This window comes from Nonomuraea sp. GTA35, assembly GCF_041950525.1.
In the GTDB taxonomy this organism is placed as follows: domain Bacteria; phylum Actinomycetota; class Actinomycetes; order Streptosporangiales; family Streptosporangiaceae; genus Nonomuraea.
Window position 1 is genome coordinate 566063 of sequence record NZ_JBGNUV010000005.1, and the last position, 111684, is coordinate 677746.

Annotated in this window: 107 protein-coding genes (2 of these 107 only partly in view); 51 read left to right on the forward strand and 56 right to left on the reverse strand. The window is 72.4% G+C overall.

The genetic code is table 11. From position 1 onward, the window contains the following. On the reverse strand, positions 1 to 231 hold the start of the coding sequence (locus ACBJ32_RS25835; protein ID WP_357871622.1) for a LysR family transcriptional regulator. 609 nt of this gene lie to the left of the window's left edge; 231 of the gene's 840 nt are visible here — the first part of the coding sequence; its start codon is at positions 229 to 231; its stop codon lies beyond the left edge, outside the window. Between the two features lie 85 nt (positions 232 to 316). Here ACBJ32_RS25835 and metE point away from each other — a divergent pair, with 85 nt between their 5' ends. Beyond that, positions 317 to 2515 carry a 5-methyltetrahydropteroyltriglutamate--homocysteine S-methyltransferase gene (gene metE, locus ACBJ32_RS25840; protein WP_375128873.1) on the forward strand — a complete coding sequence of 733 codons (2199 nt, stop codon included), beginning with the start codon at positions 317 to 319 and terminating at the stop codon, positions 2513 to 2515. Here the strand turns inward: metE and ACBJ32_RS25845 are convergent. Next, positions 2509 to 2964: a MarR family winged helix-turn-helix transcriptional regulator gene (locus ACBJ32_RS25845; RefSeq protein ID WP_375128874.1), complete on the reverse strand. Its 456-nt coding sequence runs from the start codon at positions 2962 to 2964 to the stop codon at positions 2509 to 2511. The genes metE and ACBJ32_RS25845 overlap by 7 nt on opposite strands. 98 nt (positions 2965 to 3062) lie before the next feature. Between ACBJ32_RS25845 and ACBJ32_RS25850 the strand changes: the two genes are divergently transcribed. Next, a complete protein-coding gene (locus tag ACBJ32_RS25850) occupies positions 3063 to 3509 on the forward strand; it encodes a nuclear transport factor 2 family protein (RefSeq protein WP_375128875.1) in 447 nt (148 codons plus the stop codon). On the opposite strand, the gene ACBJ32_RS25855 is transcribed toward ACBJ32_RS25850, so the two are convergent. The 3 genes from ACBJ32_RS25855 to ACBJ32_RS25865 all read right to left on the reverse strand — a co-directional run bounded on the left by ACBJ32_RS25855 (position 3500) and on the right by ACBJ32_RS25865 (position 5902). After that, positions 3500 to 4018 (reverse strand): GNAT family N-acetyltransferase, encoded by a 519-nt coding sequence (locus ACBJ32_RS25855; RefSeq protein ID WP_375128877.1) that lies wholly within the window; start codon positions 4016 to 4018, stop codon positions 3500 to 3502. The two genes, ACBJ32_RS25850 and ACBJ32_RS25855, sit on opposite strands and share 10 nt — an antisense overlap. A 157-nt stretch (positions 4019 to 4175) precedes the next feature. Beyond that, on the reverse strand, positions 4176 to 4934 hold the full coding sequence (locus ACBJ32_RS25860) for an ABC transporter permease (RefSeq protein ID WP_375128878.1): 759 nt from the start codon (positions 4932 to 4934) through the stop codon (positions 4176 to 4178). After that, complete coding sequence (locus ACBJ32_RS25865) at positions 4931 to 5902, reverse strand: ATP-binding cassette domain-containing protein (RefSeq protein ID WP_375128879.1); 972 nt, start codon at positions 5900 to 5902, stop codon at positions 4931 to 4933. The genes ACBJ32_RS25860 and ACBJ32_RS25865 overlap by 4 nt, the downstream gene beginning before the upstream one ends. A 206-nt stretch (positions 5903 to 6108) precedes the next feature. Here ACBJ32_RS25865 and ACBJ32_RS25870 point away from each other — a divergent pair, with 206 nt between their 5' ends. Both ACBJ32_RS25870 and ACBJ32_RS25875 read left to right on the forward strand, forming a co-directional pair. Continuing rightward, positions 6109 to 6786: a helix-turn-helix domain-containing protein gene (locus ACBJ32_RS25870; protein WP_375128880.1), complete on the forward strand. Its 678-nt coding sequence runs from the start codon at positions 6109 to 6111 to the stop codon at positions 6784 to 6786. A 173-nt stretch (positions 6787 to 6959) separates the two neighbouring features. Further along, the gene (locus ACBJ32_RS25875; RefSeq protein ID WP_375128881.1) at positions 6960 to 7718 is read left to right on the forward strand and encodes a hemerythrin domain-containing protein; all 759 of its coding nucleotides are present in this window, start codon (positions 6960 to 6962) and stop codon (positions 7716 to 7718) included. A gap of 30 nt (positions 7719 to 7748) precedes the next feature. Here ACBJ32_RS25875 and ACBJ32_RS25880 read toward each other — a convergent pair whose 3' ends face one another. The 3 genes from ACBJ32_RS25880 to ACBJ32_RS25890 form a co-directional block, all read right to left on the reverse strand. Beyond that, a complete protein-coding gene (locus tag ACBJ32_RS25880; RefSeq protein WP_375128882.1) occupies positions 7749 to 7985 on the reverse strand; it encodes a hypothetical protein in 237 nt (78 codons plus the stop codon). A gap of 138 nt (positions 7986 to 8123) precedes the next feature. After that, a complete protein-coding gene (locus ACBJ32_RS25885) occupies positions 8124 to 8663 on the reverse strand; it encodes a flavoprotein (RefSeq protein WP_375128883.1) in 540 nt (179 codons plus the stop codon). Then, complete coding sequence (locus ACBJ32_RS25890) at positions 8660 to 9631, reverse strand: helix-turn-helix domain-containing protein (RefSeq protein WP_375128994.1); 972 nt, start codon at positions 9629 to 9631, stop codon at positions 8660 to 8662. Before ACBJ32_RS25890 ends, ACBJ32_RS25885 begins: the two co-directional genes overlap by 4 nt. Positions 9632 to 9852: 221 nt before the next feature. Between ACBJ32_RS25890 and ACBJ32_RS25895 the strand changes: the two genes are divergently transcribed. Next, a complete protein-coding gene (locus ACBJ32_RS25895; protein ID WP_375128884.1) occupies positions 9853 to 10785 on the forward strand; it encodes a radical SAM protein in 933 nt (310 codons plus the stop codon). Positions 10786 to 10817: 32 nt separating this feature from the next. Next, on the forward strand, positions 10818 to 11957 hold the full coding sequence (locus tag ACBJ32_RS25900; protein ID WP_375128885.1) for a methyltransferase domain-containing protein: 1140 nt from the start codon (positions 10818 to 10820) through the stop codon (positions 11955 to 11957). 376 nt (positions 11958 to 12333) lie between these two features. On the opposite strand, the gene ACBJ32_RS25905 is transcribed toward ACBJ32_RS25900, so the two are convergent. From ACBJ32_RS25905 to ACBJ32_RS25930, 6 genes are read right to left on the reverse strand one after another with little or no spacing between them, the layout of a single operon-like run. Further along, on the reverse strand, positions 12334 to 13188 hold the full coding sequence (locus ACBJ32_RS25905; RefSeq protein ID WP_375128886.1) for a phosphotransferase family protein: 855 nt from the start codon (positions 13186 to 13188) through the stop codon (positions 12334 to 12336). Between the two features lie 37 nt (positions 13189 to 13225). After that, positions 13226 to 14140, reverse strand: coding sequence for a carbohydrate ABC transporter permease (locus ACBJ32_RS25910; protein WP_375128887.1), 915 nt, complete (start codon positions 14138 to 14140; stop codon positions 13226 to 13228). A 12-nt stretch (positions 14141 to 14152) separates the two neighbouring features. Beyond that, entirely contained in the window at positions 14153 to 15064 is a 912-nt protein-coding gene (locus ACBJ32_RS25915) for a sugar ABC transporter permease (protein WP_357870021.1), read from the reverse strand. Then, complete coding sequence (gene ngcE, locus ACBJ32_RS25920) at positions 15064 to 16476, reverse strand: N-acetylglucosamine/diacetylchitobiose ABC transporter substrate-binding protein (RefSeq protein WP_375128888.1); 1413 nt, start codon at positions 16474 to 16476, stop codon at positions 15064 to 15066. Before ngcE ends, ACBJ32_RS25915 begins: the two co-directional genes overlap by 1 nt. A gap of 19 nt (positions 16477 to 16495) precedes the next feature. Continuing rightward, positions 16496 to 17230 (reverse strand): sugar isomerase domain-containing protein, encoded by a 735-nt coding sequence (locus tag ACBJ32_RS25925; protein WP_375128889.1) that lies wholly within the window; start codon positions 17228 to 17230, stop codon positions 16496 to 16498. Next, positions 17227 to 18099 carry a MurR/RpiR family transcriptional regulator gene (locus ACBJ32_RS25930; protein ID WP_357870011.1) on the reverse strand — a complete coding sequence of 291 codons (873 nt, stop codon included), beginning with the start codon at positions 18097 to 18099 and terminating at the stop codon, positions 17227 to 17229. Before ACBJ32_RS25930 ends, ACBJ32_RS25925 begins: the two co-directional genes overlap by 4 nt. Positions 18100 to 18178: 79 nt before the next feature. On the opposite strand from ACBJ32_RS25930, the gene ACBJ32_RS25935 reads away from it, so the two are divergent. After that, positions 18179 to 19186 (forward strand): N-acetylglucosamine kinase, encoded by a 1008-nt coding sequence (locus ACBJ32_RS25935; protein WP_375128890.1) that lies wholly within the window; start codon positions 18179 to 18181, stop codon positions 19184 to 19186. Here the strand turns inward: ACBJ32_RS25935 and ACBJ32_RS25940 are convergent. Next, positions 19139 to 19816, reverse strand: coding sequence for a hypothetical protein (locus ACBJ32_RS25940; RefSeq protein ID WP_375128891.1), 678 nt, complete (start codon positions 19814 to 19816; stop codon positions 19139 to 19141). The genes ACBJ32_RS25935 and ACBJ32_RS25940 overlap by 48 nt on opposite strands. Before the next feature lie 122 nt (positions 19817 to 19938). Between ACBJ32_RS25940 and ACBJ32_RS25945 the strand changes: the two genes are divergently transcribed. Further along, entirely contained in the window at positions 19939 to 20415 is a 477-nt protein-coding gene (locus ACBJ32_RS25945; RefSeq protein WP_357870002.1) for a GntR family transcriptional regulator, read from the forward strand. A gap of 25 nt (positions 20416 to 20440) precedes the next feature. Here ACBJ32_RS25945 and ACBJ32_RS25950 read toward each other — a convergent pair whose 3' ends face one another. From ACBJ32_RS25950 to ACBJ32_RS25975, 6 genes are all read right to left on the reverse strand, one after another. Then, positions 20441 to 21259 carry a carbohydrate ABC transporter permease gene (locus tag ACBJ32_RS25950; RefSeq protein WP_375128892.1) on the reverse strand — a complete coding sequence of 273 codons (819 nt, stop codon included), beginning with the start codon at positions 21257 to 21259 and terminating at the stop codon, positions 20441 to 20443. Next, positions 21256 to 22134 (reverse strand): carbohydrate ABC transporter permease, encoded by an 879-nt coding sequence (locus ACBJ32_RS25955; protein ID WP_375128893.1) that lies wholly within the window; start codon positions 22132 to 22134, stop codon positions 21256 to 21258. The genes ACBJ32_RS25950 and ACBJ32_RS25955 overlap by 4 nt, the downstream gene beginning before the upstream one ends. Next, positions 22134 to 23381: an extracellular solute-binding protein gene (locus ACBJ32_RS25960; RefSeq protein WP_375128894.1), complete on the reverse strand. Its 1248-nt coding sequence runs from the start codon at positions 23379 to 23381 to the stop codon at positions 22134 to 22136. The genes ACBJ32_RS25955 and ACBJ32_RS25960 overlap by 1 nt, the downstream gene beginning before the upstream one ends. A gap of 56 nt (positions 23382 to 23437) precedes the next feature. Then, complete coding sequence (locus tag ACBJ32_RS25965; protein ID WP_375128895.1) at positions 23438 to 24793, reverse strand: cellulose binding domain-containing protein; 1356 nt, start codon at positions 24791 to 24793, stop codon at positions 23438 to 23440. Between the two features lie 77 nt (positions 24794 to 24870). Continuing rightward, on the reverse strand, positions 24871 to 25617 hold the full coding sequence (locus tag ACBJ32_RS25970) for an SIS domain-containing protein (protein WP_357869987.1): 747 nt from the start codon (positions 25615 to 25617) through the stop codon (positions 24871 to 24873). A gap of 22 nt (positions 25618 to 25639) precedes the next feature. Further along, a complete protein-coding gene (locus ACBJ32_RS25975) occupies positions 25640 to 26506 on the reverse strand; it encodes a MurR/RpiR family transcriptional regulator (protein ID WP_375128896.1) in 867 nt (288 codons plus the stop codon). A gap of 60 nt (positions 26507 to 26566) precedes the next feature. Here ACBJ32_RS25975 and ACBJ32_RS25980 point away from each other — a divergent pair, with 60 nt between their 5' ends. Then, on the forward strand, positions 26567 to 27748 hold the full coding sequence (locus tag ACBJ32_RS25980) for a BadF/BadG/BcrA/BcrD ATPase family protein (protein ID WP_375128897.1): 1182 nt from the start codon (positions 26567 to 26569) through the stop codon (positions 27746 to 27748). A gap of 36 nt (positions 27749 to 27784) precedes the next feature. Here the strand turns inward: ACBJ32_RS25980 and ACBJ32_RS25985 are convergent, their stop codons facing one another. The 3 genes from ACBJ32_RS25985 to ACBJ32_RS25995 all read right to left on the reverse strand — a co-directional run bounded on the left by ACBJ32_RS25985 (position 27785) and on the right by ACBJ32_RS25995 (position 30334). Beyond that, positions 27785 to 28648: a hypothetical protein gene (locus ACBJ32_RS25985; RefSeq protein ID WP_375128898.1), complete on the reverse strand. Its 864-nt coding sequence runs from the start codon at positions 28646 to 28648 to the stop codon at positions 27785 to 27787. Further along, the gene (locus ACBJ32_RS25990; protein ID WP_357869975.1) at positions 28645 to 29178 is read right to left on the reverse strand and encodes an RNA polymerase sigma factor; all 534 of its coding nucleotides are present in this window, start codon (positions 29176 to 29178) and stop codon (positions 28645 to 28647) included. Before ACBJ32_RS25990 ends, ACBJ32_RS25985 begins: the two co-directional genes overlap by 4 nt. Positions 29179 to 29263: 85 nt before the next feature. After that, complete coding sequence (locus ACBJ32_RS25995; protein WP_375128899.1) at positions 29264 to 30334, reverse strand: acetyl-CoA acetyltransferase; 1071 nt, start codon at positions 30332 to 30334, stop codon at positions 29264 to 29266. Positions 30335 to 30676: 342 nt separating this feature from the next. Between ACBJ32_RS25995 and ACBJ32_RS26000 the strand changes: the two genes are divergently transcribed. Next, positions 30677 to 31525, forward strand: a complete 849-nt coding sequence (locus tag ACBJ32_RS26000; protein ID WP_375128900.1) for a LysR family transcriptional regulator — start codon at positions 30677 to 30679, stop codon at positions 31523 to 31525. 15 nt (positions 31526 to 31540) lie between these two features. Continuing rightward, positions 31541 to 32161 (forward strand): MerR family transcriptional regulator, encoded by a 621-nt coding sequence (locus tag ACBJ32_RS26005; protein ID WP_375128901.1) that lies wholly within the window; start codon positions 31541 to 31543, stop codon positions 32159 to 32161. Positions 32162 to 32263: 102 nt separating this feature from the next. Here ACBJ32_RS26005 and ACBJ32_RS26010 read toward each other — a convergent pair whose 3' ends face one another. Then, positions 32264 to 33151, reverse strand: a complete 888-nt coding sequence (locus tag ACBJ32_RS26010) for a hypothetical protein (protein ID WP_375128902.1) — start codon at positions 33149 to 33151, stop codon at positions 32264 to 32266. A gap of 74 nt (positions 33152 to 33225) precedes the next feature. Here ACBJ32_RS26010 and ACBJ32_RS26015 point away from each other — a divergent pair, with 74 nt between their 5' ends. Then, the gene (locus ACBJ32_RS26015) at positions 33226 to 33633 is read left to right on the forward strand and encodes a TIGR03668 family PPOX class F420-dependent oxidoreductase (protein WP_375128903.1); all 408 of its coding nucleotides are present in this window, start codon (positions 33226 to 33228) and stop codon (positions 33631 to 33633) included. Here the strand turns inward: ACBJ32_RS26015 and ACBJ32_RS26020 are convergent. Then, complete coding sequence (locus tag ACBJ32_RS26020; protein WP_375128904.1) at positions 33623 to 34297, reverse strand: ThuA domain-containing protein; 675 nt, start codon at positions 34295 to 34297, stop codon at positions 33623 to 33625. The two genes, ACBJ32_RS26015 and ACBJ32_RS26020, sit on opposite strands and share 11 nt — an antisense overlap. Before the next feature lie 89 nt (positions 34298 to 34386). Between ACBJ32_RS26020 and ACBJ32_RS26025 the strand changes: the two genes are divergently transcribed. Together ACBJ32_RS26025 and ACBJ32_RS26030 are read left to right on the forward strand one after the other, a co-directional pair. Beyond that, entirely contained in the window at positions 34387 to 35247 is an 861-nt protein-coding gene (locus ACBJ32_RS26025; protein WP_375128905.1) for an RNA polymerase sigma-70 factor, read from the forward strand. A 23-nt stretch (positions 35248 to 35270) separates the two neighbouring features. Continuing rightward, entirely contained in the window at positions 35271 to 36032 is a 762-nt protein-coding gene (locus ACBJ32_RS26030) for an SDR family oxidoreductase (RefSeq protein ID WP_375128906.1), read from the forward strand. Here the strand turns inward: ACBJ32_RS26030 and ACBJ32_RS26035 are convergent. Beyond that, positions 36022 to 36594 (reverse strand): TetR/AcrR family transcriptional regulator, encoded by a 573-nt coding sequence (locus tag ACBJ32_RS26035; RefSeq protein ID WP_375128907.1) that lies wholly within the window; start codon positions 36592 to 36594, stop codon positions 36022 to 36024. The genes ACBJ32_RS26030 and ACBJ32_RS26035 overlap by 11 nt on opposite strands. Positions 36595 to 36679: 85 nt before the next feature. Here ACBJ32_RS26035 and ACBJ32_RS26040 point away from each other — a divergent pair, with 85 nt between their 5' ends. From ACBJ32_RS26040 to ACBJ32_RS26055, 4 genes are all read left to right on the forward strand, one after another. Beyond that, on the forward strand, positions 36680 to 38329 hold the full coding sequence (locus ACBJ32_RS26040; RefSeq protein WP_357869946.1) for an FAD-dependent oxidoreductase: 1650 nt from the start codon (positions 36680 to 36682) through the stop codon (positions 38327 to 38329). After that, positions 38326 to 39747 (forward strand): ATP-binding protein, encoded by a 1422-nt coding sequence (locus ACBJ32_RS26045; RefSeq protein WP_357869943.1) that lies wholly within the window; start codon positions 38326 to 38328, stop codon positions 39745 to 39747. Before ACBJ32_RS26040 ends, ACBJ32_RS26045 begins: the two co-directional genes overlap by 4 nt. Before the next feature lie 88 nt (positions 39748 to 39835). After that, on the forward strand, positions 39836 to 41380 hold the full coding sequence (locus tag ACBJ32_RS26050) for an AbgT family transporter (RefSeq protein ID WP_375128909.1): 1545 nt from the start codon (positions 39836 to 39838) through the stop codon (positions 41378 to 41380). Between the two features lie 58 nt (positions 41381 to 41438). After that, on the forward strand, positions 41439 to 42533 hold the full coding sequence (locus ACBJ32_RS26055; RefSeq protein ID WP_375128995.1) for a M20 family metallopeptidase: 1095 nt from the start codon (positions 41439 to 41441) through the stop codon (positions 42531 to 42533). 24 nt (positions 42534 to 42557) lie between these two features. Here the strand turns inward: ACBJ32_RS26055 and ACBJ32_RS26060 are convergent, their stop codons facing one another. Then, positions 42558 to 43574 carry an ROK family transcriptional regulator gene (locus ACBJ32_RS26060; RefSeq protein WP_375128910.1) on the reverse strand — a complete coding sequence of 339 codons (1017 nt, stop codon included), beginning with the start codon at positions 43572 to 43574 and terminating at the stop codon, positions 42558 to 42560. 74 nt (positions 43575 to 43648) lie between these two features. Here ACBJ32_RS26060 and ACBJ32_RS26065 point away from each other — a divergent pair, with 74 nt between their 5' ends. Next, entirely contained in the window at positions 43649 to 44836 is a 1188-nt protein-coding gene (locus ACBJ32_RS26065; protein ID WP_375128912.1) for an MFS transporter, read from the forward strand. A gap of 3 nt (positions 44837 to 44839) precedes the next feature. On the opposite strand, the gene cpt is transcribed toward ACBJ32_RS26065, so the two are convergent. Next, a complete protein-coding gene (gene cpt / locus ACBJ32_RS26070; protein WP_375128913.1) occupies positions 44840 to 45370 on the reverse strand; it encodes a chloramphenicol phosphotransferase CPT in 531 nt (176 codons plus the stop codon). Positions 45371 to 45467: 97 nt separating this feature from the next. On the opposite strand from cpt, the gene ACBJ32_RS26075 reads away from it, so the two are divergent. Both ACBJ32_RS26075 and ACBJ32_RS26080 read left to right on the forward strand, forming a co-directional pair. Beyond that, entirely contained in the window at positions 45468 to 46544 is a 1077-nt protein-coding gene (locus ACBJ32_RS26075; RefSeq protein ID WP_375128914.1) for an LLM class flavin-dependent oxidoreductase, read from the forward strand. Next, positions 46541 to 48025, forward strand: a complete 1485-nt coding sequence (locus ACBJ32_RS26080; RefSeq protein WP_375128915.1) for an AMP-binding protein — start codon at positions 46541 to 46543, stop codon at positions 48023 to 48025. The genes ACBJ32_RS26075 and ACBJ32_RS26080 overlap by 4 nt, the downstream gene beginning before the upstream one ends. Positions 48026 to 48089: 64 nt before the next feature. On the opposite strand, the gene ACBJ32_RS26085 is transcribed toward ACBJ32_RS26080, so the two are convergent. After that, a complete protein-coding gene (locus tag ACBJ32_RS26085; RefSeq protein WP_375128917.1) occupies positions 48090 to 48683 on the reverse strand; it encodes a TetR/AcrR family transcriptional regulator in 594 nt (197 codons plus the stop codon). Positions 48684 to 48781: 98 nt separating this feature from the next. Here ACBJ32_RS26085 and ACBJ32_RS26090 point away from each other — a divergent pair, with 98 nt between their 5' ends. Then, positions 48782 to 49921, forward strand: coding sequence for a cytochrome P450 (locus ACBJ32_RS26090; protein WP_375128918.1), 1140 nt, complete (start codon positions 48782 to 48784; stop codon positions 49919 to 49921). Positions 49922 to 49930: 9 nt separating this feature from the next. Here ACBJ32_RS26090 and ACBJ32_RS26095 read toward each other — a convergent pair whose 3' ends face one another. Then, positions 49931 to 50839, reverse strand: a complete 909-nt coding sequence (locus ACBJ32_RS26095) for a cyclase family protein (RefSeq protein WP_375128919.1) — start codon at positions 50837 to 50839, stop codon at positions 49931 to 49933. A 30-nt stretch (positions 50840 to 50869) separates the two neighbouring features. Here ACBJ32_RS26095 and ACBJ32_RS26100 point away from each other — a divergent pair, with 30 nt between their 5' ends. Then, positions 50870 to 52231 carry a serine hydrolase domain-containing protein gene (locus ACBJ32_RS26100; RefSeq protein WP_375128920.1) on the forward strand — a complete coding sequence of 454 codons (1362 nt, stop codon included), beginning with the start codon at positions 50870 to 50872 and terminating at the stop codon, positions 52229 to 52231. Between the two features lie 12 nt (positions 52232 to 52243). Here ACBJ32_RS26100 and ACBJ32_RS26105 read toward each other — a convergent pair whose 3' ends face one another. Then, complete coding sequence (locus ACBJ32_RS26105; protein ID WP_375128996.1) at positions 52244 to 53029, reverse strand: SDR family NAD(P)-dependent oxidoreductase; 786 nt, start codon at positions 53027 to 53029, stop codon at positions 52244 to 52246. Then, the gene (locus ACBJ32_RS26110; protein WP_375128921.1) at positions 53029 to 53622 is read right to left on the reverse strand and encodes an isochorismatase family cysteine hydrolase; all 594 of its coding nucleotides are present in this window, start codon (positions 53620 to 53622) and stop codon (positions 53029 to 53031) included. The genes ACBJ32_RS26105 and ACBJ32_RS26110 overlap by 1 nt, the downstream gene beginning before the upstream one ends. A gap of 141 nt (positions 53623 to 53763) precedes the next feature. Here ACBJ32_RS26110 and ACBJ32_RS26115 point away from each other — a divergent pair, with 141 nt between their 5' ends. The 8 genes from ACBJ32_RS26115 (at position 53764) to ACBJ32_RS26150 (ending at position 64047) form a co-directional block, all read left to right on the forward strand. Then, positions 53764 to 55677 carry a protein kinase gene (locus ACBJ32_RS26115; RefSeq protein ID WP_375128922.1) on the forward strand — a complete coding sequence of 638 codons (1914 nt, stop codon included), beginning with the start codon at positions 53764 to 53766 and terminating at the stop codon, positions 55675 to 55677. A gap of 103 nt (positions 55678 to 55780) precedes the next feature. Next, positions 55781 to 56143: a Zn-ribbon domain-containing OB-fold protein gene (locus ACBJ32_RS26120; RefSeq protein ID WP_375128923.1), complete on the forward strand. Its 363-nt coding sequence runs from the start codon at positions 55781 to 55783 to the stop codon at positions 56141 to 56143. After that, positions 56140 to 56463 carry a VOC family protein gene (locus ACBJ32_RS26125; protein ID WP_375128924.1) on the forward strand — a complete coding sequence of 108 codons (324 nt, stop codon included), beginning with the start codon at positions 56140 to 56142 and terminating at the stop codon, positions 56461 to 56463. The genes ACBJ32_RS26120 and ACBJ32_RS26125 overlap by 4 nt, the downstream gene beginning before the upstream one ends. A gap of 21 nt (positions 56464 to 56484) precedes the next feature. Continuing rightward, positions 56485 to 57993 (forward strand): class I adenylate-forming enzyme family protein, encoded by a 1509-nt coding sequence (locus ACBJ32_RS26130; RefSeq protein WP_375128925.1) that lies wholly within the window; start codon positions 56485 to 56487, stop codon positions 57991 to 57993. Further along, complete coding sequence (locus ACBJ32_RS26135) at positions 57990 to 60224, forward strand: acetate--CoA ligase family protein (protein WP_375128926.1); 2235 nt, start codon at positions 57990 to 57992, stop codon at positions 60222 to 60224. Before ACBJ32_RS26130 ends, ACBJ32_RS26135 begins: the two co-directional genes overlap by 4 nt. Further along, entirely contained in the window at positions 60211 to 60960 is a 750-nt protein-coding gene (locus ACBJ32_RS26140; protein ID WP_375128927.1) for a glucose 1-dehydrogenase, read from the forward strand. The genes ACBJ32_RS26135 and ACBJ32_RS26140 overlap by 14 nt, the downstream gene beginning before the upstream one ends. A 262-nt stretch (positions 60961 to 61222) precedes the next feature. Next, positions 61223 to 63199, forward strand: a complete 1977-nt coding sequence (locus ACBJ32_RS26145; protein WP_375128928.1) for a CHAP domain-containing protein — start codon at positions 61223 to 61225, stop codon at positions 63197 to 63199. 80 nt (positions 63200 to 63279) lie between these two features. After that, positions 63280 to 64047 (forward strand): hypothetical protein, encoded by a 768-nt coding sequence (locus ACBJ32_RS26150; RefSeq protein WP_375128929.1) that lies wholly within the window; start codon positions 63280 to 63282, stop codon positions 64045 to 64047. Here ACBJ32_RS26150 and ACBJ32_RS26155 read toward each other — a convergent pair. Genes ACBJ32_RS26155 through ACBJ32_RS26165 form a run of 3 tightly spaced genes read right to left on the reverse strand, consistent with a single transcriptional unit; the run spans position 64031 to position 66884 of the window. Continuing rightward, a complete protein-coding gene (locus tag ACBJ32_RS26155; protein WP_375128930.1) occupies positions 64031 to 64852 on the reverse strand; it encodes a TIGR03619 family F420-dependent LLM class oxidoreductase in 822 nt (273 codons plus the stop codon). The genes ACBJ32_RS26150 and ACBJ32_RS26155 overlap by 17 nt on opposite strands. Then, positions 64849 to 65793 carry an acyl-CoA dehydrogenase family protein gene (locus tag ACBJ32_RS26160; protein ID WP_375128931.1) on the reverse strand — a complete coding sequence of 315 codons (945 nt, stop codon included), beginning with the start codon at positions 65791 to 65793 and terminating at the stop codon, positions 64849 to 64851. Before ACBJ32_RS26160 ends, ACBJ32_RS26155 begins: the two co-directional genes overlap by 4 nt. Further along, positions 65790 to 66884: an acyl-CoA dehydrogenase family protein gene (locus tag ACBJ32_RS26165; protein ID WP_375128932.1), complete on the reverse strand. Its 1095-nt coding sequence runs from the start codon at positions 66882 to 66884 to the stop codon at positions 65790 to 65792. Before ACBJ32_RS26165 ends, ACBJ32_RS26160 begins: the two co-directional genes overlap by 4 nt. A gap of 52 nt (positions 66885 to 66936) precedes the next feature. On the opposite strand from ACBJ32_RS26165, the gene ACBJ32_RS26170 reads away from it, so the two are divergent. Continuing rightward, positions 66937 to 67998 carry a helix-turn-helix domain-containing protein gene (locus tag ACBJ32_RS26170; protein WP_375128933.1) on the forward strand — a complete coding sequence of 354 codons (1062 nt, stop codon included), beginning with the start codon at positions 66937 to 66939 and terminating at the stop codon, positions 67996 to 67998. Here ACBJ32_RS26170 and ACBJ32_RS26175 read toward each other — a convergent pair. Together ACBJ32_RS26175 and ACBJ32_RS26180 are read right to left on the reverse strand one after the other, a co-directional pair. Then, a complete protein-coding gene (locus ACBJ32_RS26175; RefSeq protein WP_375128934.1) occupies positions 67995 to 68969 on the reverse strand; it encodes an alpha/beta hydrolase in 975 nt (324 codons plus the stop codon). The two genes, ACBJ32_RS26170 and ACBJ32_RS26175, sit on opposite strands and share 4 nt — an antisense overlap. Positions 68970 to 69047: 78 nt before the next feature. Then, positions 69048 to 69716 (reverse strand): type 1 glutamine amidotransferase domain-containing protein, encoded by a 669-nt coding sequence (locus ACBJ32_RS26180; protein ID WP_375128935.1) that lies wholly within the window; start codon positions 69714 to 69716, stop codon positions 69048 to 69050. A 72-nt stretch (positions 69717 to 69788) separates the two neighbouring features. Between ACBJ32_RS26180 and ACBJ32_RS26185 the strand changes: the two genes are divergently transcribed. After that, entirely contained in the window at positions 69789 to 70646 is an 858-nt protein-coding gene (locus ACBJ32_RS26185; RefSeq protein WP_375128936.1) for a LysR family transcriptional regulator, read from the forward strand. 118 nt (positions 70647 to 70764) lie between these two features. Continuing rightward, positions 70765 to 71493, forward strand: a complete 729-nt coding sequence (locus tag ACBJ32_RS26190) for a dienelactone hydrolase family protein (protein ID WP_375128937.1) — start codon at positions 70765 to 70767, stop codon at positions 71491 to 71493. Positions 71494 to 71506: 13 nt separating this feature from the next. Here the strand turns inward: ACBJ32_RS26190 and ACBJ32_RS26195 are convergent, their stop codons facing one another. Genes ACBJ32_RS26195 through ACBJ32_RS26205 form a run of 3 tightly spaced genes read right to left on the reverse strand, consistent with a single transcriptional unit; the run spans position 71507 to position 76082 of the window. Further along, a complete protein-coding gene (locus ACBJ32_RS26195; RefSeq protein ID WP_375128997.1) occupies positions 71507 to 72247 on the reverse strand; it encodes an ABC transporter ATP-binding protein in 741 nt (246 codons plus the stop codon). A gap of 2 nt (positions 72248 to 72249) precedes the next feature. Next, a complete protein-coding gene (locus ACBJ32_RS26200) occupies positions 72250 to 74841 on the reverse strand; it encodes an ATP-binding cassette domain-containing protein (protein ID WP_375128938.1) in 2592 nt (863 codons plus the stop codon). Further along, positions 74838 to 76082 (reverse strand): ABC transporter substrate-binding protein, encoded by a 1245-nt coding sequence (locus ACBJ32_RS26205; RefSeq protein ID WP_375128939.1) that lies wholly within the window; start codon positions 76080 to 76082, stop codon positions 74838 to 74840. The genes ACBJ32_RS26200 and ACBJ32_RS26205 overlap by 4 nt, the downstream gene beginning before the upstream one ends. A gap of 261 nt (positions 76083 to 76343) precedes the next feature. On the opposite strand from ACBJ32_RS26205, the gene ACBJ32_RS26210 reads away from it, so the two are divergent. The 7 genes from ACBJ32_RS26210 (at position 76344) to ACBJ32_RS26240 (ending at position 81079) form a co-directional block, all read left to right on the forward strand. Further along, positions 76344 to 77432, forward strand: coding sequence for an alcohol dehydrogenase catalytic domain-containing protein (locus ACBJ32_RS26210; protein WP_375128940.1), 1089 nt, complete (start codon positions 76344 to 76346; stop codon positions 77430 to 77432). Between the two features lie 269 nt (positions 77433 to 77701). Next, positions 77702 to 78616, forward strand: a complete 915-nt coding sequence (locus ACBJ32_RS26215; protein ID WP_375128941.1) for a hypothetical protein — start codon at positions 77702 to 77704, stop codon at positions 78614 to 78616. Positions 78617 to 78806: 190 nt separating this feature from the next. Continuing rightward, entirely contained in the window at positions 78807 to 79019 is a 213-nt protein-coding gene (locus tag ACBJ32_RS26220; RefSeq protein ID WP_375128942.1) for a hypothetical protein, read from the forward strand. Positions 79020 to 79196: 177 nt separating this feature from the next. Beyond that, positions 79197 to 79688, forward strand: a complete 492-nt coding sequence (locus ACBJ32_RS26225) for a cupin domain-containing protein (RefSeq protein WP_375128943.1) — start codon at positions 79197 to 79199, stop codon at positions 79686 to 79688. After that, positions 79688 to 80338, forward strand: coding sequence for an ArsR/SmtB family transcription factor (locus ACBJ32_RS26230; protein WP_375128944.1), 651 nt, complete (start codon positions 79688 to 79690; stop codon positions 80336 to 80338). The genes ACBJ32_RS26225 and ACBJ32_RS26230 overlap by 1 nt, the downstream gene beginning before the upstream one ends. Before the next feature lie 44 nt (positions 80339 to 80382). After that, positions 80383 to 80706, forward strand: a complete 324-nt coding sequence (locus tag ACBJ32_RS26235) for a hypothetical protein (RefSeq protein ID WP_185109344.1) — start codon at positions 80383 to 80385, stop codon at positions 80704 to 80706. Positions 80707 to 80740: 34 nt separating this feature from the next. Then, positions 80741 to 81079 (forward strand): hypothetical protein, encoded by a 339-nt coding sequence (locus ACBJ32_RS26240; RefSeq protein WP_375128945.1) that lies wholly within the window; start codon positions 80741 to 80743, stop codon positions 81077 to 81079. Positions 81080 to 81143: 64 nt separating this feature from the next. On the opposite strand, the gene ACBJ32_RS26245 is transcribed toward ACBJ32_RS26240, so the two are convergent. Continuing rightward, positions 81144 to 83369 carry an MMPL family transporter gene (locus ACBJ32_RS26245; RefSeq protein ID WP_375128946.1) on the reverse strand — a complete coding sequence of 742 codons (2226 nt, stop codon included), beginning with the start codon at positions 83367 to 83369 and terminating at the stop codon, positions 81144 to 81146. Positions 83370 to 83468: 99 nt separating this feature from the next. On the opposite strand from ACBJ32_RS26245, the gene ACBJ32_RS26250 reads away from it, so the two are divergent. The 3 genes from ACBJ32_RS26250 (at position 83469) to ACBJ32_RS26260 (ending at position 87369) form a co-directional block, all read left to right on the forward strand. Further along, positions 83469 to 83996: a TetR/AcrR family transcriptional regulator gene (locus tag ACBJ32_RS26250; protein WP_375128947.1), complete on the forward strand. Its 528-nt coding sequence runs from the start codon at positions 83469 to 83471 to the stop codon at positions 83994 to 83996. 57 nt (positions 83997 to 84053) lie between these two features. Further along, on the forward strand, positions 84054 to 85304 hold the full coding sequence (locus ACBJ32_RS26255; RefSeq protein WP_375128948.1) for a Gfo/Idh/MocA family protein: 1251 nt from the start codon (positions 84054 to 84056) through the stop codon (positions 85302 to 85304). 79 nt (positions 85305 to 85383) lie between these two features. After that, entirely contained in the window at positions 85384 to 87369 is a 1986-nt protein-coding gene (locus ACBJ32_RS26260; RefSeq protein ID WP_375128949.1) for a hypothetical protein, read from the forward strand. 89 nt (positions 87370 to 87458) lie between these two features. Here ACBJ32_RS26260 and ACBJ32_RS26265 read toward each other — a convergent pair whose 3' ends face one another. After that, complete coding sequence (locus ACBJ32_RS26265) at positions 87459 to 88391, reverse strand: alpha/beta hydrolase (protein WP_375128950.1); 933 nt, start codon at positions 88389 to 88391, stop codon at positions 87459 to 87461. A gap of 60 nt (positions 88392 to 88451) precedes the next feature. On the opposite strand from ACBJ32_RS26265, the gene ACBJ32_RS26270 reads away from it, so the two are divergent. Continuing rightward, a complete protein-coding gene (locus ACBJ32_RS26270; RefSeq protein WP_375128951.1) occupies positions 88452 to 89489 on the forward strand; it encodes a PucR family transcriptional regulator in 1038 nt (345 codons plus the stop codon). Positions 89490 to 89493: 4 nt separating this feature from the next. On the opposite strand, the gene ACBJ32_RS26275 is transcribed toward ACBJ32_RS26270, so the two are convergent. The 7 genes from ACBJ32_RS26275 to ACBJ32_RS26305 form a co-directional block, all read right to left on the reverse strand. Further along, a complete protein-coding gene (locus ACBJ32_RS26275; RefSeq protein ID WP_375128952.1) occupies positions 89494 to 90498 on the reverse strand; it encodes an NAD(P)-dependent alcohol dehydrogenase in 1005 nt (334 codons plus the stop codon). A gap of 57 nt (positions 90499 to 90555) precedes the next feature. Continuing rightward, positions 90556 to 91761: an NAD(P)/FAD-dependent oxidoreductase gene (locus tag ACBJ32_RS26280; protein WP_375128953.1), complete on the reverse strand. Its 1206-nt coding sequence runs from the start codon at positions 91759 to 91761 to the stop codon at positions 90556 to 90558. A gap of 93 nt (positions 91762 to 91854) precedes the next feature. Beyond that, the gene (locus ACBJ32_RS26285) at positions 91855 to 92799 is read right to left on the reverse strand and encodes an RNA polymerase sigma-70 factor (RefSeq protein ID WP_375128954.1); all 945 of its coding nucleotides are present in this window, start codon (positions 92797 to 92799) and stop codon (positions 91855 to 91857) included. Between the two features lie 38 nt (positions 92800 to 92837). Next, complete coding sequence (locus ACBJ32_RS26290) at positions 92838 to 93050, reverse strand: DUF6203 family protein (protein ID WP_375128955.1); 213 nt, start codon at positions 93048 to 93050, stop codon at positions 92838 to 92840. A 56-nt stretch (positions 93051 to 93106) separates the two neighbouring features. Continuing rightward, positions 93107 to 95128, reverse strand: coding sequence for a PASTA domain-containing protein (locus tag ACBJ32_RS26295; RefSeq protein WP_375128956.1), 2022 nt, complete (start codon positions 95126 to 95128; stop codon positions 93107 to 93109). A 106-nt stretch (positions 95129 to 95234) separates the two neighbouring features. Next, the gene (locus ACBJ32_RS26300) at positions 95235 to 96704 is read right to left on the reverse strand and encodes a serine/threonine-protein kinase (RefSeq protein ID WP_375128957.1); all 1470 of its coding nucleotides are present in this window, start codon (positions 96702 to 96704) and stop codon (positions 95235 to 95237) included. Positions 96705 to 96806: 102 nt separating this feature from the next. Beyond that, positions 96807 to 97616, reverse strand: coding sequence for an LLM class F420-dependent oxidoreductase (locus ACBJ32_RS26305; RefSeq protein ID WP_357869804.1), 810 nt, complete (start codon positions 97614 to 97616; stop codon positions 96807 to 96809). Between the two features lie 89 nt (positions 97617 to 97705). On the opposite strand from ACBJ32_RS26305, the gene ACBJ32_RS26310 reads away from it, so the two are divergent. Continuing rightward, positions 97706 to 98953: an LLM class flavin-dependent oxidoreductase gene (locus ACBJ32_RS26310; protein ID WP_375128958.1), complete on the forward strand. Its 1248-nt coding sequence runs from the start codon at positions 97706 to 97708 to the stop codon at positions 98951 to 98953. Beyond that, positions 98950 to 99822 carry a TIGR03619 family F420-dependent LLM class oxidoreductase gene (locus tag ACBJ32_RS26315; RefSeq protein ID WP_375128959.1) on the forward strand — a complete coding sequence of 291 codons (873 nt, stop codon included), beginning with the start codon at positions 98950 to 98952 and terminating at the stop codon, positions 99820 to 99822. The genes ACBJ32_RS26310 and ACBJ32_RS26315 overlap by 4 nt, the downstream gene beginning before the upstream one ends. A gap of 179 nt (positions 99823 to 100001) precedes the next feature. Here the strand turns inward: ACBJ32_RS26315 and ACBJ32_RS26320 are convergent, their stop codons facing one another. Further along, a complete protein-coding gene (locus tag ACBJ32_RS26320; protein WP_375128960.1) occupies positions 100002 to 100967 on the reverse strand; it encodes an ArsR/SmtB family transcription factor in 966 nt (321 codons plus the stop codon). Positions 100968 to 101081: 114 nt separating this feature from the next. On the opposite strand from ACBJ32_RS26320, the gene ACBJ32_RS26325 reads away from it, so the two are divergent. The 3 genes from ACBJ32_RS26325 (at position 101082) to ACBJ32_RS26335 (ending at position 104066) form a co-directional block, all read left to right on the forward strand. Further along, positions 101082 to 101894, forward strand: coding sequence for a HipA family kinase (locus ACBJ32_RS26325; protein WP_375128961.1), 813 nt, complete (start codon positions 101082 to 101084; stop codon positions 101892 to 101894). Continuing rightward, positions 101891 to 102268 carry a DUF3037 domain-containing protein gene (locus ACBJ32_RS26330; RefSeq protein WP_357869789.1) on the forward strand — a complete coding sequence of 126 codons (378 nt, stop codon included), beginning with the start codon at positions 101891 to 101893 and terminating at the stop codon, positions 102266 to 102268. The genes ACBJ32_RS26325 and ACBJ32_RS26330 overlap by 4 nt, the downstream gene beginning before the upstream one ends. Positions 102269 to 102383: 115 nt before the next feature. Then, positions 102384 to 104066 carry a SpoIIE family protein phosphatase gene (locus ACBJ32_RS26335; protein ID WP_375128962.1) on the forward strand — a complete coding sequence of 561 codons (1683 nt, stop codon included), beginning with the start codon at positions 102384 to 102386 and terminating at the stop codon, positions 104064 to 104066. Here the strand turns inward: ACBJ32_RS26335 and ACBJ32_RS26340 are convergent. From ACBJ32_RS26340 to ACBJ32_RS26350, 3 genes are all read right to left on the reverse strand, one after another. Next, positions 104063 to 104884 carry an NmrA family NAD(P)-binding protein gene (locus ACBJ32_RS26340; RefSeq protein WP_375128963.1) on the reverse strand — a complete coding sequence of 274 codons (822 nt, stop codon included), beginning with the start codon at positions 104882 to 104884 and terminating at the stop codon, positions 104063 to 104065. The genes ACBJ32_RS26335 and ACBJ32_RS26340 overlap by 4 nt on opposite strands. A 10-nt stretch (positions 104885 to 104894) precedes the next feature. Beyond that, positions 104895 to 105737 (reverse strand): GNAT family N-acetyltransferase, encoded by an 843-nt coding sequence (locus ACBJ32_RS26345; RefSeq protein ID WP_375128998.1) that lies wholly within the window; start codon positions 105735 to 105737, stop codon positions 104895 to 104897. 72 nt (positions 105738 to 105809) lie between these two features. After that, entirely contained in the window at positions 105810 to 107381 is a 1572-nt protein-coding gene (locus ACBJ32_RS26350; protein WP_375128964.1) for an alpha/beta hydrolase, read from the reverse strand. A gap of 344 nt (positions 107382 to 107725) precedes the next feature. Here ACBJ32_RS26350 and ACBJ32_RS26355 point away from each other — a divergent pair, with 344 nt between their 5' ends. Next, positions 107726 to 109594 (forward strand): cellulose binding domain-containing protein, encoded by a 1869-nt coding sequence (locus ACBJ32_RS26355; RefSeq protein ID WP_375128965.1) that lies wholly within the window; start codon positions 107726 to 107728, stop codon positions 109592 to 109594. A gap of 50 nt (positions 109595 to 109644) precedes the next feature. On the opposite strand, the gene ACBJ32_RS26360 is transcribed toward ACBJ32_RS26355, so the two are convergent. Beyond that, positions 109645 to 111213, reverse strand: a complete 1569-nt coding sequence (locus tag ACBJ32_RS26360) for an integrase (RefSeq protein WP_375128966.1) — start codon at positions 111211 to 111213, stop codon at positions 109645 to 109647. Positions 111214 to 111562: 349 nt separating this feature from the next. Then, on the reverse strand, positions 111563 to 111684 hold the final stretch of the coding sequence (gene ispG, locus ACBJ32_RS26365; RefSeq protein WP_357869773.1) for a flavodoxin-dependent (E)-4-hydroxy-3-methylbut-2-enyl-diphosphate synthase. 1045 nt of this gene lie beyond the right edge of the window; the window shows 122 of its 1167 coding nt (coding positions 1046-1167); its start codon lies beyond the right edge, outside the window — the gene reads right to left on this strand; its stop codon occupies positions 111563 to 111565.

The window sequence follows — 111684 nt, forward strand, 5'->3', positions numbered from 1 at the left end:
GAACGCCTCGACCGACTCGATCACCCGCTCGGCGTGCACGAGCAGCGCCTTGCCCTCCGCCGTGAGGCGCACCTCGCGGGCCGAGCGCTCGAAGAGCCTGGAGCCGGTGGCGCGTTCGAGGCGGGTGATGGCCTGGCTCATGGCGGGCTGGGACATCCCCAGGTCGGCGGCGGCGGCCGAGAAGCTGAGCCGTTCCGCGACCCTGGTGAAGCAGTGGATCTCCCTGAGCATAAGCAGCACCAATCCATGGTGCACGATCGGGCGGGCAGTCGGCACGATGCGAGCGACCTGAACGATCTCAAGGGAGCCTCAGAAGATGTCCTCATTGCCCTCATCGCCTTCATTGCGGTTCGCCGAGTCCACGGTGCTCGGATACCCGCGCATCGGGCCGCGGCGGGAGCTGAAGCGGGCGCTGGAGTCGTACTGGAGCGGGCGCTCGACCCGCGACGACCTCGACCGGGTGGGCGCCGAGCTGCGGGAGCGGACCTGGCGCCGGCTGGCGGAGCTCGGGCTCGACGGGCTGCCGTCGAACACGTTCTCCCTGTACGACCAGGTGCTGGACACGGCCGTGCTGCTCGGCGCGGTGCCCGAGCGCTACCGGGACGCCGCGGACCCCTACTTCGCGATGGCCCGGGGCACCGAGGGGCTGGCGCCGCTGCGGATGACGAAGTGGTTCGACACGAACTACCACTACATCGTGCCCGAGATCGGGCCCGGCACGGTGTTCAAGCTGGACGCGAGCAAGCCGCTGGGCGAGGTGCGGCAGGCGCGGGCGCTGGGGTTCGAGACGCGGCCCGTGGTGGTCGGGCCGGTGACGTTCCTGCTGCTGGGCTCGGCGCTGGACCGGCTGGACGAGGTGCTCGGCTGCTACGAGGAGCTGCTGGCCGCGCTGGCCGCAGAAGGGGTCGCGTGGGTGCAGCTCGACGAGCCGGCCCTGGTGGGCGACCGGACGCCCGAGGAGCTGGCCGCGGTGCGGGCGGCCTACGAGCGGCTGGGGTCGGCGGCGGCGCGGCCCGGATTGTTCGTGGCCTCCTATTTCGGCGAGCTCGGGGAGTCGCTGCCGGTGCTGGCCGGCACGCCGGTGGAGGCCATCGGGGTCGACCTCGTACGGGGCGGCGTCCCCGTGGCCGACCTGACGGGGAAGATCGTGGTGGCGGGCGTGGTGTCGGGGCGGGACGTGTGGCGGACCTCCCCCGGCCGCGCGCTGGCCGCCCTGGGTTCCGTACGGGCCGCGCAGGTCGTGGTGAGCACGTCGTGCTCGCTGCTGCACGTGCCCTACTCGCTGGCGGACGAGCCCGGCCTGGAGCCGGAGCTGCGGGGGCGGCTGGCGTTCGCGGAGGAGAAGGTGGCCGAGGTGGTGGCGCTGGCCTCCGCCCACGCCCTCGGCTCGGGGCCCGACGCGCTGCTCGGGGACGACGAGCCGTCCGTGGCGCTGCTGCCGGAGCCCGGGCCGGTGCCGGCGCAGGAGCGTTCCCCGTACGCCGTCCGCGCCGCCGCCCAGGCCGGGCACCTGCGGCTGCCGCCGCTGCCGACCACCACCATCGGCTCGTTCCCGCAGACCGGCGAGCTGCGCGCGGCCCGCGCCGCGGTGGCCTCGGGCACGCTGTCGCAGGCCGACTACGAGCGGCGGGTCGAGGCGGAGATCGAGCGGGTGATCAGGGTCCAGGAGCGGCTCGGGCTCGACGTGCTCGTGCACGGGGAGCCGGAGCGCAACGACATGGTGCAGTACTTCGCCGAGCACCTCGACGGCTTCGCCGTCACCAGGAACGGCTGGGTGCAGTCGTACGGGTCGCGCTGCACCAGGCCGCCGATCCTGCACGGCGACGTCGGCCGCCCCGCGCCGATCACGGTGCGGTGGGCCGCGTACGCGCAGTCGCTGACGTCCCAGCCGGTCAAGGGCATGCTCACCGGGCCCGTCACGATCGTCGCCTGGTCGTTCGTGCGCAACGACCTGCCGCTGCGGGACGTCGTCCTCCAGGTGGCGGACGCGATCAGGCAGGAGGTGCGGGACCTGGAGGCGGCCGGGCTGTCGATCATCCAGGTGGACGAGCCCGCCCTGCGCGAGCTGCTGCCCCTGCGCCGAGCCGCGCAGGCCGAGTACCTGGAGTGGGCGGTGGCGGCCTACCGGCGGGCCACGTCGGGGGCGAGCGACCGCACCCAGATCCACACGCACCTGTGCTACTCGGACGCCGACCAGATCCTCGCCGCCATCGACGGCCTGGACGCCGACGTCACCACCATCGAGTCGGCCCGGTCGGGGGCGCGCATCCTGGGGGCGGTGTCGGCGTTCGGGCGGGGGCTCGGGCCCGGCGTGTACGACATCCACTCGCCCCGGGTGCCGTCCGCCGAGGAGGTGGAGTCGCTGCTGCGGCGGGCTCTTCAGGCGCTGCCGGTGGAGCGGGTCTGGGTCAACCCGGACTGCGGGCTGAAGACGCGTACGTACGAGGAGGTCGAGGCGTCGCTGGCCAACGTGGTGACGGCGACGCGCCGTCTGCGCTCAGCCCTGCCTCACTGAGGGGCGTCGTGGTGGTCGGCCACCCTGGTGAGCAGGCCGATGAGCTGCTCGCGTTCGGCCCTGGTCAGGGCCGCGAGCAGCTCGTCCTGCGCCCCGGAGAGCAGCCGGTCGAGCTCCGCGAGCTGCCGGGCGCCCGCCGGCGTGACGGTGATGACGTTGCGCCGCCGGTCGTCCGGGTCGGGGCTGCGCTCGACCAGCCCGCGCTCGGCCAGCTCGTTGACGGTCGCCACGATGTCGCTGCGGTCGATGCCGGTACGCCGCCCCAGCGCGGCCTGGCTGGCGGGCCCGAACTCCTCCAGCGCGGCCAGCAGCGAGTAGTGGTACCGGCGCAACCCGGGCCCGGCGAGCGCCTGGTCGACGAGCCGGTTGGCGGACGTCGCGACCTGGTTGACCAGCCGGCTCGGCAGGACTCGCAGCCGGTGCGGGATCGGGTCCTCGGCTCTCTCCACGCGAGCAAAGGTACCAACTCCATTGGCGCGACCCACAATCTCCGTGTATCGTTAGTTCCATAAACATTGGCTCCACCAACGAAACCGGGGAGAGTCCCATGCCCGTCACCGCAACCGACCGCGCGGACGTCACCCAGCTCATCTACCGCCTCTACGCCTGCATGGACGAGGGCCGCTTCGCCGGCCTGTCATCCGTCTTCTCGGACGACATCAGCGTCCGCACCCCCGGCGGCCTCGCCACCGGCCGCGAGGCCGTCATCGCCCAGGCCTCCCGCAACCACTCCACCACCGAGCGGGTCCAGCACTTCGTCCACAACCCCCTCGTGGAGGTGGACGGCGACCACGCCACCGTCCGAGCGGACGTGATCGTGACCTTCACCCCCGACGGCACGCCGGACGGCCGGACCGCCCCGGAACCCCGCTACACCCTCAGCGAGCGCTTCCACTACGAGGCCACCCGCTCCTCCGAAGGCTGGCGCCTGTCACGCGTCGACGGCACCCCGGTGTGGGCTCGCGGCACGAGCCCGCTGGCCGCTCAGGCGTGACGCTCGAGGTACTCCTCGGCCGTCATCCCGAAGAGGAACTCGTCGTCATAGCGGCCGTTGGCGTAGCGGCTCCTGCGCCGGCGCCCCTCCTCCACGAACCCCAGCCGCCGGTGCAGGGCCAGGGACGGCTCGTTGGAGCTGTAGACCCACGCCTCGGCCTTCTGGAAGCGACGCTCGAAGAACATGTAACGCAGCAGCAGGACGATCGCCTCGCTGGCGTACCCCTTGCGGTGGTGCGGGGTGCCGATGGAGATCCCGTAGGCGAAGGTGCCGTGCACCCGGTCCACCCCGTGCGTGATGATCGACCCGACCGGCGCGTCGTCCTGCTTCGCGGCGATGACCAGGGAGAATTCGTCGAGGTCCAGCTCCTTCTCGGCGTGCTCGGCCGACTCCTTCCTCGCCCGGGCGGCCGACCTCGGCGGCTCCAGCCGCCAGCCGTTCCTGATGGCGTCGGAATCCTCGTCGAAGGCGTGGAACGCCTCCCAGTCCTCGGGCTCCCTGCCACGCAAGCGGACGCGCTCTCCTACCCAGACGGACGATGTCATGGCAGGCAGCCAAGCAGATCGGCCGCGCGCTTCGCGAATGCTTTTCAGGCTCGCCCCGCCGGGGCCGGTCCCGGCATCGGTGTCGATCACGGGGAGGCCTTGACGGCCGGTCGCGGGATGCTCACCGGTTGTAGAGCCTGCGTGCCCACAGGTATCCGGCCAGGGCGATGACCGCGCTCCAGGCGGCCGCCTCCGCGAGGCTCTCGCCCGCCGGACGTCCGGCCAGCAGCGCGCGCAGGGTCTCGATGACGGGCGTGAACGGCTGGTGTTCGGCGAACCAGCGCAGAGCGGCCGGCATCGACTCGGTCGGGACGAAGCCGCTGCCGAGGAAGGGCAGCACCATCAGGGGCATCGACAGGTTGCTGGCCGTGGCCACGTTCTTGGTGACCATGGCGAGCGCCACCGACAGCCAGGTGATGGCGAAGGTGAACATGGCCAGCACGCCGACCACGCCGAGCCAGCCCAGCGCCGAGGCGGACGGGCGGAAGCCGACCAGCACGGCCACCAGGGTCACCACCGCGATCGCGATGAAGTTCTGCACCAGCGCGCCGAGCACGTGCCCGGTGAGCACCGAGACCCGGGCGATGGCCATGGTCTTGAACCGGGCGACGATGCCCTCGGTCATGTCGATGGCCACCGAGATCGTGGTCCCCTGCGCGGCCCCGGCGATCGTCGTGATCATGATGCCGGGCGCGAGGTAGCCGACGTAGGTCGCGCGGTCGCCGCCGATGCCCGCGCCCATGGCCCCGCCGAAGACGTAGACGAACAGCAGCAGGAACACCACGGGGACGGCGGTGTAGGTGAGGATCAACGTGGGGTAACGCCAGATGTGCGTGACCTGGCGGCGCAGCATGGTCGCCGAGTCGGTGATCGCTCTCATCGGGTGGGCTCCTTGGTCAGGGCGAGGAAGACGTCGTCCAGGTCGGGGGTGTGCACCGTCATCTCGGCGACCTCGATGCCGTGGGTGTCCAGCCGGTCCAGGAGCTTTCGCAGCGTCTTGACGCCGCCGGCGCCGGGGACCTGGACGGTGAGCGCGGCGTCGTCGTGCGAGGTGGCGCCGAGGTGCGAGATCGCCCTGCGGTAGCCGTCGGGGTCGGCGAAGCGCACGACGATGTGGCCGCCGGGGACCATGCGCTTGAGCTCCTCCGGGCTGCCCTGGGCCACCAGCCCGCCCTGGCTGAGCAGGGCGATGCGGTCGGCGAGCTCGTCGGCCTCCTCCAGGTACTGCGTGGTCAGGAAGATGGTCACGCCGTCCTGCTCGACCAGGTCCCTGACGATCTGCCACATGGCGCGGCGGCTGCGCGGGTCCAGGCCGGTGGTCGGCTCGTCGAGGAAGATGAGCTCGGGCGTGCCGACCAGGGTCATGGCCAGGTCGAGCCGGCGGCGCATGCCGCCGGAGTAGGTGGCCGCGGGCTTGCGTGCGGCGCCGGTGAGGTCGAAGCGTTCGAGCAGTTCGCGGACACGTGCCCGCCCTGTGGCGCGGCCGAGGTGGAGCAGGTCGGCCATGAGCCGCAGGTTCTCCTCGCCGGTGAGGAAGCTGTCGACGGCGGAGAACTGGCCGGTGACGCCGATCGCGGCGCGCACCTTGTCCGGTTCTGTGGTCACGTCGTGCCCGGCCACCCGGATCTCGCCGGCGTCGGCCTTGATCAGGGTGGACAGGATCTGCACGGTCGTGGTCTTGCCCGCGCCGTTGGGGCCGAGCAGGGAGAAGATCATGCCCTTGGGGATGGCCAGGTCGATGCCGTCCAGGACGCGGTGCGAGCCGTACGACTTGCGCAGTCCCGTCACCGAGATGGCGGGGACGGCGCGGCTCTGGCCCAAGGTCTCCATGGTCCGCATCGCGCTCATCTCCAGTTCCAGGCGACGAGCGACATGGCCGGCTCTTCGCGACAGTACTCGTTTGACATGCTGTGAAAGCTACGTTGCGTTCAAAATTCCCGTCAACAACAGAAGCGCGTTTTACCAGTTCACAGCCTGTAAATTGATGCGTTGACGCTGCATCTGAACGCAAAGCCGCGTTGCAAGAAGGTACCTGCGAACGCAACAATGAAGCCATGCCAGGAGGACGACTGACCCAACAGGACCGCCACCGCATCGCCGCCGGCCTCGCAGAAGGACTCCCCTACGCCGAGATCGCCCGGCGGCTCGACCGATCGACCTCGACGATCAGCCGGGAGATCGGCCGCAACGGCGGCCCCGGCCGCTACCGGCCCGAGCAGGCGCACCGGGCGACCGAGCGGCGAGCACGGCGCGGCACGCCGACACCCCCGTCCGCGTCCCGAACGCCGGGCGCGGGCCAGGCGGAGGACGAGGTCATCGAGATGGCGGTCAGGATGGGGCTGCCGAAGATGATGGCGCGCGTGTTCATCGGCCTGCTCCTGTCCGAGGAGGGCCGGCTCACCGCGGCCGAGCTCTCGCGCAGGCTGAAGGTCAGCCCGGCGTCCGTCTCGATGGCCGTGCGCTACCTGATCCAGCAGGAGCTGATCAGGCGCGAGCGCGACGAGCGGCGGCGTCGCGACATCTACGTGATCGACGACGACACCTGGTACCACTCGATGACGACCGGCGCACGGCAGACGCTCGAAGCGGCGGAGGCCGCGAAGGCGGCGGCGAAGCTGTTCGGGGACGACACTCCCGTGGGACGCCGGCTGGCCCGGGGCGGGACGTTCCTGGAACACATCAGCCTGGACATGCTGCAGTCGACCGAGCGCTGGCGCGGCCTCCTGTCCTGATCAGCGGCCCGTCCGCAGGCCGACGGCCACCGGCGGTGCCACGATCCGGCCGGGCAGAGGTAAGCATTACCCCGGCTGCCGCGTCACATCGCCGGCAGCCGGGCAGACATCCGTGGTGATGCGGTCCGGCCAGCCCGCATCGGGACCGGTCAGGACCAATCGGGAAGCCGACGATGAGCAACGAAACACGTGACGACCGCGAGACGCCGGGCGTGCGCCGCCGCGAGATGCTCGGCCTGCCCGTCGCCCTGGCCTGCGGCTCGGCGGTGCTGGCCGGGTGCGGCACCGCACGTCAAGCCAGCAGCGCCGCGACACCCACACCGTCCGCCCCCACCCCGGAACAGGCCGACGAGGTGGCGGTCACGCCGCCGGAGGACCTCATGCGCGAGCACGGCGTGCTCAAACGCGTCCTGCTGATCTACCGGGAGGGCATCCGCCGGATCAACTCCGGCGATCAGGTGCCCGCCCAGCCCCTGCACGCCGGCGCCGGCATCATCCGCACCTTCATCGAGCAGTACCACGAGCAACTCGAAGAGCGTTACGTCTTCCCGCGCCTGGTCAGAGCCGGCAAGCTGACCGACATCGTCCCCGTCCTGATCCGCCAGCACCAGCGCGGACGCGTCCTGACCGGCCGCATCCTGGACGCCACCGCCACGCCCACCCCGCCGCAGGCCCGTCGCGGCCTGGCCGCCGACATGGCCGCCTTCGTCCGCATGTACGAGCCGCACGAGGCCCGCGAGGACACCGTGGTCTTTCCCGCCATGCGGGAGGTCATCCCGCCCAAGGAGTTCACCGAGATGGCCGAGACCTTCGAGGCCGAGGAGCACCGCCGGTTCGGCGCCGCGGGTTTCACCGGCGTCGTCGGGCAGGTGGCCGACATCGAGAGGACGCTCGGCATCTACGACCTGAACCAGTTCACGCCGCGCTTGTGACGAGCCCGCCGGGCCCGCTGGTGGCCGCCCTCAACGCCTGGCGTCGCGGATCGCGGCCTCGATCCTGATCAGGGCGCCGATGGCGGCGAGGGCCAGGAAGAACAGCACCCACAGCGGGTCCCGATCGCTGTTCAACTGGATCACCGCGAGCAGCAGGCCGGCGACGACGCCCACGGTCCCCGTGTTCCGGAGTGTCGAACGGCCGGCGTAGAAGTCGAGCAAGCTCAGGCGCGGTGCGGGCTGTGACTTGTCGTCGGCTTTCGTCATGCCGGGGAGCATCGCATGCCCTTCGCCCGGTTCGGAAGAGTCCCGCCCGGAACGGTTCCTGCTGCGGCACGCCGAGCCTGCCGGAGGAGCGTCCGGAGACGGGCGGAACCTCCACAGCTTCGTCGCCCCTTGCGACGTTCAGGCAGTCTCGGCGAGCTTTGCCAGCGCAAGTGCCCACGGATAGGAGTCGAAGCGGCTACCGCCGGAGCCGGGCGGGTGCGGCTCGAACTCGCCGGGCCCGAGCAGCACGCGCACCCCCTCGGAGCGGAGGGCCGCAACGCTGTGGAGAAAGGGAGCGCGGGCGGCCAGGGCGCTGTTGACGAAGGGCAGGACGACGACCGGGATGCCCAGACACGGAGCTTCGGACAGCACGCCCAAGGCATAGGTGTCGGCGATTCCCTGGGCGAACTTGTTGATGGTGTTGTAGGTGGCCGGCGCCACGATGATCGCGTCCGCGCGGGGCGACCTCGACTCGCCCGGGTTGCGGTATCGGCTGCGGACGGGGCGGCCCGTCTGCCGTTCGAGCCGGGGCACGTCGATGAAGTTCAACGCCGGTGGAGTCGCGATGACCTGGACGGTCCATCCCGCGTCCTGCGCCGGCGCGATGAGCCGGCCCACCTCCGCGGCGGGGCCGGCCGCGCACACCACGACGTAGAGGATCTTGTCAGGCTCGGTCATGCGTCGACTCCGAAGGATGCGGCATACTCGCGGGCTTCGCGGCGCAGGGTCGGCGGCGCGGTGGCCGAGATGTCACGGACCAGCCGAAGCGGGGCGGCACGGCCTGCGATCTCTTGCGGCGCCAGGTCGCCGACGGCTCGCAGGATGTGGAGGGCCTTCTCGTGCTGCCCTCTCATGAGGAATGCCCGTGAGGTGTCGAGCAGAAGGCCGGCCCTTCGCTCGTTGGCCTGCAGCTTGTCGATCTCGACTTGCCTGGCGTACTCGATGGCCGCGCCGGCGTCGCCGAGACGGATGGCGATGTTCACGCGATGGCACAGGACGTTGTTGGGGCCGAACGCGGTCCACATGTGGTTTCCCTCATGCCCGAGCCGAGCGCCGGCCTCCGCGGCCTCGTCCAGAAACTCGGTGATCGTGTGCCGTTCGCCACTGTGAGTGGCGGCGATGGCGCCGCGCAGGAGGAGCGATCCGTAGACGGAGAGGCCGGCCGGGGAAGGATGGGAGTAGCGGCAGGCCTGATAGTTCCGCTTGGCCGCCCTGACCGCTGTGACTAAGGAGGGAAGGTCCATGGGGCCGCCGGAAGACGGAGCATGATCGACAAGGATTTCGGCGAGTGCCTCGATGGCGCCACCGGCTCGGGCGGAGTCGTCGGAAGGGCTAAGGACCGCATCGAACAAGGCCGCCCCTGTCAGCCCGACGAACTCCCGGCGTCTCACCTCGTCCCCGTCCCCCTCCACCGCATCAGCGCCATTTGTGAGATTAGCAACCACGCTCGCAAGAGCCACCAGTTCTCCGCCCGCGCCCACCGCCTTGTCGAGCGCCTGTGCGACAGGCATGCTCGGGCCGCGCCGTCGTCCATGCTCCAGATCCGAAACGTAGCTCTTGCCGCAGGTGGCTCGGCGAGCCACTTCACGCACCGACAGGCCGGCGCGTAGACGTAGACGCCGCAGCGCCTCGCCGAACGGTTCCATGCCCACGCGGCGCTCCCTGTGATGCTCGGCAGTGTCCGCGGACGCAGCGGACATCCGGCGGACACTGCACACCTGGACGGTGACTCACCGTATCGGCAACGCTACTCCCATGGGCTCCGCCTACCAGCGCCCTGACGCGAAGGGGCCGTGACCGGCCCCCCTGATGCCTCTCACCCCTCGGCACAGAAGAGACAGACCCCGCCTCACGAAAGAGCACCATCATGACGGCTGACCCAGCCAGCACCGACCCCATGGCAGGTTTGGACCCCGTGTGGTTCCTCGAACTGGAGCTCACCCAGCGGTGCCAGATGCGGTGCCCCAGCCTCTGCTACGCAGACGCCGGCCCGACCAAGGGTCACGGCACGATGACCCGGGCCGACTGGGAACACCTCATTGACACCGCCCCTGCCGCCGGCATCACGACGGTCCAGCTCATCGGCGGCGAGGCGACCCTGCACCCGGACTTCCTGCGCCTGGCCGAACACGCGCTCGGCGTGGGGCTGTCCGTGCAGGTGTACTCCAATCTGATGCGCGTCACCGCCCGGCTGTGGGAGCTGTACTCCCATCCGAACCTGACGCTGGCGACGTCGTACTACAGCGACGTGCCTGCCGAGCACGACAGGATCACCGGCCGCGCGGGCAGCCACGCCGCGACCCGGGCCAACATCGTCGCTGCGCTGGAGCGTTGCATCCCGCTCAAGGTCGCCATCGTCGATCTCGGCGAGGGGGGTCAGCGTGCCCAGGAGGCCGGAGCCGAGATGATCGCGCTAGGTGTCCGTCGGGTCGGCCCTGTGGACCGGGTCCGCGCGGTCGGCCGCGCCACCGGGCACCTGCGCAAGGAGCCGAGCGTCGGCGAACTGTGCGGCCAGTGCGGCGACGGCCGCGCCGCCGTCTCCTGGGACGGCGACGTACGCATGTGCGTCCTGTCCCGCTTCCTTCCCTCCGCCGGGAACGTGCGTGCCACCCCGCTGGCCGGCATCCTGAACGGCGCCACCTGGCACGACCTGCTTGCGCAGGTGCCCCGCCAGCGGGACAGCGAGTGCCAACCGGCATCGGACAGCAACGACTGCAAACCGGCCGAAACCATCTGCGAGGGCAACGCGCTCATGCTGCCCGTCCCCGTCCCCCGCATGCCCGAGGCAGGAAACCGGTGAACCGCCTGGACGCGGCAGGTGAGTATTTGCTCATGCACTCCTGGAAGGACCACGCCCGCCATCTCGCCGACACGACGGCTCCGCCCGGGTCGCGGTGGCGCGAACTGGTCGCCCGCACCCCGCGCCACCCGTTCGTTCCCCGCTGGTGGGCGCACACCGCGGACGGCTGGAAGTTGCGCGTCGGCAGCGACGGCCACGATCGATGGCTGGCCACCGCCTACCGCGACTGGACCCTCGTCACGCGGGTCGCCGACGTCCATGCCGACCACGCCGAACCCGGCGCCTGTCTGCGGGGATCGCCGACGTCGTCGAGCACACTGCCCGGCCTGCTCGTGAGCATGTTCCGGCACGCCTCGCTCGACAGCCGGTCCACAGTCCTGGACGTGGGCACCGGCACCGGCTATGGCACGGCTCTCCTGTGCGCCCGCGTGGGACATACGAAGGTCACGGCGATCGACGTGGACGGGTACCTCACAGAGGCCGCCCAGCGGAAGCTGGGCGAGATCGGCTACCGGCCGACGCTCCTCACCGCGGACGCCACCGGCCCGATCGACTGGGAAGGGGACCGGATCATCGCCACCGTGGGTGTGAGGCCGATCCCGCCCTCCTGGCTGCTCGGTTTGAAGCCGGGCGGCCGGCTGGTGACCACGATCGCCGGTACGAGCCTGATCATCACCGCCGACAAGCAGGAGAACGGCGGCGCGGCAGGACGGGTCGAATGGGACCGCGCCGGGTTCATGCGCACCCGAGCGGGCGCCGACTACCCGGCCCGCGACCTGACCGTCCTCGACCGTGCCCGCACCGAGGAGGGCGAGCAGGTCGAGGCCAGCCCCTACCCGGTGCTGGACGTGGTCGAGGCGTGGGACGTGGACACGATGCTGGAGCTCGTCGCGCCCGGGATCGAGCATCGGTTCGTCACGTACGACAGCAAGCCTGATCAGATCGCTCTCATGGCTCATGAAGACGGGTCGTGGGCCCGTGCCGAGGAGAGGGACGGCAAGGTGATCGTCCATCAGGGCGGGCCGCGCCGCCTCTACGACCTGCTGGACCGAGTACGCGAGTACTGGTTGAGAGCCGGCGAGCTGCCGATCCGTGGCGCGAAGGTGACCATCAGCCCGGCAGGGGTGATCACGCTGAAGCGCGGGAACTGGACGGCGACCATCGGCGAGTAGGACTTCCTCTGCCGCGGGCCCGTTCCCCGTGACGGCCCACGGCTCCCGCCTCGGTCGGCTCGGTCAGCGACACCGGCTCCTGCGTCATGGCCTTCCCTGGTCCACGTTGATCGCTGGATGCGTACCGGGCAACCCGGGACGCGCAGGCGCAGCCTGCGCCTGGATAAGCGCCTGAGCGGAGCGAAGGCCTGCAGGGGTCGGGGCTTGCCCCGACTGGGGGAACGGCTGAGCCCCATGCGCGAAGCGCCGCTCGCGATGACCTTGCGCGCCGCAGGCGCGCCCCGGGAAGGACAGGCCGAGCGGAGCGAGGACCGCTCGGGGCGGGCACCGGCGGGCAACCGCCCCAGCGGGCAACGGGTGGGGCGCGACGGCCCGCCTACTCCTCGAAGGTCCGGGTCAGGTGGGAGAGGGCGGCGTCGGCGTAGTGGCGGGGGCCGGTGCTCAGGCCGTACGCCAGGTCCTCGATCAGCGCGCAGCGGGCGTGGAAGCGGATCCTCGCCCGGTCTTCACCGGTGACCGGGAAGTCGTAGTGGGTCAGGGTGCGGTCGAGGATGTCGGGGCCCAGGTCGCGGTAGATCAGGGCGAAGTCGTGGGCGGGGTCGGTGATCGCGGCGTCCGTCCAGTCGATGATGCCGGTGATCGTGCTGGTGCCAGGGTCCACCAGGACGTGCTCGGCCCCCAGGTCGTTGTGGCAGAAGCGGAGGGAGCGGGGCTCGTCGGGCGGGGTTTCGTGGAGGAAGCGCTCCACGAGCGCGCGCTGGGCTTCGGGGACGTGCCGCTCGACGTCCCGGTAGTCGAGTTCGGCGTCCTGGAGGAGGGTGGGCGCCGGGTAGACGTCGAGGGGGGCGAGGTCGCGCATGGTGCCGGGGACGGCGCCGTGGATGGCGCTGAGGAAGGCGCCCAGCGGCTCCGCGAGGCGTGCCGGGTCCAGGTCACCGTTCTGGTGCTGGTTGAGGGGGGTGCCGGGGAGTTTGCGGTACGCGATCGTGCCGGTCTCGTCGTCGGCGAAGACCACTTCGGGGACAGGGAGCGGGGACAGCTCTCTGACGGCCGCCAGGCGGGCGACCTCCTGCCGGCCGGCCTGGGGGTCCGCCACCTTGCTCCGCCGTACGAGCAGCTCGTCGTTGACCTCGTACACGAAGTTGTCGAGGCCGTGGCCGAGCCGGTTGATGGAGCGCACCCGGTAGCCGGGCAGGTGGCGGGCCAGCAACGCGCGGATGTCGCCAGTCACACTCCGCACCCTAAGCCGGGAATGTCCGGCATGCGAGCTATTTCAGGGCGCCGGCGGTGAGGCCGGACTGGATCTGGCGCTGGAAGACGGTGTAGACGACCAGCATCGGGAGGATGGCCAGGGTCAGGGCGGCGAACAGGGCCGCCCAGTCGGCGTCGTAGCCGGCCGCGGTGGAGATGTCGGCGATGCCCTGGGTGAGCACCCATTTCTCGCGGTCCTGCAGCAGGATCAGCGGCTTCTGGTACTGGTTCCACTGCCCCAGGATGTTGAAGATCGTGATGCTGATGATGCCCGGCTTGGCCATCGGCAACATGATCTGGAAGAACACCCGGGTGTGCGAGGCCCCGTCGACCATCGCCGCCTCCGCGACCCCCGTCGGCAGCGTACGGAAGAAGGCCGACAGGAAGAAGATCGTGAACGGCATCGAGTACGCGATGTAGACCAGGATCGTGCCGGCGTACGTGTTCAGCCCGATGAACGGCCCGATCACCGGCACCGAGCCCATGTTCTGCACCACGAAGAACAGCGGGCTCAGCGCCAGGAAGAACGGGAAGGCCATGCCCGCGACGAACAGCATGTAGATCACGCGGTTGCCGCGGAAGGGGTAACGCGCCAGCACGTACGCCGCCATCGAGCCGATCAGCATCGTGCCCAACGTGCTGAACGACACGATGATGACGCTGTTGATCATGTACTGGCCGATGCGTGCCTGCTCCCAGGCCCTGGCGAAGTTGTCCCAGTTCAGCGTGGACGGCAGCGACCACGCGGCGCCGAAGATCTCGTCCTCGCTCTTGACCGAGGCCAGGAAGGTCCAGATGATCGGCACCATCACCAGGAGGGTCCAGATCGCCAGCGTGAGGTGCGTCAGCACACCCAGCGGACCGAGGCGCCGCTTGCGCTCCTCGCGGGCGGCGCTCCTCGATGGCGCCCCGGCGGACGTCACTGGGGTCATCGTTGCCATCTCTCAGTACTCGATTCGTTCGCGCCGCGACAGGCGCAGCGAAAGGATCGCGAAGCCCACCGTGAAGAGGAACATCACCACGCCGAGGGCGGAGGCGTATCCGAAACGGAAGTACCCGAAGGCGTTCCGGTAGATCTCGGCCGCCATGACCGTGGTCGACCAGTCGGGGCCGCCCTGCTGAAGGGTCATCACCCAGACGATCGCGAAGGCGTCCATGGCCAGGATGCCCAGGTAGACCCAGGCGACCTGCACGGTGTCCCACAGCAGCGGGAGCGTGATGCGGAAGAACAGGGTGAACCGGTTGGCCCCGTCGATCTGCGCGGCCTCGAACACGTCCCTCGGGATGCCCGCCAGGCCGGCCGAGAAGAGCACGACGTAGAAGCCGACGGCCTGCCAGACCAGGACGCCGAGCACCGACCAGAACGCGATGCCCGAGTCCGACAGGAAGCCGATCGGTTCGATGCCCAGCGCCATCAGCGGCCCGTTCAGCATGCCGCTGCCGTCGGGCCGGAACACCTGCTGGAACAGGACGGCCACGATCGTGACCGCGAGGACCTGCGGGAAGAAGAAGACCACCCGGTAGAAGGTGGACCCGCGGATCCCCGACACCCCCTTGCTGCCGCCCAGGTTCAACAGATAGGCGAAGAACAGGGCGATGACGATGGTGATCGCCGGCAACAACACCAGCAGGCCGATGTTGTGCGTGACGGCCTTCCAGAAGACGCTGTCCCCGAGCACCCGCTGGAAGTTCTCCAGGCCGATGAAGTTGGGCGTGGCGGTCACGCCGCGCCAGTCGGTCATCGCCATGTAGAACGCCTGGATGTTCGGCGAGATCACGTAGATGAGGTAGAGAATCACCGGGGCTGCCAGGAACGAGGCGATGAACAGCCCACGGCGATATCTGTTGAAGAGCATCAGCGCTGGTACTTCTTGATCGAGGAGTCCTTCTTGATCTCGTCGGCCTTCTTCTGCATGCGCTCGAGGTAGGCGTCAGGGGTCAGGCCGCCGGTCATCAGCTCGCCGGTGGCGGCCTTGGCCTCGTCGTTGAGGGGGCCGTACCAGCCGAAACCGCGGTAGTAGACGGTGTTGGCGCCCGCCGCCGCGACCGCCGCGGAGGCGCTGGTCACGCCGGACGAGATCGTCAGGCCCTCGCTGGCGCCCTTGACCACGGTGACCGTCTTGACCAGGGTGCTGAACTCGCCGGCCGCCTTCTTGGAGAGCATGGCCCGCAGGTACTCCATGCCCGCCTGCGGGTGGGCGCTCTTGGCGGAGACCATGAACTCCTCGCCCGGCTGGGTGTGCAGCGTGCCGTACGGCATCGCGTCGGAGCCCGTGATGTCCGGGATGGGGAACATCGCGTAGTCGAAGCCCTCGGGCGTGGTCGACTTCTGCTCGTTCTCCAGCCAGGAGCCGCTGGGGAGCATGGCGACCTGGTACTTGTTCTGCGCGGTCTGCGTCTGCACGTGGTCGAGGCCGGCGGTGCCCTGCAGGAGGTACTTGGCGCCCACCTCGGCCATGTTCTCGGCCGCGGTCTTGAGTGCCTCCTGCTTCCAGGCGCCGTCCTCGAGGTTGTCGAGGTTGACGAGCACCTCCTTGCCGCCGATCTTCGCGGCCATGGTGAGCAGCGGCTCGTAGGCGTACTGCGGGTGCTTGCCCGCGTAGGTGAAGGGCGCCATCTTGCCGGACTTCTTGATGGTCTCGCACAGGGCGAGGAACTCGTCCCAGGTCTTGGGGATCTCCCAGCCGTTGTCCTTGAAGGCCTTCTGCGAGTACCAGATGCCGAAGATGTAGTTGACGTAGCCCAGGACGCTGAACTTGCCGTCGTAGGTGCCGATCTCGATGACGGACGGGTCGATGGTGTCGCGCACCTTGACGTTGGGGTCGTCCCAGGAGGGCGCGTCGAGCAGGGGGCTCAGGTCCTGGAGCTGGCCGTCCTGGGCCAGGGCGCCGAAGTCCATCTTGTTGGCGCCGGAGTTGTCGATGACCTCGGGCGGGTTGCCGCCGGCGAAGCGCGGCTGGAGGACCTTCGTGATCTCCTTGGTCGAGTTGTGCTTGACCTCGATGCCGGCGTACTTGCTCTTGAACAGCGGCTGGTGGATGTCGGTGGCGTACTGCTGGCCGAAGCCGCCGTCGAAGATCCACACCTCCAGCGGCTTCTTGGCGTCCACACCGAACGGGTTGGCCGCGCTGGTCGCGGCCGGGGCCGCCGAGCTCGACGCCGCGGGCGGGGCCGCCGGCGTCGCGCATGCGGCCAGCGCGCCCGCGACGGGCACGAGAGCCGCGCCGCGAAGGAGTTCGCGCCTGCTGATATGGGGGGTGTTAGCCATGGTGACTACTCCTGACCTTTCATTTTCCGCGTCTGATGCGCCCGGCGTAGCGGGTCTCCAGAGCCTGGTTGTGCTCGTCGCCGCCGGTCACGTTGACCGACAGGTAGATGGGCGGTGTCTCGCCGAGCGCGACGAGCGCGTCCACCGCCTCGGTGACCACCAGTTGCGCCAGCAGCGCCGAGGTGATCGTGGAAACCGCACCGTAGCTGCCGCCGCCGGGCAGGTCGAGGATGGCGTCCCCGTACGGCGCGCCGTTGTCGAGCACGACGTCCGCCAGGTCGAGCAGCTTGCTGCCCGACGGGTGGCGGGAGGTCATGCGGGTGCTGTGCTCGACCGAGGTGATCGCGATCAGCGGGTGGCCGCGGTCCTTGACGATCCTGGCCAGCTCGACGACCGTGCCGTTCACGCCGGAGCTCGACACCAGCACGAACACGTCCTCGGGCGCGACCGGCGCCAGGTCGTAGATCTGCCGCGCGACCGCCGGGTCCCGTTCCAGCTCCGGGGTGAGCACGCTCGGCGGCTGCCCGCCGTACAGGACGAGGTCCCTGGGGCTCAGGCGGTTGCTCGGGACGAGGCCGCCCGCGCGCCCGGCGATCTCCATGGCGATGGCCTCGGAATGCCCCGAACCGAAAGCGTTTACCACGCCGCCCGCCCTGATGGACGCGACGAGCAGCGCGGCCGCCCGGCTCACCGGCTCCGCCTGGCTCTCCGCGACCTGGCGCGCCAGATCGAGGACCTTGGTTGCGTACGTCATGGGCCCCTCTCCACCCGATGGCTCTCCACGGCGCTGATCGTGCGCTCGAACGCCTCGTTCGTGCGCTCGTAGGTGCGTTGCGCGACCGCCACGTACACGGCGTCCAGCACGAACAGCTGCGAGTGCACGGCGGCCAGCCCGCCGAGCCTGAACGTGGTCTCCCTGCTCGCGGTGGTCAGCACCAGGTCGGCCAGCTCGGCGAGCGGCGAGCGGGCGAAGGAGGTGACGGCGACGGTGAGCGCGCCGTGGCTGCCGGCCTCGGCCAGCGCCTCCATGACCTCGCGCGTCCGTCCCCGGTGGCTGATGCCGATGGCCACGTCGCCGTCCTTCAGCAGCGCCGCCTCCGACAGCGCCACGTGCGCGTCGCCCGCGCTCCAGCCGGGGATGCCGATGCGGCGCAGCCGGCCTTCCAGCATGGTCGCGACGTTGCCGCTGGTGGAGACCCCTACCAGGAGGACGCGGGGCGCGGCCACGATGGCGTCGGCCACCTGGGCGACCACGTCGGGGTCGAGCCCGGCGGCGGTGTCCTGGATGAGCCTGGTGTCGGCGGCGGCCATCACCTCGATGGCGGCGTCGAGCGGGTCGTCGGGGCCGATCTCGTGCCCGACGCCCGCGCCCCAGCCCGCCTGCGCCGCCCTGCCCGTCTCGGTGGCCAGGGCCACGCGCAGCTCGGCGTACCCGGAGAACCCGAAGGCCCGGCAGAACCTGGTCACGGTGGCGGGCGAGCTGCCCGCCCGCTCGGCCAGCGCGATGATGGTCGACCGGGCCGCCTCGGCCGGGTCGCCGAGAATGACCTCGCCGACCCTGCGCAGGGCCTCCGGCAAACCGGGTAGTTCCGTTTCGACGCGCGCGAGCGCTCCTGAAGTCACGAATATTCCTTCCGAATACCCGGTCTTCTGGCGAAAATTATTCTTGCTTCTTGGTCGCGTCAACCCCCAGACTCGGACCGTGACGCAATCGCTAGTGGTCGGCGTCGATGCGGGCGCCACCTCCACGCGGGTCGCCGTGCACGCGCTGGACGGCACCCGGGTCGGGTACGCGCGGGCCGGGGCGGGCAATCCGACCGCCCACGGGCTCGGCAAGGCCGTGGCCTCCCTCGGGGAGGCGCTGACGGCGGCCCTCCCGCCCGGCGGCGGGCAGCGGGTGGTCGCGTCGATGGTCGGCATGGCGGGGGACGTCGCCGAGATGGTCCCCGAGCTGGCGCGGCTCTGGGCCGCGCACGGGATCGCACGGGGCCCGCGGTACGAGGGCGACCTGACCATCGCCTACGCCGCCGGCTCCGCCGAGCCCGACGGCTCGCTGCTGCTGTCCGGTACGGGCGCGGGCGCGGCCCGGATCGTGGGCTACGAACTGGCGCAGACCGCCGACGCCATGGGCTGGCTGCTCGGCGACGTGGGCTCCGGCTTCTGGATCGGCCGGGAGGCCGCCAAGGCCGTGGTCGAGGCCATGGACCGGGGGCTGCCGGTCTCGTCCCTGCTTCCCGGCGCGCCCGCCGAGCCTTCCGGCCCGCGGCGGGCGCCCGGCGGCGAGGGCCTGCTCCTCACCCTCGTCGGGCGGCACTTCCTCGGCGCCGAGCGGCCCGCCACGCCGCGCGCCGCCGGCGCCCGCATCGTCCGCCTGGCCCAGGCCGACCACATGCGGCTGGCCGCGCTGGCCGCGCTGGTGAGCCAGGCGGCCGAGGCAGGTGACCCACTGGCGGTCAAGATCGCGCATGAGGCCGCCGACCACCTGGTGGCGACCCTGCGCCGGGTGCACGTGTCGGGGCCGGTGGTGCTCGCGGGCAGCGTGCTGACGAGCGACGGTCCCGTACGGGAGGCCGTGCTGGAGCTGCTGTCGGGCGATACGGTCAGCACGGCGCGGGACGCGGCGGGCGCGGCGGCCTGGTTGTCGGCCCGCCCCCTGCTGCCGTCATCCGAGGCCAGGGCCTTGCACCCGGCCTTCACCGCCGGCGCCTGACCGCTCGTTGTACCAGCGCCACTCGGCCAGCCGGGGACGATCGGGGAGAGCGATGCGCCCGGTCGCCCACAGCAGCGCCTCCCACGCGTCCCGATCGACGGTGACGTGCGGGAAGAGCCTCTTCAGCACCCGTTCGCAGGCGTCTCCCGGCGGCGACCACTCCAGGCGCAGCCCCTGAGCGACGTCGTGGGTGTGCACGAGCGTCTCGACCACGCCCATCGCGGCGAAGCCCGCCGGATCTGCGGGCCCGAAGACGTGGTGGGCGACGGCGGCCGGATCGGCGGTGCGCGCCACGGACGCGAGCAGGCCACCGCACGCCTCCACGATGGCCAGCAGGCCGTCCGGGCCCGAGGAACGGTCGGCGGCGAGGACCCTCGCCGGCCCGTCCTCCCGGTCGCGGATCTCCCGCCAGGGCAGGAACGAGGACGCCGGGGGCGTGGCGAGCCCGAACCTCGCGGCGTAGGTGAACAGGCAGCCGGCCAGGTGCTCGTACGTCTCCCAGCACGTCCATTCGAGCGTGCCGGCCCTGGCCTCCCACAACCGGGGGTCACCGTGCCTGAGGGCGCCGATGGCCAGGGCGACGAGCCGGCGCACGTCCTCGCCGTCGACCGTGTCGTCTGCGCTGCGCATGGAGTGATCGTAATCGACGGCTACGACTGGTCGTCTGGTCTTGTCTTCATGCAGCGGGAGCTTCGTCCGAATAGATGATTTGATTTGAGCGCTCTTGCCCCGCCTTGGCCTATGTTTCTTACGTGCTCGACTACGAGGGGGACACCCACATCTACCTCCAGATCGCCGACATCCTCCGGGACCGGGTCGCCGGGCTCTCCGCCGGGCACCCGATACCGAGCGAGGCGGAGATCCAGGAGGAGTTCGGCGTGGCCAGGACCACCGCGCGGCGGGCGGTCCACGTGCTGCGCGAGGAGGGGCTGGTCTACACCGTCCAGGGAGAGGGCGCCTTCGTCGGGCCGTCGGCGGACGGGCCGCGCCTGAAGCGCAAGGAGCCGCTCTACCTGCAGATCTCCAGAGAGATCGCCGAGCAGATCAAGGCAGGCAAGTACCTGCCGCGACGGCCCATCCCGGGCGAGACGGCGCTGGTGAAGCAGTACGGCGTGGCGCGCGAGACGGTGCGGCGGGCCATGGCGGTCCTGCGCGAGCAGGGCTGGATCTACACCGTCGCCCAGCGCGGCAGCTACGTCTCCCCCAAGGAGTCATGGCCCCAGGCGTGAGCCTGGCCACGCCCTGGGGCATCCCTCACCCCTTGACCGCCCCCGCCGTCATCCCCGTCCCGACGTGGCGTTGCAGGAACAGGAAGAGCAGCAGCACCGGCAGGGCGAACAGGCTGGCGGCGGCCATGGTGGCGCCCCAGTCCGTGCCGAAGACGTCCCTGAAGGACGACAGCCACACCGGCAGCGTGCGCTTGTCCTGGTCCTTGATGATGAGCACGTTGACGAACGCGAACTCGTTCCAGGCCGTGATGAAGCCGAACAGGGAGGTGGCCATCAGGCCGGGCGCCAGGAGCGGGAAGACCACGCGCCGGAAGGCCACCAGGCGGCTGCAGCCGTCCACCTGGGCCGCCTCCTCCAGCTCCGGCGGGATCGCGGCCAGGAAGCCGCGCAGGGTGACGATGGTGAACGGTAGCGTGATCATGAAGTACACGCCGGTCAGCATGGCCAGCGAGTCGAGCAGGTCCGTGTCGCGGGCGATGATGAAGACCGGCACCAGCAGCGCCTCCCACGGCGCCATCTGCGCCGCGAATACCGCCACCACGAACGCGCCCCGGCCCCGCCACCGCATCCGGGCCACCGCGAAGGACGCCATCAGCGCCACCAGCAGGGCGACCAGCACCGCGCCCGCGGTGACGAGCAGGCTGTTGCGCCAGTAGGTCCAGAAGTCCGGGGCGTTCACGGCGGTGACGAAGTGGTCGAGGGTGGGGTCGGCCGGCCAGAAGGTCGGGGTGTCCGACTGGATGTCGCGGGTGGGCTTGAAGGCGGTCAGGAACATCCAGTAGACCGGGAAGATCGTCACGATGAGGACCACCACGGCCGAGGCGTTCAGCAGCAGTCGCTTCATGAGCGCACCATCCGGCGCAGGTTGGCGATCAGGGCGACGGCCAGGAGGATGACCGTCAGCATGGCGACCGCCGAGCCGAGGTCGTAGCGGTGCAGGACGCGGGCGACCTTGAACGCGTACACCGGCAGGGTGGTCGTGGCGCCGTCGGGGCCGCCCTGGCTGAGCACCCAGATCTGGGGGAAGCACTTGGCCACCCAGATCACCTCCAGCGAGGCGACGAGGGCGAAGAGCTGTCTGAGCATGGGGAACGTGACCTTCCAGAACACCTGCCAGCCGGTGCCGCCGTCGATCCTGGCCGATTCGAAGAGCTCCACGGGGATGGTGGTGAGCCCGGCGTAGAGGGTGAGCGCGGCGAACGGGACGGACTGCCACACGACGAGGATCACGAGCACGGCGAACGTCGCCGTGCCGTCCGCGAACCAGGTGTAGCCGCGGAAGGAGTCGAAGCCGAGCGTGACCAGCAGCCAGTTCACCACTCCCAGCTCCGACTGGAACAGCCACTGGAAGATGGTGGTGGCCGCGATGATCGGCGTGGCCCAGGCCAGGGCGAGGGCGCTCATCAGCGCCAGCCGGAGGCCGCGGCGCAGGCGCGGGAGCATCAGCGCGATCCCGGTGGCCAGCCCGACGATGAGCACCACGTTGATCGCGGTCCAGGCGAGGGTGCGTGCCAGCACCTGCCAGAACTCCTCGCCCGACAGCAGCTCGGCGTAGTTCTCCAGGCCGGCGAACGCGGCCCCGCCTCTGATCAGCTCGCCCATGCGGAAGTGCTGGAACGAGATCACCGCCGCCTTGATCAGCGGATAGAGCAGGAGGAAGGCCCCGCCTGCCACCGTGGGTGCGATGAGCAGGTAGGGCCAGGGGGAACGGGTCCGCATCAGGATCCGCTGTTCAGGGTCGTGGTGATCGACTCCGAGACCTTGCGTGCCTCCGCCGCCGGGTCGGCTCCGGTGAGGACGGCCGTCATGTACTGCTTGATAACGGCGGTGGCCTCGACGGCGGCCCAGTTGGGGGTGTTCGGGGTGGCGCGGCCGTTGGCGGCGGCCTCGGCCATGGCGGCGGTGCCCTCGTCGCCCGACAGCACTCCCGCCAGCGAGGTACGGTTCGGCACGAAGCTCATGGCCTTGGCCAGCTCCGTCTGGAACTGCTCGCCGGCCAGGGCCTTGACCAGCTCGTACGCCTCCTCCTGGCGCTGCGAGGCGGCCGGGATGATGAGGTCGGAGCCACCCGTGAACACCGTGCCCGGCTTGTCGGCCGTCTTGCCCGGGATGGGGAAGAAGCCCATCTTGTCCTTGAGCTTCGCGTCCACCTCCAGGACGCGGGCGGCGACGCCAGGGACGGCGATGATCTGGGCGACCTTGCCCTGCGCGAACACCTCGTGCTGGGGCGGGTTCGCCTCGTCGGCGTCCTTGGGGCCCTTGCCGAGGGCCTGGAGCTGCTTGTAGAAGTCCATGCCGGCCAGGGCCTGGGGCGTGTCGAGGGCGCCCTTCCACTTGCCGCCCTCCTGGATCGCCAGGTCGCCGCCCTCGTCCCAGATGAAGCCGGCCAGGGCGTACCAGGTCTGGCCGGTGAGGTAGATACCCTGGTTGCCGTCCTTATTGAGCTTTTTCGTGACTTCTAGCCATTCGTCGCGAGTCGCCGGGGGTTTCGAGATGCCTGCCGAGGCGAACAGGTCCTTGTTGTAGACGACCACGCGGTTGGCGGCGTACCAGGGGATTCCGTACTGCTTGCCGTCGATGTTCCCCGGCTGGGCCAGGCCGGGCAGCCAGTCGGCGCCCTTCAGGTCGCCCACCTTGGCGGTCAGGTCGGTCACGCCGCCGCTGGCCGAGTACTGGGCGACCTGGGTGTTGCCCACCTCGATCACGTCGGGGGCGTCGGTGCTGGCCAGGGCCGCGGTGACGCGCTCGCCGATGCCGTCCCACGCCTGGATCTGGATGTCGAGGTCGATGCCCTGGTGCGCCCCCTCGTACTCGGTCTCGAACTTCTTCAGCAGGTCCTCGGTGACGCTGCCGTCCATGATCCAGACGGTCAGCTTGGTGGGGCCGCTCGCCTCGGGCTCCTCGGCCGGGGTGCCGCACGCGCTCAGCGTCAGCACGGCCGCCAGGGCCAGGATGCGGTGTTTCATGGCGTTCCTCTTCACGGGGGGTGCCCGCGCCCGCGCGGGCGGGCGCGGGGCTTCAGTCACGGGTTGGGGACGGTGTCCTTGAACGCGGTGCCTGCGGCACGCAGCGCGGCGACGCGGCTGAGCACGGTGGCGGGCGGGACGACCTCGTTCTTGCTGTGGTAGAGGTAGTCGACCTGCTGCCGGTACGTACGGGTCCCGGTCGCGCTCTGCAGATCGATGAACCACTGGTTGAACATGATCCACATCGGGGTCTCGGGATAGTGGATGTCACCGTGGTCGGCGAACAGGCGGCCGTCCACGTAGTACCTGATCCGGCCGCCCGAGACCTGGATGACCAGGTCGTGCCAGCCGGCGAAGCTCGTGCGCTCCTCGGTGTGGGTGTTGACGGCCTGCCACGGCTCGCCCTGGTAGGTCTCCCAGCTCGTGGCGTACAGGATGTTCGACGGCTCGCCCCAGCCGCCGTTCGGCAGGTACTCGAAGTCGAGCTCGCCGTAGTCGGGGTCCAGGTTGTAGCGCAGCGGGGTGATGGTGAAGAACGTCTGCACCACGTGCTCGCCGTCCGGGCCGCCGGTGGGGGCGTCGCTGAAGCGCACACGGGCCGCGTACGTGCCCTCGTGGAACTTGCGGCTCGCGGTGGACAGCTCCGTCTGCACGGTGCCGGCGGCGGTGCCGTTCGTCGAGGAGTCGAGCGTCAGCAGGCCGCCGGGGAACGAGACGGCCGAGGGCGACCAGGTGGCGCCGGGCACGCCGGGGCCGCCGGAGCTGGAGCGGACGGTCCAGCCGCGCTGGGCGAGGCGCGGGTCGGTCGAGCTCGAGTAGGTGAAGTCGTCGAAGAGCTCGCCGGTGCCGCCCGGGGGGTTCGTCGGATCGGGGTCCGGGTCGGGGTCGGTGCCCGTGGGCTTGCCCCAGGCGAGCTGGCCGTTCACGTAGACGGCGATCCTGTCCCAGTTGGTGTAGGCGGTGTTCGGCCCGTAGGAGTAGTCGTCGCCCTGGGCGAACGTCTGCCAGTCGGCGCGGTGGAAGCGGAGCTGCATGTCGCTGGTGTTCTGGCCCGGGCTCAGGCTGCCTGAGGTGAAGCCCACCTCCAGGTACTGCTTGCCGCCTTCCTGCGGGGCGAACCGGCCGGTGATCGTGGCGCAGCCGACCACGGCCCAGGAGCAGGCGAAGCGGTAGGTCTCCGTGCCGGTGAGGTAGTAGCGGATCTTGACCTGGTTGAGCGGGACCGTGGTGGTGCCGTCGTTGAACAGGCGCAGCCACGGCTCGGCCTGGGCGGTGGTGGCGCCGGGGGCGCTGGTGCGGTACTGGAGGCGGACGGCCTGGTCGGCGCTGGCCGGGGCGGCGACCAGGGTCACCGCGACGAGGATGGCGGGGAGGGCTAAGGAGACGAGGAGTTTTCCGAAATTTCGTGACATGAGTGGGGTTCTCCTTGCAGGTTGTGCGGGCCCCCGAATGTCAGTGCATGCCGAAGAGAGCGGTGGTGCCGTACAGGTCAGGCGCCGCGGCGGATGCGGCCCGCGTACCGGGCCTCCAGGCGCAGGTTGTGCTCGTCGCCCTCGGGGACGTTGGCCGAGAGGTACACCGGTGGCACCTCACCGGCTTCGAGCAGGTTGCGTACCGTCTGCGTGACCACGAGCTGGGCCAGCAGCGCGGAGGTGATCGTGGAGACGGCCCCCGTCGCGCCTCCGCCGGGCAGGGGCAGGACGGCGTCGCCGTACGGGGCGTGGTTGTCCAGGACGACGTCGGCCAGGTCGGCGAGCTTGCGGCCCGAGGGGTGGCGGGGCGCGGCGGCTTCGCCGTGCGCGCGCGAGGTGATCGCGATCAGGTCGTGACCGCGCTCCTTGACGAGGGTGGCCAGCTCGACGACGACGCCGTTCACGCCCGAGTTGGAGATGATGACGAACAGGTCGTGCCGCTGGACGGGGGCCAGGTCGAGCAGGGTGCGGGCGATGGAGGGGTCGCGTTCGAGGTCGTAGCGGTCGAGCTCGGAGCGGGGCGCGTCGCCGTACAGGACGATGTCCCTGAGGGCGAGGCGGTTGGTGGGGACGAGGCCGCCGGCGCGGCCGGCGATCTCCATCGCGACGGCCTCGGAGTGGCCCGAGCCGAACGCCTGGATGACGCCGCCGGCGGTCAGGGCCTTGGTGAACAGGTCGGCGGCGCGGGTGATCTCGGGGTCGTCCGGGATCGTCCGCACGAGACGGGCGATGTGGTCGGTGAAGTCGCTCGGATTGATCGTCATACCTTCCCTTCTGGTAGGCGGCTCAGTCCCCTGCGGGGAGGCGGTGGCCGGCCACCGCCCTGACGGTGACGTCGAACGCCTGCTTCGTGCGCTCGTAGGTGCGCTGGGCGACCGACACGTAGACGACGTCGAGCACCAGCAACTGCGAGTGGATCGCGGCGAACCCCTCCGACCGGAAGCTCGTCGCCCTGCTCGCCGTGGTCAGGACCAGCTCGGCCACCTCGGCCAGCGGCGACCTCGGCTGCGAGGTGACGGCCACGGTGATCGCGCCGTGGCTGCCCGCCTCCGCCAGCACCTCGATGACCTCGCGGGTCCTGCCGCTGTGGGAGATCCCGATCGCCACGTCGCCCTGGCCGAGCAGCGCCGCGTCGGTCAGCGCGCTGTGGGCGTCGGACCTGCTCCAGGTCGGTACGCGCATGCGCTGCAGCCGGTACTCCATCTCGCTGGCCACGGCGGCGCTGCTCGACACCCCGAACAGCAGCACCCGCCCCGCCCTGGCCACCGCCTGCGCGACCTTCTCCACCACGGCCAGGTCGAGCTGGTCGCGGGTCTCCTGGATCAGGCGGATGTCGTTGCCGGAGACGACGCCCAGCACCCTTTCGAGGCTGTCGTCGGGCAGGATCTCCTGGCCGATGTCAGTCTCCCAGGTCTGCTGGGCGACCCGGCCGGTCTCGGTGGCGATGGCCACGCGCAGCTCGGCGTAGCCGGCGAAGCCGAGGGCGCGGCAGAAGCGGGTGATGGTGGCCGTGGACGTCCCGCTCCGCTCGGCCAGGTCGACGATGGTCAGCCGGGCGGCTTCCGCGGGGCCTTCCATGATGGCGTCGGCCACCTTGCGCAGGGCCTCGGGCATGTCGGGCTGGTCGGCTCTGATGCGGTTGAGGAGTTCCACGCGGTGATAATTATGCTCAGAGACTGGTGCCGTCAAGGCGGTTCGGCAATAATTTTTGACATGCGACTGGTTCTGGGTGTCGATGCCGGCGGCACGTCGTCGCGGGCGGCGCTGTTCACCGTGGCGGGCGAGCCGGTGCGGCGCGGGTGCGCGGGCGGGGCCAATCCGGGGGCGCTGGGGCGCGACCCGGCCGCCGCGAACCTGGCGGCCGCCGTGCGGGCTGCCTTGAGTGGGGTTGCCCCGGTGCAGGTGGAGGCCGTGGTGGTGGGGGTGGCGGGCAGTCCGGAGGCGTGTGCGGCGCTGGCGGATCAGGTCTTCGGCGAGGTGCTGCCCGGGGTCCCGGTGACGTCCGTGGGTGACATCGTGACCGCCTTCGCCGCCGGTACGGCTGCGGCGTCCGGGAGCGTGCTGATCTCGGGGACGGGGGCGATCGCGGCAAAAATTATCGACCATCGGGCGGTCGCCACCGCCGACGGGTTCGGGTGGCAGCTCGGGGACGAGGGCTCGGCCTTCTGGCTCGGCCGCGCCGCCGCCCGCGCCACCATCCGCGCCCTCGCGACCGCCGGTGGCGATGCGGCCGGATGCGATGCGCCCGGATGCGGCGCGGCGGGAGGCGGCGCGGCCAGAGGCGGCGCGGCCAGAGGCGATGCGGCCAGAGGCGGCGCGGCTCGATGCGGCGCGGCGACCGGTGACGGGCTTGTGGCGGGACACGGCGTGGCGGGCGGCAGCGGCGGGATGGCGGCGCTCGTGGTGCGGCACCTGCTGCCCGATGGGCTGGGCAGTGATCCGGTGGCGCGGCTGGCGGCGGCGGTGCACGCCCGGCCGCCGCTCGCGCTCGCCGAGCTGGCGCCGCTGGTCAGCCGGGCGGCCGCGGCGGGCGACCCGCAGGCGGTGAAGATCGTGCGCGAGGCCGCGGCCCGCCTGGTCGCGACCTTGCGCAGCGTACACGGCGCCGGGCCGGTGGTGCTGGCCGGGAGCGTGCTCACCAGCGAGGGGCCGGTGCGGCAGGCCGTCATCGAGCTGCTGGCGAGCAGGACCGTCCGCGCGGCGAGCGACGCGGCCGAGACGAAGGCCGTGACCGGCATGACCGGCGCGACGGGCACGACCGACGGGACCAGCGGGACGGTCGGGATCACGGTGGCCGGCGACGTGGCGGGGGCGGCGGCGTGGCTGGCCGCCCGCGCGGTGCTGTCCGCCGAGGAGGCCGAAGCCCTGCACCCGGCCTTCACCACCACCACGTGATCCCGCTGCCAGGGCCCGAAACCCCCGGGCCGATCGTCACCCGACCGGCGGCACCACGTCCCCGTAGACCGGGTTCTTCGGCAGGCGCTCCTCGGTGACCAGCAGCCGCACCACGCCGGCCGCCACCGACTCGGCCTCCCAGACGAACCAGTCGTCCCGGACGCCGGCCGAGCTGTCACCGGCCCGGATGGAATAGCCCTCGTAGTTCTCCCGGGGCCGGATCACCTGGAACACCGTCCGGGCGCCCCGCCTGCGGGCCTCCTCGGTCAGCTCGCCCACGGTGCGCCCGCTGACCTTGACGCCCTCCAGCGGCTCGCCCTTGGCGGTGGCCCGCCCGGGAAGGTCGTACGCCTCCCCCGGCCTGGCCAGGCGCCCGAACTTGACCCACGCCCCGCCGCCGGACCCGACGGGCACCCTGATCACCAGGGCGCATCCGGCCCGCCCCGGCTCGCAGCCCTCGGGCTCGGTCGCGGTCGAGATGCGCGAGCCGGACCCGCCCATCTGCAGCATCCGCCCGGCCCGGCTCGGCGCGGTGGGCACGATCTGCACCTGGACGTCCAGCCCCACGGCCGCGAAACCCCGGGTGTACTTCTCGTGCTCGGCGTAGGGGTCCTTGATCCGGGCCACCCATTCGCCGCCTTCCTGTGTGATGTCCAGCTCGGCGCTGGCGTAGGACACCGTGGCGCCTCCCGTCACGTTGGCGAGGGTCACCCCTGCTGCCAGCGCCATGGCGGCGGCGACGCTCAGCAGGAGCCGCCTGGCGCCGCGGCGCGGCCTGGCGGCCAGGGGCTCGGGGCTCTCGGCGGTGATCGCCTCGAACAGCGCCCGCGCCCCCGCGCCGGACGCCTGCCCGGACAGTTCCTCGTCCCGGATCCTGGCGAGGTTGCTCAGCTCGTTCATATGAACTCCACAGCGAAGCCGTCGGCCGTGATCCCGGCGCTGGACAGTGCCTTGGACAGGCGCTTGCGGGCGCGATGGAGGCGGATGCGCGCGGCGTTGCGCGAGCAGCCCAGGACCCGGGCGATCTCCCCGGGGTCCAGCCCCTCCCAGGCGACCAGCGAGATCAGCTCGCGGTCGTCATCGGGCAGCTCGCGCAGCGTGCGCGCGATCGCGCTCAGTTCGGCGCTGTGCTCGGGCGAGCGGGCGTACAGGTCGGCGACGTCGGTGTCGAGCCGCACGCTCCGGTGCCGGTGCCTGGCCAGGCCGCGGCGGTGGTTGGCCAGCACGTTCCGCGCGACGCCGTACAGCCAGAGCCTGGCTTCGCCGCCCGCCGGCAGCGCGTCGAAGCGGCGCCAGGCGATGGCGAACGTCTCGGCCACCACGTCCGCCGCGTCCTCGGGGGACTCGCAGCGGCGTACGGCGTAGCCGAGTATGTGTTCGTACGTCTGTTTGTAGATGGCCTCGAACCGGTTCTTCCGGTCGTCATCCACGGGCGGTCCCCATGGTCGGCCTCCTCGGTCTCGGGGTTGGAACACCCCGTACATGTCGAGGGAACCATCAGCATTTCAGCCCATTTCACCGCACGAGCAGGGCCGCGCTCCCGTAGCTGCCGCCGAACCCCGTCACCAGCGCCACATCGCCTCCCGAGCGCAGCTCGCGCACGGCCTGGGCCACGTTGTTCAGCCCGTGCACGTACCCCTCGGACAGCAGCCCGCCGTGCGGGTTCACCCAGGCGTGGCGGCGCTCCAGCAGGTACGCCCCCAGCTCACCGCGCGCCACGAACCCGAAGTCCTCCAGCTGCCGGGGCACCAGCCACGAGTAGGCGTCGTACGGCAGCGCCACGTCCACGTCCTGCGGCCGCATGCCGGACGCCTCCCAGAGCATGGGGGCCACGTACGCCGAGAAGATCGCCGTGACGTCGGGCGCGCGGTCCATCGACGAGCAGCCCGACCCGCCCCCGCGTACCACCGCCCGCACGCGCGGCCCGTCCAGCACGCCGCTGACCAGCAGGGCGCACGCCCCGTCGGTCTCCTGGCAGCAGTCGACCGTGCGCAGCGGGGTGCAGACGTACGGCCTGGACAGGTAGTCGGCGAGTTCGAGCGGCTCGCGGCGCAGGGCCCGGGGGTTGGCCTTGGCGTTCTGCCTGGACTGGGCGACGACGGCGTGCAGGTGCTCGGCGGTGAGCCCGGTGTCGTGCAGGTAGCGGGTGGCGGCCAGGGCGAACAGCGGGATGGGGCCGGCCAGCCCGTACGTGTAGCGCTCCTGGGGGCCGGTGGAGACGGTGTTCATGCGCCTGCCCGAGCGGCCGTTGAGCGCCCGGTAGATGAGGATGTTGCGGGCCAGGCCGCAGTGGACGAGCATGGCCGCGTCGCCGAGGATCGAGGCCGCCTGGGTGCCGCCTCCGGCGATGTCGTTGTGCCAGCCGAGCCGCTCGACGCCGAGGGCCCTGGCGACCTGGACGACGGGCGCGGAGTCGTTCAGGTGGTAGCTGAGAACGGCGTCCACCTCGCGCGGCGCGATCCCGGCGTCCGCGCACGCGGCCCGGCACGCCTGCGTGGCCAGCTCCAGCTCGCTGCGGCCCGACTGCCTGCTCAGGGCCGTCATCCCGACCCCGGCCACGGCCGCGCGCCCCGCGAAGGGCTGCATGACCTCTCCTCCCGCCCCGGCGCGTTCCGGTCGCCCGCCACGCTAGCCCCGCCAGCACGTGCGGGCAAGCGCTTGCTTGGCATGGCCGCAACGGCACCCTCCCGGGCCACCCTTTCACCCCTCGGAATTTCGGGCGGCCACAAGGGCAGTATTTCCCGCTCCGCGACATTTGCCAGACATCCGCGATTATTGCCGCACAGCCAGCCTGACCTGCACAGAACACGGAATAACCAGAAATATTCGCGCATCTAAGTGACTGGACATCTTCACGGAAGCTAGCCCCTCTTGTAATACGGAGGTGTGATCTACCGATAGCTCATCATCATGACGCCGAGGTGAGCGATGGATTTACGCTATGTCCGGTATGCGATGGCGATCGCACGAGCAGGCAGCCTCCGCAGGGCCGCCGCCGCGCTGCACATCGCGCAGCCCACGCTGTCGGAGCAGCTCAGGGCGCTGGAGAGGGAGATCGGCGTCGAGCTGTTCAGCCGCTCGTCGAGCGGGGTGACGCTCACCGAGGCGGGCGAGGCGTTCCTGGCCCAGGCGACCGTCGCCCTCGACGCCTTCGAGCGTGCCGTGGCCGCCGCCAGGTGCACGGGCGGGACCACCCGCCTCGGCGTGGCCGACGGCCTGGCGGACGTCGCCGCCCGGCTGCTCTCCCAGCTCCACACCGGGCGCCTGCGCATGGCGCCCATGGGCACGGCCGAGCAGATCGTCTCGATCGCGGACGGCGCCCTGCAGGCGGGGCTCGGTTACGCGCCCGGCTCGCTGCCGCGCGGGGTGGGCCGCATGCTCATCCACCGCTTCCCGGTGCGCGCGCTGCTGCACCGCGAGCACCCCCTGGCGCAGTACGAGGCGCTGTCGCTGTCGGACCTGGCGGGCGAGCCGCTGCTCATGCCGGAGTCCGACGCCGTGGCAGGGGCCCGCCGGTTCCTGGAGGCCTTCGTACGCCAGCGCCTGCACCCCCGCCTGGGCCCGTCGGCGGCCGGTCACGACCTGGTCGTCAACATGGTGCAGGACGGCGCGGGTTACGCTCTGTGCGTGCGCGAGGGCACCACGGTGCCCGACAGCCTGGTGTTCATCCCGATCAAGGAGGACGTGCCGCCGCTGGAGGTGGTCTTCCTCTGGAACCGCCAGGCCGACGTGCACGAGCTCGTGAGCGCGGCCCGGCATCTGGCACGCTCTGGATAGCTTTATTATCTAACGATGCGGATCTCCGAGCTCAGCGCCAAGTCCGGGGTGGCCATCCCCACGATCAAGTACTACCTGCGCGAAGGCATGCTCCACCAGGGCGAGCAGACGGCCGCGACCAGAGCCGAGTACGACGAGACGCACCTGCGCAGGCTCCGCCTGATCCGGGCCCTGCTCGACGTGGGCCGGCTCTCCGTGGCCTCGATCAAGAAGATCGTGGCCGCCGTCGAGGACGAGTCGCTGCCCGTGCACCAGATGCTGGGGACCGCTCACTGGGCGCTCAGCCCGGCCGTCGAGCCCGAGCCCGGTGAGGAGTGGCAGTCCGCCCGCGCCGAGGTGGACGCGTTCGTCGCGGAGCTCGGGTGGGACGTCCATCCCGACGCGCCCACCCGTGACGAGCTGACCCAGACGCTGGTCAGGATGCGCCAGCTCGGCGTGCCCGTCGATCTGGCGCCGTACGGCGAGGTGGCGCGCAAGCTGGTGGCGGAGGTCGAGATGGGCAGCATCCCGTTCGACGGCCCGCGCGACGCCGCCGTGGAGGCGCTGGTGCTCGGCACGGTCCTGTACGGCAGGGCGCTCGACACGCTGCGCCGCATGGCCCAGGAGTCGGAGTCGGCCAGGCGCCTGGCCCGCTGACCAGAGCCCGCGACGCCTGACGGACCCGGCACCCGGCGAGCCCGGCGCCCGGCGAGCCCGGCGCCCGGCGAGCCCGGCGTCCTGCCGGGCGGGAACCCGGCCTCAGACGAGCCCGTTCGCCCGCAGGAGCCGCACGGCGTTGACCGTGGCGGCGCCGCGCCACTCCAGCGACCCGGCCGGCGAGATCCGCGCGTAGTCCACGGTCCACCCGCCGTCGTCCCGCTGCTCCCCCGCCAGCCGGACGAGGTCGGCCGCGATCACCGCGGGCTCGAACAGGTCGCGCACCGGCCGCCCGGGGAACGGCGCGAAGTCCAGCGGGCGCAGGGCCTCGTTCTCGGTGCCGCCCGCGACGGGCACCCGGCCGTCCTCGGGGATGCGTGCGGCGAGCCGCTTGAGCAGGTCGGCCGCGCGGGGGCTGGTGTCGTACACGGAGTCGAGGAAGCGCACCGCGAACAGCAGCACGTACGCGTGCGGCGGCTCCTCCAGCGCCTGGATCGCCTCGAAGCAGTAGCGCGTGGCCCTCTCCAGCCACGGGTGCGCGGCCACGGCCGGGTCGTGGGCGGCCACGCGGTGCGCGACGGCCGCGGTGATGGCGGTGATCTGCAGGGACGAGGTGGCCGCGTCGCCGCCCGACCACCAGGGGGCGGTGGCCGTGGAGAGCGTCAGCGGCAGCGAGAACGGCAGCCCGCCGTCGGGCAGCGTCACCGACTCCAGCCAGTCGCACAGCGCCGCGGCGTGCGGCGAGGTGACCGGGCCGGCCTCCTCGAACACCTCGAAGGCGTGCAGCGCCGCGCCCGGCTGGCTCTCGGGCGAGCGCAGGTCGGGCTCCAGCCCCCAGCCGTAGCCGCCGTCGGCGTTGCGGTAACCCTCCAGGGCCGCCAGCGCGCCGGGCGCGTCGCCCGCGCCGGTGAGCAGGTCGTAGCGGCGGCGGTCGAGGAGCCGCCCGTGCCCGGCCAAAAAACCTGGGATCAGGGAAAGGTTCACGTTCATGCAGTCATCGTGCCCGGATCGGCGCCGGCCGGTCTTGTAGGTTCCGGACACGCCGGTGGTGCGACCATGGCGGCATGACGTGCGATCTCCAGCGGCTCGGCGCGCAGCAGGTGGCGCGGCTGGCCTGGGTCGGCCCCGACGGCGCGCCCCGCGTGGTGCCCATCACGTTCGCGCTGCTCGGTGCGAGGATCGTGACGGCGGTCGACCACAAGCCGAAGACCACGACGCGGCTCAAGCGGCTGAGCCACATCAGGGCCAGCCCCGCCGTGAGCGTGCTCGCCGACCACTACGAGGACGACTGGACCCGGCTGTGGTGGGCGCGGGCCGACGGGCAGGCCGCCGTCCTGGAGCAGGGGGACGACCGCGAGCGGGCGCTCGACGCGCTGGTGGCCAAGTACGCGCAGTACCGCGAGCGCCGGCCCGCCGGCCCCGTCATCCTCGTCGAGGTGACCAGGTGGAGCGGCTGGTCCGCTACTCCGTGATCGTGACCGGCCGCTTGAGCAGCCACAGCGCCGCCCGCTGCAGCAGCGTCCGGTGGATCTCGTTGTCGTAGGAGCGCGTGTCGTGCCCCAGCGCGTCGTAGATGACCCGTCCGCGCCGCACCGGCCGCGCCCAGATCAGCGGCTGGCCGTTCGAGGAGGCCAGCGGTTCGACGTCGGGCAGCACGTCCAGGTCGCTGTAGACCTCGTCCACCAGGTCGAAGTCGCGCAGCCCGTCGACCACCGGATGCCTGCCGTGCACCCGCACGCCGGTCCAGCCCAGCGGCGGGTGGTGGGACTTGGGCCAGGTCCAGCAGCCGCCCAGGACGCGCGGCCAGCCCTGCCAGTCGTCGAAGCAGATCGACGCCGCGTGCATGCACAGCAGCCCGCCGCCCCGGTCGAGGTGGTCGAGGAGGGTGGTGCGGGCCTGCGCCGGTAAGGCGAAGCGCCACTCGTCGCGCAGGTCGGCGAAGCGGTCCTGGGTCATCTGCCAGCGCAGCGCGTTGACGGTGATGAGCTGGACCTCCGACGGCTCGCTGAGCGCGCCCGCGATGTCCTCGGTGATCTCCGACTCGACCCCCACCTCGGCCAGCACGTCCGCGAGCGCGGCCGACGTGGCGGCGAAGTCATGGAACGGGCCTCCCGACAGGATCAGATTTCTCGCCACTTGCCCAGCTCATCATGGTTGCCGCTGGTTTTCTACCCGTTGGCCGGGAAACCAGCGCCCCGGGACGCCGCCCGCCTCGGGGACAGGGCATGATGCCGATCGTGGACGACTTCGAGGAGCACAGGCCGATGCTGCTCGGGCTGGCCTACCGCCTGCTCGGCAGCATGTGGGACGCCGAGGACGTGGTGCAGGAGGCGTGGCTGCGCTGGCAGGCCACCGACCACGCCGGGATCAGGGAGCCGCGGGCGTTCCTGGTGACCGTGGTCTCGCGGCTGGCGCTCGACCAGCTCCGCTCCGCGCGGGTCAAGCGGGAGGCCTACACCGGGCCGTGGCTGCCGGAGCCGGTCGAGACCGCGCAGGCGGGGCCGCTGGACACGGCGGAGCTGCGCGACACGGTGTCGTACGCGACGCTGCACATGATGGAGCGGCTCTCGCCGCCGGAGCGGGCGGTGTTCGTGCTGCGGGAGGCGTTCGAGCTGCCGTACGACGAGATCGCCGGGATCGTCGGCGTCTCGGTCGCGAACGCCCGGCAGCTGCACCACCGGGCCTCCGCGCGGCTGGCCGAGGGGCGTGACCGGTTCCGGCCGTCCAGCGAGGAGCACGCGGAGCTGCTGACGACGTTCATGCGGGCGGCCGGGGGCGGCGACCTGGCCGCGCTCACCGAGCTGCTGCACGAGGACGTCGTGGCCTACAACGACGGCGGCGGCAAGGTCAGGGCGGCGCTGCGGCCGATCCTCGGACGGGACAAGGTGGCCTCGTTCCTGCTCGGGCTGGTGGCACGCTACGACTTCAAGGAAGTGCGGATGATGGAGGTCAACGGCCTGCCCGCGGTCGCCACCCAGGTGGGCGGGCACCGGCAGCTCGTCATGATCGGCATCCGGGACGGCCGCATCAGCGAGATCTACGGCGTCCTGAACCCCGACAAGCTCGCGCACGTGCCCCTGACCTGAGCGAACGATCTATAGTCGCCCCTATGGATCTCGGCATCTCTGGCAAGGTCGCACTCGTCACCGGAGGCAGCGCGGGCATCGGGCTCGCCGCCGCCAAGAGCCTGGCGCGGGAGGGCTGCGACGTGTGCGTCAGCGCCCGCGACCCGGAGAAGCTCGCGGACGCGGTGGTGGAGCTGCAGGAGTTCGGCAAGGTCGTGCACGCGGTGCTGGCCGACGTGGAGGACCCGGCCGCCGCCCGGCGGGTGGCCGAGGAGACGCGCGACGTGCTCGGGCCGGTCGACATCCTCGTCGCGAACGCCGGCGGGCCGCCGGCGGGCCGGTTCGACGCGGTCGGGCTCGACGACTGGGACGTGGCCGTCCAGCGCAACCTGCTCGGCACCGTACGCCTGGTGCACGCGGTGCTGCCGGAGATGCGCTCGCGCGGCTGGGGCCGGATCGTCACGATCACCAGCAGGTCGGCCAGGGAGGCGCTGGACAACCTGGCGCTGTCGAACGCCATGCGCTCCGCGGTGGCCGGCGTCGTGCGCACGCTGGCCCGCGAGGTGGGTCGCGACGGCGTACGGATCAACAACGTCATGCCCGGCCCCATCGAGACCGAGCGGCTGCGCGAGCTGTCGGGCGGTGAGGAGGCGCTGCGCGAGCGGGGCGAGAGCGTGCCGGTGGGCCGCATCGGGCGGCCGGAGGAGGTGGGGGACGTGGTGGCGTTCCTGGCCAGCGAGCGGGCGTCGTTCGTGAACGGGGTCTCGCTGCTGGTGGACGGCGGGGAGAGCCGCGTCATCTCCTGAACAGCGTGTCGACGACCGTGGCGGCCCAGGTGGCGTCGTCGTCGGGCAGGTCCACGAAGTGCGCCAGGTTCGCCCGGTGGAAGCAGGCGCCCATCAGCAGGGACGCGGCGGCGCCCGGGTCGATGCCGGCCTCGATCCGGCCCGCCTGCCGCTCGGCACGCAGGATCTCGGCCAGCGCCTGGATCGGCAGGTGCGGGCCGAGGTCGTTCTTGGCCAGCATGCTCCTGAACCCCGCCATGAGCGGCGGATCGCCCAGCACGCCTCCGGCGACGGCCGCGGCCCTGGCGTAGAACTCCACGGCCGTGCCCGTGAACTCGACGAGGCCGGCCCTGAGATCTCCCTGCCCCACGCCGAGCCGCAGCTTCGTCAGGGCCGGGCCGAGCGCGGGCATGCGCTCCAGCAGCACGGCGAGGAAGAGCTCCTCCTTGTTCGCGAAGTGCTTGTAGAGCAGCGCCTCGGAGCAGGAGGCCCGCTGGGCGATGCGTTTGGTGGTGGCCCCCGCGATGCCGAACTCGTGAATCGCCTGCTCAGCCGCGTCGAGGATGCGGTCGCGTGTGCCCATCCGCCCATGATATGAGCGCGTGCTCACCCACACGGGGGTACATGACATCCTCTGAGGAGGAAGACCTTGAAGAAGGGCGTGGGGCATGGACAAGCCGGTCATCGTGACGGTGGATGATGATCCAGGCGTCTCGCGGGCGGTCGCCCGCGACCTGAGGCGCCGTTACGGGCAGGAATACCGGATCGTGCGCGCGGAGACCGCCAGGGACGGCATCGACGCGGTGCGGGAGATGCGGTTGCGCGGCGACGAGGTGGCGGCGATCCTGGCCGACTACCGGATGCCGCAGATGAACGGCGTGCAGTTCCTCGAGGCCGCGATGGACCTGTATCCGTACGCGCGCCGCGTGCTGCTGACCGCCTACGCCGACACCGACGCGGCGATCCAGGCGATCAACGTCGTCGATCTGGACCATTACCTGCTCAAGCCGTGGGACCCGCCGGAGGAGAAGTTCTATCCGGTGATGGACGGGCAGCTCGACGCCTGGCTGCGCACCGACCGGGTGGAGCGGGCCGAGCTGCGGGTGGTGGGCGACCGGTGGTCGGCGCAGTCGTACCGGGTGCGTGACTTCCTGGCCCGCAACCACGTGCCGTACCAGTGGATGCTGGCGGAGGACCCGGAGGGCGCGCAGCTGGTGAAGGCGGCGGGCGAGGGCTGTCACCTGCCGCTGGTGGTGACGTCCGACGGCACCACGCTGGAGTCGCCCGACCAGGCGACGCTGGCCACCGCGGTGGGGCTGTCGACGACGCCGGCCACCGACTTCTACGACCTGATCGTGGTGGGCGGCGGCCCCGCCGGGCTGGGCGCGGCCGTGTACGGCGCCTCGGAGGGGCTGAACACCGTGCTGGTCGAGGCGTACTCCTCGGGCGGGCAGGCGGGCCAGAGCTCCAGGATCGAGAACTACCTGGGCTTCCCCGACGGCGTGTCCGGCCAGCAGCTCGCCGACAGGGCCCGCAGGCAGGCGCTGAAGTTCGGGGCTGAGCTGCTGACGGCGCGGAAGGTGACGAGCCTGGAGCCGCGCGGCCAGGCGCGGGTGATCGGGTTCAAGGACGGCGGGGAGATCGCGGCGCACGCGGTGATCCTGGCCACCGGCGTCACCTACCGGCGGCTGGAGGCGCCGGGGCTGGACGAGTTCGTGGGTCGCGGCGTCTTCTACGGCGCCGCGCTGACCGAGGCGCCGGCCTGCAAGAACACCGAGGTGTTCATCGTGGGCGCGGCCAACTCGGCGGGGCAGGCGGCCGTCTACCTGTCGGGATTCGCGAGCAAGGTTCACTTGTTGGTGAGGAGTGATGGTTTGGAGAAGTCCATGTCCTACTACCTCATCGAGCAGATCGCCGCGATCCCCAACATCGAGGTGCACCTGGAGACGCAGGTGGCCGGCGGGAGCGGTGAGGGGCACCTGGAGCGGCTGACGCTGTCCACGAAGGGCGAGGAGCGCACGGTGGACGCGCAGTGGTTGTTCGTGTTCATCGGGGCCGAGCCGTACACGTCGTGGCTGGGCGAGACGATCGAGCGGGACGCGCGCGGGTTCGTGCTGACCGGGCCCGACCTGGTGCAGGGCGGGCGGCGGCCGCGCAACTGGCCGCTGCGGCGCGAGCCGTACTTCCTGGAGACGAACGTGCCGGGGGTGCTGGCCGCGGGCGACGTGCGCGCCGAATCGATCAAGCGGGTGGCCTCCGCCGTCGGGGAGGGCGCGATGGCCGTCGCGCTCGTGCATCGGTACCTGGAGAAGCAATGATCGACATAGACGAGCTGCGCAAGCTCTTCCTCTTCGAGCGGTTGTCCGACGAGCAGCTCACCAAGCTGGCGATGAGCGGCGCGGTGCAGACCTACGCGCAGGACGAGGACATCGTCCGGCAGGGCGAGCCGGCCGAGTGCTTCGCGGTGCTGCTCGAAGGCGAGATCCAGATGATCAACGAGACGGTCAGCGCGGGCACCGTCGCCATGCCCCGCACGTCGCAGCCCGGTGTCTACGGCGGGGCCACCTCGGCCTACCTCGGCGACCGGGCGCCGCAGACCTACCAGCACACGCTGCGCGCCACCGCGCCGTCGCGGATGTTCATGCTGCCGGCCAGGAAGTTCGCCTACATCGTGGCCGAGTGGTTCCCGATGGCGATGCACCTGCTCGACGGGCTGCTGTCCGGCGGGCGCATGCAGCGGGAGATCATCGACCGGCGGCAGCGGCTGACCGCGCTCGGCACGATCACGGCCGGGCTCACGCACGAGCTGAACAACCCGGCGGCGGCGGCCGTGCGGGCGGTGAGCGAGCTGCGCTCGCTGATCAAGACCTCGCGTTTCCAGCTCGCCCAGCTCGCCGAGGACGGCATCCCGCCCGACAAGCTGCGCGCGCTGATCGAGGCGCAGGAGGCGTGCACGAGCAACCTGGGCCAGCCGGACAAGCGCTCGCCGCTGGAGATCTCCGACGCCGAGGACGAGCTGGGCGAGGCGCTGGAGGAGGTGGGCGTCGAGGACGCGTGGGAGCTGGCCCCGGCGCTGGTCAACGCCGGTTTCACCAGCGCGTACCTGCAGAAGATCCGCACCAAGGTGGGCGCGGAGCACACGCCGAAGGCGCTGCACTGGCTGGCCGAGGCCATCGAGATCTCGCAGATGCTCAACGAGGTGACCGAGGCGACCGAGCGCATCACGACGCTGATCCGCTCGGCCAAGCAGTACTCCCAGATGGACCGCGCCCCCTTCCAGCAGGTGAACGTGCACGAGCTGCTCGACAGCACGGTGGCGATCTTCCGCGGCAAGATCCCGCCGGGCATCAGCGTGGTCACCGACTACGACCGCACGCTGCCCGAGATCCCCTGCTACGCGGGCGAGCTCAACCAGGTCTGGACGAACCTCATCCACAACGCCCTCGACGCGATGGGGCAGGAGGGCACGCTGACCGTCCGCACCGCGTACGACGAGGACGAGGCGATCGTCGAGATCGGCGACACCGGTCCCGGCGTGCCCGAGGCGATCAAGGACCGCATCTTCGAGCCGTTCTTCACCACCAAGAGCGTGGGCGAGGGCACGGGCCTCGGCCTGGACATCTCCTACCGGATCGTGGCCGGCCGGCACGGCGGCGAGATCAAGGTGCGCTCGGTTCCCGGCGAGACCTGGTTCGAGGTACGGCTGCCGCTCCGGGAGCCGTCGGCCACCACCTGATCGCGCATCGTTACCGGTTCCGACTTGTCAGGATGTCTCCTGACCCCGTGTAATGGGTGACCGAAATGCGGGAAGGAGACGGCCCCCCATGAGCACGTCGGAGTCGGTGACGGGTTCGCGACCGCTGAACGTGCTGCTCGGGGTGCTCGGCGGCATCGAGCGGCTGGGCAACAAGCTGCCGCATCCGTTCTGGCTGTTCGTCATCCTGAGCGTGCTGCTGTCCCTGGTGAGCTGGGGGCTGGCGGCGGCCGGGGTGTCGGCGGTCAACCCGGCGACCGGCAGGACCGTCGCGGCCAGGAGCCTGCTGTCCGACGAGGGCGTGCGGATGATGGTCGGCGACGCGATCGACAACTACACCTCCTTCCCGCCGCTCGGCACGATCCTGGTCGTCATGCTCGGCGTCGCGGTGGCGGAGCGCTCGGGGCTGCTGGCCGCGGTGCTGCGCTCCGGGGTGTCGAGGGTGTCGCCGAAGTGGGTGACGTTCGCGCTGGCCTTCACCGGCATGGTGGCGCACGTGGCCTCCGACGCCGCGTACGTGGTGCTCATCCCGCTCGGCGCGCTGGCCTTCCGCGCGGTGGGGCGCAGCCCGATCCTCGGGATCGTGGTGGCGTTCGTGTCGATCTCGGCGGGGTACGACGCCAGCCCGCTGGTCACGCCGACGGACGCCATCCTGTCCGGGCTCACCACGGCCGCGGCGCACACCATCGACCCGGCCTACCTGGTCACGCCGCTGGCCAACTACTTCTTCTCGCTGGCCTCGTCCCTCGTGCTGGCCGCCGTGATCACGCTGGTGACCGAGCGGGTGCTGGCGCGGCGCGTCGAGTCGATGCCCGTCGACCCCGACGCCGACGAGGACGACCTCGGCTCGCTGACCCTCGGCGCCGGGGAGCGGCGCGGGCTGCGGGCCGCGCTCGTCACGCTCGTGGTGTTCGCCGCCGCGCTGACGGCCGCGGTGCTGCCCGCGGGCTCGCCGCTGCGCGGCGAGGGCGGCAGCATCGTGCAGTCGCCGCTGCTCACCTCGATCGCGGTCTTCCTCGGGCTGGCGTTCCTGGCCGTCGGCTGGGCGTACGGCAAGGCCGCCGGCACCGTCACCGGCAGCCGGGACATCCCGGGCTTCATGGCGCACGGCCTGCGGGAGATGGCGCCGATCCTGGTGCTGTTCTTCGCGATCTCGCAGTTCCTGGCCTACTTCAAGTGGACCGGCATCGGCGAGATCATCGCCATCGACGGGGCCGGCCTGCTGAGGTCGGCCGGGGTGAGCGGGCCCGTGGTGTTCCTCGGCATCCTGCTCGTGGTCACCGTCATCAACCTGGTGGTGACCAGCGGCTCGGCCCAGTGGGCGCTGGTCGGGCCGGTGTTCGTGCCGATGCTCATGCTGCTGGACATCCCGCCCGAGTACACCCAGGCGCTCTACCGCATCGCCGACTCGTGCACGAACGCGATCACGCCGATGAGCCCGTACTTCGTGATGGCGCTCGGCTTCCTCCAGCGCTACCGCCGCTCGGCCGGGATCGGCACGCTCGCCTCGATGACGATCCCGCTCGCGCTCACCCTGCTCGTCGCCTGGACGCTGCTGTTCTTCGCGTTCTGGGGGCTCGGCATCCCGCTCGGCCCCGGAGCGCCCGTCCCCTGACCATCGTGAAAGGAATCTCGTGTTGATCACCGACTGGGCCCGGCGGGCCCTGCCGGCCATGCTCGACGACCTCAGGGCCGTGGTGGAGGTGGAGACCCACAGCTACGACAAGGTCATGCTGGTCAGGGGGCTGCGCGAGATCCGCGCGCGGGCGGTCGGGCACCTGGGGACACCGGACGACGAGATCCTGCACGAGGGCGGCGGGCACGGCGACGTCCTGGAGCTCTACTACCGGGGCACCGCGCCGGGGACCGTGCTCCTGCTCAGCCACTACGACACGGTCTGGCCGACGGGCACGCTGGCGGGCTGGCCGTTCGCGGTGCTGGAGGGCAAGGCGACGGGGCCGGGCGTGTTCGACATGAAGACGGGGCTGGTGCAGTCCATCTGGGCGCTGCGCGGGCTGCGGGAGCTGGGGCTGCCGCATCCGGGCGTGCGGTTCCTGTTCAACGGCGACGAGGAGATCGGCAGCCCGGCCTCGCGCGAGCACATCGAGGCTGCCAGTGAGGACGCGCTGGCGACGCTGGTCTTCGAGGCGTCCATGGACGGGGCGCTGAAGACCGCGCGCAAGGGGGTGGGGCTGTTCAACGTGACCGTGACCGGGGTGGAGGCGCACGCGGGGCTGGATCCGTACGCGGGGGCCAGCGCCGTCCACGCGCTGGCCGAGATCGTCACCACGCTGGCGCGGGCGGGCTCGCGCGAGCGCGGCACGACCGTGAACGTCGGCCTGATCAGCGGCGGCACCGGGCGCAACGTCACCGCCGGGCGCGCCGCGTGCGGCGTGGACGTGCGCGTCACGGATCCCGCGGAGATGGGGCGGATCGACGACGTCCTCGCGGCCCTGCGCGCCTCGGACCCGCGCATCAAGATCTGCGCCACCGGGGAGTGGAACCGGCCCCCGATGGTCCAGAACCCCGCCTCCCAGCAGCTGTTCAAGCAGGCCCAGGAGGTGGCGGCCGGCTTCGGCTGGCTGCTGGACGAGGCGGCCGTCGGCGGTGCCAGCGACGGCAACTTCGTCTCGGCGCTGGGACGGCCGGTGCTGGACGGCATGGGCGCGGTGGGCGACGGGGCGCACGCGCGGCACGAGCACGTCGTGATCGAGCACATCCCGGAGCGCACGGCGCTGACGATGGGCCTGATCACGGCGCTGGCCTGAAGCGGGATGAGAGCGCTCTCACCCTCAGCCGAAAACGTGGTCGCGCGCCCGGTCGAGGGCCGTCAGCACGGCACCCTGGAGCACCGCGTTGCCCTCCACCGTGCTGGCCCGCACCTCGGTCGGCGCGGGCGACAGCTCCCGTAGCCGCGCGGCCACCTCGGCGGCCAGCTCGTCGCCGCCCGCCTGTCCGGCCTCCCCGCCCAGCACGACGAGCCCGGGATCCAGGAGCGTGACGAACGCGAAGGCGCCCTTGGCCATGCGCGCGGCGAACTCCGCGCGGCCGAGCCTGCTCGCCACGCTCTCGGTGACCAGGTTGCAGAACGCGGTGCCGTCCACCTCGAGGAACCCGATCTCGCCGGCGCCGCCCGACACGCCCCGGCGCAGCCGCCCGCCGAGCACGACCGCCGCGCCCACGCCGTCGCCCACCCACATCAGCACGAAGTCCTCGGCCCCCTGCGCCGCGCCGGTGCGGAGCTCGGCGATGGCGGCCAGGTTCACCTCGTTCTCCAGGGTCACCGGCCCGCCGAGCCGCTCGCTCCAGGCTCCCACCAGGCCGGGGCGCCATCCGGGCACGTCGTTGGCCGACACCAGCTCGCCGTCGCGCGGCGCCACCAGCCCGGGCGCGCCGACCACGACGTTGTCGATCGTGCGCTCCCCCGCCGCCTGCGCGACGACCTCGGCGACGAGCTCCACGAGATCGCCGCCGACCGGGCGCGTCCGGCTGCTCACCACCCGCCCGGTGATGTCGGCGATCGCCACGGAGATCGTCTCGCGTCGCAGGTCCACCCCTGCCACGTGGGCGCGCCCCGCCACCAGGCCGTACACCCGCGCGTTCGGCCCTCGCCGGTCCTCGCCCGACTCGCCCGTGACCTCGATCAGCCCGCCCTGCGCGAGGCGCTCGATCAGGTCGGACACGGTGGGCCTGGACAGCCCGGTCAGCTCGCGGAGCTGGGGCGCGGTGAGCGGGCCGCGTTCGAGCAGCAGGTCGAGCGCCAGACGGTCGTTGATGGCGCGGGCCATGGCGGGGGTCGCGGTCTTCACGCCTCCCATAATAAGCAGGGAGCCTGCCTGAAACCTCTTTTCATCAGGAAGCCTGCCTGATAGTTTCTGGATCCATGAGCCCTCATCGTGCGATCGCCATCGTGTTCGCCGTGCACGGTGCCGTGGCCGGCACCCTGTCCACCCGCCTGCCCTGGATCCAGGACCACCTCGCCCTCGATCCCGGCGCGCTCGGCATGGCGCTGCTCTGCCCGCCCATCGGCGCCTTCATCGGCATGCCCATGGCCGCCCGCGTGGCCTACCGCTTCGGCAGCCGCGGCGCCACCCGCGTGCTGATCGGGCTGTGGTGCGCGGCGCTGGCCCTGCCCGCGCTGTCACCGTCACCGCTCTGGCTGTCCGCCGCCCTTCTGCTGTTCGGGTTCGGCGCGGGCATGTCCGACATCACGATGAACGCCCACGCCGTCGCCCTCGAACGGCATCTCGGCCGCTCCGTCATGTCCGGGCTGCACGGCATGTGGGCGGTGGGCAGCCTGACCGGAGGCGGCGTCGGCACCCTGGCCGCGCAGGCCGGGATCGACGCCCGGGTCCACCTCGGCGTGGTCGCCGCCGTGCTGCTCGCCGTGGGCGGGGCGGCAGGGCGCGGCCTGCTCAGGGACGGCCGCTCCGAAGCCGCGTCCGCCGGCGCGCCCGCGCCGCGGCGCTTCGCCCTGCCCTCGCGGGCGATCCTGCCCCTCGGCCTGGTCGGCTTCTGCGCCGTCTTCGCCGAGGGCGCCAGCGCGAACTGGGCCGCCGTCTACCTCACGGCGGTCACCGACGCCGGCCCGGGGGTGGCCGCGGCGGGCTACACCGTCCTGATGCTCTGCATGGCCGGCATGCGGCTGGTCGGGGACCGGTTCATCCGGCTGCTCGGGCCCGTGACGGCCGTCCGCGCGGGCGGCGTCGTGGCGGCGCTCGGCGGCGTGCTGGTGGTCGCGGCCCGCACGCCCGCGCTCGGCATCGCCGGGTTCGCGCTGGTCGGGCTGGGAGTGGCGGTGGTCATGCCGCTGGTGCTGGCGGCGGCCGGCACCAGGGGGACGACCGCGAGCGAGGGCGTGACGGGGGTGGCCACGATCACGTACCTGTCGGGGATGGTCGCCCCGCCCGTCACGGGGTGGATGGCGGACGGGCTGTCCTATCCGGCCGCGTTCTCGGTGATCACGGGTGTGGTGGTGGCGATGACGCTGCTCGCCCGCGTCGTGGGGCCCTCGGGCGGCGCGTCCCGGCAGCCCTCCGCCGAGGGCAGTCTCGTGGTGGCGCGGGATTGAGCCCTACCCGACGTGCGCGGCGACGGCCCGCGCGCACTCCAGGGGCTCCTTGTCCGTGGTGTCCACCTCCACGTCGTAGCGCACGCCCTGGTGGACCACCTCGGCCTGCAGCTCGGCCATCCCCTGGGGCCGGTCGGCGCGGGCCAGCTCGCGCCGGGCGGCGACCGCGACGTCGCACCTGACGCCGACCCACAGGACGTCCAGGCCGGCCAGCGCCTTCTCCCACTCCTGCCGGGACGACGGCCCGCCGAGGAAGACGTCGTCGATGATGACCGGCGCGCCCGCGCGGGCCATCGCGGCGATCCCCTCCCGCCACGCGTGCTGCAGCCTGCGGAAGGCCGGCCCGACGTTCACCGCGCCGTCGGAGCCGATCTCGATGCCCGTGTCCGAGCTCTGCATGGCGGCGGGCATGGCGTCCACCAGGTCGTCGATGGAGATGCTGAGCCACGGCTGCGGCAGCACGGCTTGAAGACCCCTGGCCAACGCCGACTTGCCTGCGCTGGATCCGCCGTTCAGCACGATCACTTGAGTCACAGCGCCACGTTAGGGGCTCCGCCGGGTGGTGCGAAACAGCATTTCGGCTGATACGCTCCCAAGCGAGCGCTTGGTTTACCTGCTGAGGGGTTGCCGAATGAAGTTCTCGACCTTCCATCTCTTCCACCGGTTCGACGGGCAGAGCTTCAAGGACGTCTACGACTACCACCTGGAGCTCATCGAGCTGGCCGAGGAGCTGGGGTTCGACGGGGTACGGCTGGCCGAGCACCACTTCAGGGACTACGGGGTCGTGCCCAACCTGTTCACCATGCTGGCCCACGCCGCCGCCAGGACCTCCAGGATCAGGCTCGGCACCGGCATCGTCGTGCTGCCGCTGCACAACCCCGTGCACGTCGCCGAGGAGGCCGCCCAGGTCGACGTGCTGTCGGGCGGGCGCCTGGAGCTGGGGATCGGGCGGGGGTACCAGAGCTTCGAGTTCGAGGGGTTCGGGATCGACCTGGCGGAGGCGCGCGACCGGTTCAACGAGGCGCTGGAGGTGATCGTCGGGCTCTGGACGCAGGAGGTCTACCAGCACGAGGGGAAGTTCTACAGGACCGGCGCCGAGGTGTCGCTGGTGCCCAGGCCGCTGCAGAGCCCGCACCCGCCGGTGCACGTGGCGGCCGTCTCGCCCGAGACCGTGACCATGTACGCCGAGCGCGGCCTGCCCATCCTGGCCGATCCGGCGGCGCCGTTCAGGAAGGTCGTGCAGGCGGCCGAGACGTGGCGCGCGACGGCCGCGCAGGCCGGGCACACGGACGCCGCGGACCTGGTGGTGGCCCGCAGCGTGTACGTCGCCCCCACCCTGGAGCAGGCCCGCGCGGACCAGGAGCGGTTCGAGGCGTCCTTCGACCGCTCGCGCATCTTCAACGAGCGCAGCGCCCCCATCGACCCCAGGACCGGCAAGGCCGCCCAGGGCTTCGAGTACTACCAGGACCGTTACCTCAAGGGCGGCACGCTCTCCGCCGACTTCCGGTGGGAGCAGCTGGAGGTGATCGGGGACCCTGCGCGGGTGATCGAGCAGATCGCGCTGCTCAGGGACGCCGGGTTCGGCAACCTCCTGTGCGACTTCGGCAGCACCAGGCCGATGCCGCTGGAGGACATGAAGCGGGTCATGCGCTTCTTCGCCACCGAAGTCATGCCGGCCTTTGGAGCCTCTGAAGGAGACCGAAGATGATCCACAGCCTGTCCCTGTCAGACGTGCTCGCCGACCACGCCCGCAGCCGCCCCCAGGCGACGGCGGTGGTGGACGGGGAGCTGCGGCTCACCTACCCCGAGCTGGACGAGCGGGTGACCCGGCTGGCCGCGGCGCTGGAGCGGCTGGGGGTGTCCGCCGGCGACCGGGTGCTGTGGCTGGGGCAGAACGCGTACGCGGTGCTGGAGCTGCTGCTCGCCTGCTCCCGGCTGGGCGCGATCTGCTGCCCGGCGAACTGGCGGCAGTCGGCGGACGAGCTGCGCTTCGTGCTCTCCGACCTCACCCCCGCGGCCGTCTTCTGGGAGCCCTCCGAGACCACCGAGCCGCTGCGCGACGCGGGCTGGATCCGGGCGGGCGAGGAGTACGAGCGCCTGATCGCCGAGGCGCCCGGGCGGGAGTTCCCCCAGGTCGCCGACACCGAACCGGTCCTCGCCCTCTACACGGCCGCCTTCGCGGGCCGCCCGAACGCCGCCCTGCTCAGCAATGCCGCGCTCGTCGCGCACGCCACGTCGCTCCTGGTCGTACGCCAGATGGAGCCCGGCTTCACCTTCCTCAACAACGGGCCGCTCTTCCACGTCGGCACCATGATGTTCTGCCTGGCCACGCTGCAGATCGGCGGCACGAACGTGTTCACCCCCGCCTTCGACCCCGAGGAGGTGTGCCGGCTGATCGACGCCGAGCGGGTGACGCAGGCGTTCCTGTTCGGCGGGATGATCGACGCGGTCGCCAAGGCGAACGCGGGCGGCAAGTACGACCTGTCGTCGCTGCGGTTCGTCGCCCACTCCGCCGAGTGGGACGACATGATCACCGTGGACGACTCGCCCTGGTGCCGGTCCAAGATGGGCGGGTACGGGCAGACCGAGGTGGGCGGCATGCTCACGTTCCTGGGGCTGGCGGAGGGCGGGGCCGGGTTCGCCGGGCGGCCGTCGCCGCTGGTTCAGGTGCGGATCCTGGCTCCGGACGGCAGCGAGGTGCCGGTGGGCGAGACCGGAGAGATCTGCGCCCGCGGCAAGACCCTCTTCTCCGGATATTTCGCCCGACCAGACTTAAATGCGGAAAAGACGGCGTACGGCTGGCACCACACCGGCGACCTCGGCCGGCGCGAGCCCGACGGCACCATCACCTTCATCGGCCCCAAGCTCCGGATGATCAAATCCGGGGCGGAGAACGTCTACCCGGCCGAGGTGGAGCGGGCGCTCAAGTCGCATCCCGCCGTGGCCGACGCCGCCGTCATCGGCGTCCCCGACCCCGGCTGGCACCAGGCGGTCAAGGCCGTCGTGGCACTGAAGCCCGAGGCCAAGGCCACGCAGGAGGAGCTGGTCGAGCACGTCAGGGGGCTGCTGGCGGCGTACAAGAAGCCGCGGCACGTGACGTTCGTGGACAGCATCCCCAAGCGCGGCTTCACCCCCGACTACGACGCCCTGGACGCCGCCCACGGCGGCGGCAACTACCCGGGCGCCTGACCGCGCCCGACCACACCCGGACCGCCCCGACCGCCCCGACCGCCCCGGCCACAGGCCCGCACGCTCACGGGCGGGGCAGGGGCAGGCCCGCCTCCAGGTGCGCGAGGGCCTCGTCGAGCAGGGCCGGCCCGTCGATGTCGTGATCCTTCACCCAGTCGGCCCAGACGCCGACCACGACCCCCATGATCGCCCCCGTGATGTTGCGGATCCCCGGGTCGTCCGCGGGGCGGCCCTCCCGCGCCGCGAGCCGGTCCCGCAGGGTCGAGGCCACGCCGGTCACGTTGTGGATGCTCGCCGCCCACAGCTCGGGCACGGTGAGCATGAGCACCTCCCGCTCCAGGCTGTCGGCGCGCTCCTGCGGGGTCTGCGCCTCGGTCATGGCCCGCATGGCCATCCGCACGGCCCGCACGGGCGGCACGTCGGGCGGCACCTCGTCGAGTGCCTCCACGAAGGGTGGGAACTGGTCGACGATCACCAGGTCCTCCTTGGTGGCGAAGTAGCGGAAGACGGTGCTGGGCGCCACCTCCGCCGCCTCCGCGACCTGCTCGACCGTCGTGGCCGCGTAACCCTGCTCGCGGAACAGCCGCAGCGCCTCCTTCTGGATCAGCGCCCTCGTCTTGGCCTTCTTCCGCTCGCGCAGGCCCGGTCGATCACTCATGTCTCCGCATTCTCGGGGGTGCGACGGCCCGCGTCCACTTCCCGGAGTCCGCCACAAACCGCTATACAACTCTCTTTTAAGAGTCTACTTTCAAAATCATGCGATTTCCTACGGACCGCGACCCGCGATGCCCCTTCGACCCGCCCGCCGAGCTGCGCGGCCTGCCCGCGATGAGCAGGCTGGAGTTCCCCGACGGCCATCTCGGCTGGCTGGCCACCACGGCCGAGGCGGCCAGGACCGTGCTCGGCGACCCCAGGTTCAGCGCGCGCCGGGAGCTCAAGCACGCCCCCGTACGGTTCACCACGCCCGGCGAGACAGGACGCCCCGCGCCCCCGGGCTTCTTCGGCGCCATGGACCCGCCCGAGCACACCCGTTACCGCCGCCTGCTCACCGGCCAGTTCACCCTGCGCCGGATGCGCCTGCTGGAGCCGCGCGTCGCCCGCATCGCCGCCGACCATCTCGACGCCATGGCCGCGGCGGGACCGCCGGTGGATCTGGTCAGCGCCTACGCGCTGCCGATCCCGTCGATGGTCATCTGCGAGCTGCTCGGGGTGCCGTACGAGGATCACGAGTTCTTCCAGGACCGCAGCCTGCAGCTCCTCGCGGCGGACGGCGACGTGGCCGAGGCGTCCGCCGACCTGGCGGCCTACCTGGGCGAGCTGGTGCGGCGCAAGCGCGCCGAGCCGGATGACGACCTGATCAGCGGGCTGACCGGCGACCTCACCGACGAGGAGCTGATCAACGTGTCGATGATCCTGCTCGTCGCGGGCCACGAGACGACCGCGAACATGCTGGCGCTCGGCGTGTTCGCGCTGCTGGAGTCGGGGCTCCCGTACGAGGAGGGCGCGGTCGAGGAGCTGCTGCGCTGGCTGGCGATCGTGCAGCACGGCGCACCCAGCAGGGCCGCCAAGCAGGACGTGGAGGTGGCGGGCACGCTGGTGAGGAAGGGCGAGACCGTCGCGCTGTCCCTGCTGATGATCAACCGGGATCCCGGCCTGTTCGACCGGCCGGACGTGCTCGATCCGGGCCGCGAGGAGGCGCGCAGGCACCTGTCGTTCGGGCACGGCGTGCACCAGTGCCTCGGGCAGCAGCTCGCCAGGATGGAGCTGCGCATCGGCTACGGCGCGCTGTTCGAGCGCTTCCCCGGCCTCCGGCTGGCCGTCCCGGCGGCGCAGGTGCCGCTCAAGCAGGACAGCGCGGTGTACGGCGTCGCGTGCCTGCCGGTCGCCTGGGACTGAGAGGCCGGGTCACAGGATGGCGAGCGGGGTGAGCGGGCTCCCCGTGCCGCCCTCGATCCGCAGCGGCGCCGCCACGAACACGAACTCCGTGCGGCCCGCCGCCGCCAGCTCCTCCAGCCAGAGCATCTCGATCAGGTGGACGCCGTGCCGGTGGAGCAGCAGCAGATGCAGGTCGTCCTCGACCGGCTCCTCGGCCAGCCCGCGCGCGTCGAGCCCGCCGATGGCGGCGTTGTCCGAGGCCACGGCGGCCACGTCGTGCGCCGCCAGCCACCGCCCCGCCTCCGCCGACAGCCCTGGCTGGCCCGACCAGTACTCCTCGCGCGAGCGTTCCCACACCACCGGCCAGCCCGTACGGATGACCGCCACGTCCCCGGCCCGCGGCACGGCGATCTCCTCCAGCAGCGCGGCCGGGGTCCGGTGGCCGGCGGGCAGGTGGTCGAGGCCGAGCCGCCGCGGCACGTCGTACAGCACCCCCCTGGCCACCACCCCGCCCACGTGCTCGATCCCGCACCTGGTGGCCCCGTAGGAGCGGACCCTGGCGGCCGGGTGGCCGTTGTAGAGCTCGTCGCCGGACCACATGTGGCACAGCGCGTCCATGTGCGTGGTGGTGCCGTGGTGGGTGACGACCAGGGCGTCGTCGGCCACCCGCAGGCCGGCGCCGATCGGCCGGGCGCCGGCCGCGTAGTCGCCGCCGTCCACGGACATGAAGTGCTGCGGCAGCGGCCGGCCCGGCAGGTGCGGCACCGTGCCGGGGGCGGGCGAGGAGGTGGCGCCCCTGATCGGCATGGCCAGGCTGAGCACCTCGCCGGTGACGGCGCTGCGCAGGGCGTCGAGCACGACGGACGGGGTGAGCAGGTTCAGGGTGCCACGCTGATCGTCTGGGCCGAATCGTCCCCAGTTGTTAGGCTCGGTGACCAAGTAAGCGCTCCCTTTCTCTGCGGAGGTCTGATGCACTGCGATCCTCGGTTCTCCCGCGTACGCGAGGTGTTCGAGCGGCATTTCGCCGACGGCGAGGAGCTGGGCGCGGCCTTCGCCGTCCACCTGGACGGCGAGCTGGTCGTGGACCTGTGGGACGGCGTCGCCGACCGGCACACCGGGCGGCCGTGGGAGCGGGACACGCCCGCCTTCGTCTACTCCTGCACCAAGGCGGTCACCGCCGCCGTGCTGCTGCAGCTCGTGGAGCGGGGGCTGGTGGACGTCGCGGCGCCGGTCACCGAGGTGTGGCCCGAGTTCGCGGCGGGCGGCAAGCAGGCGGTCACCGTCGAGCACCTCCTCAGCCACCAGGCCGGGCTGCCGGCGCTGGAGGAGCCGGTGCCGGTCGAGGAGTTCGAGGACCAGCCGGCCATCGCGGCCAGGCTCGCCGGTCAGCGGCCGCTGTGGGAGCCGGGGTCGGCGCACGGGTACCACGCGCTGACGTACGGGTTCCTGGTGGGCGAGGTGGTCAGGCGGGTGACAGGCAAGTCGGTGGGCGAGCTGGCGTCGGCCGAGATCGCCGGGCCGCTGGGGCTGGAGCTGTGGGTGGGGGCGCCGGACTCGGTGATCGGGCGGGCGGCGCGGCTCACGGCCGGCGAGCGTCCCCGGAACGACCGGCCCGCCGCCACCACCGCCACCACCACCGTCACCGCCGTCACCGAGCCGACGCCCCCCGGCCCCGAGCCGGCGGGAGGCGAGGCTGCCGGAGCAGGAGGCGAGTCCGCCGGAACGGGAGATGAGGCCGTCGGCGCGGGAAGCGAGTCCGCCGGAACGGGAGATGAGGCCGTCGGCGCGGGAAGCCAGGCGGCGGGAGCGGGAAGCCAGGCGGCGGCGGGAGGCGGGCGGATGGCGAACGTGCTGGACGAGATGGCCAAGGCGGCGCTCGACCCGGACAGCCTGATGAACCGGGCGCTCGGCAACCCCGCCATCAACCTGCTCAAGGGCGGCGCGAACAACCCGGTGATCCTGCGGGCGGGCTGGCCGGCCGCCGGGATGGTCACCACCGCCCGGGGGCTGGCCGGGTTCTACCGCGCGCTGATCGCCGGCGAGATCCTGCGGCCCGCGACTCTCCAGGAGGCGCTGCGGCCCCGGGTGAACGGCCCCGACCGGGTCCTCCACCTCAACTCCTCCTTCGGGCTCGGCTTCATGCGGCCGTCGATGACGTTCCTGGTGCCCTCGCGCAGCGCGTTCGGCCATTCGGGCGCCGGTGGCTCGATGGGGGTCGGCGACCCCGAGCGCGGCCTGGCCATCGGGTACGTGATGAACAGGATGGCCAACGCGATCTCCGGCAACCTGCGCGGGATGCGCCTGCTGCAGGCCGTCTACGACTCGTTGTGACCGCATGACCGTTCAGTGCATGGTCACGCCGCCGCTCACCGACAGGGTCTGTCCGGTGATGTACGCGGCGCGTTCCGTACACAGGTAGGCGACCAGCCCGGCGACGTCGGCGGGTGTCCCGAGGCGGCGCAGCGGGATGCCCCGCGCGATCCTGTCCACCAGCCCCGGCTCCGCCGCGGACACCCGGCGGAGCATGGGCGTGTCGGTCGGTCCCGGGCAGACCACGTTGGAGGTCACGTGCGCCCTGGCGGCCTCGCGGGCGAGCGTCTTGGCCAGGCCGAACAGCCCCGCCTTCGTCGCCGCGTACGCCCCCTCGCCCCCGGACCCGGCCCTGGCCCCGTCGGAGGAGACGAACACCAGCCGCCCCCACCCCCTGGCCATCATGCCGGGCAGGAGCAGCTTGGTCAGCAACATCGGCCCGCGCAGGTTGACCTGCCACATGAGCTCCCAGCCCGCGGGGTCGCTCTCGGTGAACGGCTCCACGATCGCCACCCCGGCGTTGTGCACGAGGATGTCCACCTCGCCCACCGCGTCCGCGAACTCCGTCACGGAAGCCGGTGAGGCCAGGTCCACGTGCATCGCCCGATTCGCCGCACCCCCCAGACCCACGTCCGGCCCCCGCTTCCCCGCGCCCGTCAGACCCGCGTCCGGCGCCGGGTTCCCCACGCCTGTCAGATCCACGTCGGCGATCACGACCTCGGCGCCGAGCGCGGTCAGGTCGGCGGCGATGGCCGCGCCGATCGCGCCCGCTCCCCCGGTCACCACCGCCGTGCGCCCGTCCAGGCGCAGCCCGTCCATCATCGCTTCCACGCCTCGACCAGGTCGGCGGCGGTGGCCCGGGTGGCCAGCAGGCTGATCGTGTGCTTCAGAACGGCACGCGCGTACTCCTCCGGGATGCCCGCCACCGCGTCCGTGACGACGGTCACCCGGTAGCCCAGGTTCACCGCCTCCAGTGCCAGCCCGGGGATGCCCAGGTTGAGCGAGACGCCGAGCGCGACGACGGACGCGACGCCCAGCGAGCGCAGCGTCATGTCGAGCGAGGTGCCGGTGAACGGCGAGAACCCGTGGTGGCGCCGGCTCTCCAGATCGGTGTCCTCGCGCAGCTCGGGCAGCACCTCGGTGGCGGGCGTGCCCTCCAGCATGTGCCGCGGGTCCTTGAGCAGGGAGACGATGAACGGGCAGTTGGCGGCGTGGGAGCCGGCCCGGTCGGGACGGAACGCGGCCGTGCAGTGGATCACGGGTAACCCGGCCTGCCGGGCCGCCTGGAGCAGGCGGGCGACGTTGGCGGTGACGTCGTGGCGCGCGCACGCCTCCACCAGCTCCGGAAATTTCGTCAGATCGCCGACCACGCCCCGCTGCATCTCCATGACCAGCACCGCCACGCGCTCCACCGGCGACCTCCACGCTTGTTAGCCGAGCGCTTGCTTGGTATCCCGGTCAGCATAACACCGGGTGAAATCTCCCGGCTCGTGACAACCGGAACCCCGGGTGAGACCGTCGAATTCAAGACGGCTGCCTTATGGGGGTAGGACTTGGTCCCTGGTTACCGTGAAGTGCGCCAGCTCGGCGCCGGCCGCACCGGTCGCGTCTTCCTCGCCACCTACCAGTCGACCGGCGCGTACGTGGCGATCAAGTACCTGAACGCCACCCTGCGCAGGGACGCCGAGTTCATGGACCGCTTCCGGTCGGACACCCCGCACCTCGTCGAGCTCGACCACCCCGACGTGGTCCGCCTGTACGAGTACGTCGAGACCCCCACCCGGGCCGCCGTGGTCATGGAGCTGGTGGACGGCGTGTCGCTGCGCACGCTGCTGGCCGAGCACGGCCGCGTCACCCCGGAGGCGGCGCTGGCCGTGCTCAAGAGCACCCTGCTGGCCCTGGCCGCCGCCCACGAGCGCGGCGTGCCGCACCGGGACGTCACGCCGGACAACATCCTGGTGCAGGCCGACGGCACCACCAAGCTGGGCGACTTCGGCGTCGTGGTGCACGCCGAGGAGCCCGGCGTGCCGGCCGGCACCCCCTGGTACATGTCGCCCGAGCTGTGGACGCGGGGCACGGCGGGGCCGCCGGCCGACCTGTACGCGGCGGCGTGCATGCTGTTCGAGGCGGTCAGAGGACGGCCACCGTACGTGGCGGACAAGGCGGGCGGCGACGGGACGCCGGACGTGCCCGCGCTGCGCCGCAAGCACGTCGAGGAGCCGTTACCCCTGGAGGTCGCGCCCGACGCGCTGCGCGACCTGCTCAGACGGGGGCTGGCCAAGGACCCGGCGGATAGGTACGCCTCGGCCAGGCAGTTCGCGGCCGAGTTGGAGGAGGACGCGGTCGCCGGGTACGGCCCCGACTGGGAGAAGCGCGGGCGGCGGCACCTGGCGGAACAGGCCACGCTGCTCGCCCTGCGCTTCCCGCTGGCCAGGACCGACACCCGCACCTCCGTCGCGGCCGGCCTGCGCGAGCGGGTGCCCCGGCTGCCGCCGCAGCTCTGGGTGGCGGGCGCGACCGTGGTGGCCGCGCTGATCGCGATCCTGCTGTCCGGCGGCCACCTGCCCGCGGGGCCGGGCACGATCCTCATGCCGCCACCTCAGGCCCGGACCGAGACCCAGACCGAGGCCCAGACGGAGTCCCGGTCCGCCGAGCCCGCCCCCACGACCCGAGCTCCCGGCTCGGCCACCCGCGCCACCACCCCGCCACCCGGCACCGCCACGCCTCCCCCGCCCACCCCTCAGGGCGGCACCACCGTGTCGCTCCCCGCCGTGCGGGCGGCCGGCATCGTCACCTGGAACGGCACCACGGGCTCGATCTCGGTCTCCGCGGACGGCACGGGCCCCGTGCGGCTGCTGATCGCGTACACGCGGCGGGACGGCGACGGCGGGGCCGCCAGGACGGTCCGGCGGGAGACCCGCACCCTGCGCGGGCGCACCTCGTACACCAGCGCGGTCTCGTACGCGCCCGGCGAGCCGGGGTGCGGCGAGCGGGTGCACCTCGGCCTCCTGGTGATGACGGAGCCCGCGGCGGCGAACGGGCCGCAGGTCAGCGAGGCCGCGGTGAACGGCCCCGCCTGCCCGGCGCCCCCGACGACCCGCTCCGCCACCCCGACCCCGCAGCCCACCACCTCCGCCACGGGCACCCCCACCCCGCCACTCACGGACTCCCCGGCCGCACCCCCACCGACCTCGGAAACCCCGGCCGCCCACCCTTCGGCCCCGGCCGCCCAACCCTCGAACGCCCCGGCCTCCCGGCTCTCGGACGTCCCCACCGCGCAGCCCTCGAACGCCCCGGCCTCCCGCCCTTCGGACGTCCCCACCGCACGACCGTCGGATGCCCCGGTCGCGCAGCCCTCTCCGGGCGCGCCCTCCGACGGCCCGCCCCGGGAGACGCTGCGCTTCTCTGAGGAGCCTTCGGCCACGCCGCTCCTGCCCGCCTCCCCGGAGCCACCCGCAACGCAGTGACAAGCGAGAGGGCGGAGCGGCACAGGCGGTAGATGACGGGGGTGGCGAGGCTGGATCATCGCGGGCCTTGTCGGACAACCAAGCGTGCGCTAGCTTGGCAGCGATGAGCGGTGACACCTCCCCCTACTGGGCCGCCTGCGCGCGCGGCGAGCTGGTCATCCAGCGCTGTACGGCCTGCGACCGCCGCATCCATCTCCCCGAACCCGCCTGCCCCTGGTGCGGCGGCCAGGAACTGGTCTTCGAGCCGGCCTCCGGCGACGGCCTGGTGCACACGTACACGGTCGTGCACCGCTCGTTCGCCCCCGGCTACCGCGGGCGCGAGCCGTACGTGATGGCCTGGGTGGACCTGCCGGAGGGGGTGCGGGCGTTCGGGCACGTGGTGGGGTGCCCGCCCGGGCAGGTACGCATCGGCCTGCCGGTACGCGTGACGTTCCGAGACGACCTGCCCCATTGGAGGCCCGCGTGAAGCTGGGCAACGTGCTGATCCCCGTCGCCGACCTCGATGAGGCGATCGCCTTCTACGGGCTGCCGGTGAAGTTCCGCGACGGCGACCGGTTCGCCGCGCTCGACGGGGGCGGGGTCACCGTGGCGCTGGCGGGCCCGGCCGAGCACGTCACCGACTCGGCCGCGCCGTCGTACAAGGTGGACGACGTGCCCGCGGCCGTGGAGCGGCTGGCGGCGCGCGGCGCCGAGGTGGTGCGGGCGCCCGAGGCGGGGCCGCACGAGACGCGGGCCGTGCTGCGCGATCCCTCGGGGAACGTCTTCGTGCTGTATTCGCCCCTCTGACCAGCCCCAAGGGAGGCCCCCATGGCCCGATCACCCTACGGCAACTACGGCCACGCGATCCTGACCGCCGCAGCGCTGCGCACGCCCGACCGGGTGGCGCTGACGTACTGCGGCGAGCAGAGCTTCACCTACGACCAGCTCAACAGGAACGTCAACCGCCGCGCCCACGCCCTGCTCGCCGCCGGCATCGTGCCGGGCAGGCGGGTGGCGGCGCTGCTGAACGAGACGTTACGGGTGGCCGAGGTGTACCTGGCGCAGGCCAAGATCGGAGCGGTCACGGCGGCGCTGAACCCGTACTGGCCGGTGGAGACGCTGCGTGACGTGGTGGCGGCGGCGAAGTGCACGGCGTTCGTGTACGACGCGACGGTGGAGTCGGTGGTGGAGCAGATCAGGCCGTCCCTGCCGGAGGTGACCGCCTGGATCCACGTGCGGGACCTGGAGGGAGCCGCCGAGGAGGAGCCGCCGCTGGGCGCCTTCCACGACGACCCGCTCGCGCTCTACTTCACCTCGGGGACGACCGGGCTGCCCAAGGCCGTCGTGCACACGCACGCGTCGTCGCTGGCCACGGCGCAGATCTGGCTGGACGTGCCGCGCGGGCCCGACTCGGTGTTCGGGACGGGCGCGATCATCTGGGGCATCGGCTTCCCCGCCATCGTCGGGCCCGCGCTCTACGCCGGGATGCGGCTGGTGCTGGAGCAGGACTGGGGCCCGGCGAACTTCCTGCGGGTCGTGCCCCGCGAACGGGTCACGCACCTGTCGCAGATCCCCTCGTTCTACTCGGCGCTGCTGGCCTCGCCCGACCACGAGGGCGTGGACCTGTCGTCGATCCAGGTGATCATGCTGGGCGGGGAGCCGCTGACCGCGACCATGCTGGACCGGATCAAGGCCAGGCTGCCGCAGGCCGGCGTGTACTCGTACTACGGGCAGACCGAGGCGCCGTACACGTGCATGGGCCGGGTGGACGACGGCTCGATCCCGCTGGGGTCCTCCGGCCGGGCCCGCACGGGGAACGCGGTGCGCGTCACCGACCCGCTGGGCCGGCCGGTGGCCGACGCGGTCGGCGAGATCAACCTGGCGGGGCCGCACCGGATGGCCGAGTACGACGGGCTGCCCGACAGGACGGCGGAGGTGCTGCGCGGCGAGTGGTACGTGGGCGGCGACCTCGGGACGCTGTCGGCCGACGGCGTGCTGCGGGTGCTCGGGCGGCGGGAGGACTCGATACTCAAGGGCGGGATCTGGACGCAACCGTCCCTGATCGAGGAGGCGGCGACCGCGCTGGACGGGGTGGCCGAGGCGGGCGCCGTCGGGGTGCCCGAGGGGGCGGCGGAGCAGCAGGTGCTGCTGGCCGTGGTGCCCAGGGCCGGGCACTCGCTGGACGCCTCCAAGCTGGCGCTGGCCCTGGCCGACCTCCTGCCCGCGCACCAGCGGCCCGATCACATCGTGGTGACCGGCGAGCTGCCGCACTCCCAGGACGCGTCCGGCGGGCCGGGCAAGCTGCTGCGCAGGAAGATCCGCGAGCTGCTCGGGTGAGCGCGGACGAGGGTACGGACGTGCGCGAGGACACGGCTGCCGGGACCGTCACCCCGTACGAGCACGAGGTCAAGGCGCTGCTCGCGGAGGCCGGGGTGCCGGTGCCGCGCGGGGTCGTGGTGCGCGGGGACGACTTCCGGGCGGCTCGGGAGCTGGCCGGGCCGCTGGTGCTGAAGGCGTTCGGGCCGGGGCTGACGCACAAGTCCGAGTCCGGGGGCGTGGCGCTGGGGCTGGCGTACGAGGAGCTCGGGGCCGCGGCGGCGGGGATGCGGGACCGGCTGGAGCCCGCCGGGTTCCTGGTGGAGGAGCAGGCCGAGGCCGGGGTCGAGCTGATCGTGGGGCTGGTACGGGATCCGGCGTTCGGGCCGGTGCTGCTCGTCGGGCTGGGCGGGGTGTGGACGGAGGCGTTGCGGGACACGGCGCTGCGGCTCTGCCCGGTCTCGGAGGCGGACGTGCGGCGCGCGCTGGCGTCCCTGCGCGGGGCCGCGCTGCTGGACGGCTGGCGCGGCGGGCCGCCGGTGGACGTGGACGCGTTGGTCAAGGTCATCATGGCGGTGGGCGGGTCCGGGGGGTTGTGGGAGCGGCTGGAGCTGGGCGAGTTCGAGCTGAACCCGGTCATCGCGGGCCCTTCGGGGGCGATCGCGGTCGACGCCCGCCACCTCCCGGGCGAGGCGGTGGGCCGCTCCTCGGCCACAACGCCCCACGCCACAGCGCCCAACGCCACGGAGGCACCGACCACGGAGATGCCGGCCACGGAGGCGGTGGTCCGCGCGGGCGGCTTTCTGCCGCTCTTCGAACCCAGGGCCGTGGCCGTCGTCGGGGCGTCCACGTCCCGGCCGAACTTCGGGAACATGTTCCTCGGCTTCTACCGAGACGCGGGCGTGCCGCCGGTGGCCGTGCATCCCACGGCGGCAGAGGTGGCCGGGGTGCCCGCCGTGCCCTCGCTCGCGCACGCCGACGTGGACTACGCCCTGATCGCCGTACCGGCCGAGCGCTGCGCCGAGGTCGTACGGCAGGCGCGCGGAGTGCCGTTCGTGCAGGTGATGAGCGGCGGGTTCGGCGAGGCGGGGCGGCAGGACCTGGAGCGGGAGCTGGTCGCGGCGGCGCGGGCGGCCGGGACGCGGCTGCTCGGCCCCAACTGCATGGGCGTGTACTGCCCGAGGGGACGCCAGACCTTCGTCGGCGGCGGGATGGGCCCGGCGGGCACGGTCGCGCTGATCTCGCAGAGCGGCGGCCTGGCCGGTGAGGTGATCAAGGTCGGGGAGCGGCGGGGGCTGGCGTTCAGCCGGGTCGTCACCGTCGGGAACGCGGCCGACGTCGCCCCGGCCGAGCTGCTGCGCTGGCTGGCGCGGGACGTGGAGACGCGGGCGATCGGGCTGTACCTGGAGGACCCGAGGGACGGCCGCGAGCTGTACGAGGCGCTACGGGCGGCGGGCAAGCCCGTGGTGCTGCTGGTCGGCGGGCGCAGCGGGCAGGGCCGGCGGGCCGCGGCCTCGCACACGGGCGGCCTGGTGAGCGACCGGCGGATCTGGGAGGCGGTGGCCGAGCAGACCGGGGCGACGCTGGTGTCCGGGCAGGACGACCTGATCGGGGTGCTGGCGTACTTCCAGGCCCACGGCACGCGGTTCGCGGACGGAGAGCATCCGCACGGCACGCGGGCCGCCGTCAGGAAGCAGCCGCACGGCACGCAGGCCGCCGGCGAAGAGCAGGCGGACGCCATGGGGGCCGCCGGCGGGGAGCAGGTGCTGGTGGTGGGGCCGAGCGGGGGTGCGAGCGTGCTGGCCGCGGACGCGTTCGACCGGGCCGGGGTGCGGCTCGATTCGCTGCCGGGCGACCGCCTGGACGCGCTGCGCGGGCTCGGGGTGGTGGCGACGGGCAACCCGCTCGAGGTCCCCGTGGGGCCGCTGGGCAGGGCCGGGCTCGTGGCCGACGTGATCGACGTGCTGGCGGGGCCGTACCGGGACGTGGTGGCGCACGTGAACGTGCAGGCCTTCTTCACGTACGGGAACGCCCCCGAGCCCCTGTACGACTACGCGCACGCGCTCGCCGCGGCCCAGGCCGCGCGCCCCGGTGTGCGGATCACCCTGGTCACCAGGAACGGCGAGTGCGCCCCCGCGGGCGTCGAGGACGAGGTCGGTCGGATCGCGGCGGCGGCGGGGATCCCCGTCTACCGCACCATGGAGGCGGCCGCCGTGGCCGTCGCGGCAGGAGGACGGCATGGGGCTGCTTGACGGCAAGGTGGCGCTGATCACCGGCGGGGCGCGGGGCATGGGGGCGGCGCACGTGCGGCTGTTCCTGGAGGAGGGCGCGCGGGTGGTGTTCGGGGACGTGCTGGACGAGGAGGGCAAGGCGCTGGCGGAGGAGACGGGCGCCACGTACCTGCGGCACGACGTGACGAGCCCCGAGGAGTGGGAGCGGGCCACGGGGACGGCCGTGCAGCTGTACGGCAAGCTCGACGTGCTGGTCAACAACGCCGGGATCCTGAAATTTCGCCGCATCCAGGACATGTCGCTTGACGACTTCGACCGCGTGATCAACGTGAACCTCAAGGGCACCTGGCTGGGCATCAAGTCGGCCATCGAGCCCATGAAGGCCGCCGGGCGCGGCTCGATCGTGAACATCTCCTCCATCGAGGGGTACGTCGGCGCCGAGGGGCTGTCGGCGTACTCGGCCTCGAAGTTCGGCGTGCGCGGCATCACGAAGTCGGCGGCGCGGGAGCTGGCCAGGTTCAAGATCCGGGTGAACTCGGTGCACCCCGGCGCGATCAACACCGCCATGGCGCTGGACCCGGACATCGTGGCCGAGGTGGACGCGGACGCGTTCGTGAAGTCCATGGTCATCAAGCGGTTCGCCAAGCCCGTGGAGGTGTCGCACGTGGTGGCGTTCCTGGCCTCGGACCGCGCCAGCTACTGCACGGGCAGCGAGGTGACAGTCGACGGAGGCCTGCTGACCGGCGCAGGGTACTGACACCTTACCCCAAGGTAGATCTTTTAGGGTTAAACCGCCTAGCCTCGGACATTTCTGGCAACATCACTGACCTGCGGTTTCCAGTCCCGGAGAGGCACGGTCTCTCCTGGGACGTGCTCAACCTGGGGTTACGACTTGGTAACCTCACTCAGCACGGAAGACGACAGGCCTCCGGTTTTGTCACACCAGTCCCGGGTTCCCCTCCTTACCCGGTGCTGCGTGGATAAACCCGGTCTTGCCCGGAAGGTGCCCCCATACCTCCATGACGCCAGAGATCCAGAAGTACATCGAACTGCTCGAGAGCCAGCTCGGGTACTCGGAGAAGTCCGGGTCATACACCAAGTTCGGCGACTGGTACGGCAAGAACGTCGAGTTCGACGCCGACTACAGCTCGGCGCCGTGGTGCGACATGTACCTCTCGTGGGCCGCGCACAAGCTCGGCTACGAGGAGTGGATCGGGCAGTTCGCCTGGACGGTGGCGCACGCGAAGTGGTTCAAGGAGCAGGGGGCGTGGGGCAAGACGCCCAAGCCGGGCGCGTTCGTCTTCTACGACTGGAGCGGCTCCAACGACATCGACAACATCGACCACATCGGCATCGTGACGAGGGTCGAGGGCAACACGATCCACACGATCGAGGGCAACATCGACGGGGGCGTCGCCAAGCGCAAGGAGCGCGACACCAGCAAGGTGGTCGGGTACGGCTACCCCGAACGCGTCAAGGAGCGGCTCGACGAGGCGGCGGCGAAGAAGAAGGCCAAGGAGCAGGCCGCCGAGGTCGGCACGATCCAGGTCCCCGAGGAGGCGCTCAGCTCGCTGATCCCCCGGGCGGAGGCGGGGCGTTCCGCCCAGGCCCCCCTCGACTCGGGCCGCCTCCAGTCGCAGGACCCCACCCGGGAGCAGACGCCGTCCAAGGGACAGGTCGAGGGCCAGACCCCGGCCGAGGCCCAGGGCCGCACCCAGGACCAGCCCAGGAACGAGACCTCTCGCTCCACACCGGACGGGCGCTCCGACTCGGCATCCGCGCCGGCGGCGACCACGGCGCCGCGCTCCGGCTCGCACCAGACCTCCACCCAGCAGGGCCCGCAGGCCGGCGCCTCCTCCGCGCCCGGCACGGTCAAGAAGGGCAAGCACGCCAAGCCCGCCACGGCCGGTACCGAGGCCGCCACGGCCGAGCCGCTCCCGTCCCACGCCGACACCTCCGCCACCGGCCCGCTGCCCGCCATCGACTCCCCGACGCTGATCGGCTCGGCCCTGGTCGCCGCGCTCGCGCTGCTCGCCGTGGCCAAGACCCGCCGCCTGCGGCTGGGCCCGGCCACCGCCACCGCCGGCAAGCCGGCGCGCCCGTCCCGCGCCAAGGGCCGCCGCCGTCGCCGCGGGCCCGCGCCCGTGACGGCCGCCGCCGAGGCCACGACGGCCCAGCGCCTCGACGCCGCCGAGCGCCTCACCGCGGTGGAGCTCCAGGAGAACGCCGACCGCCTCGCCACGTCGGCCGCCCTGCGCTCCCTCAGCGCCTCGGACGCCGCTTCCGACGTCCTGAGCTCCGTGACGGCCTCCGACATCCGCCACCGCGCCACCCCCGGAGCCGGCTCCAGGGACGCCGTACGCTCCGGCGGCGCCCGGCACCGCAAGCTGTCGCTTGACACCCGGCCGTTCGACCTGGCCACGGACGCGCCCCACCACCATCACGCCGCGGGTCACCCCAAGCGCCGCCACGACTCCGGCCACCACCGCCGCACCACCGGCGCGGCCCCGTTCACCCCCGCCTTCGACAACGAGCCCTACGAGCCGGACTTCGACCAGAGCAGCTTCGCGTTCACCGAGCACACGGCGCCGCTGGAGCGCATCACCTTCACCGACGAAACAGGCCCGCTGCAGCGCATCACCTTCACCGACGAGACCGGCCCCCTGCAGCGCATCACCCTCCCCGAGGCCACGGGTTCGGTGGAGGTCGTCCTCGACACGGGCCCGCTCCGGCGCTTCGTGGACACCAGCCCGTTCGAGCGCATCGTCATCCCTGGCGCGACCAGCATGTTCGACGCCTTCAGCCCGCCGCGGCGCAGGCGCGGAGACGTCCTCGACTCGCCCGGCCTCTCCTACCGGGGCCGGCGCAGGCGAGGCGCCGGCGCCGAGGAGCACCCCGCGTTCCCTGCCGACCTCCCGCCCAGGGGCCGCCGCCACCGCAGGACGCACGGGAAGGACGAGCAGCAGCTGGTCGGCGGGGGCCGCCACCGGGCCTGACGGGGAAGCGGGAACTCCCCTTCGGCGGCCGACGTTGATCCGTCCAGCGACACGCCGACACAAGCCCCGTTGGGAGCCCCTTGCCACCGACCGCCGCACGCGCCGCCTGCCTCGGCCTGGCCTTCCTGCTGAGCGCGGGATGCGCCGCCACAGCCTCCGAGGCACGACCGCCCGGTGACACACCCACGCGGGCGGCGGCGCAGCGGGACACCGGCGCCGTCGACCACGCCCAGGTCTGCGCCGGGCAGGCCACCCGGGTCAGGGCGGAGGACCAGCGCTGCGACGACCGCGAGAAGGACTACGCCTGGTACTACGTCCCCGTGACGTCGGCGGTGCCCGCCGTCGGGGCGAAGGTGGCCTCCGGCATCCCCTACGCGCCGCCCCGCCGCACCTACAGGGCCTCGAGAAGGGGCGGTGAGGGGAAGGGCGTCCTCATCCTCGACGAGCAGGACCGCGTCAAGATCTGCGTGCAGGTGCGTACCCGCGTCCGCGTGCCCGACGAGCGCTGCGACGACCACCTCGACGGCTACGAGTGGTACTACCTGCTGATGGCGCGCCACGTGGCCGCGATCGGCAAGAAGGCCGAGCGCGGCACGTTCTTCCCGCCTGCCTCCGTGGAGACGTTCAGGGCGCGGCCCGGCGGCGGCAAGGGCACCAGGGTCATGGTCCGGCCCGCCACCGATCCCCCGGAGACGGACGAGCCCGACGAGCCGGACCCCACGCCGGCGCGGTCCGCCACGCCGGAGCCCTCCGTCACCACGGCGCGCCCCACGGCGAGACCCACGTCGAAGTCGCGGCGGTGCCGGACGGTCAGGTCGGGCACGTCCACCTCTAGGACGTGCTCCTGACGCCGTACTCGTCGGCGAAGGCGGCCAGCCGGGACAGCGCGTCCCTGCTGCGCGTCCAGGGCCGGACGATCAGCCGCTCCACCCCGAGCGCCGCCCAGTCGTCCACCTCGCCGGGCGAGGCCAGCTCGTACGCGTGCGCGGTCACCGCCGTCCCCGCCCCGAGCCGGGCGAGCTGCGGCTTGATCGACTCGATCGTGTGCGGCATGCTGATCCACCCGTCGCACAACGTGGCCGCCCGGCGCAGCGCCGCGGCCGACTCGCCGCCCGCGAGCACGGGCAGCCGCCGCTGCACCGGCTTGGGCTCGAAGGCGACCTCGGGAAAGGCGTAAAACCGTCCGGAGTGGGCGACCAGCGGCTCGCTCCAGAGCCGCCGGACCACCTCGATCGCCTCGTCCAGCCGGGCTCCCCTGGTCGCGAACGGCACTCCGGCCGCCTCCCACTCCCCCTGGTACCAGCCCGCGCCGACCCCGCAGATGGCCCGCCCGGACGAGACCACGTCCAGGGTGGCGAACGCGCGGGCCGACACGAACGGGTGGCGCAGCGCGAGGAGCTGCACGGCCGTGCCGAGCCGGACGCGGGTGGTGAAGGCGGCCAGCCAGCACAGGTACGCGGGCGCGTCGAACAGCGGGGTCTGCGGCTTGATCCCCGGGTCCGAGGTGCCCGGGTAGACGGCCAGGGACAGGTCGGTGGCGAAGACGAGGTGCTCGGGCAGCCACACCGACTCGAACCCCAGCTCGTCGGCCGCCACCGCCACGTCCTTCCAGGCGGCGGGATGCACCAGGCCGAGGGGGACGCCGAACTTCACGGGCGCCTCCCGGTGATCGCGGTCCGCAGGCGTTCACGGTGGGCGGCCGTGGTGCCGTACGCGGCGGACAGCGACCAGGCCCGCGCGAGCCAGAACCGCAGGTCCAGCTCCTCGGTGTAGCCGATCGCGCCGTGGACCTGCAGCGCGACCCTGGCGGCCAGCGTGGCCGCCTCGCCGGCGGCGGCCTTGGCGGCGCTCGCGTCCCGCTCGGCGCTGTCCGACCCCACGGTCAGGGCCGCCCGGTACACCAGCGGCGCCGCGAACTCCACCGCCACGGCCACGTCGGCGAGCTGGTGCTTGACCGCCTGGAAGGAGCCGATCGGCGCGCCGAACTGGGTGCGCACGCGGGCGTAGCCGACGGTGACCGAAAGCAGCTCCCTGGCGACGCCGACGAGCTGCGCGGCGGTGGCCACCGTGGCCCGCGCCAGCGCCGGCCCCACGGGCCCGCGCAGGGGCTCGGACCGCGAGAAGCCCACCTCGAACAGCGGGCGGCACGGGTCCACGCCGCGCCGGGGCGTGAGCCGCACGTCCGGGCGCGAGATCACCCGCGCGCCGCCGTCCCGCACCACCACCAGCAGGTCGGCCAGGTCGGCGTCGGCCGCGTACGCCTGCCCCGGCGGCAGCACGCCGACGCACACCGCGCCGGAGCCCAGCTTGGGCACGTCGGCCAGCAGCGACGGTGCCACCACGGCGGTCTCGACGACCGGCCCCGGCAGGCACGCGCGCCCGGTCTCCTCCAGGGCGGGCAGCACGTCCACCAGCGCGAGCCCCAGCCCGTCGGCCGCCTCGGGCAGCAGCAGCCCGAAGAAGCCCAGCCCGGCGAGCTGCTCCCAGGCGGGCCGCCGCTGCGCCCGCAGCGAGCCGGGCGGGCAGTGCGTGCGCAGCACGTCGCGTACGGTCGCGGCCAGCGCGAGCTGGTCGTCGCTGAAGCCGAAGTTCATCGCGGCAACCCCAGGACCCGCTCGGCGACGATGTTGCGCTGGATCTCGTTCGTGCCCGCGTAGATGGGCCCGGCCAGCGAGAACAGGAACCCGTCCAGCCAGCCCTCGGCGCGGTCCCCCAGCAGTTCCAGGGCCAGCGTGTGCATGCGGAGATCGAGCTCGGACCAGAAGATCTTCCCCATGCTGGCGGCGGGCCCGATCTCCTCCCCCGCCATGAGCCGCCGCGCGGTCCCGAACGTGTGCAACTGGTACGCCTCCGCCTCCACCCGGCATCTGGCGGCCTGGTCGGCGAGCGCCGGGTCGGCGTCGCGGGCCAGCTCGGCGAGCCGGTCGGCGGTGGCCAGGAAGCGGCCGGGGCTGCGCAGGGTCAGGCCGCGCTCGGAGGAGGTGGTGGCCATCGCGATCCGCCAGCCCTCGCCCACCTCGCCGAGCACCATCGAGTCCGGCGTGAACACGCCGTCGAAGCGCAGCTCGGCGAAGCCGGGCAGCCCGTCGAGCTGCGCGATCGGGCGGACGGCGACGTCGGCCATGGGGAACATGAAGTACGTCAGCCCCTTGTGCCGCGCCCCCGAGGTGCGGAAGAGGCCGAAGCCGTGGGTGGCGTAGGCGGCCCGGGAGCTCCACGTCTTGTGCCCGTACAGCCGCCAGCCGCCGGGGCAGGGCTCGGCGCGGGAGGTCAGGGCGGCCAGGTCGCTGCCGGCCTCGGGCTCGGACCACGCCTGCGCCCACACGTCGTCGCCCCTGGCCATCCTGGGCAGCCAGCGCTCGCGCTGCTCGGGGGTGCCGTAGCGGAGGAGGGAGGGGGCGAGCAGGAAGATGCCGTTCTGGGTGACGCGGGCGGGGCAGCCGGCGGCCCAGTACTCCTCCTCGAAGATCAGCCAGTCGATGAGGGACGCGCCGCGCCCGCCGTACTCCTCGGGCCAGGAGACGGCGGACAGCCGCGCGCCCGCCAGCTCCGCCTCCCAGGCGCGGTGCGCCGCGAAGCCCTCGGCGGTGTCCATGGACGGGAGCGGCGGCGGCTTGTGCCTGGCCAGCCATTCGCGAACCTCAAGCCGGAAGGCCCGCTCGGCCGGGGAGAAGTCGAGATCCACGTGTACCAACCTAGCGCACGCTTGGTATCCCGGCCAGGCTAGTCTGGACCTCGTGCAGGGACTGCTGCTGCGGCTCTCCACGCTCGACGCCGACGCGGAGAGCGCGGTGCGGGTCATCGCCTACTTCGACTCGCTGGTGCGCGACCACGTGAGCGTGCCGGTGCTGCTCACGGCCACGGCCCGGCTGACGCAGTGCCCGGTCGGCCTGCTCGACGCCGCCACCGGCCGGCGCACCCGCGTCCGCGCCGACGGCTCGGCCGACACGCCTGCCGTCCCCTCCTCCGCGCGCGAGCTGAGCTCCGGCCTCGGGGCCGTCTGGATGGAACGCCAAGGCCCCGCGCACGGGCTCGACGAGATCGTGCTCGAACGGTACGCGGCGGCGGCCGAGGTCACCCTCGAACGCGCCGCCGCCCTCGCGCGCACGGCGAAGGACCCGGCCCTGGTCGAGCTGGCCCTGTCGGCCGAGACCGGCGAGACCGAGCGCGCCCGCGCCCTGCGCCTGCTCGGCCTCGACCCGGCCACACCGCTGCAGGCCCTGGCCATCGCGCTGCCCGACCAGGGGCTGGCCGCGGGGTTGCGGGCGATGGGTCACCACGTGCGGGCCGCCACGATCGGTGACACGGAGGCCGTCCTGGTCACGACCACCCTTCAGGCCCGGCTGCCCGACACGTCCAGGGTCGGCATCGGCCCCGAGCTGCCCGGCGCGCGGGCGGCCGAGTCGTGGGCCGGAGCCCGCACCGCGCTGCGGTTCACCGGCCCGCACGACCGGGTGATGCGCTGGTCGGACCTGGGCGCGCTGGCGCTGTTCGCCGACCTGCCCGAGCAGGCGATCGCGGGCCTGCCCGACGTCCAGGCGATGTCCCGGCTGGGCGAGGAGTCGCGGCTCGCGGTGCGCGCCCTGTGCCTGGCAGGCTCGATCCGCGGCGCGGCCCAGGCCATCCACCTGCACCACAGCTCGCTGGCCGCCCGCATCGCCCGCGCGGAGTCCGCGCTGGGCTTCTCCCTGGGCGACCAGCCGGGCCGCATGCGCGCCCACCTGGCCCTGGCCCTCGTCCGGCTGCTGGCCAACCAGAACCCGGGCCCGCACCCGGGCCGGAGCCCGAGCCAGGGCTAGAGCCCGAACGCCCGCCTGAGCGCCGCCTCACGGGCCTGCCGCGCCCTGACGCTCAGCGCCGCCCCCGGCACCAGCATGTCGAACCCGTGGAAGGCCCCCGGATACAGGTGGAACTCGGTCGACACCCCGGCCTGCGCCAGCCGCAACGCGTAGCCGGCGCACTCGTCCCTGAACACCTCCAGCTCCCCCACGTCCACGAACGCCGGCGGCAGCCCCGACAGGTCGGTGGCGCGGGCGGGCGCCGCGTACGCCGGCACGTCGTCGGTGCCGACGCGGTCGCCGAGCAGCGCCGTCCAGCCGAAGAGGTTGGCCTCCCTGTCCCACACCACGGCCTCGGCGAACTCGTGGCTGGACGGCGTGGTGTTGCGGTCGTCGAGCATCGGGCAGACGAGAAGCTGGAAGGCCACGTCGGGCCCGCCCCTGTCCCTGGCCAGCAGCACGGTCGCGGCGGCCAGCCCGCCGCCCGCGCTGGCCCCGCCCACGGCCAGCCTGCTCATGTCGATGCCCAGCTCCGCGGCGTTCTTGGCGGTCCAGACCAGGCCGGCGTAGCAGTCCTCGACCGGGGCCGGGTGCGGGTGCTCGGGCGCGAGGCGGTAGTCCACGGAGACCACGACCACGCCGAGCCGCTCGACGTACTCGATCATCGGCCCGTCGTCGCCCTCGGGCATGCCCATGATCATGCCGCCGCCGTGGATCCAGTAGAGCGCCGGCCGGTTCTCCCCGGGCTCCTCCGGCTGGTAGACGCGCACCCGGAGGTCGGGCGCCCCCTCGGGCCCCGGGACCGTGCGGTTCTCGATCGAGATCCGCGTGTCCGGCGCGGGCGCGGCCGCCATCATCGCGTTGATCTGCGCCCGCGCTCCGGGCAGGTCCGCGAACACGGCGGACATGTCACCGGGCGGCATCGGGAACTGGTCGATCCCGGCGCGCAGTTCCGGATCGAGGTTGGGGTGGGCCATGGGGTTCCCTTCCACGGGGACGATGGTGCTACCCCTTGATGGTCGAAGCCCGCACCCCGGAGCACAACCGCCATCCGGCGGCGATTACCCGTCTCAGACCCGCCGTTCGGCGAGCAGCTCGACGATTCGCTCGGCCAGGGGCGCGGCGCTGGCCGGGTTCTGCCCGGTGGCCAGGCGGCCGTCCACCACGACCCGGGCCTGCCAGTTCTCGCCGGGCTCGTGCTCGGCGCCCCGCGCGACCAGGGCGTCCGCCAGCAGGAACGGCACCACGCCCGCCACGCCGCGCACCTCCTCCTCGGCGTTGGTGAAGGCCGCCACCCGCTTGCCCGCCACCAGGTACGACCCGTCGGACAGCGTCAGGTTCACCAGCGCCGACGGGCCGTGGCAGACGGCCGCCACGACGCCGCCCCGCTCGTACACCTCGCGCCCGATCCTGATCACGTCGGGGTCGTCGGGGAAGTCCCACATGGTGCCGTGGCCGCCGGCGTAGAGCACGGCGTCGTAGCGGGAGGCGTCCACGTCGGCCAGGCGGGCGGTGTCGCGCTGCTCGGGCGAGGCGAGGAAGGCGACCTGGGCGGGGTCCGCGGGGTCGTAGCCGTCCTGGGGCGGCTCGCCGCCCCGCACGCTGGCGACGTCCACGTCGAAGCCGGCCTTGCGGAAGATCTCCCAGGGGTGGGCGGCCTCGGGCACGTAGTACCCGGTCCGCTCCACGCCTCCGAGGTCGTCATGGCTGGTCAGAGCTATCAGTACGCGCTTGGTCATGCGTTCAGGATGCCTCCGGCGAGCCATCAGCAACAAATCACGAATAACGCTCCGAGCCATCAGAATAGTGATATGTCGCCTCTCTCGCTGGACCTGCTGCGCACCTTCCTCGCCGTCTACAGGACCGGCTCCATCACCGCCGCCGCCCAGACGCTCGGCCTGTCGCAGCCCGCCGTGACCGCGCAGGTCAAGACGCTGGAGTCGACGCTGGACCGGCCGCTGTTCGACCGCCTGCCGCGCGGGGTCGCGCCCACGCCCGCCGCCGACGAGCTGGCCCGCAGGGTCGCGCCGGGCCTCGACTCGCTGGACGAGGTGGTGGCCGCGGAGCTGCCCTCCGGCGAGGCCGTCCACCTGGGCGGGCCCGCCGAGTTCCTGAGCGAGGTGGTCATGCCGATGCTGGCCCCGCTCGTCCGGGACGGGTTGCGGCTGCGCGTCACGCTGGGGCTGTCCGACGACCTCCTGAACGACCTGGCGGCCGGACGGCTGGACCTCGTGCTGTCCACGATCCGGCCCCGGCTGCGCGGCGTGCAGGCCGATCCGGTGTACGACGAGGAGTTCCTGCTGGTCGCCGCGCCCGGCGTGGGGCCGTCGCCGGAGCCGCTGGTCGCCTACGCCGAGGACCTGCCGATCGTGCGCCGCTACTGGCGGACCGTGTTCGGCCGCCGCCCGTCGATGGCGGCCCAGGTCGTCATGCCGGACCTGCGTGGCGTGCTGAGCGCCGTCCGCGCGGGGATGGGCGTGTCGGTGCTGCCCGCGTACCTGTGCCGGCGCGACCTGGCGGCGGGCACGCTCGTGACGCTGGCCGAGCCCGAGGAGGCGCCGATCAACACCGGCTACCTCGCGGTACGCTCCGGCGCGCAGGCCAGGCCGGCCGTGGCCCGCGTACGCGAGCACCTGGTACGGCAGCTGCGCGCCGCCGCCTCCTTCTAGGCTCCCCAGGAGGCCGGCTGCCGCAGCGACTCCTCCGTGATGCCGTCGGGCCCGCGCACCCCGGCCTGGCCCTCCGCGTACCTGGATAGCCGGGACCGCCTGGGGCATGCTGATGCGCATGTGCCATTCCACCGACAGCAGGCCGCCCGCACCGCCCGTCCAGGGCGAGGTGGCCTCACACGAGCAGATCGAGCTGACCGCCGCCGACGGCAACCGTCTCCTGGCCTACCGGGCCGAGCCCGCCGAGCCGAACGGCCGTAGCATGGTCATCCTGCCCGACGTGCGCGGCCTGCACCCCTTCTACCGGGACCTGGCCCAGCGCTTCGCCGAGGCGGGGTTCCGCACGATCGCGATCGACTACTTCGGCCGCACGGCGGGCCTGGGCGACCGCGGCGACGACTTCGACTTCATGACGCACGTCAAGCAGATCACCCTGGAGGGCGCGCGGGCCGACGCGCGGGCGGCGGCCGACGCGCTCGGCGGCCCGGTGTTCACGACGGGCTTCTGCATGGGCGGCGCCCTGTCCTGGTGGCTGGCCGCAGGAGGCAACGGCCTGTCGGGCGGCATCGGCTTCTACGGCGCGCTGCGCTTCATCGAGGAGCCGGACTCGGGGCCCGGCGCGCCGCTGCTCCTGCTGCGGGGCGGGGCCGACACGGTGTCCACGCCCGAGCAGTTCGCCGCGTACGAGGCCGCGCTCGACCGGGTGGGCACCGAGCACGAGACGCACGTCTACGAGGGGGCGCCGCACTCGTTCTTCGACCGGAGCTACGCCGAGTGGTCCGACGCCTGCCAGGACGCCTGGCGCCGCATCCTGTCGTTCACCGAGCGGCACGCCCAGCCCGGGTAGCCAGCCCGGGCAGTCAGCCCAGGTAGGCGGCCCTGACGACCGGATTCTCCCGGATCTCGGCGGGTGTGCCGGTGGCGATGACCTTGCCGAGGTCCAGCACGACGATCCGGTCGCAGGTGTCCATCACGAACCCCATGTCGTGCTCGACCAGCAGCACGGTCGTGTCCAGCGCCCTGACGACCTCGCCCAGGCGGGCGCTCTGCCCGGCGTCCAGCCCCGAGGTGGGCTCGTCGAGCAGCAGCACGCGGGGCCGGTCGGCCAGGGCCCTGGCCAGCTCGACGAGGCGGCGCCGGCCGACGGGGAGCGCGGCGGCGTACGCGCCGCGCAGCTCGGCGAGCCCGCACAGCTCCAGCACCTCGGCCACCCGCTCCTGCCGCTCGCGCTCCAGCCGCCGCCGGGCCGGCCAGCCGACCAGGTCGGCGGCGAGCCCGCCTCCGCCGCCGTGCCAGTCGAGCGCGGCCAGCACGTTCTCGGCCACGGTGAGCCGGCCGAAGACCTGGGTGCGCTGGAACGTGCGGCGCAGCCCTGCCCTGGCCCGCCTGACCGCCGGCATTCCCGTCACGTCACGGCCGTCGAGGCGGACCCGGCCCTCGTTCGGCCTGCGCAGCCCCGACACCACGTCGAACAGCGTGGTCTTGCCGGCCCCGTTCGGCCCGATCACCCCGCACACCAGGCCGCGCCCGACCTCGAACGTCACCCCGTCCAGCGCCCTGACCCCGCCGAACGCCACCGACACGCCGTCCACGGCCAGCATGGTCACCGCACCCCCAGGTAGGCGGCGGTCAGCCGCTCGCTGTCCACCTCGGCCCGCGGGCCGCACCAGGTGACCCGGCCCAGCCGCATGAACGCCACCCGGTCGGCGATCGCCAGCGCCTCGGTGGCCTTCTCCTCGACGAGCAGCAGCGCGACCCCGCGCTCGCGCAGCTCGGCGAAGACGTCAAAGATCTGCCGCACCACCATCGGGGCCAGCCCGAGCGACGGCTCGTCGGCGATCAGCACGCGCGGCGGGCGCACCAGCGCGGGGGCGAGCGTGAGGAGCTGCTGCTCGCCGCCGGACAGGGCGCCGGCGAGCACGGTACGGCGCTCGGCGAGGTGCGGCAGGCGCTCGTAGACGGGCTCGGGGTCGGGCAGCCAGGTCCGCAGGTTCTCCTCCACGGTGAGGCCGGGGAAGACGCCCCTGCCCTCCGGCGCGAGCAGGATGCCGGCGCGGGCCCTGCGGTGGGCGGGCCAGGCGGTGACGTCCTCGCCGTCCAGCAGGATCCGGCCGGCGGTCACCGGCAGGTCGCCGGCCGCCGCCGCGCACGCGGTGGACTTCCCCGCGCCGTTGGCGCCGAGCAGCGCGACGACCTCGCCGGGGTTGACGTGCAGGTCCACGCCGCGCAGCACGGTCACGTCGGCGTACCCGGCGACCACCTGCTCCATGGCGAACAGCGCCGGCTCGCGCCTCACCGCCGGCGGCTCCTGCGCGGGCGGCGGCTCACGGCGCCGCCGCAGCTCGGCGAGCTGGGTGAGCACCCCGTCGGGATGCTTGGCCAGGATCATGCCCCCGAGCCCGAACAGGATGGCGCCGACGTGCGCTGACACGTCCCAGGCGGCGAGCAGCTCGGGAACGGCGACCGCGATGAGCCCGCCCAGCACGGCGCCGCCGATGCGCCGCACCCCCTGCAGCACCACCACGGCCAGCCAGACGAACCCGGAGAACGCCGGCAGGTCGGTCGCCGTGATCGACCCCTTGGAGATCGCGAACAGCACCCCGCCGAGCCCGGCGACGGCCGACGCGAGCACGAACAGCGTGATCTTCGTCCGCGGCGCCGACAGCCCCGACGTCGTGGCCGCCGCCGGGGCCGACCGCACGGCCAGGATCGCCCGTCCCGAGGCCGACCGCTCCAGGTTCCGTACGAGCAGCGCCACCGCCCCGATCAGCAGGAGCAGCACCACCACCCGCACCCGCGCGTCGGAGGTGTCGGCGAACCCGAACCCCAGCGCCGGGATCGGCCACCCGATCGTGCCGTTGCTGAACGCGTCCACCTGGAACAGCACCTGATCGGCCAGCAGCGCCAGGGCCAGCGTGGCCAGCGTCAGCACCCGCCCGCCCAGCCGCAGCGCGGGCAGCGCCACCAGCATCCCCACGGCCGCGGCGGCCAGCACGCCCAGCAGGATCGCCACGAAGAACGGCAGCCCGGACGCGAACGCCCACCCGCAGGTCAGCGCCGCCATGGCGGCGAAGGCGGCCTGGGCCAGGTTCACCATGCCGCCGATCCCGGTCACCACCACGAACGAGCAGAAGATCAGCGCCAGCACCAGCCCCTGGGCCGCGACGCCGACGTAATACTCGGACCCGGCGAACGCGAACACCACCAGCGCCGCCATCCCGACGGCCCACGGCAGCCTGCGCCGCCACGGCGGCAGCCCGGCCAGGTGATCGGGCGGCGGCACGTCCTCGGCCGCGCTGCCCGCCACCCGCTCGCGCGACCTGTTCAGCAGCACCAGCCCCGCGAACAGCAGGATCACCGGCACCGCCGTGCGCAGCCCCGTGACCTCTTCGAGGAAGTCGGTGTAGCCGGCGACCAGGTTCTGCACGACGCCGAGCGCGAGGCCCGCCGCGAACGTCCAGGGGATCGAGCGCAGCCGCCCGAACACCGCCGCCGTCGCCGAGGCGAACAGCAGCACCGTGTACGCGGTCGCGTCCAGCCCCAGCACCGACACCGCCAGCACCCCGGCCAGGCCGGCCAGCCCTGAGCCGAGCATCCAGGCCAGCGCCGAGGTGGCGTCCACGTCGATGCCCCGCAGCGTGGCCAGGCGCCGGCGGTCCACGGAGGCACGCATACGCAGGCCGTACGGGGTGTGCCGGATGAACGCCCACAGCCCGGCCGCCGCCACCGCCGAGAAGCAGAACGTGATGAGCTGGTCGCTGTCCAGCCGCACGCCGAGCACGTCGAACGCCTGCGCCGGATGCGGCCCGACGCCGCGCGGCAGCGCGGTCGCGTCCGCCGGGGGCAGCCCGGCCAGGTCCACCACCAGCAGGCCGAGCGCGGGCAGCGCGATCGTGAGCCCGATGGTGGCCACGATCTGCGCGGTCTCCCCGGCCTGGGCGAGGCCCCTGAACATGGCCTTGTGCAGGGCGTAGCCGAGCGCGGGCGCGAAGAGCGCCACCGCCGCCAGCGCCGACAGCCACGCGGGCAGCCCGGCCTGGCCGAGCTGGTAGAACAGCAGGGCCGTCAGGAACCCGATGGCGCCGTGGGCGAAGTTGAACACGCCCGTGGCCGCGTACGAGAGGGTCAGGCCCGAGCCCATGATCGCGAAGACGGCCCCGGTGACCAGGCCGCTGAGCACGTAGTCCAGGATCATTTCAGCGGCACGTTGTCGAAGCACTTCATGCTCTTGGCCACCTGGAAGGCGCCGCCCTCCAGCTTGACCAGGGCGCCGCAGCCGTTCGGCTCGCTGTGGTCCTTCGGGTACTGGATGCGGCCGAAGCCCGGGTTCTCGTAGAGGTACGAGCCGTTGCCCGTGGCAAGGAACTTCTGCCTGGTCAGCTCCTTGCCGGTCTTGTTCAGCATGTCGAGGAAGATGTCGGCGGCCCAGTAGCCGATGGCCAGGTGCTGGGTGAGCTGGGTGCCGGGGGCGACCTTCTCGACGTCCGCCTTCAGCTCGGCGATCTCGGGGGCGGTGGACTCGAACGGCTCGAACATGGGCGCCGCGATCACTCCCTCCAGGGCCTGGGCGCTGGCCGGGTCCTTGAGGATGGCGACGTCGTAGCTGGTGGCGTCCGTCAGCACGCCCCGGTAGCCGGCCCGCTTGAGCGCCGCGTACAGGCCGACGTTGAACTTCGTCCCGGCGATCACGGAGACGACCACGTCAGGGGGGCCGCCGTCGTCGGACGTCATGATCTTGTTCACGTACGGCAGCCAGTCGGGCGGCGGGGCGGCGGCCGGCAGGCCGGAGTTCACGCCGGCCAGCTCGAAACCGGCGGCGGTGAACGACTGGGAGATGGTGGTGCCGCCGTACTTGCTGCCGCTGGAGTCGGAGGTCTGGACGTAGACGCTCTTGCCCCCGGCGCCGCCGAGCAGGTCGGCCATCTGCCTGCCCCACCAGGTCTGCGACCCGGCTCCCTGCTTGGGCGCCAGGCAGCCGTTGTAGCCGAAGCCCGTCTTCGTGCCGCACCACTGGGGGCCGGTCGCCCAGCCGAACCACGGCACGCCCTGCTGCTCCAGGAACGTGGCGCCGCCGAAGTTGGGGGCGTGCACGGGGACGAGGGCGAACACCTGGTCCTTCTGCACCAGCTTCTTGGCCGCCGCGTCGCCCTTGGCGGCGTCCTGCCCGTCGTCCTCGGCGCCGAGGAACTCGATCTTCCGCCCGTGCACGCCGCCCTCGGCGTTGGCGCGCTCGAACCTGGCCTTCGCCCCGATCTCGGCGTCCTTGGTGGAGTAGCCGCTGGCGCTGGTCTTGGTCAGCACGCCGCCGACCCTGATCGTCGTGTCGGTGACGCCTGCCGTCGCGCCCTGGCCCTGTTGACTCCCCTGCTGCTGCGCCGCGCATCCGGCGGCGGCCAGCACCGCGACCACGAACGCCGCCGACTTCCTGCGCACCATGACGGCCTCCCACCGCGTCCGGCCACTTGACCGTTCACCCGCGCTCGCCCAGCCCCCCACCCGGCCTGGCACCCACCGACCTGACACCGCACCCGATCCGGTGCCGGTCGATCCGGTGCCGCCCGACCCGGCGGCCACTCGGCCTAGCGCTCGCTTGGTTAGCGCGAGCGTAAGTTTCGATGCCATCCACGTCAACGGGGGTGATCGGATTTACCTAGCAACCGCTTGTTTGTCGCCGGGGCCCCGGCTAGCGTGAGTCCCATGCTGATGCGCGCCGCCGTGCTCACCGCGTTCCACGCCCCGATGGAGCTGCGCGAGGTCGAGATCGCCGACCCCGGCCCCGGCGAGGTCCGCGTACAGATCAAGGCGTCGGGCGTGTGCGGCTCCGACCTCAAGGCCATCGACGGCAAGAGCCCCGTGGTCAGCAGGCTCCCCTTCATCCTGGGCCACGAGAGCAGCGGCGTGGTGGAGTCGACCGGCGCGGGCGTCACAGCGCTCGAACCCGGCGACCACGTCATCATCGCCATGAACGGCCCCTGCGGCCGCTGCCGCTCCTGCGCCGCCGGCCGCTTCCACCTCTGCTCGGGCCCCGCCCGCCTGCCCACCATCATGGGCGGCCTGCCCCGGATCACGCTGGACGGCGAGGACGTCCGCCGCTTCATCGGCATAGGCGCGTTCGCCGAGTACGCCGTCGTCCCCGAGCCCATGTGCGTGAAAATCGCGAAATCCCTGCCCTTCGACGCCATGTGCCTCCTCGCCTGCGGCGTCATCACCGGCGTCGGCGCCGTCCTCAACGTCGCCCAGGTCCCGCCGGGCGCCACGGTCCTCGTGGTGGGCTGCGGCGGCGTCGGCCTCAACGTCATCCAGGGCGCGGTGCTCGCGGGCGCGACCACGATCATCGCCGCCGACGTGGCCGACCAGAAGCTCAAGCAGGCCGAACGCCTCGGCGCCACCCACACCCTCGTGGCCACCGACCTCCCCCACCAGGTCTCCGACCTCGTCAAGGGCGGCGTGGACTACGCCTTCGACGCCACAGGCGCCCCCGGCGTCCTGGCCCAGGCCTTCGCCTCCACCCAGCCGGGCGGCACCACCGTCATGGTCGGCAGCCCCCCGGCAGGCCACCCCATGACCCTGGACACCGGCCTGCTGTTCGCCTCCCGCCGCCTGATGGGCACCCAGGGCGGCGACGCCTCCCCCGCCCGCGACCTCCCGATGCTGGCCGCCCAGTACGTACGCGGCCGACTGGACCTCGACGCCCTGATCTCGGAACGCCTCCCCCTCGACCACCTCGACGAGGCCGTGGCCCACGTCCGCCAGGGCACGGTGGCCCGCACCGTCATCACCTTCTGAAAGCAAGGCCCTCGCTCATCGCTCGGCCGTTCTCCCACACGATGGATCCGGGCCGGGGGCACCGTGGCGGAGTCCGAGGTCAAGTCCCTGGACGGGGCTGCATGAGCTGCCCCACCGAGGGGCGGCCGGCCGGGAGTCACGGTCTGCGACCTCCTCGGCCAGGCCGGTCACGACCTCTGGCAGCGCACCCACGTGCATGAACACGCCGCTCTTCGGGTCGATCACCGGTGCGCCGGGGGAATTGCGTGCATATGACATGATCAGCGCTCATGAAGTGGAGACTGACGATGGCAGGCGTGCTGGGCTTGGCAGCCGTACCGATGCCCGCCCAGGCCGCGGCGGCCGTCGACGTGGTCGCCGCCGTACAGCGCCTTCAGGCAGAGGGCCGTGCGGCGAAGATCTTCCAGTACACCGCAGCGGACTGGCCGTACGACCCCCGGTTCGCCGAGATGCCGCGCGGCTACTGCAAGGGAGGCAACGAGGATCCACGGATGACAGGGACGACGCGACTGGGGCCGGGCGGAGTCATCGCCGCCGACATGACGCGGACGCTGGAATTCGGCAACTGCCGTCAGCAGTTCCTGCGGGACGACGCCGCGGGCGGTGACCGGCGGCCGACCGATCTCCTCAACGTCGGGTCGGGGTCGCACCGGGTACGCAGTGTCGGCGGCGTGCTCTACGGCGCGGGGCCGGCCTACGGCGGCAAGTCGTGGAGGAAGCTCGGCAGCGCACCTCACGGCGCGGCACTCTACGGTGATCAGATCATCGACGCCTTCGACCTGGGGACGCTCAAGGCCTTGGTCGCCTCCGCATCCATGAACAAAGCGGGCGGGACCGTTCACGACGCCAATGATCGTGCCGTCAAGAAGACCTGGAGCTACCGCGGCACGATCACCTTCAGCCGGCTGTTCAAGGTGTCGAAGCCCTTCCGGCACATGCTCGGCGGGCAGCTGAACCCCAAGTACGGTGGGATCACGATCCACTGGGGGATCGCGACCGACATGACCGGCAAGCCCATCGTGGTGCAGGCGGTCTGGCGGCCAGGCGAGGGGTTCCCGCTGCAGGCGGCGGCCGTGGCCACCCGCTTCAGCTGGGACGTGAACGTCTCCATCAAGGCCCCACGCGTCAGCGGGACGGCGCGGGATCCGTACGGGGACGACGTCATCGACCTCTTCAGGTCTTGACCGGGGCCGGCGCACGCCTCGAACCGCACACCCGTTCAAGCGCCGGGACTGTGGGCTCGGGCCCACACTCCCGGCGCTGAACAGGTGACAGGTCACTCGGGTCCTGTTGCCGCCTTCAGCCACAACCGACATTCACCTCGGACGGGCGCGCGAAGCCGGACGCGCCACCATGGCCGGGTATGCGTGGTGCATGACAGCAATCACGACCGGCCGGATCGAGGGGCCGCTGTCGCGCATGTACGGCAACGCGGACATGGCCGTCAGCGGCCCTCCCGAAGCGTGCGCGCAGGGGCTGAGCGAGGTGCTGGGAGCAGGCGCGGACCTGGTGTTGCTGGATGTGATGTGCGACGAACCGGAACAGCTCGAACGGCTGGCCGGTGAGGTGCTTCTCTCGCTGTTCTGAGCTTTATGCAGGAAATCAGGAAATCAGGAGCCGCTTTCGAATAATTCAATCATCGAAGTGCCGCACCCGAGCAGGCTCATGAGCGCACATAGCACGACAGCGGGCCGCTTTCCCGGTCGCTTCACCACCCGGCATCCCTATTCTAAGGTTCCTTAGGTTATTGGATGAGGAGGCATCATGTCTTACCCCGAACCCCGCTACTTCGCCGAGCACGGCGAGCACAGCGGCACCTTCGCCCTGGCCGACCGCGCTCCCGACCTCACGATCGGCACCAACACCCAGGTCCACTACCTGGCCACCGGCGGCACCACCAACGGCGCCTACGGCCTGTACCGCTGGGAGATGGGCCCCAAGCCCGGCGGCCCCGGCGCCCATTTCCACCGCACCATGACCGAGTCCTTCTACGTCCTGTCCGGCACCATCAGGCTCTTCAACGGCGAGAAGTGGGCCGAGGGCAGGCCGGGCGACTTCCTGTTCGTGCCCGAGGGCGGCGTGCACGCGTTCCGCAACGAGTCGGGCGAGCCGGCCACGATGCTCATCCTGTTCACCCCGGGCGCTCCACGCGAGTCGTACTTCGAGGAGCTGGCCGCGATCGCCGAGAGCGGCAGGCAGCTCACCCCGGAGGAGTGGACCGACGTGTACCTGCGGCACGACCAGTACATGGTCTGATGTTCCCGGAGGAGCCGATCTACGCGCAGCTCGCCCGCGTCGGCAAGGCGCTGTCCAGCCCGGTCCGGCTGCGCCTGCTGGACGTGCTCGACCAGCGCGAGCGCACGGTGGAGGAGCTGGCGCGGGCGGCCGGGATCCCGCTCAAGAACACCTCGGCCCAGCTCCAGCAGCTCCGCGCCGCGCACCTGGTGACCAGCAGGCGGGAGGGCACCCGGGTCCACTACCGGCTGGCCGACGAGGGGGTGTCGCGCTTCCTCGGCGACTTCCAGGCGTTCGCGCGCGGGCGGCTGGCCGAGCTCCGCGACGCCGTGCGCGCCCGGCTCGGCAGCCTCGAAGGGGTGACCGCCGAGGAGCTGACGGCCCGGCTGGAGGATCCCGGCACGATCGTCGTGGACGTGCGCCCGGCGGCCGACCACGCCGCCGGCCACGTGCCCGGGGCGATCTCGGTGCCCATGGAGGAGCTGCGCGGCCGGCTGGGCGAGCTGCCCGCCGGCGCGCGGATCGTGGCGTACTGCGGCGGGCCGCACTGCGTGGTCTCCCCCGAGGCGGTACGGCTACTGCGCGAGCACGGCTTCGACGCCCGCCCGCTCGACGGCGGCTTCCTCGGCTGGCGGCGCGGCGCGGCGGAAAATGGCTGGCACGTTGAGTGATGGTCCCCTTACCGTGAGCAATGGAACTCATGGAAGGAGGCACGGTGCGCATCACACGAGCCACCACGGCCGGCCTGCTCGCGCTCCTCGCGCTGAGCGGCCTGGTCCCCGCCGGCGCCACGCAGGCGCAGGCCAGGCGCCTGTACGACTTCGGCGCGCAAGGCGTGATCATCTGGAGCGAGCCCCGAGCCGGGTCGGGCCGCAACGGGCTCGGCTACGCGGGGCAGGGGTTCGAGTCGGACCGGTCGGAGGAGCACGGGCTCTACCGCTGCGACCACTTCGAGAGCACGCTGTGGCATCACGGCACCAACGCGACCACCGGCATCGTCGGCTGGGTCCCCGCCTGCAACCTCGCCGACCCCGACTGACGGAGGCACCGCCGTGACTGCTGGAGGCACCGCCGTGACTGGCTCAGGCAAGCCGTTCATGATCCGCCTCGTTCCCGCCGCCGCTCTCGCCCTCGCCTTGTCCGCCCCGCTCCCCGCCCACGCGGCCGGCACGGGCGCTCTGCCCCCGATCCTCCTGCCCACCTACACCTGCGATTCCGTCCGCGGTGACCCTGGCCGCACGGTGCTGTTCGGCAACTGCGCGGCCTCGCTGGGCGCCGTCACCAACGGCGACTTCACCGGCGAGGCGGTCGGTGTCGCCCGCCAGGTCCCGCTGAGGATCACGTGCACGGGCGGCGGCACGGCCGACGTGCCCGGAGAGGTCGCCCTCCAGGACTGCACCCAGATCGGCTGACCACACCACCGACCACACCGGAATAGCCGCACCCGGATGGCCGCACCCGGATGGCCGAGCCGCTCTACACCCCGGCGGTGACCGGCTCCCGCCGCTCCACCTCCGCGGGCTCGTCCTCCTCGTGCCCCTCCACCGACAGGTTGGGCAGGATCCGGTCGAGCCACCGCGGGCACCACCAGTTGAGCCGCCCCAGCAGCACCATCGTGGCCGGCACCAGGAACCCGCGGATGATGGTGGCGTCCACCGCGATGGCCACGGCGAGCCCCACGCCGAACGTCTTCACCATGGCGTCCGGATAGGCGATGAACGCCACGAACACCGCCACCATGATCAGGGCGGCCGAGGTGATGACCCGCCCGGTGGAGCCCAGCCCCTCGGCGACCGCCTTCGCGTTGTTCCCGTGCCGCAGGTACGACTGCCGCACCGCCGTCAGCAGGAACACCTCGTAGTCCATCGACAGCCCGAACAGCACCGCGAACAACATCAGCGGCACGTAGCTCTCGATCGGCACCGAGAAGAAGATCGTCTGCACGAACGAGGAATTGACCGGCGGGTCCATGCCCACGAGCCCGCTGCCGAGCCCGATCGAGAACACCAGGGCCAGCGCCCCGAACGCCGCCCCCAGCGACACCAGGTTCATCACCGCCGCCTTGATCGCGACGATCGGCGCGCGGAAGGCCAGCAGCAGGAGCAGCGCGCTGAGCAGCACCACGACGCCGATGACGAGCGGGGTGCGCTCGTTCATGCGGTCGCCGGCATCGGTCAGGCCGGCGACCTTGCCGCCGACGTGCACGTCGACCCCGGGCAGGGAGATGGCGCGGACGTCCCTGACCACCTGGGCGGAGCGTTCGTCGCTGGGCGCGTACTCGGGGATGGCCTGCATCAGCACCGAGCGGCCGGAGGCGTTGAGCTTGGGGTCGGACACGAACTTCACGCCGTCCACGTCCTCCACCTCGCGGGCGAGGTCCTTCACCAGCGGGTCGTCGGCGTCGGGCACCTTGGCGGGCAGTTCGGCCACCACGATGAGCGGGCCGTTGAAGCCGGGGCCGAAGCCGGTGGCCATCAGCTCGTACGCGCGCCGCGGCTCGGAGCCCTGCGTGCCGTACCCCTCGTCGAGCGGGCCGAGCTGGAGCGCCAGCGCGGGGGCGGCGAGGGCGCCGAGCACGATGGTGCTGCCGATGAGGACCCGCCACGGGCGGCGGGCCACCCACGCGCCGAGTCCCGCCCACCCGGAGCCGGCGGCGTGGGATCCTCCCGCGCTGCGCAGGAGCGGGACCTTGAGCGAGTTGACGCGGTGGCCGAGCAGCCCGAGCAGGGCGGGGACGAGCGTGACCGAGGTGAGCACGGCGGCCACGACGGAGATGCCGGTGACCCAGCCGAGCGTGGCCAGCAGCGGGAACCCGGCCAGCAGCAGCGCGCTCAATGCGATGATCACGGTGCCGCCCGCGAACACGACGGCCCCGCCGGAGCTGGCCACGGTCCTGCGTACGGACTCCACCACCGGCACCCCTTCGGCGAGCAGGCGGCGGTGGCGGGACAACAGGAACAGCGCGTAGTCGATGCCGACGCCGAGGCCGATCATCGTGGCCATGATGCCGGCCTGCTTGGGCATGTCCACGACCCACCCGAGCAGCCCGATGATGCCGAGCCCCGAGGCCACGCTGATCAGCGCGGCGAAGATGGGGACGGTGGCGGCGACGAGCGTGCCGAACGCGAACACGAGCACCAGCAGCGCGCAGACGATGCCGATGATCTCGCTCGGCCCCGTCTTGATCTCCTTGTCGGCGGGGGTCGAGCTGTCGGCCGGCACCACTTCGAGCCCGGCCTCCCGCGCCGGCTCCGCGGCCTTCGACAGCTCCTGGGTGGTCTGGGCGATCTTGTCGCTGTCGTTGCCCTCCAGGCGGACGGTGATGAGGCCGATCTGCAGGTTGGAGGAGATGCCGCCGGCGCGGAACGGGGTCTCCACCTTGGTGACGTGCGGCATGGTGCGCAGCCGGTCCATGGCCCGCTCCACGGCCTTCTTGCGCTGGTCCTCGATGAGCGGCCCGTCGGCGGAGTAGAGGAGGAGCTGCACCGTGCCGCCGGCGGCGTAGCCGGTGCCGAAGCCCTCCTTCATGAGGTCGTGGGCGCGCTGCGCGTCGGTGCCCGGGATGCTGGCGTCGCTGTTCGTCGGGCTGGGGAAGGCGAGGCTGCCGCCCATCAGGGCCGCGGCGGCGATCATCCAGGTGATCAGTACGATCCAACCGTGCCGCGCGCACCAGCCACCCAGCCGTCCCAGTAACCGCGTCATCGCTCAGCTCCCACTCGACGGCCGTCCTGTACGGTCGTACAGGACATACGATAAAACGGGAGTTGTCCGGGAGGCTCGCTCCCGCAGGGAAGTGAGACGATGACCACATCATCCGACGACACCCGCACCCGGATCCTGGCGGCCGCCCGAGAGTTGTTCGCCGAGCGCGGCTACGCGGCCACCTCCCTGTCCGACATCGCCGCCGCGGTCGGGCTGACCAAGACCGCGGTCGCCTACCACTTCCATCCGAAGGACCGGCTGGCGCTGGAGCTGCTGTCCCCGGTGGCGGGCGACATGCTGGCGCTGCTCGACGCCCCGTACGCGAGCCGGGCCCAGTTCGTCGAGGCGCTGGTGGAGTTCGCGGTGCGCTACCGGTCGGTGATCCGGCTGTTCATGGAGGACCTGGCCGCGGACGACGCCACGACCGCGCCCGGCTCCGAACGCGACCAGATCGGCACCTTCCGGGACACCATCTACGCCAAGCTGGTCGGCGACGACCCCGGACCCGAGATCAGGCTCAAGAGCTGGGCCCTGCTCGGCGCGCTGCAGTGGGGGGCGGTCAAAACCATGGACCTGCCGGAGGAGCAGGTCCGTGACGTCCTGCTGGAGATCGCCAGAGCCTTCTGAGGGCTTCCGCCCGGAGTCCGGACGCCGGCAGGGCCGACATATGAAAAGGGGTGACCCATGGGGGAGGCGACTCGGATGGTGACGCTCGCCGTGGTCGGGGCGGGTTCGAGGGGAACCTCCTACGCCCGCCACGCCACCTCCACCGGCAGGGCCCGGGTGGTGGCGGTGGCCGATCCGCTGGGCAGCCGGCGCGACAGGTTCCCGGACGCCGTGCCGTACGCGGACTGGCGGGAGCTGGCCGCGCTGCCCCGGCAGGCGGACGCGGTGGTCGTCGCCACGCAGGACCGCGATCACGTCGAGCCCGCGGTGCGCTTCGCCGAGCTGGGTTACGACGTCCTGCTGGAGAAGCCGATGGCGGTCTCCGAGGACGACTGCCGCGCCATCGTGGCGGCGGCCGAGCGCTCGGGGGCGGTGTTCGCGGTGTGCCACGTGCTGCGCTACACGCCGTACACGCGGGCCTTGAAGGCGCTGCTCGACGGGGGGCGGATCGGTGAGATCGTCAGCGTCCAGCATCTGGAGCCGGTCGGGTGGTGGCACCAGGCCCACTCCTACGTGCGGGGGAACTGGCGGCGGGCCGACGAGGCCACGTTCATGCTGCTGGCCAAGTCGTGCCACGACCTCGACTGGCTGGTCCACCTGACGGGCAAGCGGGTCACGCGCGTCTCCTCGTTCGGCGGCCTGCACCACTTCCGGCCGGAGAACCGCCCGGAGGGCGCCGCGGACCGCTGCCTGGACTGCTCCGTCGAGCCCGGCTGCCCGTACTCGGCCACGCGCATCTACCTCCCGCTCGCCGGCGAGCACGTCTGGCCGCTGTCCGTGCTCACGGACGACGTCTCCGAGGCGGGGGTGCTGGAGGCGCTCAGGACCGGCCCGTACGGCAGGTGCGTGTACGCCTGCGACAACGACGTGGTCGACCACCAGGTCGTGAACCTGGAGTTCGAGGGCGGCACGACCGCGTCGTTCACCATGACCGGGTTCACGCCCGCGCTGCACCGGCAGACCCGGATCTTCGGCACCCGCGGCTCCATCGACGGCGACGGCGACCGCCTGACCGTCCACGACTTCGTCACCGGCCGCTCCTGCGTCGTCGACACCCGCCCGAGCGGGGACGGCACGGCCAGGGGCGGGCACGGGGGCGGCGACGCGGCGCTGGTGGAGGCGTTCCTGACGGCGGTCGCCACGCGGGACCGCGCGCCGATCCTCTCCTCGCCGGCCGAGAGCCTGCACAGCCACCTCATCGCCTGGGCCGCCGAACGGTCGCGGCTGACCGGCGAGACCGTCTCCCTGGGAGGACAGCCGGGGCACTGAAGTAGCGCAAGTAGCCCCATCAGCGGCACGGCACCCGGAATACTGGGTGCCAGACCTCACCAACGGAGGGGAGCCGCGGTTGCGTACGTGGTTCGAACCCGAGGAGACGGAGGAGTACGAGGCGACCAGGAACGTCCTGATCAGGCGCTGTCTCACCTGGGCTGACGAACACGGCCGCCCCGCCGACGAGCTCCTGGTCGCCGCCGCCCTCGACGCCCGGCACCACAGCCGCGACGGCCGCCTCGCCTACTGGGACGAGCCCCAGATCAGGCGCTACCTGCTGGCCTGGGTCCCGAAATACGTCGTGACCCCCAGGGAGATCGTGGAGATCGCGCCGGAGATCCTCCGCACGTTCCTGCACTACCTCGCCGCCGCCGGCCTGCGCGACCCGCGGGGCGCCACGCCCGCGGCGGCGGACGACGCCATCACCCGCGCCCTGCCCGACTTCCGCAGGGCCCTCGACGACCCCTACCTCCAGGGGCTGGCCAAGTTCTGGGCCCAGACGGCCCTCGACCACGGCAACGACCTCGCCGGGCCGGGCGCGCTGCGGGACTTCAAGCTCGATCTCGACGCCGGCCGCATCCGCTACGACGAGGAGCTGCTCAACAAGCTCCTGGAGGCCCGCTTCACCCGGACGGAGCCGGACCTGGAGGAGGAGCGCGGCTTCCTCCAGCCGCCCGTCGAGCTGCCGGCGCCGGCGGACCTGGCTGCGGAGGCCGCCCGCAGCACGACGGTGCGGCACCTCAGCACGCTGGCCGGCTGGGCAGGCGAGGCGGGCCGCCCCCTCACCAGGCCGGGCAACCTCACGCTCGCCGACGCCCGCGAGCTGTCGGCCCTCCTGGGCACCGGCGAGGAGGCGCTCCAGGTCCGCAGCTCCGCCGACCTGCCGCGGCTCAGCCTGCTGCTGGCCTGGGCGGAGCGGCTGGGCCTGGTCCGCACCGGCAAGGGCCGCCTCCTCCAGGCGACCGGGGCCGCCCCGCTCCTGCGCGACCCGGCGGCACTGTGGGCGCGCGCCTTCGAGGCCCTTCCCGGCCTCGGCCCGTCGATCACGATGGGCGGCCATGCCGCCGTGCTCGGCCGCTGCTTCGACGAGGTCCTCCCCGCCGTGCTCGACGCCCTGTACGGCATGGACGACCTGCCCGTGGCCCGCCTGGCGGAGACGGTCTGGCTGGCCTGCCAGGAGCACGTGGTCATGGACGGCGCGCCGGAGCGGCTCAAGGACCTCTGGCGCCGCCAGAGCGCCCTCGACCTGGAGCGTGCCCTGGAGGTGCTGGCCGACCTGGGGGCCGTGGAGCTCACCCGCGGCCCCGCGGACGAGCTCTGCTCCAGCGATCTGGACCACGACGACCAGGCGTTGCCGCCGGACGCGGTGGAACGCCTGCGCAGCCGCCTGGCCGAGCCCGACCTCCTGCTGGCCCGCCTGACCCCGCTGGCCCTGCGCTCCGTGCGCGAGCGCCTCCTGACGCAGGGCCGCGACGCCCCCCTGATCGGCGAGCTGGCCGCCTCCCCCGCGGCCGAGCTGCTCGGCGTCCTCACCCAGCACTACCCGGCCCGGGAGGCCGCCGTCGAGCTGAACGCCTGGCTCTCCCGCCCGGGCCAGGACGTCGAGGCGCTGCTGCAGGCGATCCGCGACTGCTCCTTCCGCACCCGGGCCGCCGCCATGCTCGCCGTGCTCGCGGAGGCCCTTCCCCAGGGCGGGGCCCTGGTCCGGCACCTGCGCCACGACCCCGTCCTCGCCCCCACCGCGCTGACCTTCCTGGTGGACGCGGGCGAGGCGGACCCGGCGGCGCTGGACCAGCGGGAGCACCTGCTGCTGGGTGCGGAGAACTTCCTGACGCTGCTGGAGCTCGGCGGGCCGGAGGTCCTCGTCGAGCAGCTCAGGTCGATGGCGGGCAACGACGCGTACGAGCTCGCGGCGGCGGCCCTGGACTCGGGCCACCACGACGTGGCCGGCCTGGCGGAGCTGCGCGAGCTGGTGGCGGAGCCCCTGCGCGAGCGCCCCCTGCGCCTCATCCCGGGCACGGGCACGGGCACCCGGCCCGCCCGCAGGAAGCGCCGGCCCTAGGAACCCTTCGGCAGGCCGAGGTCGCGCAGGCTCTCGGTGGACGCCACGATCGCCCGCAGGCCAGGAGACCATACTTCAAGCGCTTGGGGTCAAACGGCGAGCGCCCGGCGCAGCGCTCCCGCGAGCTCCTCGATCTGCCGCTGCGACACCTCGGCCGACACGATCGCCTGCGACCCGTGGAAGGTGCCCGGCCACTGGTGCAGCTCGACGGACACGCCCGCCCGCAGCAGCCGCAGCGCGTACTCGATGGCCTCGTCGCGCAGCGGGTCGAACTCGGCGGTGGCGACGTAGGCCGGCGGCAGGCCGGACAGGTCCTCGGCCCGCGCCGGGGCGGCGTACGGGGTGGCGGGCCGCGAGCCCATGTAGTGCCGCCACGACGTGGCGAACTTGTCGCGGGTCATCCAGGGCGTGTCGGTGAAGTTCCGCTGGGACCAGGTCTGCTGCCGGTCGTCGAGCCCTGGCTGGTGCAGGAGCTGGAAGCGGATCGGCGGCCCCTGCTCGTCGCGCGCCCGCAGCGCGACCCCGGCCGCGAGCCCCGCGCCTGCGCTGTGGCCTCCGACGGCGATGCGGGCCGGGTCCAGGCCGAGCTCGGCCGCGTGCTCGCTCGCCCAGGTCAGCACGGCGTAGGCGTCGTCCAGGGCGGCGGGGAAGGGGTGCTCGGGTGCCAGGCGGTACCCGACCGAGATCACCACCGCCCCGGAGAGGTCCGCGGCCCGGCTGGCCCACGGGTGCTCGGTGTCCAGGTCGCCCATGACGAACCCGCCGCCGTGCAGCCAGACGACGGCGCCCTGCGCCTGGCGCGGGCGGTAGATCCGTACGGGCACCTCGGGGTCGCCCGGCACCGTGCGGTCCTCGATCACCAGGTCCTGGACGCCCACCGGCGGCACCGCGCCGGCCAGCGCGGCGAGCTGCTTGCGGGCGGCGGCCGGGTCGGACAGGTCGGCCGGCGGAAACAGCGGGATGAATGCTTCGAGTTCGGGATCCATGCCGGCCATCCTGCCGCCCGCCCCCTTTCCGATCATCCGCCAACTGTCGGGCCTTCGCCCCGGTTCGCGCGCCGATCGGCGCATATGCTCATGGTCATGGAGGCACTGGCCCTGCGGCTGTCCCAACTGGACCGGCTGGCCGAAGGCGCGATCCGGGTCGTCATGTTCTACGACACGCTGATGCGGCGGCGGGTGGATCTCCCGGCGCTCGCCCGCGCCTCGGCGGTCCTGGCCGAGTGCGTGGCCGGCATCCGGCTGCACGGCACGGGGGAGGTGATCCGCATGACGCCCGGCGGCACGCGGGCGCCGTCCGGCCCGGCGCTGCCCGCGTCCACCACGATGCCGATCACGCTCGACGAGGAGGAGATCGGCACGGTGTGGCTGGAACGCCCCGGCACGCCGAACCCCCTCGACGAGCTGCTGCTGGACCGGCTCGCCATCGCCGCCGCGGGCGTCGTCGAGAGGTACGGTCCGGCCCGCACCACCATGGCCGACCCGGCCCTCGTCGAGCTGGCGATCAGCGCCGACACCGACGAGGCGGCCGGAGCGCGGGCGCTGCGGCTGCTGGGCTTCGCCGCCGGCCTGCCCGTCCGCGTCGTCGCCGTACGCTCGCCGCTGCCCCTCGACCAGGTCGGCGGCCTGATCTGCCCGGCCCGCCCGGTGAAGGCCGCGCAGCTCGGCGACACGGGCGTCATCCTGGCCACCACCGTGGACCGGTCCGGCTTCCCCGCGGGCGTGCACGCCGGCATCGGCGCCGCCGGGAACCCGCACCGGTCCTGGCGGCAGGCCGGCACCGCTCTGCGCTTCACCACCCCGCGCGAGCCCGTCATCCGCTACGACGACCTGGGCGCGCTGGCGCTCCTGGCCGAGATCCCGCAGGACGCCGCGCAGGACAACGCCGACGTGGCGGCGATCGCCCGCATGGCCGGCAACCCGGAGGACCTGGAGACCCTGGACGTCTACTGCGCCACCGGCTCCCTGCGCCGGGCCGCCGACCTCCTGCACCTGCACCACAGCAGCGTCGCCCGCCGGCTCGAACAGATCGGCAGGACCCTGGGCATCGAGCTCACCGAGCCCTCCGGGCTGACCAGGACCAGGCTCGCCCTGACCGCGTGGCGGCTGCTGCAGGCCTGACCGCTCAGGCGGGGCCCAGCTCGATGACGACCTTGCCGAACGGCGAGCCCTCCCGGTAGTGACGGTAGGCGGCCGCCACGTCGGTGAAGGCGCGGTCGATCACCGGTCGCAGCCCGTGGGCGGCGACGGCCGCGCACATGTCCTCCAGGTCCGTGCGGTGGCCCACGAAGACGCGGCGGAGCGTGGCCAGGCTGGAGGCGTACGCCTCGTGGGAGATCTCCAGGCGGTCGCTGGTGGCGTCGCGGGTGATGAGCACGACCACCTCGCCGTAGAGCGCGGCGGCCCGTACGGACTGGTCGACGGTGGCCGGGCCGGCCGTGTCCACCACCAGGTCCGCGCCCCGGCCGCCGGTCAGCTCGCGCACCCGCCCGCCCCAGTCCGGCGTGGCGGTGTAGTCGATCACGTGGTCGGCTCCCAGCGCCTTGAGCCGGCCGGCGTTGCCCGCGCGGGAGGTGGTGACGATCACCTGGCAGCCCAGCAGCCGGGCGAACTGCACGGCGAACAACGACACGCTCCCCGTGCCCAGCGTCACCACCGTCCGGCCCGGCGGCACCTTCGCGCCGCCGGTCAGCGAGGTCCACGCGGTCAGCGCCGCGCACGGCAGCGTCGCCGCCTCCGCCCAGCTCAGGTGCTCCGGCACGGCCACCGCCGCCTGCTCGTCGAGCAGCGCGTACTCGGTCAGCATCCCGTCCATGGTGCACCCGGGCTGATCCACCAGCTCGGGCCGCAGGCGGCCGTCGTGCCAGCGCGGCCAGTACGAGCCCATCACCCGGTCCCCCACCCGGAACCTCGTCACCCCCGGCCCCGCGGCGACCACCTCCCCCGCCCCGTCGCTCACCGGGATCACGCCCGGGCGGGCGGGCAGCGAGTAGGCGCCGTCCAGGATGAGCAGGTCGCGCTTGTTGAGCGAGACCGCGTGCACACGGACCAGGACCTCGCCCGGGCCCGGCTCGGGCACCGGCGCCTCCTCGGGCACGATGTCCGGCCGTTCCAGTCGATAGGTACGCATGCCGGAATCCTCCAGATGCGTACGGAGATCCGGCAATTCCCGGCAGGGAATCGTGCTCTACGCCGCCGCCCTGACGGCCGAGCCCGACGCGGTTCCTTCCCGCACGACCCGGCGGCGGCGGGCGGGCAGCCCGAACATCGGGTTGGCGACGCCCCAGGCGGCGCCCTTGCAGATCAGCTCCTTGTAGACGGCGGCCACCCGGCCGGTCAGGGCCGCCGGCACGGCGCGGTCGTCGGCGGTGACGTACTGGATCAAGCCCTCCTTGCGGCCCAGCGAGATGCACTGGTTGAAGTAGCGCAGCGGCGCGTGCGGGAGCTTCCCGCCGGTCAGGCGGGCCGCGATCGCGTCGGCGGCCTGCCAGGCGGTAGGCAGGCCCGAGGCGCACGACATCCGCAGCGGCTTGCCCCCCGGGCCCGCCACCTGGGCCGCGTCACCGATGGCGTACACGTCCGGGTGGGAGACCGAGCGCATGGTGTCGTCCACCACGATCTGGCCGGTGCCGCCGAGCTCCAGCGTGGTCGCCCCCGCGATCGGGTGGACCGCGAAGCCGGCCGTCCAGACGGTGACCGCCGCCGGGATGCTCTCGCCGCCGGCGGTGGTGAGGCGGTCGGGTCCGACGGCGGTGACAGCGGTGTGCTCGTGCACGGTGATCTTGAGCTTGCGCGTGACCTTCCGCAGGTGCTCGCGCCCCTTGGGGGAGAGCCAGTCGCCCAGGGCGTCACGGGCGACGAGAGCGACGTCGAGGTCCGGACGGGTCTCGGCGATCTCGGTCGCCGCCTCCACCCCGGTGAGGCCGCCGCCGACGACGACCACGCTCTGCCCGGCGCCGAGGCGCTCCAGGCGCTCGCGCAGGCGGGTCGCCCCGGGGCGGCCGGCGATCTCGTAGGCGTGCTCGGCGGTCCCGGGGACGCCTTGGGGGTTCCAGGCGCTGCCGAGCGCGTAGACGAGCGTGTCGTAGGGGAGCTCCTCGGCCGCGTCCGCGCCGTGCACGTCCATGACGGTGACGATCTTGCGGTCGGCGTCGACGCCGGTGACCTTCGCCAGCCTCAGCTCGACGCCCGTGCCCGCGAACATCTCGCTGAAGGGCCGCGGCTTGAGCTCCTGGCCGGTCGCGAGCTGGTGCATGCGGACGCGTTCCACGAAGTCGGGCTCGGCGTTGACGAGCGTGATGGCGACATCCTGGCGGTGGAGCCGCCTGGCGAGGCGGCCGGCGGCGAAGGCTCCGGTGTATCCGGCTCCGAGGACGACGATGCGGTGCTGCATTTCCTCGCTCCTGTCTTGCGCGGTTTCGCCCCTTGAACCGGGCGGCCCGCCGTTTCCTGACAGGAACGCGGTGTGAAGCGCGTCACACCGCGATCACAACGCCGTGAACAGGGGCTCCCCGTGAGCGCCTGCCGCCCACTGCGCGCTCGCGCGGACGAGCTTGTCGGGGTTGACCTGGTTGCGGCACGCGGCGATGCCCTCGGCGGTGACCTCCAGGCACATGACGGCGACGACCCGGCCGTCCACCACGGCCACCACGGCGGGGTCGCCGTTGGCGGTCGTGATGTGGATCTCGGGTCTCCCGCCGACCATGGCCCGCTTGACCTCGGCGGGCTTGAACAGGCCCCGCAGGAACGTGGCGACCGCGACGGCGCCCTCGAACGCCTTGACCCGGGCCGGGATCTTCCCGCCACCGTCGCCGATCGCGATGGCGTCCTCGGTCAGCAGCCGCACCAGCGGCTCGGTACGGCCACTGGTGGCGGCCGCCAGGAACTCCTCGACGATCCGCCGGGCGGCGGCCTCGTCGATCTCGGTGCGGGTCCTGCCGTCGGCGACGTGCTTCCTGGCCCGGTGGAAGATCTGCTGGCTGGCGGCCTCGGTGATGTCGAGGATCTCGGCGATCTCCCGGTGCGGGTAGTCGAACGCCTCCCGCAGGACGTACACCGCCCGCTCGTTCGGCGACAGGCGCTCCATCAGGGTGAGGACCGCGTACGAGACCGATTCGCGCTGCTCGGCGGTGTCGGCCGGCCCGAGCATGGGGTCGCCGGGGAGCAGCGGCTCGGGCAGCCACCTGCCGACATAGGTCTCGCGGCGCGCCCGCGCGGAGCCGAGCTGGTTGAGGCACAGGTTGGTGAGCACCTTCGTCAGCCACGCCTCGGGCACCTCGATGCGCTCGACGTCGGCGGCCTGCCAGCGCAGGAACGTCTCCTGCACGGCGTCCTCGGCCTCCGTGGCGGAGCCGAGCAGGCGGTAGGCGATGGCCTCCAGCCGCGGCCTGGAGGCGACGAACCGGTCGACGTCGTTCGCGGTCAAGGGCATGGCCCGATCATAGGCGGCGCCGGGATGACCGCCCCTGCCTACCTCCGCGAAGCGGCCCTCGACCGGCCCGGGCCACGGGCGGGCGAGGCGGTGCGGGAGTGGCGGCCTGCGCGTTCTGTCTCGTGCTCGGCCTCGTAGGCGTGGCGGCGTCTCCTGCGGCGGGCCAGGAACCAGCCGAGGACCAGGGCGGCCAGGCCGAGCGGTGTTCCCGCCATGCGGCGGGCCAGCAGCAGCTTGAACAGCTTCCTCATACGCTCGCCACTGCCCGGGGCGGACCGGCGCACGCCTGCCCCGGGCAACGGGGATGTCAGTCGCCGGCGATGGGGCCGGTGGGGGTCTGGGCCGGCGGGGACTCGCCGGGGTCGGGCCCCGGCTGCGGGGCGACGCCGGCCGTGATGGTGATCTGCGCGGCGGCTCCCGCGCAGGTCCCTGGGGAGAGGCTCTGGGCCAGGACGGTGCCGGCGCGGGACTCGTCCTCCACCATCTGCTCCTTCACCTGGACGGCCAGGCCGGCGGCGACGAGCGCGGCGCGGGCGTCCTCGCGCGCCCGCCCGACGACCGAGGGGACGCGGGTGCCGTTGCGGGCCACGGTGAGGGCCACCGGGGCGCCGCCCTGGACGCGGCTGCCCGCCTCGGGCCGGGTGGCGAGCACCTGGCCGTCCGGCTGCTCGGAGCAGGAGCGGGTGACGGCGCCCGGACTGAGGCCGGCGCCGGTGAGGGCGGCCTGGGCGGCCTTGCGCTGCATGCCGGTCAGCTCCGGCACCGGCAGGCCCGCCGACACCTGGAGTGACACCTTGGTGCCCTGGTTCACGACCGTGCCGGGGGCCGGTCTGGCGGTCAGGACCTGGCCGATCCTCTGGGGCGCGTCGCGCTCGGTGATGGCGCCCGTGGTGAGGCCGGCGCGTTTGAGGGCCTTGGTGGCGGCCGCCTTGTCCATGCCGATCAGGGAGGGGATGGCCACCGTGGCCGGGCGGGCCACCGTCGGCGGGTCGGTGGCGGACGCCTGGGGGCCCCGGGATCGTCGCCCGGGCCCGGTGTTCCGCGTCGCGGGTGGCTGGGTCGTCGGGGCCGAGGTGGGCGGCTGGGAGGTCAGCGGGCCGCCGCCTGCTTGCGGGGCCGGAGTGTCGGCGTCGTTCCCGGCCATCGTGGGGATGATCACGACGAGCAGCACGGCGGCGGTCGCCAGCAGGGCCGCGCAGACCGCGATGGCCGCTCTCGGCCAGCCCCGGCCCCGGGCCAGGTCCTCCTCCACCGTCGGCCCGGTGCCGAGGCGGGGGGCCGTGCCGCCGTCCGGCTCCGGAGCGGCCGGTAAGTGGTCGCCGGCGGGCCGCGGGACGGAGGCGGCCGGGGGGAGGCGGTAGGCGCCGCCTGCCGCTCCGGTCGCTTCCGGCTCGGCCATCGGGGACCACGTGCCCGGTGGCTCGTCGCCGGATCGGTGCGTCTCGGGCGAGCGCTGCTCCGGGATCAGGGGCGGCGGCGCTCGCAGGATGTGCGGCGGGGGCGAGCGGAGCACCTCAGGCGGCACGCCCTCGGTCGACTCCCCCAGCAGCTCGAACAGCAACTCCCTGCTGCCGGGCCGGTTGCGGGCGTCCTTGTCCAGGCAGGCCGCCACCAGCGTGCGCAGCCGCCCGTCCAGCCGTCCCAGCTCGGGCGGGGCGGTGAGGATGCGGTGCAGCACCGGCGCCACCGAGTCCTGGCCGAACGGGGCCGTGGCGTTGGCGGCGAAGCACATCGTCGCCCCCCACGAGAAGACGTCGGCCGCGCCCGTGACCGCCGAGGCGGTGATCTGCTCGGGCGCCATGTACGCGGGCGTGCCCACCCCGCGCCCGCTCACCGTGGCCGCCGCGTCGAGGGCCTTGGCCAGGCCGAAGTCGATCACGCGGGGGCCGTCGGAGCCGAGCAGCACGTTCTGCGGCTTGAAGTCCCGGTGGACGATGCCCGCCCGGTGGATGGCCGCGAGCGCCGTCGCCGTGCTCACCGCCAGGCGCTCCAGCGCGCCGCCCTGCCGGGGGCCCGTGAGCGCGACCTCGCGGGCCAGCGACGGGCCGTCCACGTACTCGCTCACGATGTACGGTCGCCCCTCGTCGAACCCGGCGTCGATCACCTGGGCCGTGCAGAACCTCGCCACGTGCTTGGCCAGCTCCACCTCCCGCAGGAACGCCGCCCGCTCGTCCCCCACGGGCCCGTGCAGGAGCTTGACCGCGTACGTCTCCCCGCCCCTCGAACCGAGGAACACAGCGCCCTGTCCGCCTTCACCCAGGCGCCCGGATAGGACGTACTCCCCGAGTCGCTGTGGATCCCCCGTTCTGAGCGGCTGCGCCGTTGGCACGGGCGCCTCCCCTCGCCGCCACCCTTTCTGCTCTCTACTGAAGGCAACGGGCCGCGAACAGTCAACGGTGCTCAGGCCAATCGCCGCCTGAACGTGACACAGCCGGTCAGGATGTACGCGCGACCTTGCCCGAATACGTCACTTCTTCCTCACCCTGCCGTGTGACCTTGATATCCATCTGGTTCACGTCCGAGGTGGGGAACATCCGCAGCGTCCCCGGATAGCACTCCTCGCCCTGAACCTGGTCGAGGGTGAACACCATGCCGCCGCCCGCCCGGCCGAGGCGGCCCGCGCAGTGCAGTTCGGCGCCCCAGCGCATCGCCCCGCCGGTGTCGCCGGTCAGGTGCAGCTCGACGGCGAAGACCCGGCCGGCGGCGAAGTGCTCGGCCGAGCCCGTCCACGTGCCCTCCAGGCCCTGCGCCGCCGTCCCGCGCATCCAGAGCAGGAACCCGGCCACGGCCATCGCCACCCCCGCCGCCACCACGGCCATCTGCCGGCGGCGGACCCGCCGCCGCGCCACACCGCCCTCGGACGCGTCGGCCCGCTCGCGGGCCTCGGCCTCGGCGCGCGCCGCCATCAGCGGCGCGGTGATCGCGGGGAAGCTCGTCGTCGGATCGGGATCGGTGATCACGCCGGGCGCGGCCTCGGCCGCCCCCAGCCCCACCACAGCGCTCAGCGAGCCCGTGCCGGACGGCCTGCGGGCGGGGCCGTCCGTCCTGCGGACCGCCTCGCCGACGGCCGCCATCGCCCCCGTGGACAGCACGTCGCCCTCGACCATGTCCTGCCCGAGCAGCAGCCGCAGCACCTCCTCGGCGTCCGGCCGCTCCCCCGGATCGGGCGCCAGGCAGGCCTCCACGATCTCCCGCAGCCGCCCGCCCAGCGAACCGAGATCGGGCTTGCCGTACAGAACGCGGGCCAGCACCTCCTGATGGGTGTCGGCCGTGTACGCGGGCCGCCCCGTAGCCGTGTAGGCGACGGTCAGCCCCCAGGCCCACATGTCGGCGGGCGGCCCGGCGGGCTCCCCCTTCATCCGCTCGGGAGCCATGTAGGCAGGCGTCCCCATGGGCAGGTGGGTCGTGGTGGTGGCGGTGTCCATCAGCCGCGACACGCCGAAGTCGATCACTCGGGGCCCGTCGATGCCGAGGAGCACGTTGCCCGGCTTGAAGTCCCGATGCACCACCCCGGCCCGGTGGATCGCCCCCAGGGCGGTGGCGGTGCCGATGGCCAGCCGTTCGAGGGAGCCGCCCTGCCTGGGCCCCTCCTCGACCACGAGCTCGCGCAGCGAGGGCCCGTCGACGTACTCGCTGACCAGGTACGGCCGGTCTCCGTCGAGGTCGGCGTCGAGGAGCTGCGCCGTGCAGAACGCCGCCACCTTCCTGACCGCCTCGACCTCGCCCAGGAACCGCCGTCTGGCGCCCGGATCACCGGAAAGGCTGGCATGCAGCAGTTTGACCGCGACAGGCGACCCCTGCGGGGATTCGCCCAGGTAGACGACGCCTTGGCCGCCCTGACCGAGCCTGCGTGTCAGCCGGTACGCCCCCAACTGTTGGGGGTCATCGGCACGTAGCTCGGACATATCCTCCCATTATGCCGCCCGACCGGGGATGCGAGCGGCCCTCCTGCTCAGCAGCCATGGAAGACCTTCCCCGAATCGGCGGCCTCGCTCGCCTCTCACCCGTCAGAGCAGTGCCGCGTACTCGTCCAGCAGGGGCAGCACCACGTCCGCGGGCCCGCTCGGCAGGGTGGCCACCACCTGGGTGATCCCGAGCGAGGCGTAGTAGTCCAGCTTGTCCCGGGTGGGCCGGGTGCCGAAGGGGATCACCTCGCAGGCCTGCGGGCGGCCCGCCTTCTCGCAGGCCTCCCGCAGCGCCGGCAGCGCCGCCTTGATGCCGTGCCCGCCGATCGGCATCCAGCCGTCGGCGTACTCGGCCACCTGCGCGAACAGCTTCGGCCCGGGGGCCCCGCCCAGGTAGACGGGCGGCATCCGGAGGGGCTTGGGCCACGACCACGACGGCTCGACCCCCTCCACGGCGGCCACCTCGTCACGCCACAGCGCCTGCATGGCCAGCACGTTCCGCCTGGCGACCTCGCGGCGCCGCCCGTACGGGACACCGTGGTTCTCGATCTCCTCCACGTTCCACCCGAACCCGACCCCGACGACCAGCCGCCCGCCGGAGAGGTGGTCCAGGGACGCCAGGGCCTTGGCGGTGACGATGGGGTCGCGCTGGGCGGCGAGCAGGATGCCGGTCCCGACCCGCAGAGTGCCGGTCACCGCCGCCGCGTAGGAGAGGGCGACCAGGGGGTCGAGCGTGCGCTTGTACTCCTCGGGCAGCTCACCGCCGCCGGGGTAGGGGGTGCGCCGGGAGACGGGGATGTGGGTGTGCTCGGGCACGTACAGCGAGTCGAAGCCGCGCTCCTCGGCCGCCCTGGCCAGCTCGTGGACCGGCATGGCCAGATCTGTCGCGAACATCGTGACGCCGAGCCTCATATGACACTCCCCACAGCGAACCAAGCGATTGCTCGGTTAAGATTTCCAGAGTACCTTGCAGAAGACCATCCCGCGGAAAGAGGTCCACGGTGAAGTTTTCTATCTTCCTGAATCCCCAAATTCCAGGCTCTGGTTACGCCGCCGAGGAGAACGCCAGGGCCAAGCGCCCGATCGGGCGGGACACGGAGTCGTACCAGAGGCTGCTGCACGAGGTACGGGAGATAGCCGTCCACGCCGACCAGATCGGGTTCGACGCGCTGATGATGACCGAGCACCACTTCCACTCCGAAGGCATGGAGTTCTCGGTCAACCCGCTGATGTTCCTCACCGACCTGGCCGCCAGGACCGAGCGCATCCTGCTCGCGCCGCTCGGCCTCGTGCTGCCCGCGTGGGACCCGATCAGAGCCGCCGAGGACGTGGCCCTGCTCGACCAGTTCTGCAAGGGACGGCTGCGCCTGGGCGTGGCGCGGGGTTACCAGAACCGCTGGATGAACGTCCTGGGCCAGCGCTGGCACGCCGCCGCCGCCCGCTCCGACGGCTCGGCGTCCGACACGCGCAACTTCGACGTCTTCGGCGAGGTGCTGAAGATCATGAAGATGGCGTGGACGCAGGAGACGCTGCGCTACAAGTCGGACGTGCTCGACTACCAGGTGCCCTATCCGTACGACGGCATCGAGGGCTGGCCGGCGCAGGAGTGGACCCGCACGTTCGGCGCCCCCGACGAGATGGACGAGAACGGCACCATCAGGGCCGTCTCCGTCTGCCCCAGGCCGTACCAGAACCCGCACCCCGAGCTGTGGCAGCCGTTCACGATCTCCGACCGGTCGGTCATCAGGGCCGCCCAGGAGGACATCATGCCGTGGATGTTCACCCCCAACCCGGACGACCACGCCCAGAAGGCGAAGCTGTACCAGGAGGAGTCCGCCAAGCAGGGCCGCCACTACAAGCTGGGCGAGCACACCGGCATCCTGAAGATCGTCGGCATCGCCGACACCACCGACGAGGCCATCAACACCTTCGGCCGCAGCATCCCCAAGGACTTCGCCGCCTTCTTCGGCCCGTTCGGCTACCTGGAGGTGCTGCGCAAGAAGGAGGACGAGAAGCACAAGCCGATCTCCCCCGAGAAGGGCGACGCCAAGCGCATGAACGACGTCGAGATGGCCCTGTTCGGCACCCCCGACGACGTCAAGCGCGGCATCCAGCGCATGCTCGACCGCATGCCCGACCTGGAGTGGTTCGGCCTCTACATGCAGGGCCAGCAGGGCGTGCTGCCGCTCGACACGGTCAAGCGCAACCTCGAACTGTTCGCCACCAAGGTCGCACCGGAGTTCCGATGAGATTCTGGCTGGGGGCCTCGTTCGTCGACACCGGCCAGTTCGTGGAGCTGGCGCGGGCGGCCGAGCGGTGCGGGTTCGACACGCTCACGCTCTCCGACCACCTCTTCTACGCCGACTTCGCCTCGCCGTACCCGTACTCGAAGTCGGGCAGGCCCCGCTGGGACGCCGGCACGCACTGGCCGGACGTCTGGGTGACGATCGGCGCCATGGCCGCCGTCACCACCACCCTGCGCTTCTCCCCGAACGTGTACATCGCCCCGGCCCGCGACCTGTTCACCGTGGCCAAGCAGGTCTCCACGGCGGCGGTGCTGTCACGCGACCGCGTGACGTTCGGGGTCGGGGTGGGCTGGTGCAAGGAGGAGTTCGTCGGCACCGGGCAGGACTTCCACACGCGTGGCCGCCGCCTGGACGGGATGCTGCCCGTCCTGCGCTCGTTGTGGGCGGGCGAGACGGTCACGCTCGACGGCCTGCCGCCGCTGTCGATCTGCCCCACCCCCGCCCGGCAGATCCCGATCTTCGTGGGCGGTGACAGCGAGGCGGCCCTGCGCCGCGCGGCCAGGCTGGGCGACGGCTGGATCGGCAACCGCATCTACACCGAGGAGCAGTTCGACGACGTCCTGGACGCCCTGCGCCGCCATCTCGACGCCAACGGCAGATCCCTGGACGGCTTCGAGGTCATCGCCCCGCTCGCGGTGCTCCCCGACGCGGACACGTACCGGCGCTTCGAGGCCAAGGGCGTGACGGGCACGATGGCCGCCCCGTGGTGGCTGGCCACCCCCGAGGAGAAGTCGAGGTACGGCGAGGGCAGCCTCGACCTCAAGCTCGCCACCATGGAGCGCTTCGCCGAGGAGGTCATCGGGAAGATGTGAGCCCGATCACCGAAGGCCCGCCCCGGTAGGGCCCGCGCCCGGCCGGCCGCGTTCAACCGTCCGCCCGCTCAGCCTTCCATACGTGAACGTATGGAAGGCTCCGCAGCGAGGGGTCCAGTATCGTGGCCCGGCCCTGAGCGCGGCCACCCTTTGCACCTGGGTGCAAAGGGTGGACACGCCTACCGGCCCGCCGACAGCAGGTTCCGCCCCAGCGGGGTCATCACGTGCAGCACGGCCGTGCCGTGGCGGTGCGTCTCGATCAGGCCGGCGTCGCGCAGCACCCGCGTGTGGCGGCTGACGGAGGCGGGCGAGGTCGCGGCCCGCTCGGCCAGTTGCGTGGTCGTCGCGCCGCCGTCGATGGCGGCCAGCACCGTGGCGCGGGTCGCGCCGAGCAGCGCGATCAGCGACTCCGTGCGGTTCGCCTCCCAGTGGGAGTGACAGTCGATCGGGTACACCAGCGTCGGCGGCAGGCCGGGGTCCGCCAGGGCGACGGGGACGCGCCTGCAGAAGTACGACGGGACCAGCAGCAGCCCGCGACCGCCGAGGTGCAGGTCACGGTCGAGGTCGTAGTCGACCTCGAGCAGCGGCGGCCGCCAGCGCATGAGCGGCGCCAGCCCGCGCAGCAGGCCGTCGGCGCCGCCTTCGGCCAGGTCGTCCCGCCGGCGTGACGCCTCCGCCGCGATGGCGGCGCCGATCGTGACGCGGTGGGGCTCGATGGCGATGGCGTGGTACGCCCGGAGCGTGGCCGCCAGGTTCATCAGCGTCGCCGTCTCCCCCTCGGCCAGCCGCCGGCCCCAGCCGGGCAGGGGTGACGTGCGGGCCATCGTCTCCATCTCGCGGCGCAGCCGCGTGCGCGGGGTGCCGAGTATCGCCTGCAGTCCGGCGTCGAGCCCCTGCAGCCCATCGGCGGGCGTGATGAAGTCGGGGAAGTAGGGGCCGAACGGCGTCAGCGCCGCCACCACGCGCTCGTAGCGGTGCAGCAGGTGCCCCTCGCGCCGCATCCTCTCCAGCCAGGGGCGCAGGGTCGCCGGTGGAGCGGGGTCGGCGAGCCGATGCCTGCTGAACACCATCTCCCAGAAAGGGTCGGCGGTCTCCGCCAGACGGGTGCGGCGTAAGTCGTCGCCGGTGAAGTGAATCCTGAGCATCGACCCCTCGATCCCCTCATCGGGGGCCCACTCTACGGTGGCGCACCACCATCCGACAGCCGTGCCCTCTTCGCCCCGATCAGGGCAGGCTGCCGGGGACGATAGCCTCGTTGCGTGCTGGAAAAGATCGCAGCGACCCGTTACGTCACCCCGCTGCGGGAGGGCGGGTCGCTGCCCGGCGTCGTCGAGGCCGACGACCTGGGCACGTACGTCGTGAAGTTCCGCGAGGCCGGCCAGGGCAGGCGGGTGCTGGTCGCCGAGATCGTCTGCGCCGAGCTGGGCCGCCGCCTCGGGTTCAGGACCCCGGAGCTGAAGCTCATCGACCTCGACCCCCAGCTCGGCATCCGCGAGCCCGACGAGGAGGTGCAGGACCTGCTCAAGGCCAGCACCGGGCTCAACCTGGCAGTCGACTTCCTGCCGGGCGCGCTCGGCTTCGAGCCGCTGGCGTGGGCGGCGGATCCGCTGTTCGCGGCGCGGGTGGTGTGGTTCGACGGGCTCGTCCACAACATCGACAGGAGCTGGCGCAACCCGAACCTGCTGATCTGGCATCGCGACACCTGGCTGATCGATCACGGGGCCGCGCTCTGGTTCCACCACAACTGGCGCACCGCCGACCCCCAGCGGCCGTTCGACGCGGGCGACCACGTGCTCGCCCCGTACGCGGGCGACGTCGAGGCGGCGGGCACGGAGCTGGCCGGGAAGATCACGCGGGCGCTGCTGGAGACCGTGACAGCGCTGGTGCCGGACGAGTGGCTGGACGGCGAGCCGGGCTTCGGCTCTCCGGGCGAGGTCCGCGAGGCCTACGTCGAGCATCTTCTCCAGCGGGCGCACGGCCCGCGCGAGTGGCTGAGGTTCCAGCAGCCCAAGGGCCAGAAGGCGGGCCCGGGGTCGGTCGGCGAGTTCTGGCGGGGAGGCGGCGGCCGGTGAGCAGGGACGTCTACGAGTACGCGGTGATCCGCGTGATGCCCAAGGTCGAGCGGGGCGAGCTGATCAACGCGGGCGTGCTGCTCTACTGCCAGCCCCGCGACTACCTGTGCGCCCGCGTCGAGCTGGACCCCGGCCGGTTGCGCGCGCTGGATCCGCAGGCCGACGTCGACGGGGTCAGCCGGGCGCTGGCCGCGTACGAGCTGGCCTGCGGGCCGGACTGCGGGCCGCTGGCGGGAGAGTCGCTCGGCGGCCGGTTCCGCTGGCTGACGGCGCCGCGCAGCACGATCGTGCAGGCGGGCCCGGTGCACGCCGGTCTGACCGCCGACCCCGGCACCGAGCTGGCCCGGCTCTTCGACAAGCTCGTCCGCCTCTAGGCCCTCCGCTTCCGGCGCCGAGCCGGCCGGGCATTTCGCGAAGCTCGTCCACCTTCAGGCCCTTGACCAGCGGCGACGCTGGGTAGGAAGTGCGGAGAGGGAAGGAGGGCCGGCCGTGGAGGACACCGGGCAGTCTGCCGTGCCACGCGCCTTCCAGCTCGAGGACCTCGCCCACGCGGGCACGTACGTGGTGGACGACCGCGGGCGGATCGTCGAGGTGAACCCGCAGGCGGAGCGGTTGCTGCGGCGCAGCGCGCCCGAGCTGCTGGGCCGCGACGCCCACGACCTGCTGCACCGGGGCGAGCGCGGCGAGCCGCTGCCGCGCAGCCGGTGCGTGATGAGGCAGCCCCTGCTCACCAGCGACTCCGCCCACGGCGAGGACGTGTGGCTGGAGCGGGGCGACGGCTCGCTCGTGCAGATCGCCTGGCTGGTCACCCCGTGCCGGGTCGGCGAGGCCGGGACGGGCGCCCTGGTGCTCTTCCACGAGATCGGCTCGGCCGGGCTCGGCGAGCGGCAGCGGGCGCGTCCCGCCCCGTCGATGTCGGAGCTCGACCGGCTGGCCCTGCTCGCGGAGACGACCACGACGCTCACCGCGAGCCTGGACGTGGGCGAGACGCTGCGCCAGCTCGTCCGCCTGGTGGTGCCGCTGCTGGCCGACTGGGCGGTGGTGGACCTGCTGACCGAGGAGGGCGAGGTGTCCCGCGCCGCCGTCGTGCACCACGAGAACGGCGTCCTGGCGCACCGCCCCGATCTGGAGCGGCCGATGCCGCCGCTGCCGCGCGAGTCCGCGATGCCGCTGGCGCGGGCGCTGCGCGGCGTCACCGCGGCGCTGGTGGGCCCGAAGGACTACGAGGGGCCGCTCGATTCGCGGCTGGCGGCCGTCCAGCGGGAGCTGTTCGAGGCGACCGGCATCCGGTCGGCGTGCACCGCGCCGATCCGCGGCGTCCGCGACGTGGTCGGCGCGATGACCCTGGGGCGTTCGGAACAACCTCAGCCGTACAGCACCGACGACCTCCTGCTCGTCGAGGACATCGCCCGCCGGGCGGGGCTGGCGCTGGACAACGCCCGCCTGTACGAGCGGCAGCGCCGGGTCGCCGAGACCATGCAGCGCCACCTGCTTCCCCGGCTGCCGTCGGTGCCCGGCCTGGAGATGGGCGCGTGTTACGTGCCCGCGCCGCGCGCCTCGCAGGTCGGCGGCGACTGGTACGACGCGTTCGTGCTGTCCGACGGCTCCGCCGGGCTGGTGATCGGCGACGTGGTGGGCCACGACCTCGACGCCGCGTCCGGCATGGCGCAGGTCTGCAACATGCTGCGGGCCTACGCCGGTGAGCTGGAGGAGCCGCCCAGCGTGATCGTGGACCGGCTCGACCAGGCGGTGGCCCGCATGGCCGAGGCCACGATGGCCACCGTGGTCTTCGCCAGGGCCGAGCGCGCCGACGGGGCCTGGCAGTTCCGCTGGACCAACGCGGGGCACCCGCCGCCGCTGCTGGTCGAGGGCGACGGGCGCACCCGTTTCCTGGAGGAGGCGAGCGGCCTGCTGCTGGGCACCGGCTTCGCGCCGGTCCGCGAGGACGCCGTCATCGAGCTGCCGCCCCGCTCCACCGTGCTGCTCTACACCGACGGGCTGATCGAGTCGCCCAGCCAATCCCTGGACGAGGGGCTCGACCGGCTGCGGCGGCAGGCAGCGGCGCTGACCGGCCACCCGCTCAGCGCCTACTGCGACCGGCTGCTCACCCGCGTCCGCCCCACCGACAACGACGACGACGTCGCCCTGCTGACCCTGCGCATCCCCGGCTAGCGGAACGCGTCGGCGTTGGCCGCCGCCCACTGCTCGAACGTGCGTGGCGGGCGGCCCGTGACCTGCTCGACCGTGGGCAGCACCGCCGACTCGTCCAGCTCGCCCCGGGCGAAGAAGCCGTAGAAGGCCTCCGCGTACGCCTCCGGCATCCCGCCGTCCAGCATCTCGGCCCTGGCCTCGGCGTCGGTCAGCCCCTCGAACCGCAGCCGCCTGTCCAGCGCCGCCCCGAGGATGGCCACCCGGTCGGCGGGCCGCAGCGCCCGCGGCCCCGTCAGCCCGTAGACCTGCCCGTCGTGCCCCTTCTCCAGCAGGGACGCGGCGGCCACGGCGGCGATGTCGAGAGGATCGACGGTCGCGACGGCGACGCCGGGCCAGGAGTCGCGTACGACGTCTCCTGACCTGAGCTGCCCGGCCCAGCGGAACGTGTTCGACATGAACGTCCGCGGCCGCAGCACCGTCCACGGCACCCCCGACTCCCGCACCAGCGCCTCGGACTCCACGTGGTACTTCGAAACGGGATTGCCCAGGTCGGCGGCCTCCGCCGCGCTCGCCGACAGCAGCACCACGTGCTGGACCCCGGCCCGCGCCACGGCGGCCAGCGTCTCTTCCATCCGGTCGTACCCGGCCATCAGGAACACCCCGCGCACCCCGTCCAGGGCGCCGGCCACCGACTCGGGATCGTTCAGATCGCCCATGGCGAGCTCTGCGGGCAGCTCGACCTCGCGCCGCACCAGCGCCCGCACCGGCTCGCCCGCCTCCGCCAGCGTACGCACCAGCGCGCCGCCCGCGTTCCCCGTTGCACCCGTGACAAGGATCATGCCCGGGATGCTAGAACAATACGGACATGAAGGTGTCGATCTCCCGGAAGCCCACCTTCCGGTAGACCGCCCTGGCGGGGTGGTTGTAGTCGTTGACGTACAGCGAGACGACGGGCGCGAAGCAGCTCATCGCCGCCTCCACCACGGCGGCCATCCCCGCCACCGCGTACCCCCTGCCCCGCAGCTCGGGGGCCACCCAGACGCCCTGGATCTGGCAGGCGTGCGGCGTGACGGCCCCCACCTCGGCCTTGAACACGACCCGGCCGTCGTCGATCCGCGCGTACGAGCGCCCGATCCTGATCAGCTCGGCCACCCGCGTCCGGTAGAGGGCGCCGCCGTCACCGAGGTTCGGCGAGACGCCGACCTCCTCGGTGAACATCGCCACGCACGCCGGCAGCAGGACGTCGAACTCGTCGGGCCGCACCCGCCGCACCAGCGGGTCGGCCGACACGGGCGGCTTGCTGGAGGTCGCCATGACGGGCTGGGCCCAGCGGATCGCCCGCGCCCGCCCCCAGTGCGGCTCCAGCCGCTCCCACAGCAGCGAGACGGCGTCGACCGGCCCCACGATGGACGAGCAGCGCCGCCCCTGCTTGCGCGCGCGGTCGGCGAAGGCGTGCACGGCCTCCGGGCCGGCGTTGACCGGCACCATGTTGGCGCCGGCGTAACAGAGTGACACAAGGCCACCGCGCGGCCCGAACCCCCACATCTGCCCGCCGAGCCGCGCCGGGTTGAGTCCGACGGCCCGCACCCGAGAGGACACGAAGACGTTGGCGACCGGATCGGAGTCCAGCAGGGCGAGAACCTCGTCCCGGTCGTTGTCGTCGAGCACGCGCGACGCCGATGTACGCAGCATCACATGGTCAGACTACGCGAAGGGTTACCGAATGCGGCATCCGGCGCTGCCCACGGTAACCCTTTCTTGACGTCAGCCGATGGGCAGCCTTTCGAGCACGCCCAGGAGCCCCAGCAAACCCGGAGGCTGCGGGCTGTTCGACGTCATGTGCGCGGCCGGGCGCGGCTCGGGCGTGGCGGCGCAGGTCGCGTCGCGGCGCGGCAGGGTACCGTCCCGCAGGTACGCGGCCAGGTGCCCGTCCAGGCACTTGTTGCCCGACAGCGACACCCCGTGGTTGCCGCCGTGCTCCAGCACCATGCGGGAGCGGGGGAAGAGCCGGGCCATCTGCAGGGCGCCCTGGTACGGCGTCGCCGCGTCGTAGCGGGACTGCAGCATGAGGAACGGCGGCAGCTTCGGCGAGGAGCGCACGTCCACCGGCTTGCCGCCCCGCACCGGCCAGAACGCGCAGGGGGCGTTGAACCAGGCGTTCGGCCAGGTCAGGAACGGCGCCTCGCGGTGCATCGCCTTCATGTCGGCCCGCCACTTGTCCCACTGGCGCGGCCAGCGGGCGTCGCGGCACTGGACGCTGAGGTAGATGGCGTAGCCGTTCTCGTCGGCCGCGTCGTTCTTGCCGTGCTTGGCGTAGATGTCGGTGAGGCCCTTGACGTCGCCCTGCCGGACGTAGTCGGACCAGGCCTGGGCGAACTGGGGCCAGACCTTGTCGCTGTAGCCGGCCACGGTGAAGGTGTCGTCGAGCTCGCTGGGCCCCACGATGCCTCCGGCCGGCTTCGCGCGCAGCCGGTCGCGCATCGCGTAGTAGGCGAAGGAGGTCTGCTTGAGCGTGGCGCCCAGCTTGTAGGCGTCGTGGTGCTTGGCGGCCCAGGCCAGGAACTGGCGGTGCCGGCGTTCGAAGGCGCGGTCCTGCTTGAGGTTGGAGTCGTACCAGACGCCCGTGGGGTCGACGCTGCTGTCCATGACCATGCGCTTGACGCGGCTGGGGAAGAGGGTGGCGTAGACGGCGCCGAGGTAGGTGCCGTACGAGTAGCCGAGGTAGCTGATCCTGTCCTCGCCGAGGGCGGCGCGGATGGTGTCCATGTCCCTGGCGGAGTTCTCGGTGGTGAGGTGCGGCAGCAGCCAGGCCCAGCGCTGGCCGCAGCGGGAGGCGTACTCGGCGGCCCTGGCGAGCAGCACCTTCTCCTCCGCCCTGCCGTGCGGCACCGCGTCCGGCCGCGGGGCCCTGTAGTACGTGGCGGGGTCCACGCAGTGCACGGCCGGCTCGCTGGCGCCGACGCCGCGCGGGTCGAACCCGACGACGTCGTACCGCCCGGCCACGTCGGCGGGCAGTGACGTGGCGACGTACTCGGTCAGGTCACGCCCCGACGACCCCGGTCCTCCGGGGTTGACCAGCAGCGTGCCCAGGTGGCCGGCGTCCCTGGAGACCTTGGCCTTGATCCGGTTGAGCGCGACCTTGATCGACTGCCCCATGGGATGGCGGTAGTCGAGCGGTACGCGTACGGTGGCGCATTCGAGGGCGGCCGAGGCCGTCTTCCCCGCCACCTTGGGACAGGCTTCCCACACCACAGGCGCCTTCCTGCCGGCCACCGCCGCCCCGTCCGCGCTCACGACCCCCGCGACGAGCACCACCAGCCCGGTGGCAACCCCCATTACCCGCTTCACTCGGCCCCCTTCCATGTCATAGGCCTTGCGATGCTCCCGCGAGCGACGGGCCGATGACTCTGGGTATGGGGAAATGCTTGCCGTTCTGTGATCTCGCTGTTGCAGTGCGTGACGATACTCCGGCCGGAAACTTTCGGGAAAGTGCACCCACCAGACCTCCAGCACCCCCCTTTCAGCTATTTTCCGATACTTTCGACAACCCCTCCGCCATATCCGCAGCACAGACCCACGAATGTTCACCCGTTCCCGAAATATTTCGGGATGTCGTTGACATATTTCGACGGGCTTCCCAGACTGATCGCCAGCACCCCCCACTCGGAAGGGAGAGCCCTGTGACCATCGGCTTGGCCCGCTCCAGACTCGTCGCGCTGGCGGTGGCGACGACGCTCTCGATCACCGGAGCGATGACGGTTGCATCCACCGAGGCCGCCGCGGCGGCCGGAGTCGAGGACGAGGGCGCCGACTGCGCCGTGCCCGGCCTGCCCGACGCGGGCTCGTTACCCACCGTCTCCAGGCTCCCCGACCCCTTCACCAAGCTGAACGGCACCCGCATCGCCACCAGGGCCGACTGGCGATGCAGGCGGCAGGAGATCAAGAAGCTGGCGGAGAAGTTCGTCTACGGCGAGAAGCCGCCCAAGCCGTCCAGCGTCACGGGGACCGTCTCCAGGACCGGCATCAGCGTGAACGTCTCGCACAACGGCAGAAGCTCCAGCTTCTCGGCCAGCGTGGACCTGCCGAGCGGCACAGGGCCCTTCCCCGCCGTGGTCGTCCTGGGCGGGCTCGGCGCCGACACCGCCACGATCAAGGCGGCCGGCGCCGCCGTCATCAACTACGACCCCCTCGCGGTCGGCCGGGAGGGCACGCCGCGCAACAACAAGCAGGGCGCCTTCTACAGCGTCTACGGCGCCTCCAGCGGCACGGGCGTCCTGGCCGCCTGGGCGTGGGGCGTGAGCCGGATCATCGACGTCATCGAGCAGTCGGGCGGCAGCATCCTGCGGGCGGACGCGACCGGCGTCACGGGCTGCTCCCGGTACGGCAAGGGCGCCTTCGTGGCCGGCGCCTTCGACCAGCGCATCGCGCTGACCATGCCCGTCGAGTCGGGCAGCGGCGGGGTGGCCGCGTTCCGCTCGATCCCCGGCGAGAGCGGCGCCCAGCCGCTGAGCAGCACCTACTCCGAGCAGCCGTGGCTCGGCGACGCGTTCAGCTCCTTCACGGGCAGCCCGGGCAGGCTGCCGGTGGACACGCACTCGGTGGTGGGCATGATCGCGCCGCGCGGCCTGTTCATCATGGACAACCCGCACATCGACTGGCTCGCCGCCAGGTCCGCGAGCGTCGGGGCCCTGGGCGGCGCGGAGGTCTACAAGGCGCTCGGCGCCGGCGGCAACATCACGTACTGGTCGGCCGTCCAGGACGGCACCCACTGCGCCACCAGATCGGAATGGCGCACCCCTCTCCAGCAGAACATCCAGCGATTCCTCCTGAACACCGGCAGCTACACCGGCTCCATGCGGATCGCGTCCAACAAGAGCGGCAACCTGGCCGAGTGGCGCGACTGGACGACCCCCACCCTCACCGACGGCGGCGGCGACACCTCACCGCCCACGGCCCCGGCCGGCCTGGCCGCCTCGGCGACCACCTCCACGGGCACGACACTCACCTGGACGGCCTCCACGGACGACAACGGCGTCGCGGGCTACGACATCCTGCGCGCCCCCGGCGCGACGGGCGGCACCTTCACCCAGGCCGGCACCTCGGCCACCCCCTCGTACACCGACACGGGCCTGACCCCGAGCGCCACGTACCGCTACCAGGTGAGGGCCCGCGACGCCGCGGGCAACGCCTCACCGGTCTCCAACACCGTCCAGATCACCACCCAGCCCGGCACGTCCACCGGCACCTGCACGGCCACCGGCACCGTACAGACGCAGTGGCCGACCGGCTACGTCATCCAGCCCCTCACGATCACCAACACCGGCACCTCGACCATCACGTCCTGGACGGTCACCTTCACCCTCCCCGCCGGCCACACCCTGTCCGGCTCCTGGAACGGCACCGTCACGACCAGCGGCCAGACCGTCACCATCAGGAACGCCGCCCACAACGGCACGATCGCCGCGGGCGCCGGCAACAGCAGCGCCGGCTTCCAGGTGACCCGGCCGAACGGCGACACCTACGTCCCGTCCGGCTACACCTGCACCTGACAGCCATCACCTCCGGCCCGCCCGTCCCCTTCCGGCATGGGCGGGCCCGCCTACTCGATCAGGTCGCAGAGCCCCGGCCCGAGCTCGTCGCCGACCATGCGCAGCGCGAGCTCGGCGCGGGAGGCGAGGACCAGAGGCGGCACCCCGGCCACCAGGTCGGCATGTGCGAGCCGGTCGAGCGCGGCTCCCACCAGCGGCGGGGTGACGCGCAAGGTCGCCTGGAGCGCCACGCCGCCGGTCGACCCGCCGTGCAGGATGATGTTGCGGCTGCGGTAGAGCCTGCGCAGCGAGATCTCGACATACCGCCGCACCCGTCCGAGCACCTGCGCCCGGTCGGCCAGCAACGCACGCATGCGGGCAACTGCCGCCACATCGTTCGCCCTGCGCCAGGAACGTTCGAGTGGCAGGGAGTGCCCGAGCTCCAGCTCGGCGGCGATCAATCGGGCACGTTCGCGGTTGGAGGCGCAACGGTCCAGCCGTTCAGCGAGGTCTCCCGTACCGGTCCGGCGGATGCGATGCGACAGCGCGGTCAGCTCGGCCCGTGGCCAGGAGCAGGCGACGAGCGCGGCGGCACGGGCCGCGGCAACCACGCGCTCACGTTCGTCAGGATCCCTGGCCTCGGTCAGCAGGGACTCCAGCGCGCTCCACCCTCCGGCGATCGCCGGAGCCAGCGGGCCATGATTCAGCGCCGAGGCGATCTCCAGCGCCTCATCGACGGCGCTTCGCCGTCGATCGCTCAGGTGCTGCGGATCGGCTCCCACCACGTAGAGTTGCCGTTCCGCCGCGAGGGAGAGAACCCGAGCGCCTCTGGCGGGCATCCGCAGCGGCATTGCGCTGCTGTGGTTGAGCACCACAGCCCGGTCGAACGGCGTGACCGCGCCAGCCCCGGCGAAGCGGGCGCGCGCCTGCAGGCGTTCGACGACATCCGTCACGATCTCCAGGGCCCGTTCGGCGTCTCTCGCCTCCACCTCGTAGGAAAGTGCGCCGACGACACAGCCGCTCAGTTTCACACCGGCAGCGGCCATGAGCTCCTCGGCCTCCCGCGCTCCCACCCAATGGCTGAGGCCGACCGCCAGCTCTTCCCAGCCATGCAGATCAGCAAAGGGAACGACCACCTTCCAGCAGGTCGGTGGCACGGTGAGCAAGCCGGCCATCTCTTCGATCAGATCGGTGGCGGACAGACCGAGGCGACCGTCGCGGAGCCAGCGGTTGAGGCCGTCCATGCTGTATCCGATGTCGAGCAGATGAGCGGCAACCGCCCTGGCGACCTTCTCCGCCGGCGGCGGCCCGACGCCGGCCACGCACCCGGCCCACCGCTCGAGGTACCCGGGACGGCCGATGTCGATCAGGTGACGCAGTTTCCTGCGACCCTCGCTGGCGATCGTGAGAGTGGTGCGCAGGCATCCTTGCAGCTCACGCCGGAACGTTGCGGAGCCGAGCGCCGGGTCCTCGCCGAACAGCCGCTCACCTTCATGCCGTTGCCAGTCGACGGACGCCTGGGAGAGCACGCGCCGATCCACCCATGTGCCTGCTTCGTACAGCTCCTCGAGGGCTAAGAAGCTGCTCACGTCCCAGAGACGACGCGGCCAAGGCGTTCTGGCACTGCTGAAGTCCAGCATGCGTGTCACGACATGCCGGGAGTATGCGGAGGACGGGTCGCGTCCGGGGGAAGTGTTGTGCATCCTGCTGCCTCGGGCCGATAGACGACATCGTCACGCAACGTGTCGAAGTAACGACTGTGAGCATAAGGAAGCGCCGTGACCTGTGTTGGGGGTATGCTGAAATCAGCCGCACAAGAAGGCACACGAACTTGTCCGGGGCTACGGCCCCCCAGAGGGCGCGACCGATCAGGTCGCGCCCTCTGTTTTTCCTGGGCAGAGCCGACCGCCCGGGGTGCGCACCGGCCCCGGAGCGCGGTGGGACACCGGGTGTGGGCTCACTACAGGCCCACACCCGCACAGACCAACCTCAGCCGACCGTGACCGTCGGACCGGTGGTCTCATCGTCGAGGTCGACCTCGACGCCCATCTCCTCGGCCAGCCGCAGTGCCTCTTCGATCAGCGTCTCGACGATCTGGGACTCGGGGACGG

Coding starts and splice junctions, on each gene's coding strand:
- metE (WP_375128873.1), top strand. CDS start 317: ATGTCCTCATTGCCCTCATCGCCTTCATTGCGGTTCGCCGAGTCCACG.
- ACBJ32_RS25850 (WP_375128875.1), top strand. CDS start 3,063: ATGCCCGTCACCGCAACCGACCGCGCGGACGTCACCCAGCTCATCTAC.
- ACBJ32_RS25860 (WP_375128878.1), bottom strand. CDS start 4,934: ATGAGAGCGATCACCGACTCGGCGACCATGCTGCGCCGCCAGGTCACG.
- ACBJ32_RS25865 (WP_375128879.1), bottom strand. CDS start 5,902: ATGAGCGCGATGCGGACCATGGAGACCTTGGGCCAGAGCCGCGCCGTC.
- ACBJ32_RS25870 (WP_375128880.1), top strand. CDS start 6,109: ATGCCAGGAGGACGACTGACCCAACAGGACCGCCACCGCATCGCCGCC.
- ACBJ32_RS25875 (WP_375128881.1), top strand. CDS start 6,960: ATGAGCAACGAAACACGTGACGACCGCGAGACGCCGGGCGTGCGCCGC.
- ACBJ32_RS25880 (WP_375128882.1), bottom strand. CDS start 7,985: ATGACGAAAGCCGACGACAAGTCACAGCCCGCACCGCGCCTGAGCTTG.
- ACBJ32_RS25885 (WP_375128883.1), bottom strand. CDS start 8,663: ATGACCGAGCCTGACAAGATCCTCTACGTCGTGGTGTGCGCGGCCGGC.
- ACBJ32_RS25890 (WP_375128994.1), bottom strand. CDS start 9,631: ATGGAACCGTTCGGCGAGGCGCTGCGGCGTCTACGTCTACGCGCCGGC.
- ACBJ32_RS25895 (WP_375128884.1), top strand. CDS start 9,853: ATGACGGCTGACCCAGCCAGCACCGACCCCATGGCAGGTTTGGACCCC.
- ACBJ32_RS25900 (WP_375128885.1), top strand. CDS start 10,818: ATGCACTCCTGGAAGGACCACGCCCGCCATCTCGCCGACACGACGGCT.
- ACBJ32_RS25910 (WP_375128887.1), bottom strand. CDS start 14,140: ATGACCCCAGTGACGTCCGCCGGGGCGCCATCGAGGAGCGCCGCCCGC.
- ACBJ32_RS25915 (WP_357870021.1), bottom strand. CDS start 15,064: ATGCTCTTCAACAGATATCGCCGTGGGCTGTTCATCGCCTCGTTCCTG.
- ngcE (WP_375128888.1), bottom strand. CDS start 16,476: ATGGCTAACACCCCCCATATCAGCAGGCGCGAACTCCTTCGCGGCGCG.
- ACBJ32_RS25925 (WP_375128889.1), bottom strand. CDS start 17,230: ATGACGTACGCAACCAAGGTCCTCGATCTGGCGCGCCAGGTCGCGGAG.
- ACBJ32_RS25940 (WP_375128891.1), bottom strand. CDS start 19,816: ATGCGCAGCGCAGACGACACGGTCGACGGCGAGGACGTGCGCCGGCTC.
- ACBJ32_RS25950 (WP_375128892.1), bottom strand. CDS start 21,259: ATGAAGCGACTGCTGCTGAACGCCTCGGCCGTGGTGGTCCTCATCGTG.
- ACBJ32_RS25955 (WP_375128893.1), bottom strand. CDS start 22,134: ATGCGGACCCGTTCCCCCTGGCCCTACCTGCTCATCGCACCCACGGTG.
- ACBJ32_RS25960 (WP_375128894.1), bottom strand. CDS start 23,381: ATGAAACACCGCATCCTGGCCCTGGCGGCCGTGCTGACGCTGAGCGCG.
- ACBJ32_RS25965 (WP_375128895.1), bottom strand. CDS start 24,793: ATGTCACGAAATTTCGGAAAACTCCTCGTCTCCTTAGCCCTCCCCGCC.
- ACBJ32_RS25970 (WP_357869987.1), bottom strand. CDS start 25,617: ATGACGATCAATCCGAGCGACTTCACCGACCACATCGCCCGTCTCGTG.
- ACBJ32_RS25980 (WP_375128897.1), top strand. CDS start 26,567: ATGCGACTGGTTCTGGGTGTCGATGCCGGCGGCACGTCGTCGCGGGCG.
- ACBJ32_RS25985 (WP_375128898.1), bottom strand. CDS start 28,648: ATGAACGAGCTGAGCAACCTCGCCAGGATCCGGGACGAGGAACTGTCC.
- ACBJ32_RS25995 (WP_375128899.1), bottom strand. CDS start 30,334: ATGCAGCCCTTCGCGGGGCGCGCGGCCGTGGCCGGGGTCGGGATGACG.
- ACBJ32_RS26000 (WP_375128900.1), top strand. CDS start 30,677: ATGGATTTACGCTATGTCCGGTATGCGATGGCGATCGCACGAGCAGGC.
- ACBJ32_RS26005 (WP_375128901.1), top strand. CDS start 31,541: ATGCGGATCTCCGAGCTCAGCGCCAAGTCCGGGGTGGCCATCCCCACG.
- ACBJ32_RS26010 (WP_375128902.1), bottom strand. CDS start 33,151: ATGAACGTGAACCTTTCCCTGATCCCAGGTTTTTTGGCCGGGCACGGG.
- ACBJ32_RS26015 (WP_375128903.1), top strand. CDS start 33,226: ATGACGTGCGATCTCCAGCGGCTCGGCGCGCAGCAGGTGGCGCGGCTG.
- ACBJ32_RS26025 (WP_375128905.1), top strand. CDS start 34,387: ATGATGCCGATCGTGGACGACTTCGAGGAGCACAGGCCGATGCTGCTC.
- ACBJ32_RS26030 (WP_375128906.1), top strand. CDS start 35,271: ATGGATCTCGGCATCTCTGGCAAGGTCGCACTCGTCACCGGAGGCAGC.
- ACBJ32_RS26035 (WP_375128907.1), bottom strand. CDS start 36,594: ATGGGCACACGCGACCGCATCCTCGACGCGGCTGAGCAGGCGATTCAC.
- ACBJ32_RS26040 (WP_357869946.1), top strand. CDS start 36,680: ATGGACAAGCCGGTCATCGTGACGGTGGATGATGATCCAGGCGTCTCG.
- ACBJ32_RS26045 (WP_357869943.1), top strand. CDS start 38,326: ATGATCGACATAGACGAGCTGCGCAAGCTCTTCCTCTTCGAGCGGTTG.
- ACBJ32_RS26050 (WP_375128909.1), top strand. CDS start 39,836: ATGAGCACGTCGGAGTCGGTGACGGGTTCGCGACCGCTGAACGTGCTG.
- ACBJ32_RS26055 (WP_375128995.1), top strand. CDS start 41,439: ATGCTCGACGACCTCAGGGCCGTGGTGGAGGTGGAGACCCACAGCTAC.
- ACBJ32_RS26065 (WP_375128912.1), top strand. CDS start 43,649: ATGAGCCCTCATCGTGCGATCGCCATCGTGTTCGCCGTGCACGGTGCC.
- ACBJ32_RS26075 (WP_375128914.1), top strand. CDS start 45,468: ATGAAGTTCTCGACCTTCCATCTCTTCCACCGGTTCGACGGGCAGAGC.
- ACBJ32_RS26080 (WP_375128915.1), top strand. CDS start 46,541: ATGATCCACAGCCTGTCCCTGTCAGACGTGCTCGCCGACCACGCCCGC.
- ACBJ32_RS26085 (WP_375128917.1), bottom strand. CDS start 48,683: ATGAGTGATCGACCGGGCCTGCGCGAGCGGAAGAAGGCCAAGACGAGG.
- ACBJ32_RS26090 (WP_375128918.1), top strand. CDS start 48,782: ATGCGATTTCCTACGGACCGCGACCCGCGATGCCCCTTCGACCCGCCC.
- ACBJ32_RS26100 (WP_375128920.1), top strand. CDS start 50,870: ATGCACTGCGATCCTCGGTTCTCCCGCGTACGCGAGGTGTTCGAGCGG.
- ACBJ32_RS26105 (WP_375128996.1), bottom strand. CDS start 53,029: ATGGACGGGCTGCGCCTGGACGGGCGCACGGCGGTGGTGACCGGGGGA.
- ACBJ32_RS26120 (WP_375128923.1), top strand. CDS start 55,781: ATGAGCGGTGACACCTCCCCCTACTGGGCCGCCTGCGCGCGCGGCGAG.
- ACBJ32_RS26130 (WP_375128925.1), top strand. CDS start 56,485: ATGGCCCGATCACCCTACGGCAACTACGGCCACGCGATCCTGACCGCC.
- ACBJ32_RS26140 (WP_375128927.1), top strand. CDS start 60,211: ATGGGGCTGCTTGACGGCAAGGTGGCGCTGATCACCGGCGGGGCGCGG.
- ACBJ32_RS26145 (WP_375128928.1), top strand. CDS start 61,223: ATGACGCCAGAGATCCAGAAGTACATCGAACTGCTCGAGAGCCAGCTC.
- ACBJ32_RS26160 (WP_375128931.1), bottom strand. CDS start 65,793: ATGAACTTCGGCTTCAGCGACGACCAGCTCGCGCTGGCCGCGACCGTA.
- ACBJ32_RS26180 (WP_375128935.1), bottom strand. CDS start 69,716: ATGACCAAGCGCGTACTGATAGCTCTGACCAGCCATGACGACCTCGGA.
- ACBJ32_RS26185 (WP_375128936.1), top strand. CDS start 69,789: ATGTCGCCTCTCTCGCTGGACCTGCTGCGCACCTTCCTCGCCGTCTAC.
- ACBJ32_RS26190 (WP_375128937.1), top strand. CDS start 70,765: ATGTGCCATTCCACCGACAGCAGGCCGCCCGCACCGCCCGTCCAGGGC.
- ACBJ32_RS26195 (WP_375128997.1), bottom strand. CDS start 72,247: ATGCTGGCCGTGGACGGCGTGTCGGTGGCGTTCGGCGGGGTCAGGGCG.
- ACBJ32_RS26200 (WP_375128938.1), bottom strand. CDS start 74,841: ATGATCCTGGACTACGTGCTCAGCGGCCTGGTCACCGGGGCCGTCTTC.
- ACBJ32_RS26205 (WP_375128939.1), bottom strand. CDS start 76,082: ATGGTGCGCAGGAAGTCGGCGGCGTTCGTGGTCGCGGTGCTGGCCGCC.
- ACBJ32_RS26210 (WP_375128940.1), top strand. CDS start 76,344: ATGCTGATGCGCGCCGCCGTGCTCACCGCGTTCCACGCCCCGATGGAG.
- ACBJ32_RS26215 (WP_375128941.1), top strand. CDS start 77,702: ATGAAGTGGAGACTGACGATGGCAGGCGTGCTGGGCTTGGCAGCCGTA.
- ACBJ32_RS26220 (WP_375128942.1), top strand. CDS start 78,807: ATGACAGCAATCACGACCGGCCGGATCGAGGGGCCGCTGTCGCGCATG.
- ACBJ32_RS26225 (WP_375128943.1), top strand. CDS start 79,197: ATGTCTTACCCCGAACCCCGCTACTTCGCCGAGCACGGCGAGCACAGC.
- ACBJ32_RS26230 (WP_375128944.1), top strand. CDS start 79,688: ATGTTCCCGGAGGAGCCGATCTACGCGCAGCTCGCCCGCGTCGGCAAG.
- ACBJ32_RS26245 (WP_375128946.1), bottom strand. CDS start 83,369: ATGACGCGGTTACTGGGACGGCTGGGTGGCTGGTGCGCGCGGCACGGT.
- ACBJ32_RS26250 (WP_375128947.1), top strand. CDS start 83,469: ATGACCACATCATCCGACGACACCCGCACCCGGATCCTGGCGGCCGCC.
- ACBJ32_RS26255 (WP_375128948.1), top strand. CDS start 84,054: ATGGGGGAGGCGACTCGGATGGTGACGCTCGCCGTGGTCGGGGCGGGT.
- ACBJ32_RS26265 (WP_375128950.1), bottom strand. CDS start 88,391: ATGATCGGAAAGGGGGCGGGCGGCAGGATGGCCGGCATGGATCCCGAA.
- ACBJ32_RS26270 (WP_375128951.1), top strand. CDS start 88,452: ATGGAGGCACTGGCCCTGCGGCTGTCCCAACTGGACCGGCTGGCCGAA.
- ACBJ32_RS26275 (WP_375128952.1), bottom strand. CDS start 90,498: ATGCGTACCTATCGACTGGAACGGCCGGACATCGTGCCCGAGGAGGCG.
- ACBJ32_RS26280 (WP_375128953.1), bottom strand. CDS start 91,761: ATGCAGCACCGCATCGTCGTCCTCGGAGCCGGATACACCGGAGCCTTC.
- ACBJ32_RS26285 (WP_375128954.1), bottom strand. CDS start 92,799: ATGCCCTTGACCGCGAACGACGTCGACCGGTTCGTCGCCTCCAGGCCG.
- ACBJ32_RS26290 (WP_375128955.1), bottom strand. CDS start 93,050: ATGAGGAAGCTGTTCAAGCTGCTGCTGGCCCGCCGCATGGCGGGAACA.
- ACBJ32_RS26300 (WP_375128957.1), bottom strand. CDS start 96,704: ATGTCCGAGCTACGTGCCGATGACCCCCAACAGTTGGGGGCGTACCGG.
- ACBJ32_RS26305 (WP_357869804.1), bottom strand. CDS start 97,616: ATGAGGCTCGGCGTCACGATGTTCGCGACAGATCTGGCCATGCCGGTC.
- ACBJ32_RS26315 (WP_375128959.1), top strand. CDS start 98,950: ATGAGATTCTGGCTGGGGGCCTCGTTCGTCGACACCGGCCAGTTCGTG.
- ACBJ32_RS26320 (WP_375128960.1), bottom strand. CDS start 100,967: ATGCTCAGGATTCACTTCACCGGCGACGACTTACGCCGCACCCGTCTG.
- ACBJ32_RS26340 (WP_375128963.1), bottom strand. CDS start 104,884: ATGATCCTTGTCACGGGTGCAACGGGGAACGCGGGCGGCGCGCTGGTG.
- ACBJ32_RS26345 (WP_375128998.1), bottom strand. CDS start 105,737: ATGCTGCGTACATCGGCGTCGCGCGTGCTCGACGACAACGACCGGGAC.
- ACBJ32_RS26350 (WP_375128964.1), bottom strand. CDS start 107,381: ATGGGGGTTGCCACCGGGCTGGTGGTGCTCGTCGCGGGGGTCGTGAGC.
- ACBJ32_RS26360 (WP_375128966.1), bottom strand. CDS start 111,213: ATGCTGGACTTCAGCAGTGCCAGAACGCCTTGGCCGCGTCGTCTCTGG.